Here is a 114305-nt window from a genome sequence, read left to right as displayed (position 1 = left end):
CTGTGTCCGGTGTTTTGAATGGCGAACACTCGAAAAGCTGCCCATTGCTCCGGGGGTAGGCTCGACAACGCCCGGTGCTTCCGTCGTCACCGGGACACGAACATGTGGAGAGGAGCCCTGACACAGGGTGAGCACCAAGCCGACCACCACAGACCTCGAGTGGACCGATCTGGACCAGCGGGCTGTTGACACCGTCCGCGTCCTGGCCATGGATTCCGTACAGAAGGTCGGCAACGGCCACCCCGGTACGGCCATGAGCCTCGCGCCCGCCGCGTACGTCCTGTTCCAGAAGCTGATGAAGCACGACCCCGCCGACCCGGACTGGACCGGCCGCGACCGGTTCGTGCTGTCCGCGGGCCACTCGTCGCTGACGCTCTACATCCAGCTCTACCTGGCCGGGTACGGCCTGGAGCTCGACGACCTCAAGGCCTTCAGGACCTGGGGCTCGAAGACCCCCGGCCACCCGGAGTACGGGCACACCGCGGGCGTCGAGACGACGACCGGGCCACTCGGCCAGGGTGTCGCCAACGCCGTGGGCATGGCCATGGCGTCCCGCTACGAGCGCGGCCTGTTCGACCCGGACGCGCCCACGGGCACCTCCCCGTTCGACCACACCATCTGGGTCATCGCCGGTGACGGCTGCCTCCAGGAGGGCATCTCCGCCGAGGCCTCCTCGCTTGCCGGGCACCAGAAGCTGGGCAACCTGGTGATGCTGTGGGACGACAACCACATCTCCATCGAGGGCGACACCGAGACGGCTGTCTCGGAGGACACCCTCAAGCGTTACGAGGCGTACGGCTGGCACGTCCAGCGCGTCGAGCAGCTGCCCAACGGCGACCTCGACCCGGCCGGGCTCTACCGGGCCCTGAAGGCGGCGCAGGCCGAGACCGAGCGCCCCTCCTTCATCGCGGCCCGCTCGATCATCGCCTGGCCCGCCCCGCACGCGCAGAACACCGAGGCCGCGCACGGCTCGGCGCTCGGCGACGAGGAGGTCGCGGCCACCAAGCGCGTTCTCGGCTTCGACCCGGAGAAGTCCTTCGAGGTCTCCGACGAGGTTCTCGCGCACACGCGTGAGGCGCTCGACCGCGGCCGCGAGGCCAAGGGCGAGTGGGAGAAGACGTTCGCCGCCTGGCGCACCGCCAGCCCGGAGCGCGCGGCCGAGTTCGACCGGATCCGCTCGACCGAGCTGCCCGCGGGCTGGGAGGACCAGCTGCCGGAGTTCGAGACCGGCAAGAGCGTCGCCACCCGCGCCGCCTCCGGCAAGATCCTTCAGGCGCTGGGCGCGGTCATTCCCGAGCTGTGGGGCGGTTCCGCCGACCTCGCGGGCTCGAACAACACCACGATCGACAAGACCTCGTCGTTCCTGCCCAAGGGCAACCCGCTGCCGGGGGCCGACCCGTACGGCCGCACGATCCACTTCGGCATCCGTGAGCACGCGATGGCCGCGTCCATGAACGGCATCGCGCTGCACGGCAACACCCGCATCTACGGCGGCACCTTCCTGGTGTTCTCCGACTACATGCGCAACGCGGTGCGGCTCTCGGCGCTGATGCACCTTCCGGTGACGTACGTCTGGACGCACGACTCGATCGGTCTCGGCGAGGACGGCCCGACCCACCAGCCGGTGGAGCACCTGGCCTCGCTGCGCGCCATCCCGGGCCTGAACATCGTCCGCCCGGCCGACGCGAACGAGACCGCGATCGCCTGGCGCGAGATCCTGAAGCGCTACACCAAGAAGTTCGGTGTGGGCGCCCCGCACGGCCTGGCGCTGACCCGCCAGGGTGTGCCGACGTACGAGCGCAACGAGGATGCGGCCAAGGGCGGTTACGTCCTGTTCGACGCCGAGGGCGGCGAGCCGCAGGTCGTGCTGATCGGCACCGGCTCCGAGGTACACCTCGCCGTCGAGGCGCGCGAGCAGTTGCAGGCCGCGGGCATCCCGACCCGGGTCGTCTCGATGCCCTCCGTCGAGTGGTTCGAGGAGCAGGACCAGGGGTACCGGGACTCCGTGCTGCCGCCCGCCGTCAAGGCACGGGTGGCGGTCGAGGCCGGTATCGGTCTGACCTGGCACCGTTTCGTCGGCGACGCGGGCCGCATCGTTTCGCTGGAGCACTTCGGCGCTTCGGCCGACGGCAAGGTCCTCTTCCGCGAGTTCGGCTTCACTGCCGAGAACGTGGCCGCCGCCGCGCGGGAATCTCTTGAAGCCGCCGCGCGCTGACGCCGGTATACGACTAGTAGGAGATGCAATTCTCATGACAGACGCACTCAAGCGCCTCTCCGACGAAGGCGTCGCGATCTGGCTCGACGACCTGTCCCGCAAGCGGATCACGTCCGGCAATCTCGCCGAACTCATCGACCAGCAGCACGTCGTGGGCGTCACCACCAACCCTTCGATCTTCCAGAAGGCGATCTCGTCCGGTGACGGTTACGAGCAGCAGCTCGCCGACCTCGCCGTGCGCAAGGTGACCGTCGAGGAAGCCGTACGGATGATCACGACGGCGGACGTCCGCGACGCCGCCGACATCCTGCGGCCGGTCTTCGACGCCACCGGCGGCCAGGACGGCCGGGTCTCCATCGAGGTGGACCCGCGCCTGGCGCACAACACCCCGGCGACCATCGCCGAGGCCAAGCAGCTCGCCTGGCTGGTGGACCGCCCGAACACGCTGATCAAGATCCCGGCGACCAGGGCCGGCCTGCCGGCGATCACCGAGGTCATCGGCAAGGGCATCAGCGTCAATGTCACGCTGATCTTCTCGCTGCAGCGCTACCGCGAGGTCATGGACGCCTACCTGGCCGGTCTGGAGAAGGCGAAGGCCGCCGGCCTGGACCTCTCCAAGATCCAGTCCGTGGCGTCCTTCTTCGTGTCCCGCGTGGACACCGAGATCGACAAGCGTCTGGACGCCCTGGGCACGCCCGAGGCCAAGGAGGCCCGCGGCAAGGCGGCCGTCGCCAACGCCCGGCTGGCGTACGAGGCGTACGAGGAGGTCTTCTCCTCCGACCGCTGGGCCGCGCTGGACAAGGCGCAGGCCAACAAGCAGCGTCCGCTGTGGGCCTCGACGGGCGTCAAGGACCCGGCGTACAAGGACACGCTGTACGTCGACGAGCTCGTCGCGCCCGGCACGGTCAACACCATGCCGGAGGCCACGCTCGAGGCCACCGCCGACCACGGTGGGATCTCCGGTGACACCGTGCGCGGCAGGTACGAGCAGGCCCGCGCCGAACTCGCCGCCGTGGAGAAGCTCGGTATCTCCTACGACGAGGTGGTACAGCTGCTCGAGGACGAGGGCGTCGAGAAGTTCGAGGCGGCCTGGAACGACCTGCTCAAGTCGACCGAGGCCGAGCTCGAGCGCCTCGCTCCTTCGGAGGGCTGAACACTGCCAAGCAGCAATCCGCTGCGTGACCCCGCAGACCGACGGCTCCCGCGTATCGCGGGGCCGTCGGGCCTGGTCATTTTCGGTGTCACGGGCGATTTGTCCCGTAAAAAGTTGATGCCTGCCATCTATGACCTGGCCAATCGCGGCCTGCTGCCGCCGGGCTTCTCGCTCGTCGGCTTCGCCCGCCGCGAGTGGCAGCACGAGGACTTCGCGCAGGAGGTCCACGACGCCGTCAAGGCCCATGCCCGTACACCGTTCCGCGAAGAGGTCTGGCAGCAGCTCATCCAGGGGATGCGCTTCGTCCAGGGCGACTTCGACGACGACGACGCCTTCGAGACGCTGAAGAAGACGATCGCGGAGCTGGACGAGGTGCAGGGCACCGGAGGCAACTTCGCCTTCTATCTGTCCGTACCGCCGAAGTTCTTCCCCAAGGTCGTCAAGCAGCTCAAGAAGCACGGACTGGCCGAGCAGAAGGGCTCCTGGCGCCGCGCGGTCATCGAGAAGCCCTTCGGCCACGACCTGGCCTCCGCCATGGAGCTCAACCAGGTGGTGCACGACGTCTTCCCGGCCAACGAGGTCTTCCGGATCGACCACTACCTGGGCAAGGAGACGGTCCAGAACATTCTGGCGCTGCGCTTCGCGAACACGCTGTTCGAGCCGATCTGGAACCGGTCGTACGTGGACCATGTGCAGATCACCATGGCCGAGGACATCGGCATCGGCGGCCGGGCCGGCTACTACGACGGCATCGGCGCCGCCCGTGACGTCATCCAGAACCACCTCCTCCAGCTGCTCGCGCTGACGGCGATGGAGGAGCCCGCCTCCTTCGAGGCGGACGCGCTCGCGGCCGAGAAGACCAAGGTGCTGGGCGCGGTGAAGCTGCCCAAGAACCTGGCCGCCGGCACGGTGCGCGCGCAGTATGCCTCGGGCTGGCAGGGCGGCGAGCAGGTCGTCGGCTATCTCCAGGAAGACGGCATCGACGCCCAGTCGAAGACCGACACGTACGCCGCTATAAAGCTGGAGATCGACAACCGCCGCTGGGCGGGCGTCCCGTTCTATCTCCGTACCGGCAAGCGGCTCGGCCGCCGGGTCACCGAGATCGCAGTCATCTTCCAGCGCGCCCCGCACTCCCCCTTCGACCACACGGCCACCGAGGAACTCGGGCAGAACGCCCTGGTCATCCGGGTCCAGCCGGACGAGGGCGTGACGCTGCGGTTCGGCTCGAAGGTGCCGGGCACCTCGATGGAGGTCCGGGACGTCTCGATGGACTTCGCGTACGGCGAGTCCTTCACGGAGTCCAGCCCCGAGGCCTACGAGCGGCTGATCCTCGACGTCCTGCTCGGCGACTCCAACCTCTTCCCGAGGCTGACGGAGGTCGAGCTGTCCTGGAAGATCCTCGACCCGATCGAGCAGTTCTGGGACAAGCACGGCAAGCCCGCGCAGTACCCGGCCGGTACGTGGGGGCCGGTCGAGGCGGACGAAATGCTCGCACGAGACGGACGGAGCTGGCGTCGGCCATGAAGATCGACCTTACGGACACCACCTCCAGCAAGATCAACAAGGCACTGGTGCAGGGGCGGCGGGCGATCGGCACGCCGGCCGTCGGCATGGTGCTCACCCTGGTCATCGTCACCGACGAGGAGAACGCCTACGACGCGCTGAAGGCGGCCAACGAGGCGTCGCGTGAGCACCCTTCGCGCAAGCTGGTCGTCATCAAGCGGGTCTCGCGCTCCCCGCGCGACCGCGCGAAGCCACGCCTGGACGCCGAGGTACGGGTCGGCGCGGACGCCGGCACCGGCGAGACGGTCGTACTGCGGCTGTACGGCGAGGTCATCAACCACGCCCAGTCGGTGGTCCTGCCGCTGCTGCTGCCGGACGCGCCCGTCGTGGTCTGGTGGCCGGTGAACGCGCCGACCGACCCGGCCAACGACCCGCTGGGCGCGCTGGCACAGCGCCGCGTGACGGACACGTACGCCTCCGAGCAGCCGGTGCACGAGCTGACGGCGCGCGCCGAGACCTACACGCCGGGCGACACCGACCTGGCCTGGACCCGGATCACGCCGTGGCGCTCGATGCTCGCGGCAGCCCTGGACCAGGTCGACTGCAAGGTCACATCGGTCGAGGTGGAGGGCGAAGAGTTCAACCCGAGCTGCGAGCTGCTCGCGATGTGGCTGGCGGACCGGCTGCATGTGCCCGTGAAGCGGTCGCCCTCGTCCGGTCCCGGCCTCACCGCGGTGCGGTTGGCGACCAACAGCGGGCCGATCGGGCTGGACCGGGCGGACGGCTCACTGGCGACGCTGTCCATCCAGGGGCAGCCGGACCGGGCGGTGGCGCTGAAGCGGCGTGAGACGTCCGAGCTGATCGCGGAGGAGCTGCGGCGGCTGGACCCGGACGACACATACGCATCGGCGCTGCGGTTCGGCGTGGACCGGCTGGCCGACGGGGACTCGTCGGCTGCGGATGCGTCCGAGGCCGATGCGAAGTCCGCGCCGAAGGCTTCCCCCGCCAAGAAGGCCACCCCGGCCAAGAAGGCGGCATCGAAGTGAGTGCGCCACAGCTCGTCGTCCACCGCGACAAGGAGTTGATGGCGCAGGCCGCGGCGGCCCGGCTGATCACGAAGATCGTGGACGCCCAGGCCGCGCGCGGCTCGGCGTCGGTGGTCCTGACGGGCGGCCGCAACGGCAACGCCCTGCTGGGCGCGCTCGGAGCCTCCCCGGCCCGGGACGCGATCGACTGGCCGCGGCTCGACCTGTGGTGGGGAGACGAGCGGTTCCTGCCGGAGGGCGACCCGGAGCGCAATGTCACGCAGGCCCGCGAGGCCCTGCTGGACAGCGTGCCGGTGGACCCGGCGCGGGTGCATGCGATGCCCGCGTCGGACGGTTCGTACGGCAACGACGCGGACGCCGCGGCCGCTGCGTACGCCGCCGAACTCGCCGCGGCGGCAGGGCCGGAGGACCACGGTCCGGTGCCGACGTTCGATGTGCTGATGCTGGGCGTCGGCCCGGACACACATGTGGCATCACTGTTCCCCGAGCTCCCCGCGGTTCGCGAATCGTCCCGCACGGTGGTCGGCGTCCACGGCGCCCCCAAGCCCCCGCCGACCCGTGTCTCCCTGACCCTCCCGGCGATCCGGGCGGCACGCGAGGTATGGCTGCTGGCGGCGGGCGAGGACAAGGCGAAAGCGGTGGCGATAGCTCTGTCGGGGGCGGGCGAGGTCCAGGCCCCGGCGGCGGGGGCGTATGGCCGGAGCCGGACGCTGTGGCTCCTGGACGCGGCGGCGGCGTCCCAACTCCCGAGGGGCCTGTACCCGCCTGCGTCGCCCTGACGGCCCCGCCCCGGCCGTCCCGTAACCGGGGGCTGGGACCCCGGACCCCCTGCGCCCTGGCAGGCGTGGGGGACCTGTGCCTCAATCGCGGGGCAGGCTTGATTCGGGGCTTCGCCCCGAGCCCCGCGCCTCAATCTCCCCCAGACTTCGTCCGGGGGGACCCCCACGGGGCTGAATTTGCCCGGCCGAGCTTGAAGTTCCGGCCGAACAATCAAGCCCGTCCGGCGATGGAGGACACGCCCGATGGGCGTCCGGGGTCCGGGGCGAAGCCCGGAGTCCGCGCCGCGAAGCAGGCGCGCAGGGGTCCGGGGGCTTGCCCCCAGTTACGGGATGGGGGTCTCCCACGGCCGCCAGGCCGTAGGGGGAGGGCGGGGTGGGGAAGGCCCCGCCGCAGGCGTTCAGCCCGCCCGGTTCTCCAGGCGGCGGACGAACTTCAGACCGGACCAGTCCTCCCCCAGCGCCGCCACCTTCACATCCACCACCCCCAGCGGCAGAAACAACTCCCGCAACCCGTTCTCGGTGATGTCGCTCTCGTGGCCCCCAGCCTTCCGCGGCCACGCGATCCAGAGCATCGCCCGGTCCGCCAGACCCTCGACCAGCGTCGCCGCCTCGGCCGCCAGATCGCCGTGCGTGCGGTAGAACGCAAGCGTCACATCGCCGTCCCGCGAGCCACGCTCCCACACCGTGACCCCCTCGGGCAGATCGGGGATCGCCCAGCCCGGGGGCCGGTGCCTGAGCACCACGCGCTGACCGGGTTTGACGCCGATCTTCTTGGCCAGGGGAGTGCCCGAGTACCCGGATGCGGTCATACGGGGATTGTCGCGCCGCCCTCGGCCGCACCGCATCCCGTCGCCAGGTGCTCCCGTACGAGGAACGGTTCCAGCAGCCCCGGCACCGCCTCCGACGCGAACTCCAGCCCCTCACTCTCCGCCGCGTCGTACACCGAGTACGCCCCCGCTCCCGCTGCCGTCGTCGCCGTCAGGGTCAGGACTCCGGCGGGACGCTGGAAGACCGACTGCTTCACCGTCCAGCCGATGACACCGCCGCGCTGGAGCGCGACCGTCGCGCGCCGGACCGTGCCGGAGCGGGCCAGGAGGTAGCCGCCGCTGATGCCGTGGCCCAGGCTGCGGTACGCGTCCAGGGCGAGGATGACCGCGGCCGGAAGGGCCACGACCGCGCAGACACCCGCGATGTACAGCAGCACGGGCGTGAGCCAGGCGCCCAGAGCCGCCAGCGTCAGCAGGGGCAGCAGCGCCGAGGCGAGTGCCCAGCGCAGGCGCCGGGTGCGGGCGGCCGCGGGGTGGGCGGTCAGACGGGCCGCGTTCGTCGGAGAGACGGGCTCTCGCAGCACCTGTGCGGCCACCTCGTCCGCCACCGCACGCGGGGCGGGTGGCAGCAGCACCTTGAGGTCGGCGTGCTCGTCCTGCTCGTCGTCGGTGAGGCCGGTGGCGACCGCGTCGAGGCGGACGGCGCCGAAGAGTCTGATGCCGAGCGGCTCGACGAGTTCCACTCCACGCAGCCGGCGCTCCTCTATGGATATCGAGCGCGCGGTGAACAGGCCTCGCCGCACCCGGAGTGTGCCGCCCGGCTCCCGCTCCAGGCGGTAGTTCCACCACATCTCGATCCAGAGGCCGAGCGCACCGACGACACCCGCGGCCACGGCCGCGACCACGAGCACCACGGCCATCCAGGCGAGGGAAGTGTCCTGGAAGCGGTCCCGCACCCAGTCGATGACCTTGCCCTGCGCCCCGAACCACTCGCTGACCTGCAGCACGCCACCGACGGCCGTGCCGCCGAGGAGCGGGGCCACGAACGAGACCGGTGCGTAGCGGATCCAGGAGGGGTCGAGGGCGGCGAGCACGCCCTCCCGGTGGGGGCCGGCAGCGGTCGCCGTCCGGGCGAGCAACTCCGTACGCAGCCGCTCGCCCTCCGCCTTGCTGACCGCGTCGAGCTCCAGCGTGGACTCCCCGCCGGTGTGCTCGCCGGTGCCGATGCGCACCTTGACCAGACCGAGTATCCGCAGCAGCGGATTTGCGGACAGGTCGACGCTGCGGATCCGTTCGCGGGCCAGCGAACGGCGTTTGACCAGCAGCAGTCCGGTATGAAGTTCGGCGCGCTCGGGGCCGATACGGTAGCGGGTCCTGCGCCACCGTACGTAGTCCGCGACGCTGCCGGACGCGATCAGCAGCACGGCTCCGGCCAGCACCCAGCCGAATGCCTGCCACAGCGGCATGCCGCCCGCGAGGCCGAGGGCGGCGGGCAGCGCGGCGCCGGCGGCGACGCCCGCCATCACGCACGCGCTGACGAGGACCGTACGCCGGTCCAGCCGCCGCCACTTGGCCGCGGCCGCCTCGCGGGGCGCAGGCACCCCGGGCGCCCCGCCGGGCTCGCTCATGTCGCGTCCCCGGGCGTCGCCCGGGTTATCCGGGTCAGCCGCTCCGCCAGCTCCGCGGCGAGCTCATGGTCGAGCCCCTCGATCCTGATCGCGCCCTTGGACGAGGCGGTCGTGACGGTCACCGTGGCGAGCCGGAACGCCTGCTCCAGCGGTCCGCGCACCGTGTCCACCGTCTGGATCCGGGACATGGGCGCGATCCGCCACTCCTGCCGGAACGCCCCCGTGCGGACATAGACCGCTTCGTCCGTGACCTCCCAGCGGTGCAGCCTGAACCACCACGCGGGGAGGAAGGCGGTGCCGGCCAGACCCAGCACCGCCAGCGCTCCGGCAATGGTCAGCAGCCATGGGCGCGCGGGCGCAAGGAGCGCGCCCAGCACGGCCACGACTGCCACCGGGACAGCGGTCGTCAGCAGCAACTGGACCCGCCACCAGCCGACGACCCGCTCGTTCAGCGCCTGATTGGGCGGCCTCAGCCGCACCGCGCCCTCCCCGCGCTCCCCCGTCATCGGCTCAACGACCGCGCAGCGTGCGGTATGTGTCCACCAGCGTCGCGGTCGAGCTGTCCAGCTGCTCACCACCTGTCCCGGCCGTCAGTACCGGCTCGATCTTCTTGGCGAGCACCTTGCCGAGCTCGACTCCCCACTGGTCGAAGGAGTCGATGTTCCAGACGGCCCCCTGGACGAACACCTTGTGCTCGTACAGCGCGACCAACTGGCCCAGCACGGACGGGGTCAGCTCGTTGGCGAGAATCGTGGTCGTCGGGTGGTTGCCCTGGAACGTCTTGTGCGCCACCAGCTCCTCGGGCACGCCCTCCGCCCGCACCTCCTGAGGCGTCTTGCCGAAGGCGAGCGCCTGCGTCTGCGCGAAGAAGTTGGCCATCAGCAGATCGTGCTGGTCGGCCAGGCCCGGCGACAGATCCTCGACGGGCTTGGCGAATCCGATGAAGTCCGCCGGGATGAACCTGGTGCCCTGGTGAATCAACTGGTAATACGCGTGCTGCCCGTTGGTGCCCGGCGTGCCCCAGACGACGGGACCCGTCTGCCAGTCCACCCGGTTGCCCTCGCGGTCCACGGACTTGCCGTTGGACTCCATGTCGAGCTGCTGGAGATAGGCGGTGAACTTGCTCAGATAGTGGGAGTACGGCAGCACGGCATGCGACTGCGCGTCGAAGAACTCGTTGTACCAGAGCCCGATCAGGCCGAGCAGCATCGGCGCGTTGGCCTCCGCCGGGGCGGTACGGAAGTGCTCGTCGATCAGATGGAAGCCGTCCAGCATCTCCCGGAAGCGGTCCGGGCCGATCGCGATCATCAGCGAGAGCCCGATCGCGGAGTCGTACGAGTACCTCCCGCCGACCCAGTCCCAGAACTCGAACATGTTCGCCGTGTCGATGCCGAAGTCGGCGACCTTCTCGGCGTTCGTGGACAGCGCCACGAAGTGCTTGGCGACGGCCTCCTGGCCGGCCCCCAGCCCGGTGAGCAGCCAGTCGCGTGCCGAGGTGGCGTTGGTGATGGTCTCGATGGTGGTGAAGGTCTTGGAGGCGATGACGAACAGCGTCTCGGCCGGGTCCAAGTCCCGTACGGCTTCGTGCAGATCGGCCCCGTCGACGTTCGAGACGAAACGGAACGTCAGATCGCGCGCGGTGTAGGCGCGCAGCGCCTCGTACGCCATGGCCGGGCCCAGGTCGGAGCCGCCGATGCCGATGTTGACGACGTTGCGGATGCGCTTGCCGGTGTGGCCGGTCCACCCGTCGGACCTGATCCGGTCGGAGAAGGCGCTCATCCTGTCGAGCACCGCGTGCACCGCCGGCACCACGTTCTCGCCGTCCACCTCGATCACGGCGTCCCGCGGCGCGCGCAGCGCCGTGTGCAGGACGGCCCGGTCCTCGGTGGTGTTGATCTTCTCGCCGCGGAACATCGCGTCCCGCAGCCCGGCAACGTCGGTGGCCACGGCCAGCTCGCGCAGCAGCGCCAGCGTCTCGTCGGTCACCAGATGCTTGGAGTAGTCCAGGTGGAGATCGCCGACCTGGAGGGTGTACGCCCTGCCGCGGTCCTCACCGGCCGCGAACAGCTCCCGCAGATGCGTCTGTCCCAGCTGCTCACGGTGCTTGCCGAGAGCGATCCATTCCGGCGTCCGGTTGAGCCTGGTACGTCCTTCTGCGTTCATCTCGGACATCAGCCCACTTCTTCTCGTACCTGCCTGCGTGCCCCGCTGCGGTTCCCAACCTAATTGATCAGCGGGGTGGGGGACGCGACTGCCGGCATGAAGAATCCGCGCTGCGCTTCGGGACGACGGCGACCGTAAAGGGGCCACGGAAAGCCGAGTAAGCCGGTCGAGGAGGCATTGACCGTCAAAGAAAAAATCCGGCCGTGCACCCTCGGGTGTCCGGCCGGACCACAACTTCTAGATCTCGCCCCGCAGTTTGGCAAGCGCCTCGGCGAGAATCGCTTCGCCGTCCGCGTCGCTGCGCCGCTCGCGCACGTAGGCGAGATGCGTCTTGTACGGCTCCGTGCGCGGCGGGTCCGGTGGATTGTCCCGATCCTGACCGGCCGGGAAGCCGCAGCGCGGGCAGTCCCAGTTGTCCGGGACCTGTGCGTCACTGGCGAAGCTCGGCTGCGTCTCGTGCCCGTTCGAGCACCAGAAGGAGATGCGCAGGCGCGGCGCGGACTCGCCCCGCTCGGCCTCACCCATCGGCCCCGCTCCGACCCGGCTTCCCCGGATCGCGTTGCCACTTGCCACGGTCGTAACTCCCTGCGTGATGGTGCTGCACAGCGTCTCACAGCGGCTGCGCCGCGGTGCCCCAGTCTACGTAAGGCCCAACGCTCGTCCAGTGATTGGAGTTACACCCCAGCCCGGGACGGGGAAGGCTTGGGTCAGCTGTCCAGCTTCAGCAGCAGACCAAGTACGACAATGCACGCAAACCACAGCAGACCGACCACCACGGTGATCCGGTCGAGGTTGCGCTCGGCGACCGACGAGCCGCCCACAGAGGACTGCATTCCGCCACCGAACATGTCGGAGAGGCCGCCGCCCTTCCCCTTGTGCATCAGCACCAGCAGCATCATCAGCAGGCTGAAGACGATCAGGGCAATCGAGAACCCGACAATCACGGCTGGACCAACTTCCTAGGACTGATATGGACGACGGGGGCCGGGCTCTGAGCCTCGGCCCCCGCAAGGGTACGACGGATCTGCCCTACCGCATACTCACTGGTCGCGGAACCGGACGATCTTGACGAACTCGTCGGCGTCCAGCGACGCACCGCCCACCAGCGCCCCGTCCACATCGGGCTGTGCCATGATCGAGGCGACGTTGTTGGCCTTCACCGAGCCGCCGTACTGGATGCGGACCTTGTCGGCCAGCTCCTGCGAGTACAGCTCGGCAAGACGCCCGCGGATCGCACCGCAGACCTCCTGGGCATCCCCGGGGGTCGCGACCTCGCCGGTGCCGATGGCCCAGACCGGCTCGTAGGCGATCACGATGGACTCGGCCTGCTCGGCCGGGATGTCCTTGAGGCCGCCGTCGAGCTGCGCGAGCGTGTACTCGACCTGCTGTCCGGCCTTGCGGATGTCCAGGCCCTCGCCGATGCAGAGGATCGGGGTCAGGCCGTGCTTGTACGCGGCCTTCACCTTGGCATTGCAGATCTCGTCCGTCTCGGCGTGGTACTGCCGGCGCTCGGAGTGGCCCACGGCGACATAGGTGCACTTCAGCTTGGCCAGCATCGAGCCCGAGATCTCGCCGGTGTACGCACCGGAGTCGCGCGCCGAGAGGTCCTGGGCACCGTACTTGATCTTGAGCTTGTCGCCGTCGACCAGGGTCTGCACGGACCGCAGGTCGGTGAAGGGCGGCAGGACGGCGACCTCCACGGCCTCGTAGTCCTTGTCCGCCAGGGCGAAGGCGAGCTTCTGGACATGGGCGATGGCCTCGAGGTGGTTGAGGTTCATCTTCCAGTTGCCCGCCATCAGCGGGATACGGTCACTCACGGTGTTCAGTCCTCCAGTGCGGCGAGGCCGGGGAGCGTCTTGCCCTCGAGGTACTCGAGGCTGGCGCCACCGCCGGTGGAAATGTGGCCGAATGCGTTCTCGTCGAAGCCGAGCGTGCGGACGGCGGCGGCCGAGTCGCCGCCGCCGACGACGGTGAAGCCGTTGCCGTCGAGCAGCGCCTGGGCGACCGCCTTGGTGCCCCCGGCGTAGTCGGGGTGCTCGAAGACGCCGACCGGGCCGTTCCAGAAGACGGTCTCGGCGTCGGCGATCTTGGCGGCGAACAGTTCGCGCGACTTCGGGCCGATGTCCAGGCCCTCCTTGTCGGCGGGGATCTTGTCCGCGTCGACCGTGATGAAGTCGGCCGGGGCCTTGGTCTTCAGGTCGGGGAACTCGCCCGCGGCCAGCACGTCGACCGGCAGGATCAGCTCGACGCCGTTCTTCTCGGCGCGCTCCATGTACTCGGTGACGGTCGGGACCTGGTCCTCCTGAAGGAGGGAGATACCGACCTCGTACCCCTTGGCCTTGAGGAAGGTGTAGGCCATGCCGCCGCCGATGAGGATGCGGTCGGCCTTGCCCAGCAGCTCGTCGATGACACCGAGCTTGTCGGAGACCTTGGCGCCGCCGAGTACGACGACGTACGGACGCTTGACCTCCTCGGTGAGCTGCTTCAGGACCGCGACCTCGGTGGCGATGAGGTAGCCGGCGGCGTGCGGCAGGCGGGCCGGGAGGTCGAACACCGAGGCGTGCTTGCGGTGCACGGCCCCGAAGCCGTCGCCGACGTACAGATCGGCGAGCTGGGCGAGCTGGTCGGCGAAGGCGCCGCGCTCGGCGTCGTCCTTGCTGGTCTCGCCGGCGTTGAAGCGGAGGTTCTCGATGACGGCCACCTGGCCGTCGGCGAGGCCCGCGACGACGGCCTTGGCGGACTCACCCACGGTGTCGGTCGCGAAGGCGACCTCGGCGCCGAGCAGTTCGCCGAGCCGCCCGGCCACCGGGGCGAGCGAGAACGCCGGCTCCGGGGCGCCCTTGGGGCGGCCCAGGTGGGACGCGACGACGACGCGCGCGCCCGCCTCGGCGAGCTTGGCGATCGTCGGCTGGACGGCGCGAATACGGCCGTCGTCGGTGATGGCCGTGCCGTCGAGCGGCACATTGAGGTCGGCGCGGACGAATACCCGCTTGCCGGCGACCCCTTCGGCAAGAAGTTGATCGATCGTCTTCATGGAATAACGGCTCCTCAGAGGGGCTGGGACGTGCCACAGGGCTCGAACCGCGCTGCGTTGCGCTGCCCGAGCCCTGCCGCTTACATCGTGGTGCTCTCGTTGCAGATCAGAGCTGGCCGCCGACGAAGACCGTGAGGTCGACGAGGCGGTTGGAGTAGCCCCACTCGTTGTCGTACCAGCCGATGACCTTGACGTTCTTGCCCTGGACCATGGTCAGGGAGGAGTCGAAGGTGCAGGAGGCGGGCCAGTTGACGATGTCCGAGGAGACGATCTGGTCCTCGGTGTAGTCCAGGATGCCCTTGAGCTGACCCTCGGCGGCCTTCTGGAACGCGGTGTTGACCTCGTCCTTGGTGACCTCGCGCTCGAGCTCGATGACCAGGTCGGTCACGGATCCGGTGGGAACCGGGACGCGCATCGCGATGCCGTCGAGCTTGCCCGCCAGCTCCGGGATGACCAGCGCGGTGGCCTTCGCGGCACCGGTGGTGGTCGGGATGATGTTCTCGGCGGCGGCGCGGGCGCGACGCAGATCCGAGTGCGGGAAGTCCAGGATGCGCTGGTCGTTCGTGTACGCGTGGACCGTGGTCATCAGGCCCTTGACGATGCCGAAGTTCTCCAGGAGAACCTTGGCCATCGGCGCCACACAGTTCGTGGTGCAGGAGGCATTGGAGATGACGTGGTGGTTGGCCGCGTCGTACTTGTCCTGGTTGACGCCCATCACGATGGTGATGTCCTCGTCCTTGGCCGGAGCCGAGATGAGGACCTTCTTGGCGCCGCCCGCGATGTGCTTCTCGGCGTCGGCCTTCTTGGTGAAGATGCCGGTCGACTCGATGACGATGTCGACGCCCAGCTCGCCCCACGGAATGTCGGCGGGGTTGCGCTCGGAGAGCACCTTGATGGTGTGGCCGTCGACAGTGATCGTGTCGGCGGTGTGGGTCACCTCGGCCTTCAGGCGGCCGAGGATGGTGTCGTACTTCAGCAGGTGGGCCGTGGTCGCAGTGTCACCCAGGTCGTTGACAGCCACGATCTCGATGTCTGCACCCTGCTCCAGCAGCGCGCGGAAGTAGTTACGACCGATGCGGCCAAAGCCGTTGATGCCTACGCGGATCGTCACGAACCGATCTCCTCGTTGGTACGCCGGGTTTCGACGCCGGCGAGCTGTATGGGATGTCCCCGACCGCCTACGACCCTACCCCCCTGGAGGCGCTTCGGTGACATCGAGAGGGCGTGTGCGTGGCACGGCGGCCCGTACCCCCCAGTAGGGTGCGCGGGCCGCCGGAACCGTCGGCCGGGAGCAAGATCCCGACTACTCAGCGTCAGCGTCGCAGGGCGCCGAGCGCCTTTCCGATCAACTGCTTGCGGTCCCCCGCGCCGGGCACATGCTCCAGGCCGAAGCCGATGAGCACGGTGTTCCGCGTGGTGATCGCGCCCGCGGACGGGAACAGGTCCTGGCTGCGGGCCCAGTTTCCGCGCAGCGCCGGGCTGCCGTCCGGCGGACCGGACGCCGTCCAGGGCCCCAGCGAGGTCTCGAAGCCCTCGGCGCCCAGCTCGGCACCGCCGACGACCAGCTTGGTGTCGTCCACGAAGATGCCGCGGCCACCGTCACCGGGGTCGGTGATGTACGAGACGGAGACCTCGATCTGCTTGCCCGCATACGCGCTCAGATCGAACGAGGCGGCCTTCCAGCCGTCGGATGCGCCGGTGAACGAGTTCCAGCTGCCGCTGGTGCCGCTCGGGGTGCAGGCGCTGGAGCCGACGGTGAGGTAGTGCCGCAGGAACGGGTGCTGGTTGACGTAGAAGCCCTCGTCGCACTGGGTCGGCACCGTGGTGCGCGTGCCGCCGTTGGCGTCCGGCAGCGTGGTCCAGTCGTCCTGGCCCACGGTGTGGACCTCGAAGACCGCGTTGTCGTAGCCGGGCTCGGTGTTGAAACTGATCCGCAGGTTCAGGGCGGGCTTGTCGGCTGCCCCCACGGCGGTCAGGTCGAGCGGACGGGACAGCCGCATCCAGGAGCCGTTGCTGTGCGAGGCTGCCGCGTACCACTGGCCCTCGTACGGCGAGAAGGGCATCCGGACACCCGGGTAGTCGCCCGCCGCCTTGCTGCGGAACTGCGGGAACTGCGCGGGCGGCAGCGTGTCCGAGGTGATCGTGTACGCACCCGCCGCGTCCAGCGGATTGTCCGGCGCACCGGCCAGCCCTGCGGATGCGCCGACAAGCCCTCCCGTACCGAGGAAGTTGTTCACTCCGGCCAGCGAGGCGCGGCCGGACGCGCCGAGGTAGTACTGGGCGAAGTCGTCGCTCAGCGCACCGCCGAGGTTGGCGTTGCCACCGGCCCGTTCACCGGTGGTGATGAGCTTGCCGCCCTCGTTGACGAACTCCCGTACGGCCTGGGTGGTGGCCCAGGAAGGTGCGGCCGCGCCGGTGTACCAGAGGGCCGTCCTGAAGTGGCTGAGCACGCCGAGGCGGTGCGGGGCGCCCTGGGTGACGACGTCCCAGACCGCGGACCTGCGGCCGTTGTCGGCGAGTGCCTTGGTGTAGGCGGCGGTGTTCTTCGCCGGGGTGGTGCCGCCCTCTTCGGCGATCACCAGCGTGTCCCCGCGCGGCCGTTCGGCGACCGTGTAGGTGAAGTGCTCGCTGGAGGTGGGGTTGCCCTCCCTGGTCTCACCGGTGAACCAGACCTCGACCTTGTCGCCGACGTCGCCGTCCTGGACCTTGGCGCGGTACTCGTCGAAGCGGATGTTGTCGTCGCCGCCGTAGGTCTCACCGCCCTTGAAGGGCCTCAGCGTCTGGTCGTGGACGGTGCCGCCGTTGACGCGGTACTTGAGCTCCTTGTCGCGTACGGACTTGCGGGCGGTGACGGCGACTTCCTGGTCGCCCCCGCGTGCGTAGGAGACGGCGAAGGGGTCGGGGGTGAAGTCCGCGGCCTTCAGACCGAGCGCGGAGGACGGCTGGTCGGGATGGGCGGAGGTTTCGGCGACGGAGAGCGCGAACGGGATGTTCTTGGCGAACTCCTGCTGGATCAGCTTCTCGTCGTCGGGGAAGGTGAAGATGGAGGCACAGTCGGCCGCGTTCCAGGCGTCGCCCGGGTCGACCCGGGAGGCGGTTGCGCAGGTCGACATCTCCGGTGTGTACATCATCATGCCGTTGACGTTGGCCGCGTGTCCGTCGGCCTCGCCGTTGGTGGTGTAGAGCTCGGAGGAGACCTGGGGGCGGTAGCCGGGGACCGCCGAGTTGCCGGGCGTACCCGCAAGCGACTTGTAGAGGACGTCGTCGGGGGTCGGGGTCGCGACCTGCCAGCCGACTCCGTAGAGGAGCAGTTCGGCGGCGGAGTGGTAGTTGATGCCGTACTCGAAGCCGATGCGCTTCTCGAAGGCGTCGAGTGCCCGGGTCTCGGGCTCGGAGGCCGGAGCGGTCCCTCGATAGGTCTCGTCGAACGGGTCCGGGGACGAGCCCTCGTTGTCGTAACCCCACTTGTAGGTGAAGTTGCGGTTGAGGTCGACGCCGTCGCCGGGGGCGATCTTCCCGTCACCGTTGTTGTCGTGGAGGTTCTTGCGCCACTGGCGCTCGGCGGTGCCGGTGAAGGTGTAGTCGTACCCGTCGGGGTTCGCGGAGAGCACGAACCACAGCTCGCCGGAGTCCACGATCTTGGTGATCCGCGGGTCCTTGCCGTAGTTCTCGAGGTAGTAGTGCATCAGACGCCGGGTCATCTCCGGGGTGATCCACTCGCGGGCGTGCTGGTTGGACATGTACAGCGTTGCGGGCTTGGAGCCGTCCCGGTGCTTCTTGGCACCCTTGCTGACCTTGAGGGCAAGGATGTCCTGCCCCTTGAGGGTCTTGCCGATGCTGACGACCTTGGTGAGGGCGGGGTTGGCCTGTGCGGTGGCGAGGATCTCGCGCTGCAGGCCCTGCTCGCCGCTGTACGGGCGGAAGACGCCGTCGCCCGCGGCTGCCACGCGCTTCTGAGCCTTGGCCGAAATTGTGTGCTCGGTGATGCCGATGCCCTGCTCGCGCAGTTCTCCGGCCTGTTTCTTGGTGAGGTAGAGCTCGACGGTGGCGGTGCCCTTGTCGGGCACCTGTTCGCTCAGTTCGTGGCCGTCGGCGCCCGCCGCGAGGATCAACGGGACCTGGGCCTTGGTGACTTGGGCGTGCCATACGGAGAGTCCGTCGTCGCCGACGGGTTGCGCCTGGGCGAGCGGCACGGCTGCCAGTCCTGCTGTCAGCAGTGAAATAGCGGCGAGGATCGATCTCGCTCTGCGTCTCATAAGCCCCCCTTGCTGGTGTCTGCCAGGAAAGTGAACAGACGCCAGACTCATCACGCCCCATGGTCATGTCAAGACAGCCACGCCGGGCATACGAGTGCAACAAGCTGCTGCCGGTGTCCGTGGGACACCGGCAGCGGTGGAAAGGGGGGGTGACGGTGTGTCAGCCGACGAGGCCGTCGGCCATCTCCTCGGTGAGATTGGATTCCGTACCGGGGATGCCGAGGTCCTGGGCCCGCTTGTCGGCCATCGCGAGCAGCCGGCGGATACGGCCCGCGACCGCGTCCTTCGTCAGCGGCGGGTCGGCGAGCGCACCCAACTCTTCCAGGGACGCCTGCTTGTGCTCCATCCGCAGCCGGCCGGCCGCGGCGAGGTGCTCGGGCACCTCCTCGCCCAGGATCTCCAGCGCGCGCTGCACCCGGGCGCCCGCGGCGACCGCGGCGCGCGCCGAGCGACGCAGATTGGCGTCGTCGAAGTTGGCCAGGCGGTTGGCGGTGGCGCGCACCTCGCGCCGCATCCGCCGCTCCTCCCAGGCCAGTACGGACTCGTGCGCGCCCAGCCGGGTCAGCAGCGCGCCGATCGCGTCACCGTCGCGCACGACCACGCGGTCCACGCCCCGCACCTCACGGGCCTTGGCGGCGATCGAGAGCCGACGGGCCGCGCCTACCAGGGCGAGGGCGGCCTCCGGCCCCGGGCAGGTCACCTCCAGCGAGGAGGAGCGGCCCGGCTCGGTCAGCGAGCCGTGCGCCAGGAACGCGCCGCGCCAGGCGGCCTCCGCGTCACACGTGGCGCCGGAGACGACCTGCGGCGGCAGTCCCCGGATCGGGCGGCCCCGGCCGTCGACCAGACCGGTCTGGCGGGCCAGCTGGTCACCGCCCGCCACCACCCGTACGACGTAGCGCGAACCCCGGCGCAGTCCCCCGGGAGCCATCACCATGAGCTCGGAGCCGTGCCCGAAGATCTCCAGGATGTCCCGCTTCAGCCGGCGCGCCGCGATTCCGGTGTCCAGCTCCGCCTCGATCACGATGCGGCCGCTCACCAGGTGAAGGCCGCCCGCGAACCGCAGGATCGCCGAGACCTCTGCCTTTCTGCAGCAGGTCCGGGTGACGGGAAGCCGGGAGATTTCGTCCTTCACCGCTGCCGTCATCGCCATGGGCCGATCCTTCCATGCATCCGAAAAATACGGTCGTACGCGGCGGCCAACAGCTCCGGGTCGTGCTTCGGAACGCCGTCGGTCGCGGCTACGGGGGCCAGCTCGACCGCGGCGCCGAACCGCTTTGCGGCTTCGGCGAGGGACTCGCGGTCGGGCACGGCGGCCTCGTCGGCCAGCACCACGTCCAGGGCGAGTTTAGGCGCGTGTCGTCCCAAAACCTCCAAATGACGCTGCGGTGAGAAGCCTTCTGTTTCACCGGGCTGGGGGGCGAGGTTGAGCGAGAGGACCCGGCGGGCCTTCGTCTCGATCAGCGCGTCGAGCAGCTCGGGCACCAGCAGATGCGGGATCACCGAGGAGAACCAGGAACCCGGGCCGAGCACCACCCAGTCGGCGTCCAGGACGGCGGCGACGGCCTCCGGGACGGCGGGCGGGTCGTGCGGGACCAGGTGCACGGACTGCACCTCACCCGGGGTGAGCGCCACGGTCGCCTGGCCGCGCACCGTGTCCACCTCGTCCGGGCGCGCCGGGTCGTGGCCCCGTACCAGCGCCTGCAGTTCCAGTGGCACGGCGGACATCGGCAGCACCCTGCCGTGCGCGCCGAGCAGCTTGCCGACCAGGTCCAGGGCCTGCACATGGTCGCCGAGCTGCTCCCACAGGGCGACGATCAGCAGATTGCCGACCGCGTGCTCGTGCAGCTCGCCATGGGACTGGAAGCGGTGCTGGATCACTCGCGCCCAGGTCTGGCCCCAGTCGTCGTCACCGCACAGCGCGGCCAGAGCCTTGCGCAGATCGCCGGGCGGCAGCACGCCGAGCTCCTCCCGGAGCCGGCCGCTGGAGCCGCCGTCGTCGGCGACGGTGACCACCGCGGTCAGGTCGCCGGTGATACGGCGCAGGGCCGTGAGCGACGCGGACAGGCCCATGCCGCCGCCGAGCGCGACGACCTTGGGCTGCGCGCCGCGTTTCCGTCCTGTCGGCGCGTGCGTGGTGGACCTGCGCAGCCGCCGCAGCCGGAGGTTACGTTCGGTCACTCGCGCCCCATGTCCCGGTGGACGACGACGGTCTCGACCCCGGCGGAGGAGAGCCTGGCGGCCAGCTTTTCGGACGTGGCGACGGAGCGGTGCTTACCGCCGGTGCAGCCGACGGCGATGGTCACATAGCGCTTGCCCTCGCGACGGTAGCCCGCGGCGATCAGCTGGAGCAGCTCGGTGTAGCGGTCGAGGAACTCCTTGGCGCCGGGCTGGTTGAAGACGTAGTTCGACACCTCTTCGTTGAGACCGGTGAACGGGCGCAGCTCCGGCACCCAGTGCGGGTTCGGCAGGAAACGCATGTCGACCACGAGGTCCGCGTCCACGGGAAGTCCGTACTTGAAGCCGAACGACATCACCGTGGCGCGCAGCTCCGGCTCCTCGTCGCCCGCGAACTGGGCGTCCATCTTGGCGCGCAGCTCATGGACGTTGAGGCTGGAGGTGTCGATCACCAGGTCGGCGTCGCCGCGCAGCTCGCGCAGCAGATCGCGCTCGGCCGCGATGCCGTCGACGATCCGGCCGTCGCCCTGCAGCGGGTGCGGGCGGCGGACCGACTCGAAGCGGCGGACCAGCGCCTCGTCGGAGGACTCGAGGAAAACGATCCGCCGCGTGACCTGCTTGGTGTCCAGGTCGGCGAGGGACTGCCGGAGGTTGTCGAAGAACCGCCGGCCGCGTACGTCGACGACGACGGCGATCCGCGCGACATTGCCCTGCGAGCGGGCTCCGAGCTCCACCATGGTGGGGATCAGCGCGGGCGGCAGGTTGTCGACGACGAACCAGCCGAGGTCCTCCAGACACTTCGCGGCCGTGCTGCGCCCGGCGCCCGACATTCCGGAGATGATCACCAGCTCGGGGATGGCCGCCTCCGCGGCCCCGCCGGGCTCGATCGTGGTGCCCGTACTCACGTCTGCTGCTCCGTCTCCGTCGTGCTCAGTCATCTCGTGCTTCCCCCGTCGTTCTCTTCAATGATCTCTCCTGTTGCCGTATTCACGGCAGGGGCGGCCGGAGCCGCCTGGGCAAGGGCCACGACCACGGACTCAGCCGTCTTGCGGCCCATGCCGGGTACCTCGCAGATCTGCTCGATTGTCGCCTGTTTGAGCCGCTTCACCGAGCCGAAATGTTTGATCAGCGCCTGTTTACGGGTCTCGCCGAGGCCGGGGACCGCGTCCAGCGGGCTGGTCCTGATGCGCTTGGTCCGCTTGGAGCGCTGGTAGCGGATGGCGAAGTCGTGAGCCGTGTCACGCACCCGCTGCAGGAGATACAGCCCCTCGCTCGAGCGCGGCAGAACCACCGGGTCGTTTTCGTGCGGCAGCCAGACCTCTTCGAGGCGCTTGGCGAGCCCGCAGACCGCGACATCGTCGATGCCGAGCTCGTCGAGGGCGCGCTGGGCGGCAGCCACCTGGGGCTGTCCGCCGTCGACCACGACCAGCTGCGGCGGATACGCGAAACGCTTGGGCTTTCCGTCGTCCTCGGGGGCGTCCTCGCCGATCCACTCCCCCGTCCTGTCTTTTTCTGCGAGATACCGCCTGAAGCGGCGGGCGACCACCTCGTGCATGGACCGGACGTCGTCCTGACCCTCGCCGTGCCAGATTTGCGCGTCTCCGACCCGACCCTTGATCTGGAAGCGGCGGTACTCGCTCTTGCGCGCAAGCCCGTCCTCGAAGACCACCATGGAGGCCACGACGTCCTCGCCCTGGAGATGCGAGATGTCGAAGCACTCGATCCGCAGCGGCGCGGAATCCAGGCCAAGGGCCTCGGCGATCTCCTCCAGGGCGCGGGAGCGGGTGGTGAGATCGCTGGCGCGCTTGGTCTTGTGCAGGCCGAGTGCCTGCTGGGCATTGCGCTGGACCGTCTCCATGAGGGCCTTCTTGTCGCCGCGCTGCGGGATGCGCAGCGAGACGTTCGAGCCGCGGCGGCCGCTCAGCCACTGGCTGACCGCGTCGGTGTCCTCGGGGAGAGCGGGGACGAGGACCTCCTTGGGGACGGCGTCGCCGCTCTCCTCCCCGTACAGCTGCTGCAGCGCGTGCTCGACCAGGCCCGCGGTGTCGACGGCCTCGACCTTGTCGGTGACCCAGCCGCGCTGGCCGCGCACCCGGCCGCCGCGGACGTGGAAGATCTGTACGGCGGCTTCCAGCTCGTCCTCGGCGACGGCGATCAGATCGGCGTCGGTGGCGTCCGTGAGCACGACGGCGTTCTTCTCCAGGGCCCGCCTGAGGGCTTCTATGTCGTCGCGCAGCCTGGCCGCCTTCTCGTACTCCATCTCCTCGGCCGCCGCCGTCATCTGCTTCTCCAGACGGCGGATGTAGGTGCCGGTGCGGCCGGCCATGAAGTCGCAGAACTCCTCGGCCAGTTCGCGGTGCTCCTCGGGGGTGACCCGGCCCACGCAGGGTGCCGAACACTTGCCGATGTAGCCGAGCAGGCAGGGGCGGCCCTTCTGCTGGTGGTTCTTCAAGACCCCGGCGGAGCAGGTGCGTACGGGAAAGACGCGCAGCATCAGGTCGACGGTCTCGCGGATGGCCCAGGCGTGGCCGTAGGGACCGAAGTAGCGCACGCCCTTCTTCTTGGCGCCGCGCATGACCTGGACCCGCGGGAAGTCCTCGTTGAGGGTGACCGCGAGATACGGATAGCTCTTGTCGTCCCGGTACTTGACGTTGAACCGGGGGTCGAACTCCTTGATCCAGGAGTACTCCAGCTGGAGCGCCTCGACCTCGGTGGCGACGACGGTCCACTCGACGGAGGCCGCCGTGGTGACCATCGTGCGGGTGCGCGGGTGCAGACTCGCCAGGTCCTGGAAGTAGTTGGCGAGCCGCTGGCGCAGGCTTTTTGCCTTCCCGACGTAGATCACCCGGCGGTGCTCGTCGCGGAATCTGTAGACCCCCGGCGAGTCGGGGATCTGTCCCGGCTTGGGGCGGTAGCTGGAGGGGTCTGCCATGTCGCCCAGCCTACTGGCGGGCGGTGACAGTGCGGACGCGCGCCGGTGGTCTCGGGGCGCGGCCCCGGCCCCCGATCCGGGGCCGGGGACGCGCCCCGGACGGTCAGGCTCGGCGGCGCCGGACCGCCGTACCGATCAGGGCCAGCGCGGCGAGCGCACCCGCGCCCGCCGTCGCCGAGGCGGCCGTGATCGCCGGGTCGTCATGCGGTGTCACCGCAGCCGGGGCGTAGCCGCCCGCGCCGCCCTTCTCCGCGTACGCAGAGCCGGGGAGCTTGTCCGCGTACGCGGCCCGGACCCGGGCCCCGTAGGCGGCGAGCGTGGTGCCGCGGCTGCCCACCGCCCGTATCGCGTCCGCGTCGAGCGGTAGCACCCGCGTGCCCTTGGCGACGTACCAGGCGTCGATCTGCGGTTCGCGGAACACCGTGCCGCCGGGGAGCTTCCGGGCGCCCAGCTGCGTGTACCGGAACTCGTCGTCGCCCGTGGCGATGTTGACCACCTGCCACGTCCTGCCCTGGCGGGCCGTCCACAGCGAGGCCTGCTGACCGTCCGACGAGACCGCCCTGGTGGCCAGGAATTCGGTGCGGGCGACGGCGGCGCCCGGCTTTCCACTCACGAAGTCGGGCGCGAGTATGTGGACGGGGACGGTCTCGCCCTCGACGCGGGGTGCGGCCGCCGCCAGGGTGACGGCACCGTCGCGGGCGAAGAAACGGGACAGGGTCTGGGCGGTAGCGGGGGCCGTGGCCGCGCGCCGGGCTGCCGCACGGTCCGCCGCGGAGGGGTCCCCCAGGGTGCCGGCTGCGGTGGCGGTGCCGATCGCACCGAGGGAGAAACAGGCCGCGACAGCGGCGGTGACCGCGACCTGTGCGGTTCTCTTCATCGCGTTCATCGCGCGCTCACGCCCCGATCCGGTAGAGCGAGTGGGTCCAGGAGAAGGAGTCGTTGCCGACGTACCAGGCGTGGGAGGCCCAGTTGTAGCGGTAGCTGGAGGGCCATGGATCGCCCCAGTAGACCCAGCTGTTGGCGGTGTCGTAGCCGTAGATCACATGCATGTGCCCGCCGCCGCTCGACCACTGGATGCGGGACTCGATGGGGCGGCCCGCGTCGATCTCGGTCTGGACGGTCGGGTAACGCAGCCAACCGGTGGCGTACGAACCGGAGTTGATGCCGGCCCAGTTCAGTGCGGTCTGGACATTGCCGAGCGTGGCCTGCGAGTTGGGGCACTCGCTGCCCTGCGCCCGGTTGAAGGCGGCGTTGCAGAACTGGTTCTGGGAGTAGTTGCGGCCGTAGTACGTGGCGATGGTGTTGCCACTGGCCGCCCAGCACCAGTTGGTCTTCTGCTGCTCCTGCATGGTGATGCCGAGGCGATTCCAGGCGAAGGCGGCGGCCGAGGCATGGGTCGGTGCGGCAAGGGCGCCGGCCGCGGCTGCGGCCGCAGGGGCGCCGGCGGCAGGGGCGCCGGCCGGTGCGGCGGCGGCCGTCGGCCCGGCGAGGGTCGTCAGGGTGGTCAGGGTGAGTAGTGCGGCGAAGAGGGCGGCTGCGGCTGGAAGCCGTCTCTTGGTCTTGCGCATCGCGTTCCTCCCGATGAGGTGGGGGTGGAAGGATCGCGTCCGGACGCTGCGGATGAGCATCAGTCCTTGTCGAGCGCAGGTCAACACGCTTCAATGCGGGGTGACAGGGCCCTGTGAACACGGTGGCCGGAATGTGAACACCTCCGTCCCGCTCCACCAGGACGCCTGTCGCCGCCCACCCTCAGCGGCTCGGCCCTCGCCGTGAACGTTCACTCGCATCAGCCGTCCCATCAGTCGCTGGAGGAACAATGGGGCACACCGAGGCCGATCTGGCACAGGTGCTGCACACCGGCCCGTTCCATCTGGCGCTGCGTGCCGCCCTCGCGGTGCGCGGACTGCCGCTCCAGCGCGTCCAGCACCATCTCGCACACCGCGGCATCAAGGTCGGTGTGACCAGCCTCAGTTACTGGCAGCAGGGTGCGCGCCGTCCGCAGCGCCCCGAGTCGCTGCGGGCCGTGCGAGCCCTGGAGGACGTACTCGAACTGCCGGGGAACTCACTGATCCGGCTGCTCGACGTCGGCGAAGGCAGCGCGCGCGGCGATGTCGAGCGCCCCGCCGCACGCTCGTACCGCTCCCTGACGGAGGCCTCCGGCGCGGTGGAGCAGCTGCTCCACGAGTTGGAGTCGCCGGCCGACGGCGGGCTGCACACGGTGGGCCACCACGAGCGGGTACGGATCGGGGCGGGGCGGGAGCTGATGGGACGCGACTCGGCCCAGGTCGTCCGCGCCCACCGCGACGGCATCGACCGCTATCTGGCCATCCACCACGGCGACCCGGGCTGCGACCCCGCGCGGGTGGAGGTCAGCGCCCTGGAGAACTGCCGCACGGGGCGGGTGCGATGGCATCGCGAGACCGGGGTGCTGATCGCGGAGCTGCTCTTCGACGCCAGGCTGCGCGCGGGTGAGACCTATCTCTTCGGTTACGGCTTCGAGGACGGAACAGGCGGACCGAGCGGTGAGTATGTGCGCGGCTTCAACTTCGCCGGTGGTCAGTACGTACTGCAGGTGCGCTTCGACGAGGGTGCGCTGCCCGTGCGGTGCCGGAGGTTCGCCCAGGCCACGACGGGGGTGCCGCGCGGGGCCCGGACGGATCTGACGTTGAGCGGCAGGCACCGCACGGTCCATCTGGTGGAGCAGGGCGTACGGCCGGGGATCCTGGGGATCGACTGGGACTGGGAGTGAGGCGCGGCTCTATGCGTGCGGGCCGGCGACGAGCTTGCCGCCCTCCGCCGTGATCGGGACCTCGGGGAGCGGCACGGTCGCCGGGCCCTTGACCGCCTTGCCGGTGGTGACGTCGAAGCGGCTGCCGTGGCAGGGGCAGTTCCCCTCCATGCCCTCCAGCTTCTCCAGGACGCAGCCCGCGTGGGTGCACTGCGCGCTGAACGCCTTGTACTGGCCCTCGGCCGGACAGCTCACGACGAGACGCTGCTCGCGGTAGAGCTTCGCGCCGCCGACCGGGACGGCGTCGGCCGCGCCGAGTTCGACGGGCGCGGTCGGGGTGGGGTTCTGGGCGTGACCGAGCTTCGATTCGGTGGAGCAGGCGGCGACCCCCAGCCCGGCGGCCCCGGCGAGGGCGGCGCCTTTCAGCACGGTACGGCGGGCGGCTGGCTGGCCGGACATGGGAAACTCCACGGTTCAGTGCGTCTGGGCGGGGTGCGTGCTGCTGACAGACCCGACGATACCGGCGGAGATCGGCGGCCCGGAGAGCGGGCCCCTGTCGCTCCCGGAGGCGATGGGCTACGTTCGGGCCGTGATCGTCGTCGCCGGAGAATCCTTGATCGACCTGGTCCCGCAGGGGGACGGCGCGCCCCTGCCGGCGCTGCTGCCGCGGCTCGGCGGCGGGCCGTACAACACGGCTGTCGCGCTCGGGCGGCTGGGCGCATCGGTCGGGTTCTGCTCCCGTGTCTCGACGGACGGCTTCGGCGATGCGCTGCTGGCCGGGCTGCGTACGGCGGGGGTCGAAACCTCTCTCGTACAGCGCGGCCCCGAACCGACCACACTGGCCGTCGCGACCATAGGCGCGGACGGCTCGGCCCACTACGGCTTCTATGCGCAGGGCAGCGCCGACCGGCTCTTCGAGCTGCCGCCGCAACTGCCCGACTCCGTACGGGCACTGGCACTCGGGACCTGCTCCCTGGTGCTGGAGCCGGGCGCGAGTGCGTACGAGGCGCTGCTGCGGCGGGAGGCGGGGCGCGGGGTCTTCACCCTGCTCGACCCCAACATCAGGGCCGGTCTGATCCAGGACGCGGACGCGTATCGGGCGCGGTTCGCCGGCTGGCTGCCGTACGTGTCGCTGCTGAAGCTCTCGGAGGACGACGCCCAGTGGCTCGGCGGGGTGCCCGAGGGGCCCGCGGCGGTGGTACTGACGCGAGGCGGCGAGGGTCTTGCGGTACGGACGCGGTCCGGCCTTGAGGTCTCGGTCCCGGCCACGCCCGTGACCATCGCGGACACGATCGGAGCGGGCGACACGGTGAACGCGGCGCTGCTGCATGGCCTTGCGGCCCGGGATGCGCTGTCGACGGACGCGCTGGGCGAGCTGGGCGCGGACGAGTGGCGCGAGGTACTGGGCTTCGCGTCCCGTGCGGCGGCGGTGACATGCTCCCGAACGGGTGCGGAGCCGCCGTACGCGTGGGAGCTGTCTTAGCCCCACACCGCCCCTTCGCGAACTGAGGGCAAGCCCCCGGACCCGCCCCCCTACGCCCTGCGGGCGTGGGGGGACCCCCAGTACGCCCTGGGGGCGTGTCCTCAATCGCCGGACGGGCTTGATATGCCCGCCGGTCGGGCTGAATCTTCAGGCCGACCGGCGGAAATCAAGCCCCGCGCAGCGGGCCCGGTGGCTGGGCTCAGGCCTTGCGCGCCCGGGCGGTCCTGGACGTGCCAGTCCTGGCCGTGGCCGTCTTCTTCACCGGTGCAGCCTTCGCCGCGACCGTGTTCTTCACCGCGGTCGTCTTCTTCGCCGCCGCCTTCTTCGGCGCCTTGCGCGCCGCCGGCACCACTGCGTCGCTGATCCGGTCCACGTCCAGGATGTCCCGCAGGAACTTGCCGGTGTGACTGGCCGGCACCCCCGCGACCTGCTCCGGGCTTCCCTCGGCGATGACCAGACCGCCGCCGTTGCCACCCTCCGGGCCCATGTCGATGACCCAGTCCGCGGTCTTGATGACGTCCAGGTTGTGCTCGATGACAACGACCGTGTTGCCCTTGTCGACCAGCCCGGACAGCACCTTGATCAGCTTGCTGATGTCCTCGAAGTGCAGTCCGGTCGTCGGCTCGTCCAGGACGTAGACCGTGCGGCCGGTGGAGCGCTTCTGAAGCTCCGAGGCCAGCTTCACCCGCTGGGCCTCACCGCCCGAGAGCGTCGGCGCGGACTGGCCGAGCCGGACATAGCCCAGGCCCACCTCGTGAAGGGTCTTCAGATGGCGGGCGATCGTCGGGACGGCCCCGAAGAAGTCCAGCGCCTCCTCGATCGGCATGTCCAGCACCTCGGCGATGGACTTGCCCTTGTAGTGGACCTCCAGCGTCTCCCGGTTGTAGCGCGCCCCGTGGCACACCTCGCACGGGACGTACACGTCCGGCAGGAAGTTCATCTCGATCTTGATGGTGCCGTCGCCGGAGCAGTTCTCACAGCGGCCGCCCTTGACGTTGAAGGAGAACCGGCCGGGCAGATAGCCCCGGACCTTCGCCTCCATCGTCTCCGCGAAGAGCCTGCGGACATGATCGAAGACGCCGGTGTACGTCGCCGGGTTGGACCGCGGCGTACGACCGATGGGCGACTGGTCGACATGCACCACCTTGTCCACGAGGTCGTCGCCGTCGACCCGGGTGTGGCGGCCCGGCACCGACTTCGCGCCGTTCAGCTCGCGGGCGAGGTGGGTGTAGAGGATGTCGTTGACCAGCGTCGACTTGCCGGAGCCCGAGACGCCCGTGACCGCCGTGAGCACGCCGAGCGGGAACGACACGTCGATGTCGCGCAGGTTGTTCTCCCGGGCGCCGTGGACAGTGAGCTGCCGCCCGGGGTCCACCGGCCGACGGATGTCGGGCGTCGCGATGGACCTCTTCCGCGCGAGGTACTGCCCGGTCATCGACTCCTTGTTGGACAGCAGCTCCTTCAAGGGGCCGGAGTGCACGACCCTGCCGCCGTGCTCACCGGCGCCCGGGCCGATGTCGACGACCCAGTCGGCCACCTTGATGGTGTCCTCGTCGTGCTCGACGACGATCAGGGTGTTGCCCATGTCGCGCAGCCGGACGAGGGTCTCGATGAGCCGGTGGTTGTCGCGCTGGTGCAGTCCGATCGACGGCTCGTCCAGCACGTACAACACGCCGACCAGGCCGGAGCCGATCTGCGTCGCGAGCCGGATGCGCTGTGCCTCGCCGCCGGAGAGCGTGCCCGCCGCGCGGTTCAGCGAGAGGTAGTCGAGGCCCACGTCGACCAGGAACTTCAGCCGTTCGTTGACCTCCTTGAGCACCCGCTCGGCGATCTTCTTGTCGCGGGCGTTGAGCCTCAGCTCGCCGAGGAACTCCGCGCACTCGCTGATCGACATCGCGGCGACCTCGGCGATGGACTTCTCCATCACCGTGACCGCGAGAACGATCGGCTTCAGCCGGGTGCCCTCACAGGTCGGGCAGGGCACCTCACGCATATAGCCCTCGAAACGCTCCCTGCTGGAGTCGCTCTCGGCCTCGCTGTGCCGCCGCTTGACGAACTGCACGGCCCCTTCGAAGGCGGGCGAGATGTATGCCCGCTCCCGTCCGTACCGATTGCGGTAGCGGACCTCGACCTGGGTCTTGTGTCCGTACAGCAGGGCCTTCTTGGCACGCTGCGGCAGCCCGGCCCAGGGCATGTCGGTGGAGAAGCCGAGGGCCTGGGCGAGCCCGCCGATCAGCCGCCCGAAGTACTCCTTGGTGTGGCCGTGCGACCAGGGGTGGATCGCGCCCTCGTCGAGAGACCTCTCCTCGTCCGGGACGATCAGCTCGGGATCGACCTCCATGCGCGTGCCGATGCCGGTGCAGTCGGGGCAGGCGCCGAAGGGAGAGTTGAAGGAGAAGGAGCGGGGCTCCAGCTCCTCGAAGGACAGGTCGTCGTACGGGCAGTACAGATGCTCCGAGTACATCCGCTCGCGCTCGGGGTCGTCCTCGGGGAGATCGACGAAGTCCAGGACGATCATGCCGCCGGAGAGGCCGAGGGCGGTCTCCACGGAGTCCGTCAGGCGCCGCTTGGCCGAGTCCTTCACGGTGAGGCGGTCGACGACCACCTCGATGGTGTGCTTCTCCTGCTTCTTCAGCGTGGGCGGCTCGGCGAGCTGGATCGTCTGTCCGTCGACCCGCGCCCTGCTGTACCCCTTGGTCTGGAGATCGGCGAAGAGATCGACGAACTCCCCCTTGCGCTCGCGCACGAGGGGCGAGAGGACCTGGAAACGACTGCCCTCGGGCAGCTCCAGGACCCTGTCGACGATGGCCTGCGGCGACTGGCGCGAGATGGGCCGGCCGCACTCGGGGCAGTGCGGCTTGCCGATACGGGCGAACAGCAGCCGGAGGTAGTCGTAGACCTCGGTGATGGTGCCGACCGTCGAGCGCGGGTTGCGCGAGGTCGACTTCTGGTCGATGGAGACGGCAGGCGACAGACCCTCGATGAAATCGACGTCCGGCTTGTCCATCTGGCCGAGGAACTGCCGGGCGTACGAAGAGAGCGATTCGACGTACCGACGCTGGCCCTCGGCGAAGATCGTGTCGAACGCGAGGGACGACTTGCCCGACCCCGAGAGCCCGGTGAAGACGATGAGGGAGTCACGCGGGAGGTCGAGCGAGACGTTCTTGAGATTGTGTTCGCGAGCGCCACGGACGATGAGACGGTCGGCCACGCCGGTCCGCACCTTTCTTGAGAGAAGCGGGGGCACAGCCCCCGTCCCAGACTCTTCCAGCCTATGGGGGGCCGCCAGATCGATGAATGCCTAACAACCAAGGATGCCTCCACTGAGCCTATAGCACGCGCATTCGATTTTCGGCCGCCGTCTGACACCTTCACCCGATCGTGTGCCGGGACTATCGTCGGCACCATGATCGATCCCCTGCGTGACCTGGCCTCTCTACGCGAAGCCACCGACCGGCTCCTCACCGCAGTCACCGCGCTGGACGACGGCGCCGTCGCCGGCCCCTCGCGGCTGCCGGGCTGGAGCCGCGGCCATGTGCTGGCCCATCTCTCCCGTAACGCCGACGCGCTAGTGAATGTTCTCGAGGGCCGCCCGATGTATGCCAGCGCCGAGGCACGTGAGGCGGACATCGAGCGGGACGCGCCCCGCCCCCTAGCGGTCCAGCTCGCCGACGTACGCGAGTCCGCCGCCGGCTTCCAGGACGTGGGCGCCGTCCCCGCCGACTGGGGTCGCACCGTCGAGCTGCGCAACGGCATCACCGACGCCGCGGCCCGCGTCCCCTTCCGCCGTCTCGTCGAGGTGGAGCTGCACCATGTCGACCTGGACATCGGCTACGAGCTGGAGGACCTGCCCGAGGAGTTCACCGACCGGGAGATCACCTTCCTCGCCGAGCGTTTCTCCGGCCGCCCGGACGTCCCGCCGACGCGGATCGTGGCGAGCGACCGGGACCCAAGTGCCAAGGACGCCGGCGACTGGCACACGGGCGGCACGGACGGCACCCCGGTGACGGTCACAGGACCAGCCCCCGTGCTGCTCGGCTGGCTCGCGGGACGCCGCGACGGGGCGGGGCTGGACACCGCCGGCGCCCTGCTGCCGAAGCTGCCCCCGCTATAGGCTGAGACCATGACGTACAGCGGAGTGGTGAAGGTCGGCGGCCGGGCTGATGTGCACGAGTTGACGTCTCTGATGATCTCCAAGGTCGCGGTCGGTCCGATGGACAACAACAGCTATCTGCTGCGCTGTCGGACCACCGGCGAGCAGCTGCTGATCGACGCGGCCAACGAGCCCGAGACCCTGCTCCATCTGATCGGCGACGACTCCATCGCGTCCGTCGTCACCACCCACCGCCACGGCGACCACTGGCAGGCGCTGGCCGAGGTCGTCGAGGCGACCGGCGCCCGCACGTATGCCGGACGGTACGACGCGGAGGGCATCCCCGTCCCGACCGATGTGCCGGTCGAGGACGGGGACACGATCCGGGTCGGCCGGGTCGAACTGACCGCCCGTCATCTCGTCGGACACACCCCCGGCTCGATCGCGCTGGTCTACGACGACCCGCACGGTCCGCCGCACGTCTTCACCGGCGACTGCCTCTTCCCGGGCGGGGTCGGCAACACCTTCAAGGATCCCGAGGCCTTCGCCAGTCTCATCCACGACGTGGAGACGAAGCTCTTCGACGTGCTGCCGGACGAGACGTGGGTCTACCCGGGCCACGGCAAGGACACGACGCTGGGCGACGAGCGGCCGCATCTGCCCCAGTGGCGCGAGCGCGGCTGGTAGCGCGGGCGGGCCTCGGGCCGGGCCGGCAGCTCACCCGCCGGTCCCGTACGCCGCCCCTCAGCCGCCGTCAGCCGCCGTCCAAGGACGGGACGTCGCTCGGCCCCAGGTCGTCGAAGCGCTCCGCCACCGTCGGCGGCAGCGGCCCCAGCCGCAGCAGCCCGGTGACCAGCCGGGTGGTGAGCGCGTGCCAGGCGCCGGCCCGGCGGAGCATCGCATGGTCGCCGCCCGGCAGCCGCAGCGCACAGGACTCGGCGCCCGCGGCGCGTGCCCTGGCCGCCAGCTCCCAGGAGCCGCGCGGGTCGGTCACCCGGTCGCGGTCGCCGTGCACCAAGACGATGCGTTTGCCCGCCAGATGCTCCACCGGCTCTCCGTCGGGGCACCACGGGGCGAGGCCGACGACCGCCTCGACCAGGGGATGGCTCGCGGCGCGCAGGGCAGCTCGTCCTCCCATCGAGTGCCCGACCAGGACGACGGGCACGGGCCCGGTCAGCAAGGCCAGTTCGTCCAGGGCGCGCAGCGCGTCCTGGGCCGCGTCGGAACGCACTCCGTTCCAGCCGCGATGGCGGTAGCGGACCGCGCCGAGCACCACGTCGTCGTCGATGGTGGCGCGTGCGATGGCCCGGGCGAAGGGGCGCATCCGGGCCCCGGGCAGATTCAGCTGCGGAGGCGGCTCCAGCGCGTCGGCGCGGCCGCCGTGCAACAGCACAACGGCGGCCCGCGGCGGTTCGGCGGCGCGGTCGAGCCGCAGGGCGGGGGCGGGCAGGCGCTCCTCTTCCCGGGTGCGTATGGCTGTCACATCCAATCCATTGTCCCGGGGCGACGGTACCCGGCTACGCTCCGATCATGACGGAGCCCGCCTATCCTCCCAAGCCCCGCCCCGGCGACCGGATCGCCGTACTCTCGCCGTCCAGTGGACTGCCCGGTCTGCTGCCCCTGCCGTACGAACTCGGTCTCTCCCGGCTGCGGAACGACTTCGGCCTTGAGCCGGTGGAGTACCCGACGACCCGGAGGATGGGCTCGACACCGCAGGAGCGCGCCGACGACATTCACGCCGCCTTCGCCGACCCCGATATCAAGGCGGTCGTCGCGAGCATCGGCGGGGACGACCAGATCACCGTGCTGCCGCTGCTCGACCGGGAGTTGATCCGGGCGAACCCGAAGCCTTTCTTCGGCTTCAGCGACAACACCGCACTGCACTGCTACCTCTGGAACACCGGAATCGTCAGCTATCACGGCGGAAGTGTGATGTGCGAGTTCGGCCGACCAGTGGCCATGGCACCGCTGACCGCCGACTCGCTGCGGGCCGCGCTGTTCACCTCCGGTCCGTACGAACTGCGGCCCGCCGAACGGTTCGGGGTCATCAACGGCGACTGGGCGGACCCTGCGACCTTCGAGGCCGAGCCGGAGACCGAAGCGGGTGACGGCTGGATCTGGCACCGGCCCGAGACGGTCGTGGAGGGACGCTCCTGGGGCGGCAATCTGGAGATCCTGTCCTGGCTGCTGATGGCGGACCGAGAGATCCGGGCGGAGCTCTCGGCGTACGACTGCGGCGTGCTGGTCCTTGAGACCTCCGAGGAACTGCCGTCCGCTCAGGAGGTGTTCCGGATTCTGCGCAACATGGGCGAGCGCGGGCTGCTGCGGCGCTTCCCCGCGCTGCTGATGGGCCGTCCCAAGACCTGGTCGTTCGCCAAGCCGCAGGATGAGAAGGAACGGGAGCGGTACACACGTGAGCAGCGCGAGTCGGTGCTGCGGGCGCTGAGCACGTATGCGCCGGAGACGATGGCCGTCTTCGATGTCGACCTCGGACACACCGATCCCCAGCTGATCGTGCCGTACGGCGGGACGGTTCGCGTCGACGGGCCCGGTCGGCGCATCACCGTGACGTACTGATGGATCCGCACGAGGTCGGGGTTCCCCCGACTGCTTGAGCGCCCTCGTCAGGACGGCAGCGCGGCCGTCACCACCAGCCCGCCGCCCTCTCGGGGACGGGCCGTGGCGGTGCCGCCGTGCGCGCGGGTCACGGCGCGCACGACGGACAGGCCGGCCGTAACAGGCCGTCTCAGGGGCCGCCGACGGGGGCGCCCCTGCGGGGGAGGCACCGGCGGGGTGCGGCGGCAATGCCGTCCGCGCCCCTGCCCGGGAGGTGCCTCAGGCCTCGACGCTGTCCTTCACAGAGCCTTCGGCCGAGTCGGCCGTCTGGGGTGTCCCGGCCCCCCGGGCCGACTCCGCCGCCTCCCGCTCCGCCTGCTTCTTCGACGCGATCAGGCTGGTGATCGTGGTGACGATCAGCACGCCGCAGATGACCGCCAGCGAGAACGGAATCGAGATCTCGGGGACATGCACCCCGCTCTCGTGCAGAGCGTGCAGCACCAGCTTGACCCCGATGAAGCCGAGAATCACCGACAGGCCGTAGCTGAGGTGGACCAGCTTCCTGAGCAGTCCGCCGATGAGGAAGTACAGCTGGCGCAGACCCATCAGCGCGAAGGCGTTCGCGGTGAAGACGATGTACGGATCCTGGGTCAGGCCGAAGATCGCGGGTATGGAGTCCAGCGCGAACAGCACATCGGTGGTGCCGATGGCCAGCATGACCACCATCAGCGGCGTCAGCACACGCTTGCCGTTATTGCGTATGAAGAGCTTGGTGCCGTGGTACCTGTCGGCGACGCCGAAGCGGTTCTCGATGGACTTCAGCAGGCGGTTCTCCTCGAACTCCTCATCCTCGTCGTCGGATCGCGCCTCCTGGATGAGCTTCCAGGCGGTGTAGATCAGGAACGCGCCGAAGATGTAGAAGACCCACGCGAAGCTGGCGATGATCGCGGCGCCTGCGGCGATGAAGATGGCGCGCAGGACCAGGGCTATCAGTACGCCGACGAGCAGCACGCGCTGCTGCAGATGGGACGGCACCGAGAACTTCGCCATGATCAGCACAAAGACAAAGAGGTTGTCGACGCTGAGCGACTTCTCGGTGATGAAGCCCGCGAAGAACTCGCCCGACATCTGGCTGTTGCCGAAGATCAGCAGGCCGAGGCCGAAGAGGGCGGCCAGAACGATCCAGACGACGGTCCAGATTCCGGCTTCCTTGATCGACACGTCATGGGGCTTGCGCCCGATGAAGAAGTCGACTGCGATCAAGGCGCTGAGACCAAGAATGGTCAGCGCCCACAGGGTGATTGAAACGTCCACTGCGCCTCCGGCGTCGTACGGCTACTGATCAGCGTCGTCGCTGCCGGAGGTCTCCTCCACCCGCCGCGGCCTCTGCTGCCGCGGGCCGGCGCCCCGGGACCGATGCCGGTCCGTACTGACGGGAACGCCGCAGCCGGGAGTACTCCCCTCCGCCCAAAGAACGGTACAGGAAACCCCAAGGGAAGGTAAAGAGCTTGGTAAAGCGAACTTCAAGTACGCAGGTCAGCGCCGCCAGTTTCGACGGGCGGCGACCATCTGGTCCAGCACCTGGCGGAGCACGGCACTGCCCGCCGGTACGGTCAGCGGCTCGTACGTCCAGGCGTGCCGCACCCACGGATCGGCCAGATGGTCGTCCGGGACCGGCGTGAGGCGCAGCAGGGAGCGCCACAGCGGGTCGAGTACCGGGCCGTAGGCGCTTGCGTCCTCTCGGTCCGCGACCATCATCAGATGGACGCCGACCGCCGGGCCCTCGTCGGCGAGATACCGCAGCTGGTTGACCGCCCGGTCGTCGAAACCGTGCGGGAAGTCGTTGACGATCAGCAGCTGCTCCCCCGTGTCCAGATCCGGCGGCAGCGCGTCGGCCGCGCCGCCGCGCACCGCCATCGTCACCAGGTCGACCCGCTGGGTGAGCTTGGCGAGCGTGGCGCTCACGCCCTGGGCGCCGGCCGCGGGCGGCCCGGCCAGGGCGCCGGATTCGACCAGCGGGGCAAGCGAGGCGGCCGCAGCGCCCGCCGGGTCGATGACATGGACGGAGAAGTCGCCCGGCGGGTAGACCGCCAGCAGCCTGGCCGCATGCGCGACGGCGGAGTCCATGGCCAGCCTGCGCAGCTGTGCGTCGTCGAGCGCCATCGCGGCCTCGGATCCGGCCCGTCCGCTGTCCACCCACAGCCCGCGCTCCAAGGGCAGCCGCACCAGCAGCGGGATCCGCAGTTCGGGACTCTCGGGCAGCTGGAGATCGCCGAGGCGCACCGCCATCGGGACCTCCATCGGGACGCGGTACGCGTGCCAGACGGGGTTGTCCCAGCGGGCGAACGCGGGCGGCAGGGCGGGCTCGACGACGGCCGACTCGGCGGTGAGCTGGGCCAGGTCACGGTCGAGGGCCTGGCGGGCCTGGTCGGTCAGCTGCTCGCACTTCGCGCGGGCCGCCTCGCGGGCCGCGTCCCCGGCGCCGCCGATGCGGCTGCGCGGGTCGGACAGCGCCTGGTCGAGTTCCTTGTCCATCCGGGTCTCGGCGAAGTCGACGGCGCTGCGGTACGCGGCGACCGCGCGGGCCAGATCCTCGAACATGCCCCAGATCTGGTTGTACAGCCGCTCCTCCATGGACCAGCCGGTGGCATCGCCCGCGACGGGCGGGGCGGGCTGACCGGGCTGGGCCGGTGGCGCTGCCGGGGGCGGCGGCGGGGGCGCGACGGACTGCCGGCGCGGATGCGAGTAGTCGATGGGCCCGCCCGGTGCCGGCGGAGCGTCGGGCGTGGGCGTCTGCTGAGGACCCGTGGAACCGGGCTGCTGGCCGGGGGACGAGATGCCGTCGGGAAGCGTGGCGTCCGGCCCGGGCGCGGTCGTCTGGTCGGGACGCGGCAAGTCCGGCCTGATGTAGGCGCCGTCGGCGGCGCTCGTCCGCAGCTGTGCCGGTTCCGCCCGCGGCGTGCGCAGCGTCCCCGCCGACCCCTGGATGTCCGCGGCCCTCTCCAGGGCGGTGGCCAGCCCCTGGTCGGCCAGCAGCTGCGCGAGTCCGCCCGCGTACCCCTGGCCCACCGCGCGCACCTTCCAGGCGCCCTGGCGGCGGTAGAGCTCGACCGCGACCAGCGCGGTCTCGCTGTCCAGGCCGGTGATGGTGAAGCTGGCCAGCTCGGCGTCGTCCCGGCCGGTGACGGCGACAAAAGGGGCAGCGGTGGCGCCGAAGTGGGCCGGGCCGCCGGGCCCTTCGGGGAGTGCGAGCAGCACATTGACCTGGTGCACCGCCTCCGGCACCGCAGCCAGGTCGACGGTGAACCGGGGCGCTTCGGTGGCCCGCCGGGGCACCTCGAGCCCGGGCAGTGTGGGCGCGCCGGGGTGCGCGATCCATTCGTCGTGTACGGCCCCCTGCGCGTCGGAGCAGGTGGCGCAGGCCACGACGGGGTGGCCGGCTGACACCCGGATCTCCAGGCGGGTGTCGGGCAAGGGGTGGTTCTGCCCCCGGACCAGCTCGGCCGTCATCGCTCTGTCCCCTTCAGTGCTGTGCGGTGGTGGTGAGCGGGACAGCTCCCGGCGGCCTGATGCCGCCGGGAGCTGCGTGTCTTCCGTACGAGCCGTGCTGAAGGTCCGTACGAGCCCGCGCCTACAGGTGCGGCAGGATCGCCGGCATCAGGTCCTGGAAGGTACGGCCGTTGGCGGGGTTGCCGAGGGCAGTCATCTGCCAGCCGCCGCCCACCCGGTGCACCTTCGCCATGATCTGCGCGGTGTAGTTGCCGCCGCCGTCCAGCGTGTAGCGGGCGAGCTCCTGGCCGTTGGTCTCGTCGACGATGCGACAGAAGGCGTTCTGCACCTCCTGGAACGTCTGGCCGGTGAAGGAGTTCACCGTGAAGACGATCTGGTCGATGTGGACCGGCACGCGCTGCAGGTCGACGAGGATCGCCTCGTCGTCGCCGCCCGAGCCCGCGCCGCCGACCAGGTTGTCGCCGGTGTGCTTGACCGAACCGTCATCGCTGACGAGGTGGCGGAAGAAGACCACGTCCACCGGCTGCTTGTCGGCGAACAGCACCGCCGACGCGTCCAGGTCGATCTCCCTGGTGCGCGAGCCGAAAAGACCGCGGCGCGGCGCCGCCTGCCAGCCGAGCCCCATCCGCACTGCGGTGAGGGTGCCCCCGTCGCTCTTCTGCAGGCTGATGGCCTGACCCTTGGTCATGTTGACCGTCACGCGCTGTCCCCTTCTCCCGAATAGCTGCCGCCCATATGTGCGGTTGTCCTGCACCCTACGCAGTGGCGCCAATGACGCAGCACAATTGGCTGGTTTTTGTGTCGGTCTTGAGACACACCACGGGGAACGCACCAGGTCCCCTAGGCGAGACCGGCCTCCTTCATCTGGCGCAGCTCCTTCTTCAGCTCGCTCACCTCGTCACGCAGCCGCGCTGCGATCTCGAACTGCAGGTCGGCGGCCGCGGCCCGCATCCTGTCTGTCATCTCCTCGATGATCCCGGCCAGTTCGGCGGCGGGACGGTCGGTGAGCACCTCGCCCTTCTTGCCGGCGCTCTTGCCAAGTGCCGGGACGGGGGCCTTGGCGCCCTTGCCGGGCTTCTCGGCCTTCGTCTGCCGGTAGCCGGTGCCGAGCAGTTCCTCGGTGTCGACCTCCTCGCGTGCGATGGTCGCGACGATGTCGTTGATCTTCTTACGGAGCGGCTGAGGGTCGATGCCGCGCTCGGTGTTGTATGCGACCTGCTTCTCCCGGCGGCGGTTGGTCTCATCGATCGCTTGCGCCATCGCCGGGGTGATGGTGTCCGCGTACATATGGACCTGGCCGGAGACATTGCGCGCCGCGCGGCCGATGGTCTGGATCAGCGAGGTGCCGGAGCGCAGAAAGCCCTGCTTGTCGGCATCGAGGATGGCCACCAGGGACACCTCGGGCAGGTCGAGGCCCTCCCGCAGCAGGTTGATGCCGACCAGGACGTCGTACTCACCGGCGCGCAGTTCGCGCAGCAGCTCGACCCGGCGCAGGGTGTCGACGTCGCTGTGCAGATACCGGACCTGGATGCCCAGCTCCAGGAAGTAGTCGGTGAGGTCCTCGGCCATCTTCTTGGTGAGCGTGGTGACCAGGACGCGCTCGTTCTTCTCGGTGCGCTCGCGGATCTCGTGGACCAGGTCGTCGATCTGGCCCTCGGTGGGCTTGACGACGACTTCCGGGTCGATCAGGCCGGTGGGGCGGATGATCTGCTCCACGAAGCCGTCGCCGCGGGACAGTTCGTACTTGCCGGGGGTGGCGGAGAGATAGACGGTCTGGCCGATCCGCTGCTGGAACTCCTCCCACTTGAGCGGGCGGTTGTCGAGCGCGGAGGGCAGCCGGAAGCCGTGGTCGACGAGCGTGCGCTTGCGGGATGCGTCGCCCTCGTACATCGCGCCGATCTGGGGCACGGTCACATGCGACTCGTCGATGACGAGCAGGAAGTCCTCGGGGAAGTAGTCGAGGAGGGTGTTGGGCGCCGTGCCGGGCTCGCGGTCGTCGAAGTGCATCGAGTAGTTCTCGACTCCGGAGCAGGAGCCGATCTGGCGCAGCATCTCGATGTCGTACGTGGTGCGCATCCGCAGCCGCTGGGACTCGAGCAGCTTGCCCTGCTTGTCCAGCTCGGCGAGGCGCTCCTCGAGCTCCTTCTCGATGCCGTTGATGGCCTTCTCCATGCGCTCCGGGCCCGCCACATAGTGGCTGGCCGGGAAGACGTACAGCGACTCGTCCTCGCTGATGATCTCGCCGGTGAGCGGATGGAGGGTGGACAGGGCCTCGATCTCGTCGCCGAACATCTCGATGCGGACGGCGAGCTCCTCGTAGACCGGGAAGATCTCGATGGTGTCGCCGCGGACCCGGAAGGTGCCGCGCGCGAAGGCCACGTCGTTGCGCGTGTACTGGATGTCGACGAAGCGGCGCAGCAGCTGGTCGCGGTCGATCTCGTCGCCGACCTTGAGGGGGACCATCCGGTCGACGTACTCCTGCGGGGTGCCGAGGCCGTAGATGCACGAGACGGAGGCGACCACGATCACATCGCGCCGGGTGAGCAGCGAGTTCGTCGCGGAGTGGCGCAGCCGCTCGACCTCCTCGTTGATCGAGGAGTCCTTCTCGATGTAGGTGTCCGACTGCGGGACGTACGCCTCGGGCTGGTAGTAGTCGTAGTACGAGACGAAGTACTCCACCGCGTTGTTCGGCAGGAGCTCGCGGAACTCGTTCGCCAGCTGGGCGGCCAGGGTCTTGTTCGGCGCCATCACCAGGGTGGGGCGCTGAAGCTTCTCGATCATCCAGGCGGTGGTCGCCGACTTGCCGGTGCCGGTCGCGCCGAGCAGGACGACATCCTTCTCACCGGCACTGATACGCCGCTCCAGGTCGGCGATGGCCGTCGGCTGGTCGCCGCTGGGCTGGTAGGAACTGACGACCTCGAAGGGCGCCACCGTACGTTCGATCTTGGAAACGGGCCGCATGGATCCACCGTACGACCCACCACTGACAACCGGGCCCCGGTCACGGATCAGGCGGTCACCGGTCATGTGCACGGATCGGGCGGTGGTCACCAGTCCCGGGCACGCGGCGGCTCCTGGCGTGCGGACCGGTCGGCCGCCCAGCCCACGGGCGCCCTGAGCGGTCCCTGGGCCCGCTGGGCGGGAACCCCCGGGCGGGCGGGCTCCCCGTCGGCCGGCCGCCCCCAGTCCGGCTCGCCCATCACCAGCAGCGGATCGAACATCACCACGACCCCGGCGAGGAGCAGGAAGACCACCGGACCGACCATCATGGGCGCGAGCAGAGTGGCGGGCGAGTCCCCGGTGCCTGCGGATCCCGCGGCTCCGTGCAGATGCACGCTGACGGCCGCCATGCCCGTGTAGTGCATGCCGCTCACCGCCACACCCATCACGAGGCTGGCGCCCAGGCTCGCCAGGAAGCCGTGGACGGACACTGCCGCCCACAGAGCGGTCGTGGCGGCGACGACGGCTATCACCACCGAGAGACAGACGGTCAGGGTGTCGTACTCGAGGCGTCCCTGTAGTCGCATTCCGGCCATGCCGAGGTAGTGCATGGAGGCCACTCCGAGGCCCGTGATGGTGCCTCCGGTGACAAGAGCCATGGGGGTCGCACCGCGATACCCCACTATGAAGATCCCGATACCGACCATGACGATCGCGACAACAAGGCTGGCGAAGGTGGTCGGCCGGTCATAGCCGATCGGAGCCTCGGCGACGGTGAAGCCCATCATCGCGACGAAGTGCATGGTCCAGATTCCGGAGCCGATCGCGAGCGCGCCCAGGGCGAGCCAGCCGGGCTTGAAAGAGCGCCGGTTGCGGACGGATCTGGTCGTGCAGCGCAGGCCGAGGGCCCCGCCGAGGCAGGCCGTGGCGTAAGCCGCCACGGGTGTGACGAGGCCGTAGCTGAATCCGTCGACAGTCCCCTGCATGCCGATACGCCCTTCGCTCCTTGTGATCCCCGTGATCCCTGACGGAACGTCTGGTCCGGGGCCGAGAGTATGGCTCTCGCCACGCCAAGCAAACAATTGAACAGAGATTTATCGACACGGAAACCGTCAGGCGATGCGTTCTGGGCCGATGCGTTCAGGTTCTGGCCATACTTCGCCTGTTCCTCGTTGGTTGTCGACTGTCACCCTCTGCCCGTCCGTAACCCGACGCCGTAAGGAGTCCAGGTGTACGCACGATCCGCCGCAGCAACGGCCGCCGCCGTCCTGGGGGTCAGCTCGCTGCTGCTGCCCGGCCCGTCGGTCGCGGCCGCGCCGTCCGCGACCCGGCCGGCCGGCCGGCACGGTGAGCCCCTTGTGATCGCCCACCGCGGAGCCTGCGCGTATGCGCCGGAGAACACCCTCGCGGCCGTCGACCTCGCCGCCGACATGGGCTTCTCCTGGGTGGAGAACGACGTCCAGCGCACCAAGGACGGCGAGCTGGTGGTCATCCACGACGACAACCTGGCAAGGACCACGGATGTGGAACAGCGCTTCCCAGGGCGCGCGCCGTGGAAGGTCAAGGACTTCGCGGCCGCGGAGATCGCGACGCTGGACGCCGGCAGCTGGTTCGGGGCCAAGTGGGCGGGGGCGCGGGTGCCGACGCTCACGCAGTATCTGAACCGGGTCGACGACAACGGCCAGAAGTTGCTCCTGGAGATCAAGAAGCCCGAGGCGTATCCGGGCATCGAGAAGGACACTCTGCGGGTGCTGCGCGCACAGGGCTGGCTCGACCGCGCCCATGTCACGCACAAGCTGGTCATCCAGAGTTTCGGCGCGGACAGCGTGAAGGCGATGCACCGGCAGCGACCGGACATCAGCACCGGCTTCCTCGGTACGCCCGCGGTCGCCGATCTGCCCGCGTACGCGGCCTTCACCGACCAGATCAATCCGACGCACACATCGCTCTCCGCCGAGTACGTGGCCGCGGTGCACGCACTGAAGGGCCCGCACGGCAAGCGGCTGCGGGTCAACACCTGGACGGTGAACGACGCGACGGGCGCGGTGCGGGTGGACGGCTTCGGGGTGGACGGCATCATCACCAACTACCCGGACGTCGTACGGGACGCGCTGAGCTGAAACCGGCGCTGACCAGGCACGGACCGGCACTGTCAGTGGCCGGTCGTACGGTGGTCCGCATGAAGAGCTTCGAGTGGACCGTCGTGGGCACGGACATCGGACCGCTGCTGCTCGCCGCGACCGACGAGGGTCTGGTGAGCGTGGTCTTCCATGCCGACGCGGCGGTGCGGGACAAGGCGCTCGGGCGGCTGGCGGGCCGCCTTGCCGCCGAGCCGGTGGAGGACTCGACGGGCCTGCTGGCCGAGCCGATACGTCAGCTGGAGGCGTATTTCGCGGGTGGGCTGCGGCAGTTCGACCTGCCGCTGGACTGGTCGCTGTCCGGCGGGTTCAACCGGAAGGTGCTCGGGGAGCTGGCGGACGGCGTGCCGTACGGCTCGGTCGTCGGCTACGGCGATCTGGCGGCCCGGGTGGGCGAGCCGGGCGCGGCGCAGGCCGTGGGCGCGGCGATGGGGTCCAATCCGCTGCCGGTGGTGGTGCCGTGCCACCGCGTGGTGGAGACGGACGGCGGGCTCGGCGGCTTCGGTGGCGGTCTGGAGACCAAGCGGAAGCTGCTGGCGCTGGAGGGGGTGCTGCCCGAGCCGCTGTTCTGACCGGAGGGCCGGACGAGCACCCGGACGGACAGGCGGAGGGCCCGGCGGGCGGACCGGCGGGCGGACGGACGGCCCGACGGGCGGGCGGATGGGCGGACGGACGGCCCGCGGTCGGACCGACGGGCGGACGGACGGCCCGACGGGCGGGCGGACGGACGGCCCGACGGGCGGGCGGACGGACGGGCGGCCGGGCGCCGGTGAATGCGGTTTCGTACGCGCGTACGGGCTGGCACACTGCGCCAGTGACCACCAGTCCTGACGCACCTGACATACCCCCTGCGCCCGGCACCACGGCCCCCGCCCCGGCGGCACCCGGGCGCTCGCGATGACCTCGATCGACAAGGCTGCTGCCCTCGCGCCCGTTTCGATGGACGAGCTGCCCGCGCTGCGGCGGCGTATCACCGCTGTGCTCATCGCCGGCCAGATACTCGGCGGGCTGGGCGTCGCCACCGGGATCGCGCTCGCCACCGTGCTGGCACAGCAGGTGAGTGGGACGGAGGCGCTGTCCGGGCTTGCGCCGACCGCGACCGTGACGGGGACCGCGCTGCTGTCCATGCCGCTCGCCGCGCTGATGACGGCACGCGGGCGGCGGCCGGGGCTCGTACTCGCCTATCTGCTCGGTGCGTTGGGCGCGGGCGTGGTCGTGCTCGCCGCGGTCGTGGAGAACTTTCCGCTGCTGCTGGTCGGCATGGCCCTCTTCGGCGCCGCTTCGTCGGCAAATCTGCAGTCACGCTTTGCGGCCGCCGATCTGGCCGAGCCCGAGCGGCGAGGACGAGCGATCTCCAATGTCGTGTGGGCGACCACGATCGGCGCGGTGCTCGGCCCCAATATCGCCGCGCCCGCGGGCCGCAGCGTCGCCGGTCTCGGCATACCGGCGGCCGCGGGGCCGTTCCTCTGGGCGGCCGGGGTCTTCCTGATCTCCGCGGTCCTGGTTCTCGTCCTGCTGCGCCCCGATCCGCTGCTCACCGCCCGGGCGCTCTCCCCTGCCGACCGTTCCCCCGAGGGGCGCTCGCTGCGGGCCGGGCTGCGGGCCGTACGCAAGTCTCCGATGGCCCGGCTCGCCCTTGTCACCGTCGCCGTCTCGCACACCGCCATGGTGTCGATCATGTCGATGACCCCGCTCGCGCTCAGCCACCACGGCGCGGGCATCGAGCTGATCGGCCTGGTGATCAGCGGTCATATCGCGGGCATGTATGCCTTCTCGCCGGTCATGGGCTGGCTGGCCGACCGCATCGGGCGGCTCGCCGTGATCGGTCTCGCGGTGGGGCTGCTCTGCTCGGCCGCACTGCTCGCCGGTACGGCGGGCGCCGCGCACGGACAGACCGCCGCCGGGCTCTTCGTACTCGGTCTCGGCTGGTCGGCGGGTCTGGTGTCCGGTTCGACCCTGCTCACCGACTCCGTGCCGCAGCCCGCCCGCGCGGCCGTCCAGGGCCTGTCCGACCTGACCATGAACACATCGGCGGGCATCGGCGGCGCGGCCGCCGGACTCATCGTGGCGCAGGCAAGCTACGGCTGGCTGAACGTCGTCGGCGCCTGTCTGCTGCTGCCGATGGCGGCCCTCGCGGCGCGCAGAGCGCTCGGCTGACGGGAGCCGGCGACGAGGGCGGGGGCGGACCGGCTGCCCTCTTGCCCGGGTGCGGCTGAGGGTTTGGGCGCGGCGCCTGTGTGCCAGAGATGGGACATGCTGCTGACCGAAGTCACCGAGGAAGTACAGGAAGCGCTGGCCGCCCACCGGCCCGTCGTCGCACTGGAGTCGACGATCATTGCGCACGGGCTGCCGCGTCCGCGCAATCTGGCCGTCGCCGAGGAACTGGAAGGGCTCGTACGGTCCGCGGGCGCCGTGCCCGCGACCATTGCCGTGCTGGACGGGAAGGTCCATGTCGGCCTGGACAAGAGCCAGTTGGAGCGGGTCGCGGGGGACGACGACGTACGCAAACTCGGGCACCGGGATCTCGCACCGGCGCTGGCGGCGGGGGTGAGCGGAGCCACGACGGTGTCGGCGACCGCGTTTTTGGCGTCGCGGGCCGGGATCCGGGTCTTCGCGACCGGCGGGCTCGGTGGAGTGCACCGCGAGTGGACCGAGACGCAGGACGAGTCGGCGGACCTGCGGGTCCTCGCGCAGACCCGGATCGCGGTGGTGTGCGCGGGCGTGAAGTCGGTGCTGGACGTACCGGCGACGCTGCAACGGCTGGAGACGCTGGGCGTCGGGATCGTCGGCTACGGCACCGACAGGTTCCCCGGCTTCTATCTGACCTCCTCCGGGGAACCGGTCGACTGGACGGTCCATACGCCGGAGGAGACGGCGGAGGTGATCCGGGCCCAGGACGCGCTCGGCGGGCCGGACGCGGCGCTGATTGTCGCGAATCCGGTGCCGGAGGCCGATCAGCTGGATCCGGCGCTGCACGACCGGGTGCTCGGCGAGGCGCTGGACGAGTGCCGGGAGCGGGGCATCGTGGGCCAGGCCGTGACCCCCTTCCTGCTCGACTATCTGATGCGGCTGACGGAGGGGGCTTCGCTGGAGGCCAATGTGGCGGCGGTGCGGGGCAATGTGCGGTTGGCGGCGCAGATCGCGGCAGCCTTGTGCGCCGGGACGCACTGGGTGGGGACCGTGTGAGCCGGGACGCGACGGGCGGGGACCAAAGGAGCCGGAGCGACACGAGCCGGACCGACACGAGCCGGACCGACACGAGCCGGGACGCCGCAAGCCGGGACGCGCTGCTCGTCATCGGTGACGTCGTCACCGACGTCGTCGCCCGCCATCGCGCGCCACTCGCCCGAGGTACGGACACGGCGGCCCGGATCCGCATCCTGCCGGGCGGCGCGGGGGCCAACGCGGCCTGTTGGGCGGCGCGCCGCGGCTGCCCGGACGTACGGCTCCTGGCACGCGTCGGCATCGACGAAGCGGCCTGGCACGACGCACGGCTGCGCGCCGCGGGCGTACGGCCTCTCCTCGTCCCGGATGCCGAGGCGCCGACGGCCACGGTCATCGCGTTCGTGGACGCGAGCGCCGAGCGGACGTTCCTCACCGACAGCGGCGCGGTGCTGCGCCTCTCCCTCGCCGACTGGTCGCCGGCACTGCTCGACGGCGTGGCCCATCTGCATATCTCCGGCTATCTGCTCTTCGCCGACACCAGCCGCCAACTGGCCCTGCTGGCCATGGAGTCCGCGCGTGCCCTGGGCATCCCGGTGAGCGTGGACCCGGCCTCGGCGGGCTTCATCAAGGAGCTGGGCACCGGCCGCATGCTGGCGGCGCTCGCAGCCGCGGACGTCCTCTTTCCGAACGCCGACGAGGCCCGCCTCCTCACGGGCCTGTCCGACCCGGCCGACGCCGCCGCGGAACTGAGCCGCCATGTCCCACTGACCGTCGTGACGCTGGGCGACGACGGTGCGCTCGTGGCGGAGTCGGGCACGGTCACGGCCCGCGTCCCGCCGGTGCCGGCCGACGCGGTGGACTCCACGGGCGCGGGCGACGCGTTCACGGGCACGTTCCTCGCCGCCCGTCTGGCGGGGGCGGACGCGGCGACGGCAGCGGCCGAGGGCTGCCTGGCGGGCGCGCAGGCCGTGACGCTGATCGGCGGTCGCCCTGATCAGCGCAGGCCGCCCCACGCGGGATGACGCGGATCGTCGGCCCGCACCACCACATCGGCGGCCGCGTCCGGCTCCACCTCGTCCTCGTACCGCTGATACGCGGGCAGTGTCCACAGTTCGCTCTCCTGCGTACGCCGCCGCAGTGCCGCGGGCGACAGCCGCAGATGCACGGTGAGATCGAACGGGAACCAGTGCCCGAGCAGGAAGGGCCCGTGCAGCGACAGCACTCCGCCGGGCGGGAGTTCGACGTGCGGGCTCCGAGTGGCCCGGTCGGTCACGGGATCCCACAGATCGGGCAGCACCCGCCCGCTGCCACCGGCCTCCAGCGGCCCGAAGACCTCCCGCCACAGCGCTCCACTGTCGAACCAGCCGCTGTAGTAGGTGTCGGGGTCCTCGCGCCCGTACTCGTACCGCAGCGAGGCGGGCCGCAGAAACCCGCCGGTCCCGACGACCAGGACACTCCGCCCGCGCAGCCGGAGCGCTTCCCCGACCCGCCCGGCCAACTCCCCGCCCGGCGCGACGGGCGCCCCGTCGAAGCCGATCCGCAGCCAGGGGCTGCCGTCCTCGGCCTTGGCCGCCATGACCCGGTCGACGATGGCCCCGGTGAGCCGCTCCCAGGTGATCGCTTCGACTCGCACCCGTCCATCATCCACCGGGCATGACCGTGGCCGCCGACGGGCTGACGGGCAGCCCGTCCGCCTACCCCTGCTTCCCGGCGCAGGGCGGCGCGTCCGCGTCGTTCGACAGCGGGCTGCCCTTGGGCAGCAGATACGTCACGTACAGCACCACCGGCTCGGTGCCCAGGTTGCGCCCGATGTGCCGGTGCCGCGGCCCGGACGGTTCGACGAAGGCCGTGCCCGCAGGGGTCACCTCGACCGAGCAGTCGTCCAGAGTGCGCGTCAGCGTCCCGGACTTGACGACGGCGAGCAGTTGGCCGGCATGCGAGTGCCAGCCGGTGGAGCCGCCCGGGGCGATCGTGATCGTCCGTACGACCACGTCGGTGCGGCCCTTGGCCTTCAGCTTCAGGGTTCCCTCCGAAACGCCCTGCGCGAGGACCGTGCCCGAAACACCACTGCCGGGCGTGGCGTTCGCCGCGGAGGGCACCGTCGCGAGCGCCGCGAGGCAGCCCATCAGGACCATCGCCGTGCGTGTTCTGTCCTTGAACCTCATGGAAGCCTCCAGCTCACCGGCGTCGCCAAAACGGGCTCAACGTATCGGAGAAGGGGGCTGTTCCGGGCCGGAAAACGGGAGCGGGCCCGGAGGCGTAGCCGGCCTCCGGACCCTGTGATGCCACCCATATAACACGCCGGCACGCTTGAGAACCCGGGTCAGTCGTTATGTCGCCGCGTCCTGCCTTTGGACCACCGCGTATCGAGCTACGCGGGCCGGACTTGAACCGGCATTTCGACGCACCAGGGCCCGGGCCCGGTCGATCCGGCGATCGGCGGCGAATGCTGAGTCTGGAGCAATAGTCTGAGATTGATCGCGGTCTGCCTCTGCCGAGTTGGGCTACCGCGGCCCGTACGTACGGAAAGTGCCGCGGGGAGGAATCGAACCTCCACTGGAACCGCTCAGTCACGACAAGCTTCAGTTTCAGCTTGCGCTCCTCGCGCACCCCGCCCGCACACAGGCGGACGGGGAGTCATTGAGGCTACCCGAACAGGTAGCCGAAGACGGCGTCACCCACCCGCTGGTCGGTGACATCCGCGGCGTTGGCCTCCTCGCGGGCGAACTTCACCGCCTGCTGCAGCTTCTCCACCCGCTCCAGCAGTTCGTTCACCCGCCGCGCCGGCAGCGCACCGGAGAACTTCACCGTCGTCCAGTAACCGACCGGGATGTCCTCGTAGTACACCTCGACCTGCGCCGGGTGCTTCTCGGTCGCCTCGGCCTTCACATGGTTGCGGGGCACCTTCTTCGTACGCAGCGTGCGCACCGCCTCCGTCTTCCAGGCGTCCGTCGACGGGTCCTGGGACCATGACTCGGAGGCGTCCAGCACCGGGAGCTTGCGCACAAAGGTGTTGATGTCGGTCAACTGCTTCTCCAGGAAGAGGAGATACGCAACCGGCACCTCGCTCACCAGAACGCGCCCGTCCACCGTCACATCGGCGCGCGCGGTGCAGTTGGCCCAGTCCTTGGTGGCGGTCACGTCGAACAGCCGCGTCAGCGTCTTCGCCGTCTCGCGCAGCACGTCCTCGGTCTTTACCTGGACCCGCGTGGACTCCGGCGGCAGTTGCTCGCCCTCCTCGTCCTTGGGCTGGTACGTACGCGAGATACCGGCCAGCAGCGCAGGCTTCTGCAGCCCGTGATGGGCCGCTGTCAGGTCCTGGTGCGCCTTGGACTTGACGCCCTTCTCGACTGCGATGATCTGATTGAGTTTCGCCACGTCGATCAAGCTACCAAGACCGCTCACGCACGCTCGAACGATTATTCAGGCAACTCGTTCAAGTCCTCTGGGGAGTACGCACCATGGAGACAGCTGTCATCGCGGTCATAGGCACCCTGCTCGGCTCGGTGGCCACCCACTTCTTCGAGCGTCAGACGGCCGAGCGCGCGGCTGTTCTCAGTCGTGCCGAACAGTTGCGCCAGGAGCGGATCTCCGCGTACAGCGCCTTCGCGGGCGCGCTCGTCGACTACCGGCGCGGCCAGAACGACCGCTGGCACCGGGCACAGCAGGCGCCGGGCAGCATGACGGCCGAGGAGGCGCGCATCGACTCCTACCGGCTGCGCTCATCTGCTCATCAGGCCCTGATCCGCGTCCAGTTGGTGTGTGACGACTCGCAGGCGCTGGAGCTTGCGGCAGCCGCTTTCGAGGTGACGAACTGCATGCACGAGGCACCGGACGAGTCGGACCGCTCGCAGCGTTCGGAGCAGGCGCGCGAGACCCTGTCGGAGTTCATCGGGGCGGCGGCGCCGGGCGTGCGCTGAGGGTGCGCAGGGGGCTGCCTTCGAGGTACGCGGCGATGTCCTCGACGGCCTGCTGGAAGTAACCCTCGTAGTTGCGCCGGGTGACATAGCCGAGGTGCGGCAGCCCGAGGAAGTGAGGCGCGGTGCGCAGCGGGTCGTCGGCGGGCAGCGGCTCGTGCTCGAAGACGTCCGATCCCGCGCCGGCGATCCAGCCGTCGTGCAGCGCCCGTACGAGAGCGGCCTGGTCGACGATCGCGGCGCGCGATGTGTTGACGAGGTAGGCCGTACGCCGCATCCTCTTGAGCTCGCTCGTACCGATCAGACCGCGGGTGCGGTCGCCGAGCTGAAGATGTACGGAGACGAAGTCACCGGCTTCGAGGAGCTCTTCGAGGGAGTGCGCGCGTACGACACCGTGCTCGGCGGCCCGCTCGTCGGTGAGGTTCCGGCTCCAGGCCATGACCTCCATTCCGAAGGCCTGGCCGACCCGGGCGACCTTTGCGCCAATCTTCCCGAGGCCGAGGAGGGCAAGGCGGCGGCCGTGCAGATCAGCGCCGATCGTGGACTGCCAGGGGCCGCCCGCCCGCAGGGACGAGGCCTCCTGCACCACACCGCGCGCAAGGCCGAGGATCAGCGCCCAGGTGAGCTCGGCGGGCGGTTCGGAGCTGCTGGCGGTACCGCACACGGTGACGCCGTGCCGGGCGGCTGCTTCGAGGTCGATGGAGGCATTGCGCATACCGGAGGTGATCAGCAGCCTGAGCCGCGGCAGCCGCGCGAACATCGACTCGGGGAAGGGAGTCCGCTCCCGCATCACGACGAGGATCTCGCAGTCGCCGACGGCTTCGGCCACCTCTTCCTCCGTGGTGAAGTGGCTCTGCAGCGAACGGACTTCAATGTCCTTGGCCAGGGCCGACCAGTCGGCCAGGGACAGCGCGACGTCCTGGTAGTCGTCGAGCACGGCACAGCGCAGCTTCATGGGAGCGGAGCGTACATGGATCTGGTGGTGATCCAGCCACTGAAGGGGCGGCACTGTGGCGGAGTGCCGTCAGGGGCCGCTGACCAGCCATCTGTTGGAGTTCAACGCGCCGGTCTGCCTGGACTGCGCCGACCTGGCCCATCTCGTTTTCCTGCCGCGCGGCAGTGCCGCGCTCACCCGCCGTGCCCGCGAGGCGAGTTCGCTGTGGGCGGTCGTGGTGCGCTTCAACCGCCGGCGAAGGCGCTACGAACGCCAGGGCCTCCTCGTCGAGGAGGCGGCGCTGGCCCGCGCCGAGTCGGCATGCCTGGCGGACGCGGATGCGCGGGCCCGGCGGCGCGAGCGGGACGCGGTGCGCCGTGCGGCCGAGGACGTACGGTTCACGGCCGCTCTGACGGCCGAGATCCTGCGGCTGTTCCCGGGCTGTCCGCCCGCCCGTGCCCAGGACATCGCCGCCCACGCCTCGGTGCGGGGCAGCGGCCGGGTGGGCCGCACCGCCGCGGGCCGCTCCTTGGCACAGGGGGCGGTAACGGCCGCGGTGCGGGCCTCCGTACGGCATCTCGACACGCCCTACGACACCCTGCTGCTGGCCGGGGTCGCCCGCCACGAGGCGCGGGCGCGGGTGGCGGCGGTGATCGAGGGGGTGCTGGCGTCCTGGCATGGGCCGGCGGAGCGCTAGGACTGGCGGGCGGGTGGTGGCCAGGACCGCGGGCCGCTAGGACTCGCGGGCGGGCCGGAAACGGCGGTAGAGGACCACGCCGCCAAGCAGCAGTGCGGCACCGGCGGGCGCGGCGAGGACGACCGGTCCGGAGCCGGTGTGGGCGAGGGACTCACGCGGCGCCTGGGGACTCGGCGTCGGCGTGTGCGGCGCGGGCTTCGGCGGGGTGGCGGGCCGCGGGCGGACGGGCGGCCTGCCGGGGGTGTTGACGGAGGAGTTGCCGGTGGCGGCGTTCCCGAGGCCGACGATGTTCACGGAGTTCCCGGTGACGTTCACGGGCAGATCGACGGGGAGCTGCGCGCCGTTGCCGGAGAGGACACCGGGGGAATCCTTTCTGCCGGCTACGGCGGCGGCGCCCGCGGGCCGCTGAGCGCCCTGCGAGGTGCCCGCCGAGTGGTTGGCACAGGAGTTGCCGGCGGCCGGGTTGAGCAGTCCGACGACATTGACGGTGTTGCCGCACACATTGACCGGGACATGCACCGGAAGCTGCACCGTATTGCCGGCCGGCAGTCCGGGCGAACCGGCCGCACCACCGTCCGCGTTCGAGTCCGCATGCGCATGCCCCGACATAGCGAGCGCGCCACCCGTGAGCATCACGGCGGCCAGACCCTTTCGGTGAACCTGCCTCATGGGTTCCCTGCCTTCAGGAGACGTTCACGGGCACTCGCCCGCACCGTCACCAACGCCCATGAGGCCATTCGGGTTATGGCATATACGCCTTTCACTCCATCGAGTGGGCGTTTTGTCGAACTGGTCTCGTCGCCTCCCCCAGTCTGCCCGCGGACACATCGAGAGATGCGCTCGTGTGGGTGGTTCCGGACGAATTCGGCGTCCCGGCACACTGTTTCGTGGCCCCCTTGGCGGAGTCGCAACGCACGTGGTGGCCGCCCTGCGGCCCCCGATGGAAGGACCCGGTCCCCGTGCCCACCTTGAAGCAGCGCACTCTCCTTGCCGCCGCCGGTGCCACCGTTGCCGTACTGGCAGTGGGTGCGCCCGCCTCCACCGCCGCGCTCGAGCGTGAACAGGCGAAGGCACCCAGGGCCCCGTCCGCGGCGGCGCGAGGGGCGGCGTACGTCGAGACGCGGCTGTTCTTCGGTACAGAGCGTCCCGACGGCGGCCCCGATGTGACCGACCGGCAGTTCATGGCGTTCATCGACCGGAGTGTCACGCCGAGCTTCCCGTCCGGGCTGACAGTCCAGGACGGCCGCGGACAGTGGCGGGACTCCAACGGCACCATCGAACGGGAGCGTTCGTACGAGCTGATCCTGCTCTACCCGGCCGCGGAGGCACACGTACGCGACCCGCAGATCGAGCGGATCCGCGAGGCCTACGTGGCGGCGTACGCACAGGACTCGGTGGCCCGGCTGGACGAGCCGACGCTCGCCGACTTCTGAGACTTCTGAGCGCGGCCTTCTTGCGAGCGCACCTACCGGTGAGCGCGGCCCTGCCTGCGAGCGCCCGGCTCAGTAGCGCACGGGCAGGGAGAGCAGCCCTCGGGCACGCATCGAAGGCCGCCACCGCAGTTCGCCGTACGGGACGTCGAGATCCAGCCGCGGAAACCTCTCCAGCAGCGCGGCCAGCGCGATCTCCGTCTCCATCCGGGCCAGGGGGGCGCCCAGGCAGTAGTGGATGCCATGGCCGAGCGCGAGATGACCGGTGGCGTCGCGGCCGATGTCGAGGCGATCAGGGTCCGTGAAACGGTGCGGATCGCGGTGCGCGGCCGCGAGTGAGAGCAGGACGGTCTCGCCCGCCGGGATCGTGACGCCGCTGATCGTGATGTCCTCGGTGGGGAAGCGGCGGATGGCCAACGGTGCGGGGCCGTCGTAACGGGCCAACTCCTCGACGGCGCCGCTCAGCCGGGCGGGGTCGGCGCGCAGCGCGGCCAGCTGGTCGGGGTGGCCGAGCAGGGCCAGGGTGGCGTTGCCTATGAGGTGGACGGTGTTCTCGTATCCGGCGAACAGGATGAGGAAGGCCAGGGACATCAACTCGTCCTCGCTCAGCCGGTCTTCCTCGTCGCGTACCGCGATCAGGGCGGAGAGCAGGTCGTCGGCCGGCTCCGCGCGCTTGCGGGCGATGAGCTGGGTGAAGAACGCCAGCATGCCGCCGACCGCTTCCTTCGCCCGTGACGGCTGCGCAGGGTCCGGGGCAACCAGGGCGTCGGTCCACGCCCGGAAATCGCGCCGGTCTTCGGGGGCCACGCCGAGCAGGTCGCAGATGACATTGATCGGCAGCGGCGCGGCGTACGAGGCGATCAGATCGGCGTGGCCGTGCGGGGCGACGGCGTCCAGCAGCTGATCGGCTGTCTTCCGGATCGGCTCGCGCAGCTGCGCGATGCGACGCGGGGTGAACGCCTGCGACACCAGACGCCGGATGCGGGTGTGGTCCGGCGGGTCCATGTTGAGCAGATTCGCGTCCAGCGCAGGCGGCAGGGCAAGCCCCCGGTAGCCACCGGGTGCCGCGTTGCGCTTGTCCAGGGAGAGCCGGGGATCGGCGAGGGCCTGGCGTACGTCGTCGTAGCGGGTGACCAGCCAGGCCGGCAGCCCGTCCGTCCCGGCGATCCGGTGCACGGGGCCCGCCTCACGGAGCCGCGCATACACGGCGTAGGGGTCGGCCATCAGCTCGCTCGTCGGATCTTGAAGTGCCATGGCTCCACCCTAGAGGCGCCGCATCCCGGAGCCTTCGACGGCTGCCTGCCGAACTACGGCCCGGCAGTGGGCAGTTGCTCCTCAAGACGGACCGCCCTTCGCGAGAGAGCACGGCTTCCCACCGCAATGGTGAGCGCGACGACGATCAGAATCGCCGCGACTGCGAACGTGACCCGCATACCGGTGGCAACGGCCTCGGGGCGCGCCGTAGTGACGTCGGTCGTCGCCGATGCGAGCGCGAACACGGCGCCCATGACGGATGCGCCGGTGACAAGCCCGAGATTGCGCGACAGGTTGAGCATGCCGGAAATGACGCCCCGCTGATCCGGTCGGACATCTTTCATGACGGCGGTGTTGTTGGCCGTCTGGAACACCGCATAGCCGACGGTGGTGACCACGATGGGGGCGATGTAGCCAAAGATGCCGAGTGTCGCCGACGTCATGGACAGAATGCAGGAACCGGCCGCCATGGAGATGAGCCCAACGATGGTCATGCGCTGTGCGCCCAAGCGGTCCGCAATGCGACCGGCCGGCACACCGGTCAGCGCAGTGACAAGGGGACCGACCGACAGAACGAGTCCGACCAGAGCCTCATCGAGCCCGAGCGTACGAGAGAGATAGAACGGCCCGACCACCAGCGTGGCCATCATCACCGTCGAGACGAGCGCGCTCATGGCGAGGCTCGCACTCAGCGCCGGTTCGCGGAACACTGCCAATCGGATCAAGGGTGATGCTGCTCTCGCCTCGGCGCGCACGAAGAGGCCGACGCCGAAGGCGGCAGCCAACAGCAGGGCCACGTTGAGCGAACCGAAACTGCCGCGCCCCATTGTCATGGCGAGTGCATAGGCCGCGAGCGTCAGAGCAAGCAGCAGCGTGCCCACATGGTCGAAGCCGGCCCGGTCAGTTCTGGGCTCCCGCCGATCAACGGGCAGGTAGCGGTGCGCGAGAAGGAAAGTCAGAATGCCCAGCGGTGCGTTGATGAGGAAGATGGCCCGCCAACCAAGTCCGGCGATGAGAGCGCCGCCCAGCGACGGGCCGAGAGCGGTGCCGATCGCGGACATCGTTCCGAGCAGCCCCATGGCACTACCGGTCTTTGCCTTCGGAACCGTCTCACCGACAAACGCCATGGTGAGGGCCATCATGATGGCAGCTCCGAGGCCCTGTGCCACCCGGGCGGCAATCAGCAGCCAGAGCGTGGGCGCTACGCCGCACAGGACCGAGGCCACCGTGAACAGAAAGATTCCGGCCAGTAGCAGCCGTCGGCGGCCGGTGATGTCACCGAGCCGTCCGACGCTGACGATCACGGTGGTGATGGCGAGGAGATAGGCGAGGACGATCCACTGGACTTCCTGGAAGCTGGCGGTGAACGCCTGTGCCAGCGTGGGCAAGCCGACATTGGCGATGCTGGTGCCGAGCGAGGACAGCAGCATGGACAGCGAAAGGCTGGCGAGCGCCCACCGAACGGAAGGCGTCCGCTCCATACTTCTGGCTGCTGCCTCATCGTGTCCTGTTGTGACTGGCTTCAACGTGAACTCCGTTCTCTTCTCTGGTGATTCCCGAAGCCCGGTCGTCAGGTGAAAGGCGGGCACGGTCACCGTGCCGGGCGCACGCCCGTGAAGACCGTGGTGGCGGAGAGGAGGAAGGCGTCGGGCCGCCGCAGGATGCCCTCCGGCGCCCCGGGATCGACCAGCACGTCGAGTGTCCTGCGGTCCTCCACGTCCAGGGACTCGCTCGCCGTCTCCCGCAGCCGGGTCAGATGGGCGTGCAGGAAGGCGCGGGCCGTCTCGCCGAGAGGTGCCGGCAGGTCGAGTAGGCAAGCGAAGCTGCCTACGTCGGTGAGCCCGGCGCGGCTGAGCATCGCGGGCCAGTCCTCGACCACGCTGGTGCTGCCGGGCAGTTCGGCTCGCATGATCTCGAACCAGTGCTCCAGAGCGGTGTCGAGGCGGGCCTGGAGGCCGGGCCTGCCGATGCCGATGTCGCGCGGGAGGAAGCGCATCGGCAGGCCGCCCTCCGCCACGGCGAGCAGCCCGCCGGGCCTGAGCACACCGGCGAGCGCGTTCAACGCGCCCTGCTGATCGCCGAGATGGTGCACGGCCCTGCTGCTCCAGACCAGATCCGCCGTGCCGACGCCACCTTCCCCGCGCTCGTCACCGCTGTCCAGGCCCTCCGGCAGTTCCGCGTGCCGGACGGCCACCCTGCCGCCGAGGCCGAGCCGCTCGGCGCGAGCCAGGGCGCGGTCCAGCAGCCCGGGCGTGCCGTCCACGGCGACCACCTCGGCGTCCGCGAATGCCTCGGCGAACACGCAGGTCATCACGCCCGGCCCGCTGCCGATGTCGATGATGCGCCGGACCTCCTTCTCCGGGTCGAGCAGCTCCCTCAGGCGGTCCGCCGTCCGGCGGAGGACCGGGAGCTGAAGTTCGCCGCTGTTCTCCAGCTGGGTGGCCATGACCTCCCAGTCGATGTCGGTGTGCTGGTGTCCGTGGCCGTGGCCATGTCCCTGGCCGGAATCGCTGTGTGGGCTCATGCCGAGGAGCGTCCACCCGCCGAGTGGCGACGGCAACTCTTGTTGCCGATTCCGGGAAAACGGAGTGGAATGCCCGCATGGACGAACCACCGCCCTATCAAGCGGTCCTCGACGAGGTCGCCCCGCGGCTCAGACGGCTGCGCACCAAGCGCGGCCTCACCCTGGCCGCGCTCTCCGAGGCGACCGGCATCTCCAAGAGCACCCTTTCCCGACTGGAGTCGGGACAGCGCCGCCCCAGCCTGGAACTGCTGCTGCCGCTCGCAGGTGCGTACGGCGTACCCCTGGACGACCTGGTCGGCGCCCCCGAAGTGGGGGATCCCCGGATTCGACTGACACCCCACCCCTTGCCGAGCGGCGGTACGTTCGTCCCCCTGACCCGGAGCCCTGGCCCCCTCCAGGCGTACAAGATGATCATCTCCGACCGGGGTGCCGAGCCGGATCTCCGTACGCACGAGGGCTACGAGTGGCTGTATGTGCTGGACGGCCGACTGCGGCTCGTCCTCACCGAGCACGATCTGGTCCTCGGTCCCGGCGAGGCCGCCGAGTTCGACACCCGGCTGCCCCACTGGTTCAGCAGCGCGGACGGGCGGCCCGTCGAGATCCTCAGCCTCTTCGGGAGACAGGGGGAGCGCATGCACGTCCGCGCGAAGCCCCGCGCATGACCGCGGCGCGGCTGTGCGGCCATGCCCGACTCATCCGCCCTGGCCCCCGAGATGGATGTTCCCGACCGTGCCGGTCCGGATGACCGGGCCGTGCTGGGTGACCCCGCTGATGGCTCACCTGCCCAGCAGTGCGGTGAGTGCGCCCACCGGGTCGGCATCCGGGGTGCCGCGGGGCCACCAGTCCTCGCGGTCCGGGTCCGACTCATAGCCGTACCAGAGGCCGTCGCGGCCGAAGCGGAGCTGGAGGGAGCTCGTGGAGAGGTGGTTGCGCCAGGGGCGGAAGTGCGGAAAGTCCGCTGCGATGAGGGCGGGGCGCGCTCGGTCGAACGGGCCTGCGGGCGGGTCCCAGGGCTCTTCGAGTACGGCGAGGGCCGCAAGGCCGCCCTGCCGCCAGGCGGCCACCGCGCGGGCCAGGTCGGTGGGGCTGCGGTCGGTGGCGGCGGCGAGATCGCGGTAGAGGGCGCGGGTGGAGGCGGTCAGACCGGAGCCGGGGTGAGCGGCGGCCAGGCGGACCGCGTCCTGCCACCGGGTCAGCGCCGCGGTGGGATCGACGCCTGTGGTCAGGAGGGTGTGTGCACGCGACGCCGCCTCGGTGGCGAGGAGGTCCAGGGCGAGGGGATCGGGCGCGCCGGCCAGATGGGGATAGGCCGGTGGGCGGCCCGGATGGGCGGGCGCGGGGAACAGGGGCGGCAGGGCCGGGAGCGAGCGAGCGGCAAGAGCCTCGCGGGCCGGGACCGTCGGCACGGGCGCGTCGGTCGCGGCGCTGGTCCGCTCGGCCGCCGACCTGGTCGCGTTGCGATGGGAGAGTTCGGCGAGGATTTCGCGTTCACCGCGGCCGCGCAGCAGGAAGAGCGCGAACGGGTCCTCGTCGAGCAGCCTGGCCGTCTGGTAGCAGAGAGCAGCCGCGTGCTTGCAGGGGTAACCGTCGTCCGGGCAGGAGCAGTCGGGGATCAGGTCGCCGGGCGTGGGCAGCAGGTCCGCCACGGTCGCCAGCGCGTGCGGCACGTCCTTGTCGAGCAGCGCGGCGATGTGGTCGGGACGGGACGCCGCCGCGGCCAGGAAGTCGTCCCAGTCGTCGTCGCTGAGGGTCCGGAGCCGGATCTCCGTACGGTACGGGCGGGGTCTGCTGCCGTGGACGTATGCCATGACCCGCCCGGGCGTGACGGTGATCGCGTCGACATGGCCGCGCGCCGCATACGCGCGTCCCCGGGCGAGCCGGGCCCGGTCCAGTGCGGTGTCCTCCAGCGCCTCCACCCAGGCGTTGCCCCACCAGCTGGACGCGAACTCCTCGCCACCGAGGGGCTCCAGGGCGGGGAACGTGCGCCGGCGGTCGTCGTGTCGGGCACGGGCGGGTTGGGAGCGCGGGGTCATGACGGCCTCCGCAGCGAGACGAGGTCGGCCAGCTCACGGTCGGTCAGCTCGGTCAGGGCGGCCTCGCCGGAGCCGAGGACGGCATCGGCCAACGCCCGCTTGGACGCGAGCATTTCGGCGATCCGGTCCTCCACCGTGCCTTCCGCGATCAGCCGGTGGACCTGCACCGGCTGCGTCTGGCCGATGCGGTACGCCCGGTCCGTCGCCTGTTCTTCGACCGCCGGGTTCCACCAGCGGTCGAAGTGGATCACATGGCCCGCCCGGGTCAGATTCAGACCGGTGCCGGCGGCTTTGAGGGAGAGGATGAAGACCGGGATCTCGCCGGACTGGAAGCGGTCCACCATGCGTTCGCGCTCCGCCACGGGGGTGCCGCCGTGCAGGAGCTGGGACGGGATCGCCCGGGCCGTGAGGTGCCCCGACAGCAGGCGGGCCATGGAGACGTACTGGGTGAAGATCAGGACCGAGCCGTCCTCGGACAGGATCGTCTCCACCAGCTCGTCGAGGAGGGCCAGTTTGCCGGAGCGGCCCGCCAGCCGGACGACGCCGGCGCCTGGCGCGGCGCCGTGCTCCTTCAGGCTGTGCTCTTTCAAGAACTGCGCGGGATGGTTGCAGATCTGCTTGAGCCCGGTCAGCAGCTTCATCACCAAGCCGCGTCGCGCGATGCCCTCCGCCCCTTCGATCGCCGCCATCGTCTCCCGTACGACCGCCTCGTACAGCGACGCCTGTTCGCGGGTGAGGGCCACGGGGTGGTCGGACTCCGTCTTCGGCGGCAGCTCCGGCACGATGCCCGGATCGGACTTCTTCCGGCGCAGGAGGAAGGGGCGGACCAGCCTGGCCAGTCGCTCGACGGCATCCTCGTCCTCGCCGTTCTCCACCAGGCGCGCGTGGCGGGAGCGGAAGGCCTTCAGCGGGCCGAGCAGGCCCGGCGTCGTCCAGTCCAGCAGGGCCCACAGTTCGGAGAGGTTGTTCTCGACGGGGGTACCGGTCAGCGCGACCCGGGCGGGGGTGGGGATGGTGCGCAGGGCCTTGGCCGTCGCCGAGAACGGGTTCTTGACGTGCTGCGCCTCGTCGGCGACGACCATCCCCCAGGTGTGCGCGGCCAGTCGCTCCGCGCTGGTGCGCATGGTGCCGTACGTGGTGAGGACAAAGCCTCCGTCCAGCTCGGGCAGCGTGCGGTCGGCGCCGTGGAAGCGGCGCACCGGCACGTCGGGGGCGAAGCGGGCGATCTCCCGCTGCCAGTTGCCCAGCAGCGAGGCCGGGCAGACGACCAGCGTCGGGGCCGTGCGGTCGCGGTGGAGGTGCAGGGCGATCAGTGTGACCGTCTTGCCGAGGCCCATGTCGTCGGCCAGGCAGCCGCCGAGCCCGAGGGAGGTCATCAGGTCCAGCCAGGCGAGGCCCCGCAGTTGGTAGTCCCGCAGGGTGGCGGCCAGCCGCGCCGGGGGTGCGACGGGGGCGGAGGCCGCTGTGAGCCGGTCACGCAGGCTCGCCAGCGCGCCGGTCGGCACCGCCTCCACTGTCTCGCCGTCCACCTCGGCCGTGCCGGTCAGAGCCACGGCCAGTGCGTCGACCGGCTGCAACAGCCCCAGTTCCCGCTTGCGCGCCTTGCGTACGAGATCGGGGTCGACCACCACCCACTGGTCCCGCAGCCGCACGATCGGGCGGTGCGACTCGGCCAGCGCATCCATCTCGCGCTCGGTCAGCGGATCGCCGTCGAGCGCCAACTGCCAGTTGAACTTGAGCAGTTCCGCGCTGTCGAAGAAGGGGGTGCCGTCCGTCGCCGAGCCGGGCGCCGACCGTACGACCGCGGCGGCCGAGAGCGTACGCGCCAGTTCCTTCGGCCAGTGCACAGCCACTCCGGCGGCGGCCAGCTGCGCCGTCCCCGGTCCGAGCAGTTCGTACAGCTCGTCCTCGGTGAGCGGCAGCACATCGGGCGCGTCCCGCTCGAGCAGCCGGGCCAGCGGCGGCCAGACCCGGCCCGCGCGGCGCAGCGCAAGCACCGCGTCGATCCGGGCGCGCGGCCCGAAGTCCTCGGCCCCTTCCCCCGCCCACAGCCGGGCCGCGTCGATCACGAGCGTCGGGTCGGCGAGGCTGTGCACCTGGACGACGGCCGCTCCGGCACTTCGCTCCGCGCCGTCCTCCTCCGTCATGTCGAAGAGGTCGAACGCGGACAGGTCGAGGCGGAGCGAGACGCGCACCCCCGCGTCCATGCCCGCCGCGGCCTCCGCGGCCCACTCGCGCGCCGCCGGAAGATGCTGGGCGCCCGCTGCCGCGAACGGCGCCCCCGCGGCATACGCGGCGGCGGGCGTGCGCGGCAGCGTGTCGGCCACCGCGTCGAAGAACGACCGCACCAGCGCCTCGGGGTCGGGCAACCGCAGCGGCCGCGGCCCGGGGACGGGGGCGGCATGCGCCTCGTACGGCATGGCGGCGGCGATGGCCCGCAGCTGGGCGATGTCGTCCGCGTCCAGCGGGCCCGCGCGCCAGGCGTCGTGGTCGGTCGCCGTCAGCCCGGGCAGCAGTCGGCCGCGCGCCGCCAGGTGGAGAGCGTGCAGCGCTGCCGCGCCCCAGCATGCCGCCGCGGGGTGCGCGGCCGGGTCGTGGCGGGCGCGGGTCAGCAGCGGCAGGGCCTCGGAGACCGGCAGCAGCACAGCGGGCACGGTGCGGCTGCGGATGCCGGTGCCATGGCGGTACACGACGGTGAGCTCGCCGGTCGCATCCGGTGGCCGCTCATCGGTCGCTTCCGGTGGCCGCTCCCCGTCCGGGTGCCAGAAGGCGACCTTGCCCTCGCGCGGGAGCGCGGCCGGGACGAAGACCGCGGCACAGGTGTGCAGCGTGTCCCACGACATGGGTCACCTCCTCCCGTCGATCGCGTACGAATCCTCGCGTACGAACCACTGGTTCTACGACCTTACGGGTGGGGTCTGACAATGGGCTCCGGCGACGGCTGTCGCAGGCTTCATCGCCCCCGTGCCGAACGGAGCGCAGCCCGGGTCCCCGTCGTGGCAAGCGCCACCCACGGGTGCCGGCTCAACGGTCGGCTCCAGCTCTACGGTCGCCCCCGGGGTCAACCGCCTGCCCGGCGGACAGCTCAGGCTGCGGGCGGCAACGGCACCGCCGGTGGCGGCTCCTCGGACGGCCCCCGGCCCACCGCCTGCTCGGCACCCGGACCCTCTGCGGGCTCCTCCACGGCCGCATCCGCCGGCGCGCCCGCCACTGTCGGGTCCACGCCTGCTGCCACGGCCGGGGCCACGCCCGGCTCCAGGGCCGGTTCCTTGGGAGGCGCCAGTTCCTCGGGCCGCGACTCGCCCTGCACGCTCTGCATGCCCTGCGCGGCCGCCACGCCCTGCGCCGACTGCGCCGGCTGTTGCCCAGCGGGCTGCTGCGCCCGCTCCAGGAAGCGGAGCAGCTCCACCGGGAACGGCAGCACCAGCGTGGAGTTCTTCTCCGCCGCGACCGCGACCACGGTCTGCAACAGCCGCAGTTGCAGCGCCGCGGGCTCCTTGGACATCACGCCGGCCGCCTCGGCCAGCTTCTTCGACGCCTGCAGCTCGGCGTCCGCGTTGATGACCCGGGCCCGCCGCTCACGGTCCGCCTCGGCCTGCCGCGCCATCGACCGCTTCATGGCCTCGGGCAGGGACACGTCCTTGATCTCCACCCGGTCGATCTGCACGCCCCACCCGATCGCCGGACTGTCGATCATCAACTCCAGCCCCTGATTGAGCTTTTCACGGTTCGACAGCAGATCGTCCAGATCACTCTTGCCGATGATCGACCGCAGCGACGTCTGCGCCATCTGCGAGACCGCGAAGCGATAGTCCTCCACCTCGATGATCGCGTTCGCCGCGTCGATCACCCGGAAGTAGACAACCGCGTCGACGCGCACCGTGACGTTGTCCCGGGTGATGCCCTCCTGGGCCGGCACAGGCATGGTCACGATCTGCATGTTCACCTTCCGCATCCGGTCCAGGGCCGGAAGGATCATGGTGAAACCGGGGCCCCTGATGCCGCCGCGCAGCCGCCCGAGGCGGAAGACCACACCCCGCTCGTACTGCTTGACCACTTTGGCGGCCGCCATCGCGTACACCACAACGGCGGACGCGGCCGCTACACCCGCAACCACCAGCTCTTCGACCATCGGGGCACCCCCTACCGTCCGAGCCGGATACCAATTACCACGGTATGCCCGATATACCCCCTCGGTCGAGCCTCAAGCCTCGCCGCCCCTGCCGCGACGGGGGCGGAACGCAGGAAGACCGCCCCCTGTCGCCGGGGGCGGTCTTTCCTGGATCGGCCGGGCAGGGCCTAGAGACGCTTGCGTACGAGGGCGACGAGCTCGGCCGTGTTGTTTCGGCGCACCCAGGCGATCCCACCGAAGATCACGAACAGGATCACGGGCGTGATCGCGTACTGACCGTCGAAAACGGTCATCTGCGTGATGAAGGCGCCGATCATCAGGCCCATGAAGGCGAGCGCCGAGAGCCCGGAGAGGATCGGGATCACCAGCGCGATCGCACCGGCCAGCTCCAGACCGCCCGTCAGATACATGAACCAGTCGCCGAAGCCGATCTTGTCGAAGCTCTCCGCCGCGGACGAGTGGGCGACAAGCTTGGGTCCGGCGCTCGGGATGGCCATGAACACGGCGAGCACAATCTGGAGCGTGCGCACCGCGAGATGCGAGCGGCGGCTCAGCGTGGTTCCGGTAGCGGTGACGGCAGCGGCGTTGGCGGTGCCGGCGGCGGTCGTTGCGGACATCGTGGTCTCCTCCGGTAAGCGTTCCTCAGTGCTTTCGGAGAGGTAGACCGGGACGGGGCCCGGGACTCATCGCGGCCCCCGGCCCCAAGTTCAGCCTCGTGCACCCCGCAGTCGGCGCTCGCACCCCCCGTCTACAACTCGAACCAGCCGTGCCCGCAGTACCAGTGACGGCCCGCCCGCAGATGGTCGCCGATCGCCCGCTCCAGCGTGGTGCGGCCCGGCAGCGCATCGAGCGGCAGTTCCGGATCGCCGAACACAAACGCGACCGGATCGGCGTCGGCGGCCTCCTTCTTCTCGTACGCGATCCGGAAGCGTTCCTGGAAGCGGACGATGTTGGAGTCCTTCGGCAGATACCCGGCGAGTTGCGGGTCGAGCAGCCAGGAGTGGCACGTGGCCACCTGGTACCGCTCCTCGGGAAAGTGGCGCGCGAAGAACTCCCTGGCCATTGCCAGCGACCGGTCGCATGCCTCGGGCGGGATCGGCCCGAAGAAGCCGGGAACATGTACGTCGAGGGCGAAGTCCTCGGGCCCCAGCGGCAGTCCGGCCGCCCGTACGGCCTCACCGGTCTGCCCGCCCAGCCGGGAACGCTGGAACTGCAGCCGCCCCAACTGGTAGAGCTCGCCCCGGAAGTGCAGCCCGAGCCAGCCCGGTATCAGCAGCCCGCCCGTGCCCACGCGCCTGCGGTGCACGGCCATCTGCCGGCCGAGGTCGGCGAAGGTACGCCGTGATACACCGTCCGATACGGAACGCTCCCGGTGGTACGCCCGCACATACGGCAGCGTCGCGACGAAGACGTACACCGGGAACAGTCTGCCCATGGCGCCCGAGTCCTCGGGCAACCGCGGCAGTTCCCCACCGCCGTCGGTCTTCCCCATGTCCTGGACCAGCTCCTGGACACCCTTCTCCAGCAGTCGGCGCAGCCCGGGGTCGGCAGCAAGCGGGGCGCGCAGCGCAAGGAGTTCATTGATGTCCTCGTGCGGCACCGCCAGATCCAGCAGCGTCTCGGCCAGCTCGTCCGCTTCAGGCAGCTCCACCCATGCGGTTGTCACCAGCGACTCCTCCGGTACTCGGGGGAACAGGTGCATCCTGGAGTAGGAGATGGGATCGTCATGCGCACTGGGAGTGAACCGACGACTGCACGCAGTCCCCTGCGGCTGCGGTTCTGGCTGAGTGTATGGGGACTGATCTGGGCCGCGGCGGGTACGGCAGGCTTTGCCCTCGCGGCACGTCCCGGCTGGGCGGCCGCATGCGGGGCGCTGATGTTGATCGTCACGGTCGATCTGTTCATGGTCCTGCGTCACATCCGCCAGGGCCCGCACTTCCAGCCCGGCCCGGATGTCCCACCGTACGATCCGGTCCGCGGCAGCGGCCGCCCACGACACGGTCATTAGCGGCACGGTCAGGGGAAGGGGTGCCGCGAGGGTGTCCGCGCCTCACGCCTCCGCGTCGAAGCGCGCGGCCTTCACCCCTCCGCGTCGAAGCGCGCGGCCTTCAGATACTCCGGCTTCGGGTCCAGGGCCGCCGCCAGGCGGAAGTGCCGCTTGGCCTGTTCGGGGCGGCCTGCCCGCTCGAAGGTGCGCGCCAGCGCGAAGTGGGCGAAGGCATTGTCCGGCTCGCGCTCCAGGACCAGCTCGAACTCGAGCTCGGCCGGGCGCAGTTGGGCGGCGGCGAAGAAGGCGCGAGCGCGCAGCAGCCGGGCCGCGGTGTTCTCGGGGTGGGCGGCGATGACCGAGTCCAGCAGCTTCACGGCGCCACGCGGGTCCCTCGCGGCGAGCAACTGCTCGGCCGCGCGGTAGTCGATGATGTGCGTTTCCGGATTGCTATTGGGCACGGTCGCATCCTTCCCCTTGCTCCACGGTTCCAACACCGGTTACGGCAGCGGTATTCCGATCAAGCGACGCGGTCGGCGCACCCGGTGACGCGGCGAATCAGCTCCCGCCCGACTCCGCGGCGGCGCGCCTGCTCAGCTCCGCCCAGACCTTGCGTACCTGCGGCTCCAGCTGCTCAAGCGGCCCGTCATTGTCGATGACAAGATCGGCGATCGCGCGCCGCTGCTCGCGGGTGGCCTGTGCGGCCATCCGCGCACGCGCCTCGGACTCCGTCATTCCGCGCAGCCGCACCAACCGGTCCAGCTGCGTCTCGGGCGACGCGTCGACGACGACCACCAGGTCGTAGAGCCCGGCCAGGTTGTTCTCGGTGAGCAGCGGTACGTCGTGGATGACGACGGCGTCCGGCCCGGCCGCCGCCTCCAGTTCCCTGGAGCGGGCTCCGACCAGCGGGTGGACGATCGCATTGAGCGTCGCCAGGCGCTCGGGGTCGGCGAAGACGATCGAGCCGAGCTTCGGCCGGTCCAGGGCGCCCTCTGCGGTCAGGACCTCGGAGCCGAAGGCGTCGACGACGGCCGCGAGCCCGGGTGTGCCGGGCTCCACGACCTCGCGAGCGATCTTGTCGGCGTCGATCAGCACGGCTCCGTGCGACGCGAGGAGACGGGAGACTTCGCTCTTGCCGGCGCCGATTCCGCCGGTCAGGCCCACCTTCAGCATGGGCCGCAGCCTACGCGAGCACTCTGCGCGACATCCTCCCGGTCACACCCCTACGTCTCGCCCTCCCGCTCGGCGAGGAAGCGCTCGAATTCCTGGCCGATCTCGTCCGCGGACGGCAGGTCCACCGGCTCCGCGACCAGGCTGCCCCTGGTCTCGGCGCCCGCCACGGCGTCGTACTGGTGCTCAAGCCCCTGCACCAGCGACACCAGTTCCTCGTCGCCCTCACCGATCTGCCGCTCGATCTCGGTCTGGGTGCGGTGTGCCTCCGTACGCAGGTTGTGCGCGACGCCCGGCAGTACCAGCCCGGTCGCGGCCGTGATCGCCTCGAGAGCGGTCAGCGCGGCGTCCGGGTAGGAGGAGCGGGCGACATAGTGCGGTACGTGCGCGGCGACGCCCAGGACGTCGTGGCCCGACTCCATCAGCCGGTACTCGACCAGCGACTCGGCGCTGCCCGGCACCTGAGCCTCGTCGAAGGGGCTGCGGTGGCCAGGCATCAGGTCCGTGCGGTTGCCGTGCGGGGTGAGGCCCACGGGACGGGTGTGCGGGACGCCCATCGGGATGCCGTGGAAGTTGACCGAGAGCCGGACTCCGAGCCGCTCGACGATCTGCCCGACCGCAGCCGCGAAGCGCTCCCACTCCACGTCGGGCTCGGGGCCCGACAGCAGCAGGAAGGGTGCGCCGGTGGCGTCCTGGACGAGCCGGACGTCGATGGTGGGCGTCTCGTACGCGGTCCAGCGGTCGCGCCGGAAGGTCAGCAGCGGGCGCCGGGCCCGGTAGTCCACAAGCCTGTCGTGGTCGAAGCGGGCCACCACCTGGTGGGGCAGCGACTCCAGCAGGCTGTCGACGATCTGCTCGCCCGTCTCGCCCGCGTCGATGTATCCGTCGAAGTGGTAGAGCATGACCAGTCCGGCCGACTCCTGCGCGAGCGCCATGTCGACGACGGCGACGCCCTTCGGCTCCCATTCGTACAAACCCTGCGGATCAGGCACGATCACCGCTCCTCCTCGTGTTCATAGGGAAGAACGCCCGGTGACTCACAGGCATTCCCACCGTACGGAGATGAACACCTCGTCAGCACGGCCGAGTTCACCTCGGCGGGTGCACGGCCAACTGGTCCAGACGTTGGCATGCCCACAGCCCACCCCTAGCGTCTCGGGAGCACGTCGATGGTCACACACTCGCCCGAGGTTTATGTACGAGAACGTAAAGGCACCGGCACCCCCCATGCTTATCCGAAAGCTGTTCCCCAACCTGCTGGCCTGTGGCATCGCGACCAGCGGCCGGTCCTTCCTGGCCACACCCGCGGGAGCCACTGCGGTCATCAATGTGGCCACGGCCCCCCAGCTGAAGTCCTCATCCCGGTCACCCCCTGAGACCGCCCTGGACGGAAGCAAGGGTGAAAGAAGTAAGGCCCGCTCCCCAGGGGGAGCGGGCCTTACTTTCAGCCAGCTGTCAGCTGTGGAGGCAGAGCGTCAGCTCTGGCCGCCCGCCAGCTTCTCGCGCAGCGCAGCCAGGGCCTCGTCCGACGCCAGGGCGCCGGAGTTGTCGTCCGACTCCGAGGAGTACGAGCCGCCACCGGTCGGCGCGGCTGCCGGAGCGGCCTGGCCACCCTCGGCAGCAGCGGCCTCGTCGGCCTCGCGGGACTTGATGACCTGAGCCTGGTGCTGCTCGAAGCGGGTCTGCGCCTCGGCGTACTGGGTCTCCCACGCCTCGCGCTGGGTCTCGAAGCCCGCCAGCCAGTCGTTGGTCTCCGGGTCGAAGCCCTCGGGGTAGATGTAGTTCCCCTGGTCGTCGTACGACGCGGCCATGCCGTACAGCGTCGGGTCGAATTCGACCGAGGCCGGGTCGGCACCGAAGGACTCGTTGGCCTGCTTCAGCGAAAGGCTGATGCGACGACGCTCGAGGTCGATGTCGATGACCTTGACGAAGATCTCGTCGTTGACCTGGACGACCTGCTCCGGGATCTCCACGTGGCGCTCGGCCAGCTCGGAGATGTGGACCAGACCCTCGATGCCCTCGTCGACGCGCACGAACGCACCGAACGGAACGAGCTTGGTGACCTTACCCGGGACGACCTGACCGATCTGGTGGGTCCGGGCGAACTGCTGCCACGGGTCTTCCTGCGTCGCCTTGAGCGACAGGGAGACACGCTCGCGGTCCATGTCGACGTCGAGAACCTCGACGGTGACCTCCTGGCCGACCTCGACAACCTCGGAGGGGTGGTCGATGTGCTTCCAGGAGAGCTCGGAGACGTGGACCAGGCCGTCGACGCCACCAAGGTCCACGAAGGCACCGAAGTTGACGATCGAGGAGACGACGCCGGAGCGGACCTGACCCTTCTGCAGGGTGGTGAGGAACGTCTGGCGAACCTCGGACTGGGTCTGCTCGAGCCAGGCGCGGCGGGACAGGACCACGTTGTTGCGGTTCTTGTCCAGCTCGATGATCTTCGCCTCGAGCTCCTTGCCCACGTAGGGCTGGAGGTCGCGGACACGGCGCATCTCGACGAGGGAGGCCGGCAGGAAGCCACGGAGGCCGATGTCAAGGATGAGACCACCCTTGACGACCTCGATGACCGTACCGGTGACGATGCCGTCCTCTTCCTTGATCTTCTCGATGGTGCCCCAGGCGCGCTCGTACTGGGCACGCTTCTTCGAGAGGATCAGGCGGCCTTCCTTGTCCTCCTTCTGGAGAACAAGGGCCTCGATCTCGTCGCCGACCTTGACGACCTCGTTCGGGTCGACGTCGTGCTTGATCGAGAGCTCGCGGCTCGGGATGACACCTTCGGTCTTGTAACCGATGTCGAGCAGGACCTCGTCCCGGTCGACCTTCACGATGACGCCGTCGACGATGTCGCCGTCGTTGAAGTACTTGATCGTCTCGTCGATCGCGGCGAGGAAGGCTTCCTCGTTACCGATGTCGTTGACCGCAACCTGCGGGGTGGTGGCGGTGGTCTCGGTGCTGCTCGTCATGTGGGAAAGGGCTCCGGTACGGACAGTGAGTCGTAGGTACTGCTACGCCGAGAGCCCGTATCGCAGCTGCAGAAGCCGGACAGCCTAGGAAGCGCCGCCCATGAGAAGGGGGCGCCTCGTGAACCGAGGGGACATACATACAGATGCGAGCGCGGCCTGCTCTGTCTGAAGCGCGCAGGCCCGCAGCGCAACTTGTAGCATACGGGGGCAGCCGGACAGGGTCAATGCGCGAAGGCGCACACCCGGGGGCGGAACGCCCCATACCCGGCACTAATAATGTTTGCCGAGGCCACACCGGCCATCATTGGCCGCGCTGAACGCAAACTACAACGACGGTGACGATGTTCCAAGATTTCGAGCCGGAAGCCACTCGACGTATTGCCGGGGATGCGGAGAGCAGTCGCGCCAGCCGCGGCTGGTGGGACCGCAACGCCGACGAGTACCAGACGGAACACGGTGCGTTCCTCGGCGACGACCGCTTTGTCTGGGGGCCCGAGGGGCTCGACGAAGCGGACGCCGGGCTGCTGGGTCCTGCCGCCTCGCTCAAGGGGCTCGACGTCCTGGAGATCGGCGCGGGCGCGGCGCAGTGTTCCCGCTGGCTGGCCGCACAGGGCGCTCGCCCGGTGGCGCTGGACCTCTCCCACCGCCAGCTCCAGCACGCGCTCCGGATCGGCGACGACGTCCCGCTGGTCGAGGCCGACGCGGGAGCGCTGCCCTTTCGGGACGGCTCCTTCGACATCGCGTGCTCCGCGTACGGGGCGGTGCCGTTCGTCGCCGACCCGGTGCAGGTGTTCCGTGAGGTACGGCGCGTCCTGCGGCCGGGCGGACGGTGGGTCTTCTCCGTGACGCACCCGATCCGGTGGGCGTTCCCCGACGAGCCGGGGCCCGAGGGTCTTTCGGTGGCGGCCTCGTACTTCGACCGCACTCCTTATGTCGAACAGGACGAGCAGGGGCGCGCCGTATATGTGGAGCACCATCGGACGATCGGCGACCGGGTGCGGGACGTGGTGGCGGGCGGTTTCCGGCTGGTGGATCTGGTCGAGCCGGAGTGGCCCGACTGGAACAGCCAGGAATGGGGCGGCTGGTCCCCGCTGCGCGGGCATCTGATCCCGGGGACGGCGATCTTCGTCTGCGAGCGGGACTGAGCACAGGACCTGGGCAATCCGGGGGCTTCAGCCTGAAGACTCTTGCGAGACTGGGGCCGTGATCCGCGACGACGCCCTCGAGGGCCTTCCGGTACGCAGCGCCGTACCCGCGCTGATGCGTGCTCTCGACGAGCACGGGTGCGCGGTGCTGTGCGCGCCGCCCGGGACCGGCAAGACGACGCTCGTACCGCTGGTGCTGTCCGGCCTGGTCGGTGGCGGTCCGCTGCGGCGCGTGGTGGTCGCCGAGCCGCGGCGGATCGCGGCGCGGGCGGCGGCCAGGCGGATGGCGTGGCTGCTCGGCGACCAGGTCGGCGGGAAGGTCGGTTTCACCGTGCGCGGCGAGCGCGCGGTGTCGGCGCAGACGGTCGTCGAGGTGGTCACCACCGGAGTGCTGCTGCAACGGCTGCAGCGCGACCAGGAGCTGGCCGGGGTCGATGTGGTGGTACTCGACGAGTGCCACGAGCGGCATCTGGACGCGGACACCGTGGCCGCCTTCGTACTGGACGTACGGGCCGCGCTGCGGCCCGAGCTGCGGCTGGTGGCGGCCTCGGCGACCACCGACGCCGAGGGCTGGGCACGGCTGCTCGGCGATGCGCCCGTGGTGGCGGCCGAGGGTGTCGCGCATCCGGTGGAGGTGGTGTGGGCACCTCCCGCGCGCCCGGTGCGGCCGCCGCACGGGATGCGGGTCGATCCGGCGCTGCTCAGCCATGTGGCCGCCGTGGTGCGGCGCGCGCTGTCCGAGCGCACGGGCGATGTGCTGTGTTTTCTGCCCGGCGTCGGTGAAATCGGCCGGGTGGCGGGGCAGTTGAACGATGTCGACGCCGAGGTGCTTCAGGTGCACGGCCGGGCGCCTGCCGCGGTTCAGGACGCCGTGCTGTCCGGCGGCCCCGGCCGCCGGGTCGTGCTCGCCACGTCGGTGGCCGAGTCCTCGCTGACCGTGCCGGGTGTACGGGTGGTGGTGGACTCCGGTCTGGCGCGGGAGCCGCGCACCGATCATGCGCGGGGTCTGAGCGCGCTGACGACGGTACGGGCCGCGCAGGCGGCTGCCCGCCAGCGCGCGGGCCGGGCCGGCCGCGAAGCCCCCGGCGCCGTGTACCGCTGCTGGTCCGAGGCGGAGGATGCGCGGCTGCCGCGGTTCCCCAACCCGGAGATCAAGGTCGCGGACCTGGCGGCGTTCGCCCTGCAGGCCGCCTGCTGGGGCGACCCGTCGGCCACGGGACTGGCGCTGCTCGACGCGCCCCCGGCCGGTGCGCTGGCCGCGGCGCGCTCGGTCCTCTCCGCGATCGGCGCGGTGGACGCGACGGGCCGGGCAACCGAACGTGGCGTACGGATGTCCCGGTTGGGTCTGCACCCCCGGCTGGCCAGGGCGCTGCTGGACGGCGCGCACGAGGTGGGCGCGCGGCGGGCCGCCGAGGTGGTGGCTCTGCTCAGCGAGGAGCCGCCGCGGGAGTACGGCGACGATCTGGCCGCGGCGTGGCGCTCGGCACGGCGGGGCGGTGACGGGTACGCGGGGCGGTGGCGGGCGGAGTCGGGGCGGCTGGCGTCGTCGCTGTCGTCTGTTCCCCAGGACACCGGCCACGCTCACGCCACCGACGACGCCGTCGCCGGGCTCGTCGCCGCGCTCGCCTTCCCCGAGCGGGTCGCCAGAGCCCGCGGCGAGGGGGCCTTCCTCATGGCCTCCGGGACCGGAGCGGAGCTCAGCGCCGGGTCGCGGCTGCGCAGCGCACCCTGGCTGGCCGTCGCCGTCGCGGACCGGCCCGCGCACGCCGTCTCGGCACGGGTGCGGCTCGCCGCCGTCATCGACGAGGAGACCGCCCGTACGGCCGCCTCGCATCTGCTCGGCCGGCGCGACGAGGTGCACTGGGAGAACGGCGATGTCGTCGCCCGGCAGGTGGAGCGGCTGGGCGCCGTCGAGCTCTCCGTACGCGCCCTCAAGGACCCGGACCCCGCTCTTGTGCGGGAAACCCTGCTCGAAGGGCTTCGGCGCGAGGGGCTCGGGCTGCTGCGCTGGACGCGCGAGACGGAGGGCCTGCGCGAGCGGCTCGCCTTTCTGCACCGGGAGCTGGGCGCGCCCTGGCCCGATGTGTCGGACGCGGCGCTGCTCGACCGCACCGAGGAGTGGCTGGAACCCGAGCTGTCCCGCGCCCGGCGACGGGCCGATCTGGGGCGCGTCCCGGCCGGCCAGGCGCTGCAGCGCCTGCTGCCGTGGGCGAGCGGCGAAGCGGCCCGTCTCGACGAACTGGCGCCGGAACGGATCGAGGTGCCGAGCGGCTCCCGGATCCGTGTCGAGTACGGCGGGACGCAGCCCGTCCTGGCGGTGAAGCTCCAGGAGCTGTTCGGCCTGCGCGAGACGCCCACGGTCTCGGGCGTGCCCGTGCTCGTCCATCTGCTCTCCCCCGCCGGGCGGCCCGCGGCCGTCACCGCGGACCTGGCGTCCTTCTGGCAGGACGGATACAAGTCCGTACGGGCGGAGTTGCGCGGCCGCTACCCCAAGCACCCCTGGCCAGAGAACCCTTCGACCGCCGAGCCCACCCGGCACACCAAGGCGCGTTCCGGCCGGGGCGACGACCCGGTCAGGCGCTGACGGGCTCGGGTTCGCGCTCCGCGGCGGGTGCCTGTGGCCGACGGCCGCGGGCCTCGAGCCACAGCGCGCCGGCGAGCAGGCCCGTGCCGAGGAGCAGGAAGCCCCACGGCAGATATGACGTCATCAGCAGCACCAGCTGCCGCTGGGACGTGACCAGATCGACGGTGTAGTCGATGTAGTCCGGGCGCATCTTCACATGGCCCGCGAAGGCGGTGACCTTGTCCCGGCCGCCCAGGAGCGAGCCGCCGCGCAGCTCCTCCTTGTGGATCTCCTCGCCGTTGACCGGTGCGCCGGTGACCGGGTCGACCCAGAACATCCGCTTGGTGGTGTACCAGCGCGTCGTGCCGGTCTGCTTCTCCAGCTTCGTCGCGTCGATCCCGGGGATGGGCATCTTCTTCGGGTACGGCACCTTGGTCCACGGGATCGTCTGCTCGAAGTAGTAGACGTCGAGCCCGCGGAACTTCTGCGTCCCCTTGTAGTGGATCGGCGCAGACGTACGGGCCTGGGCGTCGAAGTACTGATAGTCCCGCTTCTCGGTGAGGAACGGCCACTTGAACTCGATGCCCTCGCGCCGTACCGCATCGCCGTCCACCATCTCGCCGGTCGCGTGCACGGGCGCCTGGCTGTGGGCGTCGAAGATGTACCGCTCGGGGATCTGGGAGACCATCTTGCCGTCGGGGCCCTGGACATAGGAGAGCGAGTCCCACACGACGACGTCGCGGCCCGCGCTGCGCTCGATCTTCTCGGACTCCTCCACATTGCCCTTGAGCGTCTGCACGATGGTGACCTTCTCGACCTGCTTCGCCTCCAGGGAGCCGTAGTCGAGAAGGGTCGCGGGCTTCGCCTCCAGCACCATCTCCTGATACTGGCTGGGCGGGATTTTCGCGAGACGCGGGAAGGCGTACCAGCGCAGCAGCGGCGCGAGTGCGGCGAAGAAGACGGCGAGGGCGAGGAGTACGAGGCTCGCGCGGCGGCGCATGGGGGTGGCCCTCCTACTTCTTGGGGCCGGGGACGGTGGTCAGCAGCGGCTCGGGCGATGTCTCGCCGGGCGGCGCGCCGATGGCTGTGATGGTGAGGACGAGGGCGAATGCGGCGGCCAGCCCGATGGCGGCGGCGACGAGAGCGCGCATGCTCGGCCTCCCGGGGCTCGGATCGAGCCGGATCTGATACGGCGTCAGGGCGGGGGCACCGTAGCAATGGAGCCGTGAGATGAGAACACGTTGCACCGCCCCTCTGCCGACAAGCGGCAAAGGGGCGGTGCGGGAATCGCTTGTCCGCGTCAGGCAGCCGGGGCGGCGACCTTCAGCTCGATGGTGATGGTCGCGCCGCCCTCGGTGGTGAGGCGGAGCAGGAAGGTGCCGGTCTGGTCGTCCGCGAAGATCTTCGGGAGCGTCAGCACGCCGTTGGCATCGGTCTTCAGATCCGTGAGCGTGCGGATCGTTTTGCCTTCGGCATCCTTGAAGTAAGGACCCTTGTCGTTCACGGCCGGGTCGTCCGCGGACTTGATCATGGTGGCGGTGACCGCGACACCCGAGGCGATGGCGCCCTTGTACGTGGCCTTGACCTCGACGACGTCCGCGAACTCCGTGCCGGGGGCGGCCGTCAGGACCTTGTCGTCGGTCCGGGCGACCGTGTCGGCGGCGCGGGCGGTGACGGTAGCGGCGAAGCTGACGGGAGGCAGCGTGCGGTTGACCAGAACCACCGTGGCCCGGACGGTGAAGGCGCCGGCCTTCTCGCCCGCCTGGAGAGCGGGCGCGGTGACCGTTCCGTCCGCGCCGGTGTTCAGGACGACGCTCGCCTTCCCGCCGGTGAAGCGGGCCTCGGTGTCGCCGACGATCTCGAACCGGACGGGCTGCTGCGCGACGGTCCGTCCGACGGCGTTCTTCACGCGCACGGTGGCGTGCGCGGTGAACTCGCGACCGGCCATGGCGGTCAGCTCGCCGGTGCCCGCGTTCTCGATGCTGTTGACGGGGGACGGCGTCGGAGGGGGCTTGGGTGTCGGTGGCGGCGTGGGGGTGGGCGCCGGGGTGGGCTTGGTGGTGCCGCCGGGCTTCGACGTACTGGGCTTGGGGTCCGGAGTGCCGGTGCCCGGCGTGGGGGTGGGCGTGTGGCTCGGCACGGACTCGGAACTGTCGGGCTCGTCGGTGATCGGCAGCACGCCGGTGCCGTCCGGAACCTCGTGTGTGCCGCGCTTGTAGTACTCGAACCAGGACAGGACCGTACGCAGATACTCCTGCGAGTGGTTGTAGCCGAGGATCGCCCGGTCCAGCTCGGACTTGACCGCCAGGTCACGGCCGTCGGCGCAGAGATAGCGCCCGGCGGCGAGTGCGGCGTCGTAGATGTTGTTGGGGTCCCTGCGGCCGTCGCCGTTCGCGTCCTGGCCCCACTTCTCCCAGGTGGAGGGGATGAACTGCATCGGTCCGACCGCGCGGTCGTGCACCGGATCGCCGTCGTACGCGCCGTGGTCGGTGTCCGAGATGTTGGCGAAGCCGACGCCGTTGAGGACCGGGCCGAGGATCGGGGAGAGCGTAGTGCCGTTGGCGTCGACACGGCCGCCGCGCGCCTGACCGGACTCCACCTTGCCGATCGCGGCGAGCAGTTGCCAGGGGACGTGGCAGCCGGGGTCCGAACCCGCGATGGTCTGCTCGGCCTGCTTGTACGCCGCGAGGACGGAGGCCGGAATGCCCGATTCGGTGGGTCCGTTCGCGGGCAGATCTATGGAAGTGCCCGGTTTGTTGGGGGTGTTCAGCGGCGGCAGGTCCGTGTAGTACGGGGAGTTGCCGGTGACCGGGGTGCCGGGCGGCGGGGTGGCGTCGGAAGCGCCCTGACTGTCGCCCGAGATGGCCTGCGTGATGCCGGGCGCCTGTGAGGCGGAGAGTGCGGCCACGGCAGCCGCGGCTACCGCGGTGGTGGTCGCTCCCCTGCGCAGTCGGCGGCCGAAATGCGCTGCCATTCGTCTGTTCCCTCCCCGTAAGCGGCTGCCCGCGCTCCCCAGCGCGGGACTCAGGCGACCCTACGGCAACTCGGGGGCACGGGGCACCGGCCCCTGACCGGATTTCACCAGTTCGCCACCTCCTGGTTGCCGCAGCGGAGTTCAAACCCGAAATTCGAACGTCACGCATACTGGACGTCATTGATCGACAGAGATTCAGGGGTTCAAGGATCCCGAGGGCTCGAACGGTTCCGAGGATTCCGGCGATTCCGAGGGTCCCAGGGGGCGACCACCAGGGGGGCACGACCATGCCATTCACGCTGAGCCATGCCGCTGCGGTGCTGCCGGGCATCCGCCGGGACGGGTCCGCGCGCGGACCGCTGCTCGCCTCGGTGCTCGTGATGGGCTCGTTCTCGCCGGACATGACGTACTTCGCGGCCACGGCCGTTCCGGGGGCGATGGAATTCGGGAACGTCACCCATGCCCCGGTCGGGCTGCTGACCGTCGACGTGGCCATCACGGCCGCGCTGCTGGCGGTGTGGCTGATGGTGCGCGAGCCATTGGTGGCTCTGGTGCCCGCCCGTTGGCAGGGGCGTATCCACTCCTTCCTGCGCGGGCGTGGGCAGCCCGCGGGCGGACGCGGGGCGCTGGCGCTGCGCTTCTATGTCTCGGCGGTTGTCGGCGCGGGCACGCATATCGTCTGGGACGCCTTCACCCACCACGACCGGTGGGGTACGAAGGTGCTGCCGGTCCTGAACGAGAAGGTGGCCGGGCTCCCCCTTCACAGCTACGCCCAGTACGGCACTTCGGCGCTTGCCCTGGTGGTGCTGGTGTGGTTCGTGGCGTCGGCACTCCGGCTCCGGCCCTCGGCCGAGACGCCGACCGCCCCGACGCCCGCCCGGACGTCCGCACCGACGCTTGACGGGCGGGGGCGGTGGCTGGCGGGGATGCTGCTGGGGCTGTGCGTGCTGCTCGGCGTCGTACAGCGGTGCGCGCGCTGGTACGCGTACTACGGGCAGGTGGACTCGCCCCTCGACATCATCCCGACCGCATGCTTCGGCGCGGGCGCGGGCCTCGCGGTGGGCCTTCTGCTGTACGGGGCGGTCATGCGGTTGCGGGGCCTGACGGCGGAACGCGCCTGATCCACGCCGCGCACGCGGCCACCTCACCCAGTCGCCCTGCGCCCCGGGCTCGCCCGGGGCGCAGGGCTCGTCGGGTCAGTGCGCCGCGGACTCCCAGTCCCCGCCCGCGCCCACCGAGACATCCAGCGGCGCGCGCAGTTCAACCGCGCCCGCCATCTCCCGGCGGACGATTTCCTCCGCCTTCTCCCGCTCGCCGGGCGCGATCTCCAGCACGATTTCGTCGTGGACCTGCAGCAGTATCCGGGACTTGAGCTTCGCCTCCGTCAGCGCCCGGTCCACGTTCAGCATCGCGATCTTGACGATGTCCGCTGCCGTGCCCTGGATCGGGGCGTTCAGCGCCATCCGCTCGGCGGCCTCGCGGCGCTGGCGGTTGTCGCTGTTGAGATCGGGGAGATAGCGGCGACGGCCCAGCATCGTCTCCGTATAGCCGGTGGCGCGGGCCTCGTCCACGACGCGGCGCAGATAGTCGCGCACGCCGCCGAACCGTTCGAAGTACGTGTCCATCAGGGCCCGCGCCTCGCCCGCCTCGATGTTCAGCTGCTGCGAGAGGCCGAACGCCGAGAGGCCGTACGCCAGTCCGTACGACATGGCCTTGATCTTGCGGCGCATCTCCGCGTCGACCTGGGACCGCTCCACCGAGAACACCTGGGAGGCGACGGTGGTGTGCAGGTCCTCGCCGGAGGTGAACGCCTCGAGCAGGCCCTCGTCCTCCGAGAGATGGGCCATCACCCGCAGCTCGATCTGGCTGTAGTCCGCGGTCATCAGCGACTCGAAGCCCTCGCCGACGACAAAGCCGTGGCGGATCGCGCGGCCCTCGTCCGTGCGCACCGGCACATTCTGCAGGTTCGGGTCGGTGGAGGAGAGCCGGCCGGTCGCCGCCACGATCTGGCTGAAGCTGGTGTGGATACGGCCGTCGGCCGCGATCGTCTTGATCAGGCCCTCGACCGTGGAGCGCAGCCGGGCCTGCTCACGGTGGCGCAGCATGATGACCGGCAGCTCGTGCTCGGTCTGCGCGGCGAGCCACGCCAGCGCATCCGCGTCCGTGGTGTAACCGGTCTTGGTCTTCTTGGTCTTGGGGAGATTCAGCTCGCCGAAGAAGACCTCCTGCAGCTGCTTGGGCGAGCCCAGGTTGAACTCGTGCCCGACGGCGGCGTGCGCCTCCTTCACCGCCTGCTGCACGGCACCCGCGAACTGCTGCTCCATGGCTTCCAGATGGGGGCGGTCCGCGGCGATGCCGTGCCGCTCCATCCGGGCCAGCAGCTCGGAGGTGGGCAGTTCGACCTCGTGCAGCAGGTCGGCCGCGCCGACCTCGATCAGCCGCGCGGTGAACGCGTCGCCGAGGTCGAGCACCGCGCGGGCCTGCGCCATCAGGGCGTCGGCCTCGGCCTGTTCGTCCGCGCCGAAGGCGAGCTGCCCGTCGGCGGCGGCCGGGGCGAGCTCACGGCCGAGATATTCGACGGAGAGCGCGTCCAGCGCGAAGGAACGGCGGCCGGGCTTGACCAGATAGGCGGCGAGCGCGGTGTCCATGGTGACCCCGTCGACGCTCCAGCCGTGCTCGGGGAAGACCCGCATCGCGCCCTTGGCGTTGTGCATGACCTTCGGCCGGTCGGGGTCGGCGATCCAGTCGGCGAAGGCCCGCTCGTCGGCCTCGTTCAGCTGAGTGGTGTCGAACCAGGCGGCAGGTCCCGCGGCCGTGGATAGCGCGATCTCGGCGACGCTGCCGGTGCCAAGTGCCCAGGTGTCGACGGTGGACACGCCGAGCGGCTGCCTGCCGTGCTCCTTGAGCCAGGGGGCGAGCTCGCCGGTGCCGAGCACCGTGCCGTCCAGCTCGACGCCGGCGGCGGGGGCCGGGGCCTCCTCCGCCTCGGCGCCCGGGTCGACCGCGAGGAGCCGCTCGCGCAGGCTCGGGTTGCGGATCTCCAGCACCTCCAGGAACCCCTTCAGCGCGGTCCTGTCGTACGGAAGGCGCTCCAGGTCCGCGACGGACTTCGGCAGCTCCACGTCCCGCACCAGCTCGGTGAGGTGGCGGTTGAGCTTGACGGATTCCAGGTGGTCGCGCAGCGCCTGCCCGACCTTGCCCTTGACCTCGTCGGCGCGCTCCACCAGCTCCTCGAACGAACCGAACTGGCTGATCCACTTCGTGGCGGTCTTCTCACCGACGCCGGGGATGCCCGGCAGGTTGTCCGACGGGTCGCCGCGCAGTGCTGCGAAGTCCGGGTACTGCTGGGGGGTGAGTCCGTACTTCTCCTGGACCTTCTCCGGCGTGAAGCGGGTGAGCTCGGAGACGCCCTTGGTGGGGTAGAGCACGGTGGTGTGCTCGCTGACGAGCTGGAAGGAGTCCCGGTCGCCGGTGACGATCAGCACCTCGAAGCCGGCGGCCTCGGCCTGAGTGGCGAGGGTGGCGATGATGTCGTCCGCCTCGAAGCCGTCCACCGCGAACCGCACGGCGTTCATGGTGTCGAGCAGCTCGCCGATCAGCTCGACCTGGCCCTTGAACTCGTCCGGGGTCTTGGAGCGGTTCGCCTTGTACTCGGGGAAGTCCTGCGAGCGCCACGTCTTGCGGGACACGTCGAACGCCACCGCGAAGTGCGTGGGCGACTCGTCGCGCAGCGTGTTCGCCAGCATCGACGCGAAGCCGTAGATGGCGTTGGTCGGCTGGCCCGTCGCGGTCGTGAAATTCTCCGCGGGCAGCGCGAAGAACGCCCGGTACGCCAGGGAATGCCCGTCCATGAGGAGCAGGCGCGGTCGGTTGTCTGCGGTCTTCTTCGATGCCGTCTCAGCCACGTCCCCGATCCTGCCACGTACCACTGACATTCCCGACCGTGGCAGGATCCGGGGTAGCACCGCACACGCAGGCTCAAGGGAGAGCGCGATGGCCACCAAGCCGCCCACCGGTGACCCGGTCCAGGACGCACCGCAGGTCGCCGCCCCGCATCATGCGGCCGCCGGTCTGCCCGCCATCGGGCACACACTCCGTATCGCCCAGCAGCAGATGGGTGTGCGCCGTACCGCGCAGACCCTCCTCAAGGTCAACCAGAAGGACGGTTTCGACTGTCCGGGATGTGCCTGGCCGGAGGAGGACAAGCGGCACACGGCGGAGTTCTGCGAGAACGGCGCGAAGGCGGTGGCCGAGGAGGCGACGCTGCGCCGCGTCACACCCGACTTCTTCGCCGCGCACTCCCTGGCCGATCTCGCCTCACGCAGCGGGTACTGGCTGGGGCAGCAGGGACGCATCACACAGCCGATGTATCTCCCCGAAGGGGCGGACCGGTACGAGGCGGTGACCTGGGAACGGGCCTTCGCGATCATCGCCGAGGAGCTGACGGCGCTGGCCTCCCCCGACGAGGCGCTCTTCTACACCTCGGGCCGCACCAGCAACGAAGCCGCCTTCCTGCTCCAGCTCTTCGCCCGCGAATTCGGCACCAACAATCTCCCCGACTGCTCCAACATGTGCCACGAGTCCTCCGGCTCGGCGCTCACCGAGACGATCGGCATCGGCAAGGGCAGCGTCTCGCTGGAGGATCTCCACCGGGCGGACCTGATCATCGTCGCCGGGCAGAACCCCGGCACCAACCACCCCCGGATGCTCAGCGCGCTGGAGAAGGCCAAGAACGCGGGCGCGAAGATCATTTCCGTGAATCCGCTGCCCGAGGCCGGCCTGGAGCGGTTCAAGAATCCGCAGACCCCGCAGGGCATGATCAAGGGGACGGCGCTGACCGATCTCTTCCTGCAGATCCGCATCGGCGGCGACCAGGCCCTGTTCCGGCTGCTGAACAAACTGATCCTCGAGACGGACGGGGCCGTCGACGAGGATTTCGTACGGGAACACACCCATGGCTACGAGGAGTTCGTGGCCGCGGCCCGCGCCGCCGACTGGGACGAGACGCTGGCCGCGACCGGCCTTCAGCGGGCCGAGATCGAGCAGGCGCTCGCCATGGTCCTCGCGTCCGAGCGCACCATCGTCTGCTGGGCGATGGGCCTGACCCAGCACAAGCACTCGGTGCCGACCATCCGCGAGGTGGTCAACCTCCTTCTGCTGCGCGGCAACATAGGGCGCCCCGGCGCCGGCGTCTGCCCGGTGCGCGGGCACTCCAATGTCCAGGGCGACCGCACCATGGGCATCTTCGAGCGGCCCGCCCCGGCCTTCCTGGACGCCCTGGAGAAGGAGTTCGGCTTCGCGCCGCCGCGCCACCACGGCTTCGACGTCGTACGTTCCATCCAGGCGCTGCGGGACGGCGAGGCGAAGGTCTTCTTCGCGATGGGCGGCAACTTCGTGGGCGCGACGCCCGACACCGAGGTCACCGAGGCGGCGATGCGCCGGGCCCGGCTCACCGTCCATGTGTCGACCAAGCTGAACCGCTCGCACGCGGTCACCGGCGCGCGGGCGCTGATCCTGCCCACCCTCGGCCGGACGGACAAGGACATCCAGGCGGGCGGCAGGCAGGTGGTGACGGTCGAGGACTCGATGAGCATGGTGCACGCCTCGCGCGGCAATCTGCCCCCGGCGAGCCCTCATTTGCTCTCCGAGCCGGCCATCGTGACCCGGATGGCGCGTGCGGTGCTCGGTCCCGCGTCGACGACGCCGTGGGAGGACTTCGAGAAGGACTACGGGACGATCCGCGACCGCATCGCGCGCGTGGTGCCCGGTTTCGAGGACTTCAACGCGAGGATCGCCCGCCCCGGCGGCTTCACGCTCCCGCATGGCCCGCGCGACGAGCGCCGCTTCCCCACCGCCACCGGGAAGGCCAACTTCACTGCCGCGCCGGTGGAGTTCCCCGAGCTCCCGGCGGGCCGGCTGCTGCTGCAGACGCTGCGCTCGCACGACCAGTACAACACCACGATCTACGGCCTCGACGACCGCTACCGCGGCATCAAGGGCGGCCGCCGGGTCGTCCTGGTGAACCCCGAGGACGCCCGGGAGCTGGGCCTTGCGGACGGCTCGTACACCGATCTGGTCAGCGAGTGGAAGGACGGCGTGGAGCGGCGGGCGCCCGGCTTCCGAGTGGTGCACTACCCCACCGCGCGTGGCTGCGCGGCCGCGTACTACCCGGAGACAAATGTGCTGGTGCCGCTGGACTCCACGGCCGACGTCAGCAACACCCCGGCGAGCAAGTCCGTGGTGGTGCGGTTCGAGCACGGGCAGTGAGGGGCCTCGGGGAATGGGGACACCCACCTAAGCGTTCGCTCAGGCATCTGATAAGACGGTGCACACAGCACGCAACGTACTGAGATCGGAGCCGGGCCCCATGGGCGAGCAGAGAACCGTGAAGTTCCCGCAAGAGGTCATCGACGAATACGCCGCGCTCGGGGTCGATCTGCCCGCGCTCTTCTCCGCCGGGACACTGGGCGACCGCATGGGCGTGGAGATCACCGAGGCCTCGGCGGAACGCGTCGTCGGCACGATGCCGGTCGCGGGCAACACCCAGCCGTACGGACTGCTTCACGGCGGCGCGTCCGCCGTGCTCGCCGAGACGCTCGGCTCGGTCGGCTCGATGCTGCACGGCGGTAGCACCAAGATCGCCGTCGGTGTGGACCTCAACTGCACGCACCACCGTGGCGTCCGCTCGGGCCTGGTCACCGGGGTGGCGACCCCGGTTCATCGCGGCCGCTCCACGGCGACGTACGAGATCGTGATCACCGACGAGCAGGACAAGCGGGTCTGCACGGCCCGGCTGACCTGTCTGCTGCGGGATGCGAACCCGGGCGGCACGACGGGCTGACCGGCCCTGCGGTCCGGCGTGCCCGCGCCGCCCTCCCGCGGTGGGTACCGCCGGACCACACGTCCGGCGGCACCAAGCGCACCATTGCCCTCTCCCGTCACCCCCCGCTAGCGTCGCGGCATGGGGTCCCGACCGCCACGCCGAGCAAGGCACTTTGCGATGCCCGCCGTCGCGCTGCTGGCCGTCCTCACCGGCTGCGGGGGCGGTCCCGCCGAAACCGCCGCACCGGCTCCGCACGCCACCCCACCAAAAGAACTGTGCGAACGGCTGATCTCCCACTGGGCGCGGGTCGTCCTCGACGGCGGGAAGCAGGCCAACCTCGACTACCAGGCCATGGGTCTGTCCGGCGGACAGAACCAGATCCTGCTGGACGTGGTGGCCGCCGCCCGCGCCGAACAACAGCGCCTGGGACCGGACGCCGCAGGGAAGTTGATCGACAGTCAGGCCACAGTCCGGTGCGCCGAGCGCTACCGCAGCGGGACTCCGACCGGAGGCCCCTGGCAATGAGCGGAGTCGGCCCGGTCGAGCCGGGCGAGGGCACGTACGCGCCGGACGACGCCCCCGCTCCCCGCGCGGCACGGCCCCGGCAGGGCCGACTCGCCGGCTTCGCCGCGCGTCATCGCCCCGCGGTCATCGCCGCCACCTCGGCGGCCGTCCTCGGCGCAGGCGTGTCGTACCTCTACGTGACCCGGCCGACGCCGCCTCCGCCGCCCCCGACGCCTTGGCCTGCGCAGGCGGTCACCGTGGTCTACGAGGCGCCCGTCCGGCCGGTCGCCGGACACCACTCGTTCGATTTCACCGTCACGGTCACCACCACCTCCGGACCACCGGTCACGATCGAGCGGATCACCCAGACCTCGGCCGGCCTGCGGGTTTCCACCACGCCCGCCGCGCCGTTCACCGTGCGTACGGAAATGCCACGCAAAGTACTCGTCGTGGTTCACGTGTCCGACTGCCAAAAGGTGGCACGGAATGCCGGTCTCCCTTTCCTCGACGTAACACTGCGTAATGCACGCGCAATGCAAGAGCAGAGTTACATTCTGGGCGATCGGTATGCCCGAGACCTGGCCAGAGCGGTTGGCACTGAGTGCCCCGAAGATCAAATGACAGGACTCAAACCGCCGGACGGTCCTGCACGTTCTCAGCATGCGGACAAGACGAACCGACCGGAATTCCCCCGTTCCACCCGCGAAAATCCGCTATGCAGTACGCCGCGGCATAACAAGAGCGTCACATCCTTGCCCAGACCACTCCACCTCCCCCAATACCGCGCTTAGAGTCACGCCCAGTCACCGCGCCGCCGGATTTCCTTCAGTTCGGTTCCAGCGCTCGACTCGGTACGTCCCATGGGGGGCGGCCGTGCCAGGTGAAAGGACTGATCGTGCGTCAACGTTCGCTCGTAGCCATGACGGCTGCGCTCACCGCGGGAGCCCTTGCGCTCACTGCCTGTGGCTCTCGCGACGACAGCAAAAGTGGTGCCGAGGGCGGCGGTACCACGGTCGTCATCGGCATCGATGCCCCGCTGACCGGTGAGCTCTCCGCTCTGGGTCTCGGCATCAAGAACTCCGTCGACCTCGCGGCCAAGCAGGCCAACGCAAAGAAGTACGTCAACGGCATCACCTTCAAGGTCGAGGCCTTCGACGACCAGGCCCAGCCGTCCTCCGGACAGCAGAACGCCACCAAGTTCGTCGCCAACAAGGACGTCCTCGGTGTCGTCGGCCCCCTGAACTCCTCGGTCGCCGAGTCCATGCAGAAGGTCTTCGACGACGCGAAGCTGGCTCAGGTCTCGCCCGCCAACACCAACCCGGCCCTGACCCAGGGACCGAAGTGGAACAGCGGCGAGAAGGCCCGCCCGTACAAGTCGTACTTCCGCACCGCGACCACGGACGCCATCCAGGGCCCGTTCGCCGCGCAGTACCTCTTCAACGACGCCAAGAAGAAGAACGTCTTCATCATCGATGACAAGAAGACGTACGGCGCCGGTCTCGCCGCCACCTTCAAGGCGGAGTTCGAGAAGCTCGGCGGCAAGGTCGCCGGCACCGAGCACGTGAACCCTGACACCAAGGACTTCGCGGCCGTCGTCACCCAGATCAAGAGCTCCAAGGCCGACGTCGTCTACTACGGCGGCGAGTACCCGGTCGCGGGCCCGCTCAGCAAGCAGATCAAGAAGTCCGGTGCCGCGATCCCGCTCGTCGGCGGCGACGGCATCTACAGCGCCGACTTCATCAAGCTCTCCGGCAAGGAGGGCGTGGGCGACCTCGCCACCTCCGTCGGTGCGCCGGTCGAGACGCTCCCCTCGGCCAAGGACTTCGTGGCCAACTACAAGGCCGGCGGCTACAAGGAGGCCTACGAGGCCTACGGCGGCTACTCGTACGACTCTGCCTGGTCGATCATCGAGGCCGTGAAGAAGGTCGTCGAGGGCAACGACGGCAAGCTTCCCTCCGACGCCCGCGCCAAGGTCATCGAGGCCCTGCAGGGTGTTTCCTTCGACGGAGTGACCGGCAAGGTCGCCTTCGACGAGTTCGGCGACGCCACCAACAAGCAGCTCACGGTCTACAAGTACGAGGGCACTGCCTGGAAGGCCGTCAAGTCCGGCACGTTCGCCGGCTGATCCTCACTCCGTAACACCTCACAAGCCGCGCGGGGCGCCGCAAAACCAGCGCCCCGCGCGGTGTCACATCCGTCGAAAGACTCGGAGGACCTGCGGTGCACGAACTGCCGCAACAGCTGGTCAACGGCCTGCTACTGGGATCCATGTACGGGCTCGTCGCCATCGGCTACACGATGGTTTATGGCATTGTCCAGCTCATCAACTTCGCCCATGGCGAGATCTTCATGACCGGAGGGTTCGGGGCCCTCACGGTCTGGCTCATCCTTCCCACCGGCACCACCATGTGGCTTGCCCTGCCACTCATGCTCATCGGCGCGATCATCGTCGCCACCACCATCGCGGTCGGGGCGGAACGGTTCGCCTACCGACCGCTGCGCACCGCACCCCGCCTCGCACCACTCATCACCGCCATCGGCCTCTCGCTGGCTCTCCAGCAGGCGGTGTGGGCCTGGTACCCCGAGGCGAAGTCCTCCCGCACCTTCCCCGAAATCCCAGGTGGCCCCTTCCACCTCGGCAGCATCACCATCCAGACCGGTGACATCTTCCTGCTGATCGCCGCTCCCATCTGTATGGCGATCCTCGCGTTCTTCGTCATGAAGACCCGCACCGGACGCGGTATGCAGGCCACCGCCCAGGATCCGGACACGGCCAAGCTCATGGGCATCAACACCGACCGCATCATCGTGGTCGCGTTCGCCCTCGGCGCCGCCTTCGCGGCCGTCGGAGCCGTCGCGTACGGCCTCAAGTACGGCGAAGTGAACTTCCGCATGGGCTTCATCCTCGGCCTCAAGGCGTTCACCGCAGCCGTCCTCGGCGGAATCGGCAACATCTACGGCGCCATGCTGGGCGGTCTCGCCCTGGGCATCGCCGAAACCATGGCCACGGCCTACATCAACGACATCCCCGGCATGCAGCAGCTCGGCGGCCAGTCCTGGGCCGACGTCTGGGCCTTCGTACTTCTCATCGTCGTGCTCCTCGTCAGGCCACAGGGCCTCCTCGGCGAGCGCGTCGCGGACAGGGCGTGACACCGATGACGACACAGACCACCACCGCGGAAACCCCGCGGACCCCGGCCGACAGCGCACAGTCGGGCCTCATCGCCCTCCCGCCGACCATCGCGCGAGCGGTTGCCACCGGCGGCGGTGCCCTCACCGTCATCTCGGCGTTCCTCGCCTGGACCTGGACGGCCGCCTTCCCCGGCGACCTCACCGTCTACGGCTACCCCGGCGGACTCCAGTGGCTCGTCCTCATCGCGGGCGCCCTGACCACCCTGTTCGGACTCTCCTCGTACGGGGTCAAGGGCCTGAAGTGGCTCACCCCCGCGGGTGCCGACCCGGCGATCAGGCTCTCCGCCTACGCCGCCTACGCAACCACCTGGTTCACGCTGATCGCGATCAGCAAGGAGCTCGGCGGCCTCGCCAACCTGGAGCCCGGCGGCTTCTTCGCCGGCATTGTCAGCCTCGTCGCCCTCATTGGCGCCCGGTCGCTGCCCTTCGAGCGGCCGAAGGTCGACCCGGCGGACCCCGATGAGAACTGGTGGGGACGGTACAAGCACAACCGGCGCAACCGCATAATCATCGCCAAGGCTGCCTACGCCAGCGGCACCGCGGCACCCGCCCGCAAGCTGCCCTCCTACGTCGAGATCCTGATCATCGTCGCGGCGCTCAGCTTCGGCCTGGTCGTCTTCACGTACGGCATCGGCACCGAGTACGACGAGCTCTTCGTCGGCTTCCTCATCACCGCCGGTTTCGGGTTCGGCGCGCTCTTCAAGGCCGGGCTGGTCGGACGGGTGTCCGCGATCACCGCGAAGCACCGCAACGTGACGATGGCCGGCGCGTTCGCCGCCGCCGCCGCGTTCCCCTTCACCCAGTCCGACGACCAGTACGCGACCATCGGCGTCTACATCCTGATCTTCGCCACCGTCGCCCTCGGTCTGAACATCGTCGTCGGCCTCGCCGGACTCCTCGACCTCGGTTACGTCGCCTTCCTCGGCGTCGGCGCGTACGCCGCGGCCATGGTCTCCGGATCGCCGTCCTCGCCGTTCGACGTCCACTTCCCCTTCTGGGGAGCGGTCCTCGTCGGCGCCACCGCGTCCATGGTCTTCGGCGTCCTCATCGGCGCCCCGACCCTGCGACTGCGCGGCGACTACCTCGCGATCGTCACGCTCGGCTTCGGTGAGATCTTCCGGATCACCGTCAACAACCTCGACGGCACCTCGGGCCCCGACATCACCAACGGGTCCAACGGCATCTCGTCGATCCCGAACCTGGAGATGTTCGGCTTCGACTTCGGACTCGAGCACAGCATCTTCGGCGTCACCATCGGCCGGTTCGCGAACTACTTCTTCCTGATGCTGCTGATCACCCTGATCGTCGTGGTGGTCTTCCGCCGCAGCGGTGACTCCCGCATCGGCCGCGCCTGGATCGCGATCCGCGAGGACGAGACCGCGGCGCTCGCCATGGGCATCAACGGCTTCCGGGTCAAGCTCATCGCGTTCGCCCTCGGTGCGACTCTCGCCGGCCTCGCCGGCACGGTCCAGGCACACGTCACCTACACCGTGACGCCGGAGCAGTACCAGTTCGCCCACGTCGTCCCGCCGAACTCGGCCTTCCTGCTGGCTGCGGTCGTCCTCGGCGGCATGGGCACCATCAGCGGACCCCTCGTCGGCGCCGCGCTGCTCTACCTGATCCCGGCCAAGCTGCAGTTCCTCGGCGACTACCAGCTCCTCGCCTTCGGCCTTGCGCTCGTACTCCTGATGCGCTTCAGGCCCGAGGGACTCATCCCCAACCGGCGCCGCCAGCTCGAGTTCCACGAATCCGCGGAAGCGCCCGCAGTCCTCAGCAAGACAGGGGCCTGATCCATGACCACCGACACCACCACGAAGGACACCGCCCCGGCCACGGCGCCCGGCGAGACGGTCCTCGACGCCCGCGGCGTCACCATGCGGTTCGGCGGCCTCACCGCCGTACGCTCGGTCGACCTCACCGTCAACAGCGGCGAGATCGTCGGCCTCATCGGCCCCAACGGCGCGGGGAAGACCACCTTCTTCAACTGCCTCACCGGTCTCTACATCCCCACCGAGGGCGAGGTCCGCTACAAGGGCACCGTCCTCCCCGCCAAGTCCTTCAAGGTCACGGCGGCGGGCGTCGCGCGCACCTTCCAGAACATCCGCCTCTTCGGCAACATGACCGTCCTGGAAAATGTGCTCGTCGGCCGCCACACCCGTACCAAGGAAGGCCTCTGGTCCGCCCTCCTGCGCGGCCCCGGCTTCCACAAGGCCGAGGCCAAGTCCCGGGCACGGGCCATGGAACTCCTCGAGTTCATCGGCCTCGCCGGCAAGGCCGAGCACCTCGCCCGCAACCTCCCCTACGGCGAGCAGCGCAAGCTCGAGATCGCGCGCGCCCTGGCGAGCGACCCGGGTCTGCTCCTCCTGGACGAGCCGACGGCCGGCATGAACCCGCAGGAGACCCGGGCCACCGAGGAACTCGTCTTCGCCATCCGGGACATGGGCATCGCCGTCCTCGTCATCGAGCACGACATGCGCTTCATCTTCAACCTGTGCGACCGCGTCGCGGTGCTCGTCCAGGGCGAGAAGCTCATCGAGGGCGACAGCGAAACCGTCCAGGGAGACGAGCGAGTCATCGCCGCCTACCTCGGCGAACCCTTCGAAGGCGCCCCCGGCGACGAAGAAGTCGCGGAAGTGGTAGCGGCAGAAACCGGCGCAGCGGAGTCCACCGGACCCGCCGAGTCCGCCAGCAAGGAGAACGACTGATGACCGCACTTCTCGAAGTCGAGGACCTGCGCGTCGCCTACGGCAAGATCGAGGCCGTCAAGGGCATCTCGTTCAGCGTCCAGGCCGGCGAGGTCGTCACCCTGATTGGCACCAACGGCGCCGGCAAGACCACCACGCTGCGCACCCTCTCGGGCCTTCTCAAGCCCGTCGGCGGCCAGGTCAAGTTCAACGGCAAGTCGCTCAAGAAGGTACCGGCCCACCAGATCGTCTCGCTCGGTCTCGCCCACTCCCCCGAGGGGCGGCACATCTTCCCGCGCATGACGATCGAGGACAACCTGCGGCTGGGCGCCTTCCTCCGCAGCGACAAGGCCGGAATCGAGAAGGACATCCAGCGCGCCTACGACCTCTTCCCCATCCTGGGTGAGCGGCGCAAGCAGGCCGCGGGCACGCTCTCCGGCGGCGAGCAGCAGATGCTCGCCATGGGTCGCGCGCTCATGTCCCAGCCCAAGCTGCTCATGCTCGACGAGCCCTCCATGGGTCTCTCCCCGATCATGATGCAGAAGATCATGGCGACGATCGTCGAGCTCAAGGCCCAGGGCACCACCATTCTGCTCGTCGAGCAGAATGCCCAGGCCGCGCTCTCGCTCGCCGACCAGGGCCATGTCATGGAGATCGGCAACATCGTGCTCTCGGGCACGGGCCAGGACCTGCTCCACGACGACTCGGTCCGCAAGGCATACCTCGGCGAGGACTGAGCCGTACGCATACGGAGAGGCCCGCACCCCGAGCTCGGGGTGCGGGCCTCTCCGTATGTACTGCTGAATGCGCTGTGTACTGCTGAATGCGCTATTCGCCCTTCGCGGCCTTCTTCTCCTCGGCGTCCTCGATGACCGCCTCGGCCACCTGCTGCATCGACAGCCGCCGGTCCATCGACGTCTTCTGGATCCAGCGGAAGGCGTTCGGCTCGGTGAGCCCGTACTGCGTCTGCAGAATGCTCTTCGCGCGGTCCACCAGCTTGCGCGTCTCCAGCCGCTGGGAGAGGTCCGCGACCTCCTGCTCCAGCGCCTTGAGCTCGGTGAAGCGGGAGACGGCCATCTCGATGGCGGGCACCACATCGCTCTTGCTGAACGGCTTCACCAGATACGCCATGGCTCCCGCGTCCCGGGCCCGCTCGACGAGATCGCGCTGCGAGAACGCGGTCAGCATCAGAACGGGGGCGATGGACTCCTCGGTGATCTTCTCGGCCGCGGAGATCCCGTCCAGGACGGGCATCTTCACATCGAGAATGACGAGGTCCGGCCGGTGCTCCCGGGCGAGCTCGACGGCCCGCTGGCCGTCTCCGGCCTCGCCGACGACCGCGTACCCCTCTTCCTCCAGCATCTCTTTGAGGTCGAGCCTGATGAGGGCCTCGTCCTCGGCGATCACCACGCGGGTCGTCAGCGGAGGGACGTGCGACTTGTCGTCATCGGCGGTGGGCTGGGGCGACTCGGGGGCGGTCACGGGACTCCTCATTCCAAGGCAGGGTGCTCCCCATGAGCCTACCCAGCTCCTGTATGGTTGGGACACGAAGGGTCTTCGCCATCCTTTGTTTCCAAGGGCGCCCCGGTAGCCCAGCGGTAGAGGCAATGGTCTCAAACACCATCCAGCGTGGGTTCGAATCCCACCCGGGGTACTTTCCCTCGTTTTCCAAGGTCACGACTGAGGCCCCTCCGAAGAGGGGCCTCGCGGCGTTTACTTGGGGCTGTCGTCCTCGCCGATGTGATGCACCCGCACCAGGTTCGTGGAGCCGGGCACTCCGGGCGGCGAGCCGGCCGTGATCACCACGGTGTCGCCCTTCTCGCAGCGGCCGATCTTCAGCAGCTCCTCGTCGACCTGGGCGACCATCGCGTCCGTGGATTCGACGCTCGGGCCGAGGAAGGTCTCCACTCCCCAGGTGAGGTTCAGCTGGGAGCGGGTGGCCGGGTCCGGGGTGAAGGCCAGCAGCGGGATCGGTGAGCGGTAGCGGGACAGGCGCCTGACGGTGTCGCCGGACTGGGTGAAGGCGACCAGGAACTTCGCGCCCAGGAAGTCACCCATCTCCGCCGCCGCACGGGCCACGGCGCCGCCCTGCGTACGGGGCTTGTTCCGTTCGGTCAGCGGCGGCAGGCCCTTGGCGAGCACGTCCTCCTCGGCCGCCTCGACGATGCGGCCCATCGTCCGCACCGTCTCGATGGGGTACTTTCCGACGCTTGTCTCGCCCGAGAGCATCACGGCGTCGGTGCCGTCGATCACGGCGTTGGCGACATCGGATGCCTCGGCGCGCGTGGGGCGGGAGTTGTCGATCATCGAGTCGAGCATCTGGGTCGCGACGATCACCGGCTTGGCGTTGCGCTTGGCGAGCTTGATCGCGCGCTTCTGGACGATCGGCACCTGCTCGAGGGGCATCTCGACGCCGAGGTCACCGCGGGCGACCATGATCCCGTCGAAGGCGGCCACGATGTCGTCGATGTTCTCGACGGCCTGCGGCTTCTCGATCTTGGCGATGACCGGGAGGCGGCGGTTCTCCTCGGCCATGATCCGGTGGACGTCCTCGATGTCGCGTCCGCTGCGTACGAAGGAGAGCGCGATGATGTCCGCGCCGATGCGCAGCGCCCAGCGGAGGTCTTCGATGTCCTTCTCGGAGAGGGCGGGCACCGAGACGGCGACACCGGGGAGGTTGAGGCCCTTGTGGTCGGAGACCATGCCGCCTTCGACGACGACGGTGCGGACCCGGGTGCCCTCGACCGCGGTCACTTCGAGGGCGACCTTGCCGTCGTCGACGAGGATGCGCTCACCGGGAGTGACATCGTCGGCCAGACCCGGATAGGTGGTGCCGCAGATCTCGCGGTCGCCCTCGATCTCCTCGACGGTGATGGTGAATTCATCGCCGCGTTCAAGGAGTACGGGTCCTTCGCGGAAGCGTCCCATCCGAATCTTCGGGCCTTGAAGGTCGGCGAGGATACCGACGCTGCGGCCCGTTTCGTCGGAGGCTTTGCGTACGCGCTGGTAGCGCTCCTCGTGCTCGGCGTAGGTGCCGTGGCTGAGGTTGAAGCGGGCGACGTCCATTCCGGCCTCGACCAATGCCTTGATCTGGTCGTATGTGTCGGTGGCGGGCCCCAGAGTACAGACGATCTTTGCTCGGCGCATGCTTCGAGCCTAGGCCTTACCGGCCAGTAGAGAATTGGTCCTGCATGACTACTCAACAACCTTTGCGTGAAGGGTTATTGACAAGTGTTGAATTGCGCGCGGGGGTGCTCCGATGAGCATTTCCGGCCGTTCGGTGCGCTCTGACTAGAGCTTCGGCGGCGTCATCGTAAAGCGGGCGTTGACCTGCGCGTACACGGTCTGTCGCTGCGGCTCCAGGTCAAGGGCCGGGGCCATTTCGGCGGACTCGTCGGATCCGTAGGCGGCCATCCGCATGCCGCCGGGGGCGGGCGGCATTCCATATGCAACGGCGTTCTCGGCGCCGAGGTCGGCGAGCTCCACCAGTGCGGCCAGTCGCGCGCCGAGGGCCTCGGCGTATTCGCGGGCCCGCTGGACCGCTTCCTTCACCGCTTGGCGGCGCGCCTCGCCGTGGGCCGGCGAGTCCGGGCGCAGCGCCCACCAGGGGCCGTCCACCCGGGTGAGTTCGAGGTCCGCGAGTCGGGTGGTGAGCTCGCCGAGCGCGGTGAAGTCGCCGAGCTCGGCGGTGATGTGGACGCGGCCGTAGTAGGCGCGGACGCGTTCGCCGCGGCCGTGCCGGGTGAGCTCGGGGGTGATGGAGAAGGCGCCGGTCTCCAGCTTCTCCACCGATTCGCCGTACGACTTGATCAGGTCCAGGACGCCTGAGTTGCGCCGGGTGAGGTCCTCCAGCGCGCTGCGCCGGTCCGTGCCGCGCGCGCTGACCGTGACACCGATCCTGGCGATCTCCGGGTCGAACTCCAGGCGTGCCTCGCCGCGCACGGCGACCCGCGGCGTCTCGGGGGTGCCGTAGGGCGCGGCGGTGGCGGGTGCGTCGGTGGTCACGGGAGGCTCCCTCTGTACTGCGTGGTCGTACCGGCGGACGTAATGGACACCTTCGCATCCCCCGCGGAACAACCGGCAGACATCAGATGGAAACCCGCGAGGGCTGTTGTTGATTGGTACTCCTGAGACAGAATCTACGCGCGTTGTGCACAGCGCGCAGCACCGAAACGAGGGAGACGAAATGCCGCTGAACCGTAGGACGTTCCTGGAGCGGTCTGCCGCCGCCGGGGCCGGCGTGGCCATCGCCGGCGCCACCGCGCTGCCGGCCGAAGCCGCAGCGGCCACCGAGCAGGACCACGGCCGGGGACGTCCGCCGAAGCGGTACTCCTTCACCGTCATGGGCACCACCGATCTGCACGGCAATGTCTTCAACTGGGACTACTTCACGGACAAGGAGTTCGACGACAAGGCGCACAACGACGTGGGCCTGGCGAAGATCTCCACGCTGGTGGAGAAGATCCGGGCGCAGAAGGGCCGGCGCAACACGCTGCTCATCGACGCCGGTGACACCATCCAGGGCACCCAGCTCTCGTACTACTACGCCAAGGTCGACCCGATCACGGCCGAGCGCGGCCCGGTGCACCCCATGGCCCAGGCCATGAACGCCATCGGATACGACGCGGCGGCGCTCGGCAACCACGAGTTCAACTACGGCATCCCGGTGCTGCGCAAGTTCCAGCAGCAGTGCCGCTTCCCGCTGCTCGGCGCGAACGCGCTGGACGCCAGGACGCTTCGCCCGGCCTTCCCGCCGTACAGCATCCACCGGCTGTGCACCCCGCACGGCCGTGACGTCAAGGTCGCGGTCCTGGGCCTGACCAACCCCGGCATCGCGATCTGGGACAAGGCCAACGTCCAGGGCAAGATGGTCTTCCCCGGTCTGGAGGAGCAGGCCGCGAAGTGGGTGCCGAAGCTGCGCTCCCTGGGCGCGGACGTCGTGATCGTCTCTGCCCACTCGGGTTCCAGCGGCACGTCCTCGTACGGCGACCAGCTCCCGTACATCGAGAACGCCGCCGCTCTGGTCGCCGAGCAGGTGCCCGGCATCGACGCGATACTCGTCGGCCACGCGCACACCGAGATCGCCGAGTACTTCGTGGCCAACAAGGAGACCGGCCAGAAGGTCGTGCTCTCCGAGCCGCTCAAGTGGGGCCAGCGGCTGACGCTGTTCGACTTCGAACTGGTCTGGCAGAAGGGCCGCTGGACGGTGGAGACGGTCGGCGCGCAGGTCCTCAACTCCAACACGGCCGACGAGGACCCGAAGATCACCAAGCTGCTCGGCGACGAGCACACGAAGGTCGTGGCCTACGTCAACCAGGTCATCGGCACCTCCGCCGCCGCGATGACCACGGCCGATGCGCCGTGGAAGGACGAGCCGATCATTGATCTGATCAATCACGTCCAGGCTCAGACAGTGCAGGCGGCGCTGGCCGGCGGCCAGTACGCGGCGCTGCCGGTTCTCTCGCAGGCCTCCTGTTTCTCGCGCACCGCGGCGATCCCGGCGGGGCAGGTGACCATCAGGGACGCGGCCGGTCTCTATGTCTTCGAGAACACCCTGGAGGCGCGGCTGCTGACCGGCGCGCAGATCAAGGACTATCTGGAGTTCTCGGCGCGGTATTACGTGCAGACGCCGGCCGGCGGCCCCGTCGACACCGCCAAGCTGACCAACGCCGACAACACCCCGGACTACAACTACGACGCGATCTCGGGTCTGACGTACGAGATCGACATCGCCAAGCCGGCCGGTGCGCGGATCGCGAAGCTGTCCTTCGACGGCAAGCCGATCGACCCGGCGGCGCAGTTCGTGCTGGCCGTCAACAACTACCGGGCCGCCGGTGGCGGGAACTTCCCGCATGTCGCCAGGGCCCAGCAGCTGTGGGCCAATTCGGAGGAGATCCGGAACACGATCATCAACTGGGTGAAGGCGAAGGGCACGGTCGACCCGGCGCAGTTCGCGACGGTGGGCTGGAAGCTGACCCGGGACGGTACGCCCCTCTTCTGATCAGGACTGTTCCACCAGCGGCAGCAGGCCCGTCGGCACCGGTGCCGGGCGGGCCTGTTCGCGGTCCAGGCCGAAGCGGGTGAAGGCGGTGCGGCGCGGCAGCGGATAGGGCTCCTTGCCGGTCAGGGAGTTGAGGATGCCGGCGCTGCGCCATGCCGCGAGCCCGAGGTCGGGCACGCCCACACCGTGCGTATGGTGCTCCGCGTTCTGTACGTACACCGAGCCGCGCACCGATGCGTCCAGACACAGCCGGAACTGGTCGTCGATGAGCGGCCGCCCGGCCGAGTCCCAGCGCATGTACCGGTCGAGGCCGACGAGCATCCGGTCCACCGGGCGCTCGCGGTAACCGGTGGCCAGCACCACGGCGTCGGTGGTGAGCCGGGAGCGGCTGCCCTGCTGGGTGTGCTCCAGATGGAGCTCGATCTTGGTGGTGCCGACCCGGCCCGCGGTGCGTACGGTGACGCCGGGGGTGAGGACGGCGTCGGGCCAGCCGCCGTGCAGCGTACGGCGGTAGAGCTCGTCGTGGATCGCCGCGATGGTGCTGGCGTCGATGCCCTTGTGGAGCTGCCACTGGCGCGGGACGAGACCGTTGCGCGTCTGTTCGGGCAGCGCGTGGAAGTAGCGCATGTAGTCGGGGGTGAAGTGCTCCAGGCCGAGCTTGGAGTACTCCATCGGCGCGAACGCCTCCGAACGGCCCAGCCAGTGAAGCTTCTCGCTGCCCGCGGGGCGGGCCCGCAGCAGGTCGAGGAAGACCTCCGCGCCCGACTGCCCGGAGCCGATGATCGTGATGCGCTCGGCCGCCAGCAGCCGTTCCCGGTGGTGGAGATAGTCCGCGGAGTGGATGACCGGGACGGTGACGGCGTCGGCGAGCGGTTTGAGCGGCTCCGGGACGTACGGCTCGGTGCCGACGCCGAGCGCGATGTTCCGGGTGTATGCGCGGCCCAGGGCCTCGACCTCGCCCTCGGCGTCGAGCTGGGTGAAGTCGACCTCGAACAGGGCGCGTTCGGGGTTCCAGCGGACGGCGTCGACCTGGTGGCCGAAGTACAGACCGGGCAGCTTGTCGCTGACCCAGCGGCAGTAGGCGTCGTACTCGGCACGGTGGATGTGGAACTTCTCGGCGAAGTAGAAGGGGAAGAGCCGCTCCTGGGAGCGCAGATAGTTGAGGAAGGTCCAGGGGCTGGCCGGGTCGGCGAGGGTCACCAGGTCCGCGAGGAAGGGGACCTGGATCGTCGCGCCCTCGATCAGCAGGCCGGGATGCCAGGCGAAGGCGGGCCGCTGCTCGTAGAAGGCGGTGGCGAGTCCGCCCGGGACGCCGTGCGCGAGCGCGGCGAGGGAGAGGTTGACCGGCCCGATGCCGACGCCCACGAGGTCATGGGGCTGGGAGTCCCCCCACGCCCCCGGGGCGTAGGGGGTGGGTTCGGTTGCAGGCGTTCCGGTCATCGGGGGGTGCTGCCTTCCACGAGTTCGATCAGGGCTTCGAGGTCGCCCAGGGTGGCGTGCGGGTTGAGCAGGGTGGCCTTGAGCCAGAGCCGGCCGTCGGCGCGGGCCCGGCCGAGGACGGCGCGGCCCTCGGCGAGGAGGGTGCGGCGGACGGCGGCGGTCTGCTCGTCGGTGGCCGCGGCGGGGCGGAACAGGACGGTGGGCAGGGTGGGCCGCGCGTACAGCTCCAGGCGGGGGTGCTTCTCGATCAGGCCGGCGAACTGGTGGGCGGCGGCGCAGCTGCGGTCGATCAGCGCGGCGAGACCGGTGCGGCCCAGGGCCCGGAGGGTGACGGCGACCTTGAGGATGTCGGCGCGGCGGGTCGTCCGCAAGGAGCGGCCCAGCAGGTCCGGCAGGCCGGCCTCGGTGTCGTCGTCGGCGTTGAGGTAGTCGGCGCTGACGGCGAGGGGGGCGAGGCGGGCCCGGTCCGGTACGGCGAGCATGCCCGCCGCGACCGGTTGCCAGCCCAGTTTGTGCAGATCGAGGGTGACGGAGTGGGCGCGCTCCAGGCCCGCGAGCCTGCCACGGTGTTCCTCGCTGAACACGAGCGGTCCGCCGTAGGCGGCATCCACATGGAGCTCGGCTCGGTGACGGTCGCAGAGGTCCGCGATCTCGGGGAGCGGATCGATTCGCCCCGTGTCGGTGGTGCCGGCGGTGGCGGCGACGAGGAGCGGGCCGGACGCCTCCGTGAGGGCCTCGTGCAGCGCGGCGAGGTCGAGAACGCCGGAGGGTGTGGGTACGGTCACCGGCTCGGGCAGGCCGAGCAGCCAGGCCGCGCGGTGTACGGAGTGGTGGGCGGCGGCCCCGCAGATCACCTGGACCGCGCCGTGACGTTCGCGGGCGAGCAGCAGGCCGAGCTGGTTGGACTCGGTGCCGCCGGTGGTGACCAGGGCGTCGGGGTCGGGCCCGTGCGGATAGACCTCGGCGGCGAGCGCACGGCAGACCGCGGCCTCCAGCTCGGACGCGGCCGGGGCCTGGTCCCAGGAGTCCAGCGACGGATTGAGCGCGGAGGCGGCGAGGTCGGCGGCGACGGCGAGCGCGAGGGGCGGGGTGTGCAGGTGCGCGGCGCACAGCGGGTCGGCAGGGTCGGCGGCGCCGTGCGCGACGGTGTGGACGAGGGTGCGCAGGGCGGCTTCGGCACCGGTGCCGAGGCCGGGGAGCACGGGTTGGGCGGCCGCGCGCACGCGCGCGGCGACGGCGCGGGGGCCGCCCTTCGGGAACGGCCCGCCGCGGGCCGCCGCGCCTTCGCGGAGTGCGTCGAGCACGACGGCAAGCAGCGGCCCCAGGGCGTCGGGGCCTGTGGTCCCTCCGGCGAGGGGCGGGCCGGGCGGCGTACTCATGCGGGTCCTTCGGGTGAGCGCGGGGTGTCGCCTACCTCAACGATCGGAACCCGAAGGTGGTATTGGCTGGGGGCAAGCCCCCAGACCCCCGAAAGCGACCTCCGGCCGCTTGTCCTCAATCTCCCCCAGACTTCATTCGGGGGGACCCCGGACGGGCTTGATATGCCCGGGCACATCAAGCCTCGCCGGCGATTGAGGCGCGGGGGCCCGGGGGCGGAGCCCCCGGAACGGTTACCCCGCGCGCACCCTCAGCGCGCGGCGGAGGTCGTCGAGCTGGTCCACCAGCTTGCGGCGCAGCGCCGGGATCATCTCGGCGTCGCGCAGACACCCCTCGCCCAGGCTCAGCGTCTCCGCGTCCACCGCGTGCAGCGGAAAGGCGTACCGGCCCGCGGCCTCGGCGATGGCCGGGCCGCGGCGGGTGGCGACCGCCACCGAGTCCGGGTAGTAGCGGGGGACGTACTCCCGTACCAGATCGGCCTGCTCGGGCTGCCAGAAGCCCTGGGCAGTGGCGGTGAACAGGTAGTTGGACAGGGAGTCGGTGGTGAACATCCGCTGCCAGGCGGCCGCCTTCGCCTCCGCGGTCGGCAGCGCCGCACGGCAACGGGCGGCGCCCTCCTGGCCGGTGGCGCTGGGGTCACGGTCCAGTTCCGCGGCGATCGCCGTGTCGTCGGTCGCGCCGAGGACGGCGAGGCGGTAGAGGATGCGCCAGCGCAGCTCGGGGTCGAGCTCCGGGCCGCCGGGCACGCTGCCGTCGCCGAACCACTCCTGGAGCGTCTCGGGCTGTGCGGCGGCGTCGATGAAGTGGCGTACGGCGGTGAGGCGCAGGCCGGGGTTGTTTCCGTCCTCGGTGCGACGCAGCAGATCGCGGCAGATGCCCCTCAGCACGCCGAGGGCGGCGGGCCGCTCGTCGGCGGTGAGGTAGCGGTCGGCGAGTTGGACGGCGGCGAAGACGAGGACGCCCTGGACGACGGCGAGGTCCGACTCGCGCGGGAGGTGGGCGCGGGCGGCCTCCAGATAGGCGGCGGGGGCGAGTTCACCGTCGCGGACCATGTCGCGGGCGGCGTTCCACACGACCGCGCGCGTCAGCGGGTCCGGGATGCCGGAGAGGGAGCGTACGACCGTGTCCCAGGAGGTGGCGTCGAGGCGGACCTTGGCGTAGCTGGCGTCGCCGTCGTTGAGGACGACGAGGGCGGGACGGCGGCCCGGCTGGGCACCGTCGTTCCCGTTCTGCGGGATGTCCAGGTCGAGGCGGGTGCGCAGCACGAGCCGCCCGGGGTCCACCGGGTCGATGTCGTACGCGCCCACCGCGATGCGGTGCGGGCGGCTGCCGTCCTGGGCGATCCGGAGCGACCAGCTGCCGCCGGACTCGGCGACCGTCGGGGTGAGGGTGTCCACACCGGTCGTACGCAGCCAGGACTCGGCCCATGCGTGCACATCGCGGTCCGTGGCCTGCGCCAGGGAGTCGATGAAGTCGGCGAGGGTCGCGTTGCCGAACTTGTGCCGGGCGAAATGGGTGTTGATGCCGGCGAGGAAGTCCTTCTCGCCGAGCCAGACGACGAGCTGCCGCAGCGCGGACGCGCCCTTGGCGTACGAGATGCCGTCGAAGTTGAGCATCGCGGACGCGGTGTCGGGGACGGCTTCAGGATCGGGCGCGACGGGGTGGGTGGAGGGCCGCTGGTCGGCGTCGTAACCCCAGGACTTGCGGCCGATGCCGAAGTCGACCCAGGTGTCGGTGAAGCGGGTGGCCTCGGTGAGGGTCTGGTACCCCATGTACTCGGCGAAGGACTCGTTGAGCCAGATGTCGTCCCACCACTTGAGCGTGACGAGGTCGCCGAACCACATGTGGGCCATCTCGTGGGCGATGACCATGGCGCGGGTCTGCCGCTCGGTGTCGGTGACGGCGGAGCGGTAGACGAACTCGTCGCGGAAGGTGACCAGGCCGGGGTTCTCCATGGCCCCGGCGTTGAACTCGGGCACGAAGGCCTGATCGTACGAGTCGAAGGGGTACGGCTCTTCGAACTTCTCGTGGTACCGGTCGTAGCACTGGCGCGTGATCTCGAGGATCTCGTCGGCGTCGGCGTCCAGGTAGGGGGCGAGCGAGCGGCGGCAGTGAATGCCGAAGGGCAGTCCGGCGTGCTCGGTGTGCACGGAGTGCCAGGGTCCTGCGGCGACGGCGACGAAGTAGGTGGCGAGCGGCGGGGTCGGCGCGCAGGTCCACCTGCCGTCGCCGTCGTGCGTGGCAACACCGTTGCCGAGGACGGTCCAGCCCTCGGGCGCGGTGACCGACAGCTCGAACACGGCCTTGAGATCGGGCTGGTCGAAGGCGGCGAAGACGCGCTGGACGTCCTCCATGAACAGCTGGGTGTAGACGTATGTCTCGCCGTCGGTGGGGTCGGTGAAGCGGTGCATGCCCTCGCCGGTACGGGAGTAGCGCATGTCCGCCTCGATGCGCAGCTCGTGCTCTCCGGCACTCAGCCCGCGGAGCGCGAGCCGGTTCTCGACGAGCGACTCGGGGTCGAGGGGCTGTCCGTCGAGGGTGACGGAGCGCAGCACGTCCGGCTTGAGCTCGACGAAGGTGTTCCCGTCCGCGCGAGCCGTGAAGTGTATGACGGTACGTGAGTCGAAGGTCTGCTCCCCGGAGGTGAGATCGAGGTCGATCGTGTACCTGTGGACGTCGAGGAGCTTGGCTCGGATCTGCGCTTCGTCGCGCGTCAGTACGGACATGGGGGCAATGCTGCCTGATGGGACCTGTCCCGCACACGGGGTATTGATTGCGCTGTCAGCGCACGCACTTCTACGCGCCGGGGGCCGTGACCGGCAGGTCCCGCTCGGTGGCCGCCGCGGCCAGCCGCTTGTCGTAGGTGACGAAGGCGGTCAGCGCCTGTTCGAGGTGTTCGGCACACGCGAGGTGGATCGCATGGAGGCTGCGCAGATGACGCTGCGGGATCCGGCCGGCTGCGCGCAGGATCGGGTCGGTGAGACGGATGCGCAGTACGCGGTCGAGCATCTCCTCGGCGGCGTCGCCCACTTCGGGGTCCGCCCCTGCGCGTACGAGTGCGCGGGCCACCTCGGTCTGGGTGAGTGCGGCGGTGACATGGCCTTCCGCAGCTCGTGCGGCCAGCAAGGTGCGCAGTGCGTCCGTCTCGGGCTCGGGGAGGAGCAGCTTCAGCAGCGCGCAGGAATCGAGGTAGATCAACGGTCTTCTTCCGCTCGCAGCGCCAGCAGGACCTCGGAGAGCCTGGCCGGCGGACCGGGACGGGCGGCCAGGGGCTGCCAGTCGCCGAGCCCGCGCGCGGATTCGGCGTTCTCCGGGTCGACGGTGCCCGTGCGGACGAGGTCCTCCATCACGCGCTGTTCAGGGTCCGGTGGGGCGAGCACCGCAACGAGCCTGCCGTTGCGCGTGATCTCCACACGCTCACCGGCCGCGACCCTCTCGATGAGCTCGCTCGCGTGCTGCTGAAGCCGGCGGACCGGCACTCTTGTGGCCATGGCACCCACGCTACGAGCAGCGTGCGGCGCCTTCCAGCAGCGTGCGGCGCTTTCGCCCGTACGAAGTACGCAGGAGCGGTGCGGTCAGGAGCGGGCGATCGTCTCGTGGTGACGGATCACCTCGGCGATGATGAAGTTCAGCAGCTTCTCGGCGAACGCCGGGTCCAGTTTCGCGCTCTCCGCGAGCTGCCTCAGCCGCTCGATCTGGCGGGACTCCCGCTCCGGGTCGGCCGGTGGCAGGTGGTGCTGCGCCTTGAGGTGGCCGACCTGCTGGGTGCACTTGAAGCGTTCGGCGAGCATGTGGACGACTGCCGCGTCGATGTTGTCGATGCTCTCGCGCAGTCGGTTCAGCTCGGCGCGCACGTTCTCGTCGATGTCCCTCGTGGTCATGGTCAGCGAGCTTACGTCGGACCGGTGGCGATCGTCGGGGGGTGTTCGGGATCCGGGATCTGGTTGCTCCAGCCGCCGGGGACCGTACGGCCCTGCTGCTCGCGGAAGCGGATGGGCGCGGTGCCGACGCGACGGGTGAAGAGCCGCGAGAAGTAGGCCGGGTCCTCGTAGCCGACGCGGCGGGCCACGGCGGCGACCGGGAGTTCGGTGGCCGCGAGGAGTTCCTTGGCGCGGCCGAGGCGGATGGCGAGGAGGTAGTCCTTGGGGCTGCAGCCCGCGCCGCGGCGGACCGCGGTGCGCAGCTCGGCGGGGGTCATACCGTGGCGGGCCGCGTGTTCGGCGACGGTGAGCGGCTGGAAGGCGTCCCGCGCGAGGGCGCTGAGCACCGGGTCGCCGTCGGCGTTGGTGTCGGCGCGGCCACGGCGCAGGGCGACCAGGAGTTCATGGACGGCGGCGGCCGTCTCGACCTCCAGGAGCGGGTTGCCCCGGCGTGCGGCGCGGGCGATGCGGCCCACCGCGGCGCGGGCCCCGGCGGCGTCGGACAGGGGAACGACGGGACGCTCGGGCTCTATGTAGCCGAGTTCGGTGTACGTGGCGGTGGCAGGCCCGGCGAAGTCGACGAAGCTCTCGTCCCAGCCGCGGTCCGGATCGGGGCCGTAGTGGTGCGGCACGCCCGGGGTGAGCCAGATCAGTGCGGGCGCGGTGACGGCGGTGCGCCGCCCGTCGGTGCCGCGGAACCAGCCGCTGCCCGCGCTGATCACGACGGCGACGTGGTGGTCGAGGGTGCGGGGCCCGACGGTGGGCAGGACGCCGTGCTGGAGCCCCACGCCGAGACAGACAAGACCGAGGCGGTGATGGACCGGGCCGGGGGTGAAATAGCGCATCCAGGTGTGATACATCCGCTTCCGCCCCTTCCTCGGGCGCCGAGTGCCGGCGCTGCGTGCCTGTGCTGCGTGCCTGTGCTGCGTCCAAACAGCGCCGATCTTTGTCCATGGACCCGCTCGCCGCCAGGGGGCCAAGGTTGGTCGCGGTACGTGACCGAGCGAGGGGCGATACGTGACCGATTTCACGGTGGGTGACCGGGATTTCCTGATGGACGGGCGGCCCGTGCGGCTGTTGTCGGGAGCGCTGCACTACTTCCGGGTGCACGAGGCGCAGTGGGACCACCGGCTGGCGATGCTGCGGGCCATGGGCCTCAACTGCGTCGAGACATACGTCCCCTGGAACCTCCACGAGCCGGGGCCCGGCCGGTACGCCGACGACGACGCACTCGGTCGCTTCCTCGACGCCGCGCACGCCGCAGGGCTGTGGGCGATCGTGCGCCCCGGTCCGTACATCTGCGCCGAGTGGGAGAACGGCGGGCTGCCGCACTGGCTGACCGGTCGCCTCGGACGGCGCGTACGCACGGAGGACGCCGAGTATCTGGGGCATGTGGAGCGCTGGTTCACCCGGCTCCTGCCGCAGGTCGTCGAGCGGCAGATCACCCGCGGCGGCCCCGTGATCATGGTGCAGGTCGAGAACGAGTACGGCAGCTACGGCTGCGACCAGGGCTATCTCCGCCATCTGGTGGACCTGCTGCGCGGCTGCGGGGTGAGCGTCCCGCTGTTCACCTCCGACGGACCCGATGACCATATGCTCACCGGCGGTTCGGTCCCGGCAGTGCTCGCGACGGTGAACTTCGGGTCGGGTGCCCGGGACGCCTTCGCGACGCTGCGCCGCCATCGGCCCACCGGACCGCTGATGTGCATGGAGTTCTGGTGCGGCTGGTTCGACCACTGGGGCAGGGACCGTGCCGTACGGGATCCGGCGGACGCGGCGGACGCGCTGCGGGAGATCCTGGAAGCCGGCGCCTCCGTGAATGTGTACATGGCGTACGGCGGGACCAGCTTCGCGGGCTGGGCGGGGGCGAACCGCGCGGGCGAACTGCATGACGGGGAGCTGGAGCCGACCGCGACTTCGTACGACTATGACGCGCCGATCGACGAGTACGGACGGCCGACGGAGAAGTTCTGGCTGTTCCGGGACGTGCTCGCGCCGTACCGCGACGGCCCGCCGGCCGGGCTGCCGGCCGCGCCCGCCGCGCTGGGTGCGCCGGTGCGCGCAGAGCTCACCGACTGGGCACCGCTCGACGACGTGCTGGAGGCGCTCGGCGACGAGGAGTCGGAAGGCCCCGTACCGCCCACGTTCGAAGAGCTCGGCGTCGACCGCGGTCTGGTCCGCTACCACGTCCGCGTCCCCGGCCCGCGCCGCCCGTATCCGCTGAGCGTCCTGGGCCTGCGGGACCTGGCCGTCGTGTACGTCGACGGGGTACGCGCAGGCGTACTCAGCGGCGAGAACGCCGCCCTTGAGGACCCGGTGGCCGGGCCCGCCGAGGTGGAGCTCTGGGTGGAGTCGCTGGGACGCGTGAACTACGGCCCGAGGACGGGTGAGCACAAGGGCATCACTGGCGGCGTACTGCACGAGCGGCAGTTCCTGCACGGCGTGCGAGCCCGGGCGCTGCGGCTGAGCGCCTTCGACGAGGACGGCGCGGTCGCGAAGGTCCCCTTCCGCGCGGTCGAGCACCGTGCCGCGGGGCCCGGCGCCGCCGGGCTGTACCGGGGCGTGCTGGACGTACAGGGCGCCGGGGACGCGAAGCTGGAACTGCCGGGCTGGCGACGGGGGTTCGTGTGGGTGAACGGCTTCTGCCTGGGGCGCTACTGGTCGGCGGGTCCGCAGCGGGGGCTGTATGTCCCGGGGCCGGTGCTGAGGGAGGGGGCGAACGAGGTGTGGGTGCTGGAGCTGGAGGGGGCGGGCGCGGGAGTCTGTCTGGGGTGACTCTCCACGTCACCGGGTTGGTGGTTGCCGTGGGCCAGGGGGCGATGGTGGTTGCTGTCCGGTGGGTGGTTTCGCGAGCGAACCGCAGCGGGGTCCGGGGCAGAGCCCCGAAAACCAGCCCCGCCGGCGTTTGACGCGCTGGAGTCCCCTTATGCCCGCAGGGCGTAGGGGGCGGAGCCTCCCCGTGCGGGGTCTGAGGCCGAGCCTCAAGGCGCGGAGGCCCGGCCCCCGGACCCCTGGCTCGGGGGTCCGGGGGCCGAGCCCCCAGGAATTACAGGTTCGCCGCCGCGGACTTGATCGCCGCCGCGAACGTGGACACCTCGGTGTAGACACCCGGGAAGTTGGGCCGCGCACAACCCTCGCCCCAGCTCACGATGCCGACCTGGATCCACGCGTTGTTGTTGTCCTTGCGGAACATCGGGCCGCCGGAGTCACCCTGACAGGTGTCGACGCCACCCTGCTGCAATCCGGCGCAGATCTCCTCACCGGCCACCAGCTCGGGGTACGCCTGCTTACAGCTGGCGTCGGAGACGAAGGGCACCTGGGCCTTGAGAAGGTAGCGCTGCTGGCCGCCACCCTCGCGGGCCGCACCCCAACCGGCCACCGTGAAGGTGCCGTTGTCGTACGCCTTCGTGTCGGCGATCTTCAGGGTGGGCAGGTCGATCGGCTTGGCGAGCTTGATCAGCGCCCAGTCCTTGCCCGTGCCGTTGTAGCCCGGGGCCTGGAGCACCTTGGTCGACTTGACCTTGATGGCGCTCGAGCTCTGCAGGTCGACGACGCCGGCGGTGGCGGTGATGCTGGTGTTGTTGCCCGAGCCGCTCACACAGTGCGCGGCGGTCAGCACGATCTGCTTGGTGTACAGCGCGCCGCCACAGCCCATGGAGAGCCGGACCATGAACGGAAACTCGCCCTGGGCGGCGCGGGTTCCGCCGACGACGGGCGGGGTGGCGGCCGAGGCCGAGGTGGGCTGGAGGCTGATCGCCGCGAGCACGACGGCACCGGCCGCGGCGCATCTCTGGAGCACACGAATGAACTGCTTCAACGGACTGCCTTTCGTGGGGGGTTGAGATTTACGCCGGCGCCGTTTCCAGGTACAGCCTGAGGCACGCTGACATGGGCCCGACAAGGCGTGACCGGATTATGGAGAGTGGATCACTCGGGCCACAAGGCGCACTTTTCGGCCAGGCCGCCGCCGCGGATTCGCGCCCGCCGCCCCGTAGAGTTGAGTCGGGCCGACCGTCGTGCATGGGGGGTACGGAACGTGGTGGCGAAGAGCAGTGAGGTCGTACACGGCTATCCGCACCTCGACACCGTGCGTGCGGCGATCACCGCGGTCCACAGACGGCTGTCACCGGACGGCGTGCACTCCTACGCCCCCAGTGTTCTGCCCGCCGATGTGGCCTTCGCCGACCAGGACGATCTCCACCTCGGCGCACAGCGCGTGGCCCGCGCCCTGGTCCAGCACCTCCATCTGCCGGACGCCCGGATGATCGTGAGCTTCCGCGAGATGCACCATGCGGCGAGCGTCGAACTCACCGCGGGCCCCGAGTACTTCATCGAGCTGAACGACCGCTTCCGCACCCACCGGAGGGACATCGGCGCCGCCCTCGCCCACGAGATCATGCATGTGCTGCTGCACCGGCTCGATCTGTCCTTCCGCGGCACCCGCGACAACGAGATCCTCACCGACACGGCGACCACCTATCTCGGCGCGGGCTGGCTGCTGCTCGACGCGTTCCGTGAGGACGACGTCTCCAGCCAGAAGCTGGGCTATCTCACCCCTGAGGAGTTCGGATACGTACTCGCCAAGCGGGCGATCGCCTTCGACGAGGACCCCTCCCCGTGGTTCACCAGCCCGCAGGGCTACACCGCGTACACCAAGGGCCGCGCCCAGGCGCTGCGCGACGCCCAGCAGCCGCCGCTCACCAGCGCGGGCTGGGCGGGTCGCCACCGCTATGCCAAGGAGCGGCGCCATGCGATGGAGCATCTGGGCCAGGCCGCCGCCCGGCACCAGGGCGCCGAGTCGTCCTCGTACTCCTTCGAGCGCGGGCCCGACGGACCGCTCGTCTCCTTCCCCTGCCCCACCTGCCACCAGCGCATCCGCGTTCCCGTACGGGGGCGGGTGCGGGCCCGCTGCGGGCTGTGCCGCACGATTCTCGAATGCGACACCTGACCGATCTTCCGTAGGCTCGAAATATGACGAAAGAGCCGACTGCGGAAGTCCGCGAGCTGTTCCGGGCCGTGTACAGCGGCGCGGACGACGCCGTCGTGGCGCTGCTCCGCAGGGGGATCCCCGCGGACACGACCGATGAGGAAGGGCAGACACCGCTGTACCGGGCGGCGGTGAGCGCCGAAGTGGGCATCGTGCGGCTGCTGCTGGCCGCGGGCGCCGACCCCGGGCGCGGCAGCGGTCCCGAGGGCGGGGATCTGCCGCTGTGCGGGGCGGCGGTCGGCGGACACACCGAGGTGGTGCGGGCCCTGCTGGCCGCGGGCGCCCGGCCCGATCAGCAGGAGGCGTACGGCTTCACGGCGCTGCGATGGGCGGTGACGCTCGGCCGTGCGTCGACCGCGGAGGCGCTGCTTGAGCACGGCGCCGATCCCGATCTGCCGGGGCCCGGCGGCGAGCTGCCGCTGGTGCTGGCGGCCCGCCGCGGCTCCCCGTCGACGGTGCGGGCGCTGCTGCGGCACGGCGCCGGAGCCGAAGCCAAGGAGGCGGCACTCGCCGAGGCCCGGCTGTGGCTCGAGCGGGATGTGGAGCAGGTGCTGCGCGAGGGGCTGCTGAGCGCGTGCGAGCAGGGCGAGGAGTACGAGACGGTGGCGCGCCGGGTCGCCGAGGACGGCGGGGAGACCGTCATCGTCGAGGTGCTTCAATCGGACGGCACGCCGCGGGCGGGCAATGAGCAGCAGACCGGCCATGCGGCGATCGTGACGCTCCTGGAGCGGGAGTTGGGTGTTCAGACGCCGTACGCCGACCTGGCCGCGCGGGCGCTGCGCTGCGGGGATCCCGACCAGGACGACTGGGTCGAAGCGGTGCTGGCGCTGTGGGCGCGTGGCGACGAGGAGACGTTCCAGGCGGCGGCCGCATGGTGCGCCAGCGGCGACCCGATGCGCCAGGCGTTCGCGGCGGACGTGCTGGCCCAACTGGGGTTCGGGAACGAGGGCTTGGGGCCGTTCGCCGCCCGGTCGCTGCCGCTGCTGCGCGAGCTGTCCCGTGAGGCGCGGGAGCCGGAGCTGATCCAGGCGGTCGTGCTCGGGCTCGGACACCACGGGGATCCGGCCGTGCTGCCGGAGATCCTGCGGCATGCCGGCCATCCGGACGCGGAGGTGCGCAACCAGGTGGCGCTCTCGCTGTTCGGGCTCGTTCCCGGCGATCACGCCGAGGGCATCGACGCGCTGATCGCACTGAGCCGGGACGCGGACCCTCATGTCAGGGACTGGGCGACCACGGCACTGGCGGACGTGGACGCCGATACGGACGAGATCCGCGAGGCGCTGGCCGCGCGGCTCACCGACCAGGACGTGGAGACCTCGGCGGAGGCGGCCCGGGGTCTGGCGATCCGTCAGGATCCGCGTGCGGAAGCGGCCCTGGCGCGGATTCTCGCGGACGAGGACCCGGACGGATACGCCCGGGGGGCGGCCGCGGACGCCGTGCAGCACATAAGGGACGAGAAGCTCAAGCGGCGGCTCGAGCAGACCCTGCCGCGCTGCCGCTGACCCTCCTCGGCCTGTCAGAGCAGTCGCAGCGCGCCCGGCGCCCGCTCCTCCATGATCTCCACCAGCCAGTCGAAGACGGTGGGGCCGAGGCCGGCCTTCGCCCGGTCCAACTGCTCCTGGATCGCGTCCCTGCTCAGCGGATGGCTGCGCCGCAGCCGCAGCTGAAGCTGCCGTACGGTCTCGTCGCGCCCCAGGGCAGTACGGGAGCGCTCGTGGTCGCGCCACTCGATGGCGAAGTCGCCGTCGTCCGGGGTTCCCATGCCGCCGCTGAGACAGTCGGCGAAGGAGTCGAGATTGCGGCCGAAGTAGCCGCCGGGCCCGTTCACGGCCTCGCCGATCACCCGCCAGAAGCTGTCCAGGCCGGTGACCTCCGCCCCGTCGATCACATAGGTCCTGGTCACGGGGCGGAGGATACCGGCTCAGCAGCCGTAGTCGACGAGGTCGAACGTCGCGTAGTGGTCGGCGGTGTAGTAGTCCTCGGCGGATGCCTGGCCCGTGACGATGCGGCGGGCACCGCGGGTCGACGAGCCCGGCGTCTTGACCGTGTACTCGTGGTAGTAGCCGGACGAGTGCGAGGGCAGGACGCCCTCGCGGTTCGAGAAGACCGTGCCGTCCTGCTTGTACGGGAACGGCCCGCCCTGCTCGATCAGATCGAGGGTGTCGTGCGCCTGGGAGGGGAGGTCGGAGTAGCAGATGTCACCGACGGCGGCCGCAGCCGTGGGGGAGGCCGTGGCCTGTCCGCCGATGACGAGCGTGGATACCAGGGCGGCAATGCCGCCGAGCGTGGCGATTCGTGGGGGGATTCGCATACGGACATCATGACGCGCGTAGACATGGACGCGTCAAGGGCAACCTCCTTTAGTTTTCTACGAGTTAACCTGAGTGGCCGCCGGGCTCCGCGCGGGGGTGAAGCTCAGCCCGCTCCGTACACGGATTGCGGATTCTCGGCGTCCGCAAGGAGCTTCAGCGCGGCCTCGCCCGCTTCGGCCGGAGTCCAGCGCGAGCCCTTGTCGGCGGTGGGGCCCGGCCGCCAGCCCTCCATGACGGTGATACGGCCCGCCTCGGCCTCGAAGACCCGGCCGGTCACGCCCGCACTCCCGGCCGAGCCGAGCCAGACGACGAGCGGCGAGACGTCCTCCGGCAGCGCACAGAGCCCGGCGAAAGTCTGTTCGGTCATGCGCGTACGGGCCGCGGGCGCGATGGCGTTGACCTGGACGCCGTACCGGCCGAGCTCCGCCGAAGCGACCAGCGTCAGACCGATGATCCCGGCCTTGGCCGCGGCATAGTTGCCCTGGCCGACGCTGCCCAACAGCCCTGCCCCCGAGGTGGTGTTGATGACCCGGGCGGACACGGGACGACCCGCCTTGGCCTCGGAGCGCCAGTGCGCGGCGGCGTGTTTGAGCGGCAGGAAGTGGCCCTTCACATGGACTCGCACGACCGCGTCCCAGTCGTCCTCGTCGAGGTTGACGAGCATCCGGTCGCGCAGAAAGCCCGCGTTGTTGACGAGGGTGTCGAGCCGTCCATAGGTCTCGAGCGCCGCGGTGACGAGACATGCCGCGCCATCGGTCGTCGCGATGTCGCCGCCGTGCGCCACCGCATCGCCGCCGGCCGCCGTGATCTCGTCGACGACCTGGCGGGCCGGGCTCGCCGACGAGCCCGCCCCGTCCAGGCCGACGCCCAGGTCGTTGACGACGACCTTCGCTCCTTCGGCGGCGAAGGCGAGCGCATGGGCCCGCCCCAGACCGCGCCCGGCACCGGTGACGATGACGACGCGTCCTTCGCAGATCCGGGTCATCTCACTTCTCCCTGTTGACAGTTGCGGCATCGAGAAAGGCGGGGCGCTCCCCGCCGCCGTGCACGAGCAGTGCGGCCCCGCTCACATAGGCCGCGTGGTCCGAAGCGAGGAACACGGCCGCCTCTCCGATCTCCGAGGGCTCGGCCAGCCGTCCCAGCGGCACCGTGCGGCCGACCGCCGCGATGCCCTCCTCGTCCCCGTAGTGCAGTGAGGAGAGTTCGGTGCGGACCATACCGAGCACGAGCGTGTTCACCCGGACCTCGGGCGCCCACTCGACGGCCATGGAGCGGGCCAGGTTCTCCAGACCGGCCTTCGCGGCCCCGTACGCCGCCGTGCCGGGCGAGGGACGGCCGCCGCTGACACTGCCGATCATCACGATCGAACCGCGCGAGGCCCGCAGATGTTCACGGGCCGCGAGGGACGCGGTCAGCGGCGCGGTGAGATTCAGCTCGATCACCCGGGCATGACGGGCCGCATCGCCCTCGCCGAGCAGCCGGTAGGGCGTCCCGCCCGCGTTGTTGACGAGGGTGTCCAAGCGGCCGTGCCGCGCGACGACGGCGTCGAAGAACTCTCCCACCGCGGCCGCATCGCGCAGATCCAGCGCCATGAACTCGGCGCCGGGTACCGGGACTTCGGGGCTTCTCCGGGCGCAAATCACCACTGTGGCGCCCGCCCGAAGGAACGCCCGGGCGATCCCGGCGCCGACGCCGCGCGTACCGCCGGTGACGACGGCGACCCTCCCGTCCAGCTCCATCGGCTGCTACCTTCCTCACCTAACAAATGTTTGGTGGAAAGGTAGCTGATCCGCCCATGGGTGTCTCCACCGCCTGCCCCGAGAAAGGCATCGCTCTCGTCACGGTCGACTTCCCGCCCGTCAACGCCCTTCCCGTACAGGGCTGGTACGACCTCGCCGACGCCCTGCGCACGGCGGGCCGCGACCCCGAGGTCCGCTGTGTCGTCCTGGATGCCGCGGGCCGCGGCTTCAACGCGGGTGTCGACATCAAGGAGATGCAGCGCGATGCCGGGCACAAGGCACTGCTCGGCGCCAACCGCGGCTGCTCCGAGGCCTTCGCCGCCGTGTACGAGTGCGAGGTGCCCGTCGTCGCGGCAGTGCACGGCTTCTGCCTGGGCGGCGGCATCGGCCTCGTCGGCAACGCGGACGCGATCGTCGCCTGTGACGACGCGGTCTTCGGGCTGCCGGAGCTGGACCGGGGCGCGCTCGGCGCGGCCACCCATCTCGCCCGGCTGGTCCCCCAGCATCTGATGCGCGCCCTGTACTACACCTCGCGCACCGTGACCGCCGCCGAACTGCACGCCCACGGCTCGGTCTGGAAGGTCGTCCCACGGGATCAACTGGCCGATGCGGCACTGGGGCTGGCCCGGGAGATCGCGCGGAAGGACGGCTGTCTGATCCGGCTGGCCAAGGCCGCCATCAACGGCATCGACCCCGTCGACGTACGCCGCAGCTACCGCTTCGAGCAGGGCTTCACCTTCGAGGCCAGCCTCAGTGGGGTCGCCGACCGCGTCCGCGACACCTTCGGCAAGGACGGCGTCGGCAACGACACCTTCGGCAAGGAGGACCGAGCGTGACCGACAAGACGATGACGCCCGACGAGGTGGTGTCCCGGCTGAGCAGCGGGATGACGATCGGCATCGGCGGCTGGGGCTCGCGCCGCAAGCCGATGGCGCTGGTGCGGGCAGTGCTCCGGTCCGGGATCACCGATCTCACCGTGGTCTCCTACGGTGGCCCGGACGTCGGCCTGCTCGCCGCAGCCGGCCGTATCCGCAGACTCGTCACGGCCTTCGTCACGCTCGACTCGATCCCGCTCGAACCGCACTTCCGCGCCGCGCGCGAACGCGGTTCGCTCGAACTGACGGAGATCGACGAGGCGATGTTCATGTGGGGGCTGCACGCCGCCGCGAACCGGCTGCCGTTCCTCCCCGTGCGGGCGGGCATCGGCTCCGACGTGATGCGGGTCAACCCCGGGCTGCGCACGGTGACTTCGCCGTACGAGGACGGGGAGGAGTTCGTCGCCGTACCGGCCCTGCGGATGGATGTCGCACTCGTCCATATGAACCGCGCCGACCGGCTCGGCAACGGCCAGTACCTGGGACCCGACCCCTACTTCGACGATCTGTTCTGCGAGGCCGCCGACGCCGCGTACGTCTCCTGCGAGCAGCTGGTGGAAACCGCCGAACTCACCAAGGACGCACCGCCCCAGTCGCTGCTGGTGTCGCGCCACAGCGTCAGCGGCGTCGTCGAGACCCCGAACGGCGCACACTTCACCTCCTGCGTCCCCGACCACCACCGCGACGAGGCCTTCCAGAAGCTGTACGCGACCACCCCGTGGCCCGAGTTCGCCGCGCGCTTCCTGTCCGGCGCCACCGAGCACGACTACCAGTCGGCCGTCCAGGCATGGCACAAGGAGCAGCAGTGACCATCAGTCGTTCCGAGTACTGCGTCATCGCCTGCGCGGAGGCGTGGCGCGACAACGGCGAGGTGCTGGCCAGCCCCATGGGGCTGATCCCGTCCTTCGGGGCCAGGCTCGCCAGGCGTACGTTCTCGCCCGATCTGCTGCTGACCGACGGCGAGGCGATGCTGGTCGGTCTCGACGGGGCGGTGGAGGGCTGGCTGCCGTACCGCAGGCATCTGACCATGGTCACCGGCGGGAAGCGGCACGTGATGATGGGCGCCAGTCAGCTCGACCGCTTCGGCAACCAGAACATCTCCTGCATCGGCGACTGGGCGCGCCCGAAGCGGCAGCTGCTCGGGGTGCGCGGCGCGCCCGTCAACACCCTGAACAATCCGGTCAGTTACTGGGTGCCGAGGCACTCGACACGGGTCTTCGTCGAACGCGTCGACATGGTGAGCGGCGTGGGCTACGACCATGCTGCGGGCGCCCTCTACCACCGCATTCCACGCGTCGTCTCCGATCTCGGTGTCTTCGACTTCGAATCCGACGACCGCTCGATGCGGATTGCGTCCGTGCACCCGGGGGTCACGGTCGAGCAGATCCAACGCGCCACCGGCTTCGCTCTGGCGATCGGCCCGGACGTCCCGTACACCCGCGATCCGAGCGCCGACGAGCTGCGTCTGATCCGCGAGGTGATCGACCCGACGGGAGCGCGCGAGCGCGAGGTCCCCGCGTGATGGAGACGGCACTGACCAGACTGGTCGGGGTCGAGCACCCCATCGTGCAGACCGGGATGGGCTGGGTCGCGGGACCCCGGCTGGTCTCGGCCACCGCCAACGCGGGGGCGCTCGGGATCCTCGCCTCCGCGACGATGAGCGTCGACCAGCTGCGCCGGGCCGTTCGCGAGGTCATGTCCCGCACGGACGCGCCCTTCGGTGTCAATCTCCGCGCCGACGCCGGCGACGCCCGCGAACGGGTGCGGATCATCATCGACGAGGGCGTACGGGTCGCCTCCTTCGCCCTTGCGCCCTCCCGCGAGCTGATCGCCGAGCTCAGGGACGCGGGCGTGGTGGTGATCCCCTCGATCGGGGCCCGCCGCCATGCGGAGAAGGTGGCGGCCTGGGGTGCGGACGCGGTGATCGTGCAGGGCGGCGAGGGCGGCGGGCACACCGGCGATGTCGCAACGACCGTGCTGCTGCCGCAGGTTGTGGACGCGGTCGACATCCCGGTGATCGCGGCGGGCGGCTTCCACGACGGGCGGGGCCTGGTCGCCGCGCTCGCCTATGGGGCGGCGGGCATCGCGATGGGCACGCGTTTCCTGCTCACGTCCGACTCGACCGTCCCGGACGCGGTCAAGGCGACGTACCTGGCCGCGACGGTCAAGGACGTGACGGTCACCACCGCGGTCGACGGTCTGCCGCACCGGATGCTGCGTACGGAGCTCGTCGACTCGCTGGAACGGGCGGGCCGTACGAGAGCGCTGGCGCAGGCGGTGCGGCGGGCCGCGGGGTTCCGGAAGCTCTCGGGCCTGTCGTGGTCGCGGATGCTGCGCGACGGGCTGGCGATGAAGCACGGCAAGGACCTGACCTGGAGCCAGGTGCTGCTCGCCGCGAACACGCCGATGCTGCTGCGGGCGTCGATGGTGGAGGGCCGGACGGATCTGGGGGTGA

The 114305-nt window shown here is 70.2% G+C and carries 99 protein-coding genes, 1 tRNA gene and 1 pseudogene (1 of these 101 running past the window's edge); 40 read left to right on the top strand and 61 right to left on the bottom strand.

What is annotated here, in order from left to right; translation table 11 throughout:
- The first annotated feature begins 127 nt into the window (after positions 1–127).
- Genes tkt through pgl form a run of 5 tightly spaced genes read left to right on the top strand, consistent with a single transcriptional unit; the run spans position 128 to position 6696 of the window.
- Positions 128–2215, top strand: a complete 2088-nt coding sequence (gene tkt / locus ACI2LP_RS21525) for a transketolase (RefSeq protein ID WP_404726089.1) — start codon at positions 128–130, stop codon at positions 2213–2215.
- Positions 2216–2249: 34 nt separating this feature from the next.
- On the top strand, positions 2250–3368 hold the full coding sequence (gene tal / locus ACI2LP_RS21520) for a transaldolase (RefSeq protein ID WP_404726088.1): 1119 nt from the start codon (positions 2250–2252) through the stop codon (positions 3366–3368).
- A gap of 3 nt (positions 3369–3371) precedes the next feature.
- Entirely contained in the window at positions 3372–4892 is a 1521-nt protein-coding gene (gene zwf / locus ACI2LP_RS21515; RefSeq protein WP_404726222.1) for a glucose-6-phosphate dehydrogenase, read from the top strand.
- Entirely contained in the window at positions 4889–5917 is a 1029-nt protein-coding gene (gene opcA / locus ACI2LP_RS21510) for a glucose-6-phosphate dehydrogenase assembly protein OpcA (RefSeq protein WP_404726087.1), read from the top strand. The genes zwf and opcA overlap by 4 nt, the downstream gene beginning before the upstream one ends.
- Complete coding sequence (gene pgl, locus ACI2LP_RS21505) at positions 5914–6696, top strand: 6-phosphogluconolactonase (RefSeq protein WP_404726086.1); 783 nt, start codon at positions 5914–5916, stop codon at positions 6694–6696. The genes opcA and pgl overlap by 4 nt, the downstream gene beginning before the upstream one ends.
- 398 nt (positions 6697–7094) lie before the next feature.
- Here the strand turns inward: pgl and ACI2LP_RS21500 are convergent, their stop codons facing one another.
- The 16 genes from ACI2LP_RS21500 to ACI2LP_RS21425 form a co-directional block, all read right to left on the bottom strand.
- A complete protein-coding gene (locus ACI2LP_RS21500) occupies positions 7095–7505 on the bottom strand; it encodes a DUF3052 domain-containing protein (RefSeq protein WP_404726085.1) in 411 nt (136 codons plus the stop codon).
- Complete coding sequence (locus tag ACI2LP_RS21495) at positions 7502–9091, bottom strand: PH domain-containing protein (RefSeq protein WP_404726084.1); 1590 nt, start codon at positions 9089–9091, stop codon at positions 7502–7504. Before ACI2LP_RS21495 ends, ACI2LP_RS21500 begins: the two co-directional genes overlap by 4 nt.
- On the bottom strand, positions 9088–9597 hold the full coding sequence (locus ACI2LP_RS21490) for a PH domain-containing protein (RefSeq protein WP_404726083.1): 510 nt from the start codon (positions 9595–9597) through the stop codon (positions 9088–9090). The genes ACI2LP_RS21495 and ACI2LP_RS21490 overlap by 4 nt, the downstream gene beginning before the upstream one ends.
- A 4-nt stretch (positions 9598–9601) precedes the next feature.
- Positions 9602–11254: a glucose-6-phosphate isomerase gene (gene pgi / locus ACI2LP_RS21485; protein WP_404726221.1), complete on the bottom strand. Its 1653-nt coding sequence runs from the start codon at positions 11252–11254 to the stop codon at positions 9602–9604.
- Between the two features lie 237 nt (positions 11255–11491).
- Positions 11492–11827, bottom strand: coding sequence for an RNA polymerase-binding protein RbpA (locus tag ACI2LP_RS21480; RefSeq protein ID WP_078947476.1), 336 nt, complete (start codon positions 11825–11827; stop codon positions 11492–11494).
- A 134-nt stretch (positions 11828–11961) separates the two neighbouring features.
- Entirely contained in the window at positions 11962–12198 is a 237-nt protein-coding gene (secG, locus tag ACI2LP_RS21475) for a preprotein translocase subunit SecG (RefSeq protein ID WP_404726082.1), read from the bottom strand.
- 96 nt (positions 12199–12294) lie between these two features.
- Positions 12295–13071 (bottom strand): triose-phosphate isomerase, encoded by a 777-nt coding sequence (gene tpiA, locus ACI2LP_RS21470; protein ID WP_404726081.1) that lies wholly within the window; start codon positions 13069–13071, stop codon positions 12295–12297.
- 5 nt (positions 13072–13076) lie between these two features.
- Positions 13077–14288, bottom strand: coding sequence for a phosphoglycerate kinase (locus tag ACI2LP_RS21465; protein ID WP_404726080.1), 1212 nt, complete (start codon positions 14286–14288; stop codon positions 13077–13079).
- Between the two features lie 106 nt (positions 14289–14394).
- Positions 14395–15399, bottom strand: a complete 1005-nt coding sequence (gene gap, locus ACI2LP_RS21460; RefSeq protein ID WP_404726079.1) for a type I glyceraldehyde-3-phosphate dehydrogenase — start codon at positions 15397–15399, stop codon at positions 14395–14397.
- 202 nt (positions 15400–15601) lie between these two features.
- Positions 15602–18544 (bottom strand): M14 family zinc carboxypeptidase, encoded by a 2943-nt coding sequence (locus tag ACI2LP_RS21455; protein WP_404726078.1) that lies wholly within the window; start codon positions 18542–18544, stop codon positions 15602–15604.
- Between the two features lie 160 nt (positions 18545–18704).
- Positions 18705–19694, bottom strand: coding sequence for a DNA-binding protein WhiA (whiA, locus tag ACI2LP_RS21450; RefSeq protein ID WP_360873779.1), 990 nt, complete (start codon positions 19692–19694; stop codon positions 18705–18707).
- Complete coding sequence (gene yvcK / locus ACI2LP_RS21445; RefSeq protein ID WP_404726077.1) at positions 19685–20722, bottom strand: uridine diphosphate-N-acetylglucosamine-binding protein YvcK; 1038 nt, start codon at positions 20720–20722, stop codon at positions 19685–19687. Before yvcK ends, whiA begins: the two co-directional genes overlap by 10 nt.
- Positions 20719–21657 (bottom strand): RNase adapter RapZ, encoded by a 939-nt coding sequence (rapZ, locus tag ACI2LP_RS21440; protein WP_404726076.1) that lies wholly within the window; start codon positions 21655–21657, stop codon positions 20719–20721. Before rapZ ends, yvcK begins: the two co-directional genes overlap by 4 nt.
- Complete coding sequence (gene uvrC / locus ACI2LP_RS21435; protein ID WP_404726075.1) at positions 21654–23651, bottom strand: excinuclease ABC subunit UvrC; 1998 nt, start codon at positions 23649–23651, stop codon at positions 21654–21656. Before uvrC ends, rapZ begins: the two co-directional genes overlap by 4 nt.
- A gap of 103 nt (positions 23652–23754) precedes the next feature.
- Complete coding sequence (locus tag ACI2LP_RS21430) at positions 23755–24537, bottom strand: hypothetical protein (RefSeq protein WP_404726074.1); 783 nt, start codon at positions 24535–24537, stop codon at positions 23755–23757.
- A gap of 7 nt (positions 24538–24544) precedes the next feature.
- Positions 24545–25219 carry a papain-like cysteine protease family protein gene (locus ACI2LP_RS21425; protein ID WP_404726073.1) on the bottom strand — a complete coding sequence of 225 codons (675 nt, stop codon included), beginning with the start codon at positions 25217–25219 and terminating at the stop codon, positions 24545–24547.
- Positions 25220–25467: 248 nt separating this feature from the next.
- Here ACI2LP_RS21425 and ACI2LP_RS21420 point away from each other — a divergent pair, with 248 nt between their 5' ends.
- Entirely contained in the window at positions 25468–26400 is a 933-nt protein-coding gene (locus tag ACI2LP_RS21420; RefSeq protein WP_404726072.1) for a hypothetical protein, read from the top strand.
- A 9-nt stretch (positions 26401–26409) separates the two neighbouring features.
- Here the strand turns inward: ACI2LP_RS21420 and ACI2LP_RS21415 are convergent, their stop codons facing one another.
- Positions 26410–26838: a Rieske (2Fe-2S) protein gene (locus ACI2LP_RS21415; RefSeq protein WP_404726071.1), complete on the bottom strand. Its 429-nt coding sequence runs from the start codon at positions 26836–26838 to the stop codon at positions 26410–26412.
- A 130-nt stretch (positions 26839–26968) separates the two neighbouring features.
- Between ACI2LP_RS21415 and ACI2LP_RS21410 the strand changes: the two genes are divergently transcribed.
- A complete protein-coding gene (locus tag ACI2LP_RS21410; RefSeq protein ID WP_404726220.1) occupies positions 26969–27862 on the top strand; it encodes a carbohydrate kinase in 894 nt (297 codons plus the stop codon).
- Between the two features lie 199 nt (positions 27863–28061).
- Here the strand turns inward: ACI2LP_RS21410 and uvrA are convergent, their stop codons facing one another.
- The gene (uvrA, locus tag ACI2LP_RS21405; RefSeq protein WP_404726070.1) at positions 28062–31073 is read right to left on the bottom strand and encodes an excinuclease ABC subunit UvrA; all 3012 of its coding nucleotides are present in this window, start codon (positions 31071–31073) and stop codon (positions 28062–28064) included.
- 195 nt (positions 31074–31268) lie between these two features.
- On the opposite strand from uvrA, the gene ACI2LP_RS21400 reads away from it, so the two are divergent.
- On the top strand, positions 31269–31976 hold the full coding sequence (locus tag ACI2LP_RS21400; protein ID WP_404726069.1) for a maleylpyruvate isomerase family mycothiol-dependent enzyme: 708 nt from the start codon (positions 31269–31271) through the stop codon (positions 31974–31976).
- 9 nt (positions 31977–31985) lie between these two features.
- Positions 31986–32642 (top strand): MBL fold metallo-hydrolase, encoded by a 657-nt coding sequence (locus ACI2LP_RS21395; RefSeq protein WP_404726068.1) that lies wholly within the window; start codon positions 31986–31988, stop codon positions 32640–32642.
- 67 nt (positions 32643–32709) lie between these two features.
- Here the strand turns inward: ACI2LP_RS21395 and ACI2LP_RS21390 are convergent, their stop codons facing one another.
- Positions 32710–33438, bottom strand: coding sequence for an alpha/beta hydrolase (locus ACI2LP_RS21390; protein WP_404726067.1), 729 nt, complete (start codon positions 33436–33438; stop codon positions 32710–32712).
- Between the two features lie 47 nt (positions 33439–33485).
- On the opposite strand from ACI2LP_RS21390, the gene ACI2LP_RS21385 reads away from it, so the two are divergent.
- A complete protein-coding gene (locus ACI2LP_RS21385; protein WP_404726066.1) occupies positions 33486–34532 on the top strand; it encodes a S66 peptidase family protein in 1047 nt (348 codons plus the stop codon).
- Positions 34533–34790: 258 nt separating this feature from the next.
- On the opposite strand, the gene ACI2LP_RS21380 is transcribed toward ACI2LP_RS21385, so the two are convergent.
- The 5 genes from ACI2LP_RS21380 to ACI2LP_RS21360 all read right to left on the bottom strand — a co-directional run bounded on the left by ACI2LP_RS21380 (position 34791) and on the right by ACI2LP_RS21360 (position 41947).
- Entirely contained in the window at positions 34791–35825 is a 1035-nt protein-coding gene (locus ACI2LP_RS21380; protein WP_404726065.1) for a TerC/Alx family metal homeostasis membrane protein, read from the bottom strand.
- Positions 35826–36047: 222 nt separating this feature from the next.
- Positions 36048–38021: a TerD family protein gene (locus ACI2LP_RS21375; RefSeq protein WP_404726064.1), complete on the bottom strand. Its 1974-nt coding sequence runs from the start codon at positions 38019–38021 to the stop codon at positions 36048–36050.
- Positions 38022–38142: 121 nt separating this feature from the next.
- Positions 38143–38721: a TerD family protein gene (locus ACI2LP_RS21370; RefSeq protein ID WP_360873824.1), complete on the bottom strand. Its 579-nt coding sequence runs from the start codon at positions 38719–38721 to the stop codon at positions 38143–38145.
- Positions 38722–38861: 140 nt separating this feature from the next.
- Positions 38862–40982, bottom strand: a complete 2121-nt coding sequence (uvrB, locus tag ACI2LP_RS21365) for an excinuclease ABC subunit UvrB (protein WP_404726063.1) — start codon at positions 40980–40982, stop codon at positions 38862–38864.
- Between the two features lie 86 nt (positions 40983–41068).
- Positions 41069–41947: an MHYT domain-containing protein gene (locus ACI2LP_RS21360; RefSeq protein WP_404726062.1), complete on the bottom strand. Its 879-nt coding sequence runs from the start codon at positions 41945–41947 to the stop codon at positions 41069–41071.
- 243 nt (positions 41948–42190) lie between these two features.
- Between ACI2LP_RS21360 and ACI2LP_RS21355 the strand changes: the two genes are divergently transcribed.
- From ACI2LP_RS21355 to ACI2LP_RS21335, 5 genes are all read left to right on the top strand, one after another.
- Positions 42191–43081, top strand: coding sequence for a glycerophosphodiester phosphodiesterase (locus tag ACI2LP_RS21355; protein ID WP_404726061.1), 891 nt, complete (start codon positions 42191–42193; stop codon positions 43079–43081).
- Between the two features lie 59 nt (positions 43082–43140).
- Entirely contained in the window at positions 43141–43671 is a 531-nt protein-coding gene (locus tag ACI2LP_RS21350; protein ID WP_404726060.1) for a methylated-DNA--[protein]-cysteine S-methyltransferase, read from the top strand.
- A 325-nt stretch (positions 43672–43996) separates the two neighbouring features.
- Positions 43997–45256 carry an MFS transporter gene (locus tag ACI2LP_RS21345; protein WP_404726059.1) on the top strand — a complete coding sequence of 420 codons (1260 nt, stop codon included), beginning with the start codon at positions 43997–43999 and terminating at the stop codon, positions 45254–45256.
- 96 nt (positions 45257–45352) lie between these two features.
- Entirely contained in the window at positions 45353–46285 is a 933-nt protein-coding gene (locus ACI2LP_RS21340) for a pseudouridine-5'-phosphate glycosidase (RefSeq protein ID WP_404726058.1), read from the top strand.
- 101 nt (positions 46286–46386) lie between these two features.
- Positions 46387–47286, top strand: a complete 900-nt coding sequence (locus tag ACI2LP_RS21335) for a carbohydrate kinase family protein (protein WP_404726219.1) — start codon at positions 46387–46389, stop codon at positions 47284–47286.
- Here the strand turns inward: ACI2LP_RS21335 and ACI2LP_RS21330 are convergent.
- The 3 genes from ACI2LP_RS21330 to ACI2LP_RS21320 all read right to left on the bottom strand — a co-directional run bounded on the left by ACI2LP_RS21330 (position 47259) and on the right by ACI2LP_RS21320 (position 49642).
- Positions 47259–47897, bottom strand: a complete 639-nt coding sequence (locus tag ACI2LP_RS21330) for a uridine kinase (RefSeq protein ID WP_404726057.1) — start codon at positions 47895–47897, stop codon at positions 47259–47261. The genes ACI2LP_RS21335 and ACI2LP_RS21330 overlap by 28 nt on opposite strands.
- 61 nt (positions 47898–47958) lie before the next feature.
- Entirely contained in the window at positions 47959–48429 is a 471-nt protein-coding gene (locus ACI2LP_RS21325; protein ID WP_404726056.1) for a cupin domain-containing protein, read from the bottom strand.
- A 481-nt stretch (positions 48430–48910) separates the two neighbouring features.
- Positions 48911–49642, bottom strand: a complete 732-nt coding sequence (locus ACI2LP_RS21320) for a hypothetical protein (RefSeq protein ID WP_404726055.1) — start codon at positions 49640–49642, stop codon at positions 48911–48913.
- An 83-nt stretch (positions 49643–49725) separates the two neighbouring features.
- Here ACI2LP_RS21320 and ACI2LP_RS21315 point away from each other — a divergent pair, with 83 nt between their 5' ends.
- Positions 49726–50184 (top strand): hypothetical protein, encoded by a 459-nt coding sequence (locus ACI2LP_RS21315; RefSeq protein ID WP_404726054.1) that lies wholly within the window; start codon positions 49726–49728, stop codon positions 50182–50184.
- Here the strand turns inward: ACI2LP_RS21315 and ACI2LP_RS21310 are convergent.
- Complete coding sequence (locus tag ACI2LP_RS21310; RefSeq protein WP_404726053.1) at positions 50153–51136, bottom strand: D-2-hydroxyacid dehydrogenase family protein; 984 nt, start codon at positions 51134–51136, stop codon at positions 50153–50155. The genes ACI2LP_RS21315 and ACI2LP_RS21310 overlap by 32 nt on opposite strands.
- A 15-nt stretch (positions 51137–51151) precedes the next feature.
- Between ACI2LP_RS21310 and ACI2LP_RS21305 the strand changes: the two are divergent.
- Positions 51152–51812 (top strand): annotated as a pseudogene (locus ACI2LP_RS21305) (DUF2293 domain-containing protein).
- Positions 51813–51848: 36 nt separating this feature from the next.
- Here ACI2LP_RS21305 and ACI2LP_RS21300 read toward each other — a convergent pair.
- Positions 51849–52481 (bottom strand): chaplin, encoded by a 633-nt coding sequence (locus ACI2LP_RS21300; protein WP_404726052.1) that lies wholly within the window; start codon positions 52479–52481, stop codon positions 51849–51851.
- 290 nt (positions 52482–52771) lie between these two features.
- Here ACI2LP_RS21300 and ACI2LP_RS21295 point away from each other — a divergent pair, with 290 nt between their 5' ends.
- Complete coding sequence (locus ACI2LP_RS21295; RefSeq protein WP_404726051.1) at positions 52772–53245, top strand: DUF3574 domain-containing protein; 474 nt, start codon at positions 52772–52774, stop codon at positions 53243–53245.
- 69 nt (positions 53246–53314) lie between these two features.
- On the opposite strand, the gene ACI2LP_RS21290 is transcribed toward ACI2LP_RS21295, so the two are convergent.
- From ACI2LP_RS21290 to ACI2LP_RS21280, 3 genes are all read right to left on the bottom strand, one after another.
- Positions 53315–54496 carry a cytochrome P450 gene (locus ACI2LP_RS21290; RefSeq protein WP_404726050.1) on the bottom strand — a complete coding sequence of 394 codons (1182 nt, stop codon included), beginning with the start codon at positions 54494–54496 and terminating at the stop codon, positions 53315–53317.
- A 53-nt stretch (positions 54497–54549) separates the two neighbouring features.
- Entirely contained in the window at positions 54550–55977 is a 1428-nt protein-coding gene (locus ACI2LP_RS21285; protein WP_404726049.1) for an MFS transporter, read from the bottom strand.
- A 110-nt stretch (positions 55978–56087) separates the two neighbouring features.
- The gene (locus ACI2LP_RS21280) at positions 56088–57020 is read right to left on the bottom strand and encodes a class I SAM-dependent methyltransferase (RefSeq protein WP_404726048.1); all 933 of its coding nucleotides are present in this window, start codon (positions 57018–57020) and stop codon (positions 56088–56090) included.
- A gap of 77 nt (positions 57021–57097) precedes the next feature.
- Here ACI2LP_RS21280 and ACI2LP_RS21275 point away from each other — a divergent pair, with 77 nt between their 5' ends.
- Complete coding sequence (locus tag ACI2LP_RS21275; RefSeq protein WP_404726047.1) at positions 57098–57682, top strand: helix-turn-helix domain-containing protein; 585 nt, start codon at positions 57098–57100, stop codon at positions 57680–57682.
- Positions 57683–57796: 114 nt separating this feature from the next.
- Here ACI2LP_RS21275 and ACI2LP_RS21270 read toward each other — a convergent pair whose 3' ends face one another.
- The 5 genes from ACI2LP_RS21270 to ACI2LP_RS21250 form a co-directional block, all read right to left on the bottom strand.
- The gene (locus ACI2LP_RS21270; RefSeq protein WP_404726046.1) at positions 57797–59053 is read right to left on the bottom strand and encodes an SWIM zinc finger family protein; all 1257 of its coding nucleotides are present in this window, start codon (positions 59051–59053) and stop codon (positions 57797–57799) included.
- The gene (locus ACI2LP_RS21265) at positions 59050–61896 is read right to left on the bottom strand and encodes a DEAD/DEAH box helicase (RefSeq protein ID WP_404726045.1); all 2847 of its coding nucleotides are present in this window, start codon (positions 61894–61896) and stop codon (positions 59050–59052) included. The genes ACI2LP_RS21270 and ACI2LP_RS21265 overlap by 4 nt, the downstream gene beginning before the upstream one ends.
- 242 nt (positions 61897–62138) lie before the next feature.
- Positions 62139–63185, bottom strand: a complete 1047-nt coding sequence (locus tag ACI2LP_RS21260; protein ID WP_404726044.1) for a slipin family protein — start codon at positions 63183–63185, stop codon at positions 62139–62141.
- Between the two features lie 167 nt (positions 63186–63352).
- A complete protein-coding gene (locus ACI2LP_RS21255) occupies positions 63353–63802 on the bottom strand; it encodes a DoxX family protein (RefSeq protein WP_404726043.1) in 450 nt (149 codons plus the stop codon).
- A gap of 131 nt (positions 63803–63933) precedes the next feature.
- The gene (locus tag ACI2LP_RS21250; protein WP_404726042.1) at positions 63934–64887 is read right to left on the bottom strand and encodes an acyltransferase domain-containing protein; all 954 of its coding nucleotides are present in this window, start codon (positions 64885–64887) and stop codon (positions 63934–63936) included.
- A gap of 24 nt (positions 64888–64911) precedes the next feature.
- Here ACI2LP_RS21250 and ACI2LP_RS21245 point away from each other — a divergent pair, with 24 nt between their 5' ends.
- Positions 64912–65193, top strand: coding sequence for a DUF6343 family protein (locus tag ACI2LP_RS21245; protein ID WP_404726041.1), 282 nt, complete (start codon positions 64912–64914; stop codon positions 65191–65193).
- A 71-nt stretch (positions 65194–65264) separates the two neighbouring features.
- On the opposite strand, the gene ACI2LP_RS21240 is transcribed toward ACI2LP_RS21245, so the two are convergent.
- The 4 genes from ACI2LP_RS21240 to rpsA all read right to left on the bottom strand — a co-directional run bounded on the left by ACI2LP_RS21240 (position 65265) and on the right by rpsA (position 69314).
- A complete protein-coding gene (locus ACI2LP_RS21240; RefSeq protein WP_404726040.1) occupies positions 65265–65633 on the bottom strand; it encodes a tetratricopeptide repeat protein in 369 nt (122 codons plus the stop codon).
- 97 nt (positions 65634–65730) lie between these two features.
- Positions 65731–66345 carry a dephospho-CoA kinase gene (gene coaE, locus ACI2LP_RS21235; protein WP_404726039.1) on the bottom strand — a complete coding sequence of 205 codons (615 nt, stop codon included), beginning with the start codon at positions 66343–66345 and terminating at the stop codon, positions 65731–65733.
- A 50-nt stretch (positions 66346–66395) separates the two neighbouring features.
- Positions 66396–67334, bottom strand: coding sequence for a PAC2 family protein (locus tag ACI2LP_RS21230; RefSeq protein ID WP_404726038.1), 939 nt, complete (start codon positions 67332–67334; stop codon positions 66396–66398).
- 483 nt (positions 67335–67817) lie between these two features.
- Positions 67818–69314 (bottom strand): 30S ribosomal protein S1, encoded by a 1497-nt coding sequence (rpsA, locus tag ACI2LP_RS21225; protein WP_360873916.1) that lies wholly within the window; start codon positions 69312–69314, stop codon positions 67818–67820.
- Between the two features lie 341 nt (positions 69315–69655).
- On the opposite strand from rpsA, the gene ACI2LP_RS21220 reads away from it, so the two are divergent.
- Entirely contained in the window at positions 69656–70459 is an 804-nt protein-coding gene (locus ACI2LP_RS21220) for a class I SAM-dependent methyltransferase (RefSeq protein ID WP_404726218.1), read from the top strand.
- 58 nt (positions 70460–70517) lie between these two features.
- Positions 70518–73043 (top strand): ATP-dependent helicase HrpB, encoded by a 2526-nt coding sequence (gene hrpB / locus ACI2LP_RS21215; protein ID WP_404726037.1) that lies wholly within the window; start codon positions 70518–70520, stop codon positions 73041–73043.
- On the opposite strand, the gene ACI2LP_RS21210 is transcribed toward hrpB, so the two are convergent.
- From ACI2LP_RS21210 to ACI2LP_RS21200, 3 genes are all read right to left on the bottom strand, one after another.
- Complete coding sequence (locus tag ACI2LP_RS21210) at positions 73033–74022, bottom strand: DUF3068 domain-containing protein (protein ID WP_404726036.1); 990 nt, start codon at positions 74020–74022, stop codon at positions 73033–73035. The two genes, hrpB and ACI2LP_RS21210, sit on opposite strands and share 11 nt — an antisense overlap.
- Before the next feature lie 13 nt (positions 74023–74035).
- A complete protein-coding gene (locus tag ACI2LP_RS21205; RefSeq protein ID WP_385303303.1) occupies positions 74036–74173 on the bottom strand; it encodes an SPW_0924 family protein in 138 nt (45 codons plus the stop codon).
- 149 nt (positions 74174–74322) lie between these two features.
- Positions 74323–75996, bottom strand: coding sequence for a lytic murein transglycosylase (locus ACI2LP_RS21200; protein ID WP_404726035.1), 1674 nt, complete (start codon positions 75994–75996; stop codon positions 74323–74325).
- A gap of 287 nt (positions 75997–76283) precedes the next feature.
- Between ACI2LP_RS21200 and ACI2LP_RS21195 the strand changes: the two genes are divergently transcribed.
- Positions 76284–77117: a DUF4184 family protein gene (locus tag ACI2LP_RS21195; RefSeq protein ID WP_404726034.1), complete on the top strand. Its 834-nt coding sequence runs from the start codon at positions 76284–76286 to the stop codon at positions 77115–77117.
- A gap of 75 nt (positions 77118–77192) precedes the next feature.
- On the opposite strand, the gene polA is transcribed toward ACI2LP_RS21195, so the two are convergent.
- Positions 77193–79847: a DNA polymerase I gene (gene polA / locus ACI2LP_RS21190; RefSeq protein ID WP_404726217.1), complete on the bottom strand. Its 2655-nt coding sequence runs from the start codon at positions 79845–79847 to the stop codon at positions 77193–77195.
- 142 nt (positions 79848–79989) lie between these two features.
- Between polA and ACI2LP_RS21185 the strand changes: the two genes are divergently transcribed.
- The 3 genes from ACI2LP_RS21185 (at position 79990) to ACI2LP_RS21175 (ending at position 83344) form a co-directional block, all read left to right on the top strand.
- On the top strand, positions 79990–82263 hold the full coding sequence (locus ACI2LP_RS21185; RefSeq protein WP_404726033.1) for an FdhF/YdeP family oxidoreductase: 2274 nt from the start codon (positions 79990–79992) through the stop codon (positions 82261–82263).
- Between the two features lie 100 nt (positions 82264–82363).
- Positions 82364–82837 carry a PaaI family thioesterase gene (locus ACI2LP_RS21180; protein ID WP_404726032.1) on the top strand — a complete coding sequence of 158 codons (474 nt, stop codon included), beginning with the start codon at positions 82364–82366 and terminating at the stop codon, positions 82835–82837.
- Positions 82838–82996: 159 nt separating this feature from the next.
- Positions 82997–83344 (top strand): hypothetical protein, encoded by a 348-nt coding sequence (locus ACI2LP_RS21175; protein ID WP_404726031.1) that lies wholly within the window; start codon positions 82997–82999, stop codon positions 83342–83344.
- 241 nt (positions 83345–83585) lie between these two features.
- On the opposite strand, the gene ACI2LP_RS21170 is transcribed toward ACI2LP_RS21175, so the two are convergent.
- Positions 83586–83762 (bottom strand): hypothetical protein, encoded by a 177-nt coding sequence (locus ACI2LP_RS21170; RefSeq protein ID WP_404726030.1) that lies wholly within the window; start codon positions 83760–83762, stop codon positions 83586–83588.
- Between the two features lie 456 nt (positions 83763–84218).
- Here ACI2LP_RS21170 and ACI2LP_RS21165 point away from each other — a divergent pair, with 456 nt between their 5' ends.
- The 5 genes from ACI2LP_RS21165 (at position 84219) to ACI2LP_RS21145 (ending at position 89936) form a co-directional block, all read left to right on the top strand.
- On the top strand, positions 84219–85448 hold the full coding sequence (locus tag ACI2LP_RS21165; RefSeq protein WP_404726029.1) for a branched-chain amino acid ABC transporter substrate-binding protein: 1230 nt from the start codon (positions 84219–84221) through the stop codon (positions 85446–85448).
- A gap of 95 nt (positions 85449–85543) precedes the next feature.
- Positions 85544–86473: a branched-chain amino acid ABC transporter permease gene (locus tag ACI2LP_RS21160; protein ID WP_355832226.1), complete on the top strand. Its 930-nt coding sequence runs from the start codon at positions 85544–85546 to the stop codon at positions 86471–86473.
- 5 nt (positions 86474–86478) lie between these two features.
- Positions 86479–88305: a branched-chain amino acid ABC transporter permease gene (locus ACI2LP_RS21155; RefSeq protein ID WP_404726028.1), complete on the top strand. Its 1827-nt coding sequence runs from the start codon at positions 86479–86481 to the stop codon at positions 88303–88305.
- Positions 88306–88308: 3 nt separating this feature from the next.
- Complete coding sequence (locus tag ACI2LP_RS21150) at positions 88309–89220, top strand: ABC transporter ATP-binding protein (protein ID WP_404726027.1); 912 nt, start codon at positions 88309–88311, stop codon at positions 89218–89220.
- Entirely contained in the window at positions 89220–89936 is a 717-nt protein-coding gene (locus ACI2LP_RS21145) for an ABC transporter ATP-binding protein (protein ID WP_404726026.1), read from the top strand. The genes ACI2LP_RS21150 and ACI2LP_RS21145 overlap by 1 nt, the downstream gene beginning before the upstream one ends.
- 91 nt (positions 89937–90027) lie before the next feature.
- Here ACI2LP_RS21145 and ACI2LP_RS21140 read toward each other — a convergent pair whose 3' ends face one another.
- Positions 90028–90681 carry an ANTAR domain-containing response regulator gene (locus ACI2LP_RS21140; RefSeq protein WP_404726025.1) on the bottom strand — a complete coding sequence of 218 codons (654 nt, stop codon included), beginning with the start codon at positions 90679–90681 and terminating at the stop codon, positions 90028–90030.
- A 99-nt stretch (positions 90682–90780) separates the two neighbouring features.
- On the opposite strand from ACI2LP_RS21140, the gene ACI2LP_RS21135 reads away from it, so the two are divergent.
- Positions 90781–90853: transfer RNA gene (locus tag ACI2LP_RS21135), tRNA-Leu, on the top strand.
- 59 nt (positions 90854–90912) lie between these two features.
- Here ACI2LP_RS21135 and pyk read toward each other — a convergent pair.
- Both pyk and ACI2LP_RS21125 read right to left on the bottom strand, forming a co-directional pair.
- A complete protein-coding gene (gene pyk, locus ACI2LP_RS21130) occupies positions 90913–92346 on the bottom strand; it encodes a pyruvate kinase (protein WP_404726024.1) in 1434 nt (477 codons plus the stop codon).
- A gap of 144 nt (positions 92347–92490) precedes the next feature.
- Positions 92491–93204: an SIMPL domain-containing protein gene (locus ACI2LP_RS21125; protein WP_360873967.1), complete on the bottom strand. Its 714-nt coding sequence runs from the start codon at positions 93202–93204 to the stop codon at positions 92491–92493.
- Positions 93205–93385: 181 nt separating this feature from the next.
- On the opposite strand from ACI2LP_RS21125, the gene ACI2LP_RS21120 reads away from it, so the two are divergent.
- Entirely contained in the window at positions 93386–95200 is a 1815-nt protein-coding gene (locus ACI2LP_RS21120; RefSeq protein WP_404726023.1) for a bifunctional metallophosphatase/5'-nucleotidase, read from the top strand.
- Here ACI2LP_RS21120 and ACI2LP_RS21115 read toward each other — a convergent pair whose 3' ends face one another.
- From ACI2LP_RS21115 to ACI2LP_RS21085, 7 genes are all read right to left on the bottom strand, one after another.
- Positions 95201–96640, bottom strand: coding sequence for a lysine N(6)-hydroxylase/L-ornithine N(5)-oxygenase family protein (locus tag ACI2LP_RS21115; RefSeq protein WP_404726022.1), 1440 nt, complete (start codon positions 96638–96640; stop codon positions 95201–95203).
- On the bottom strand, positions 96637–98019 hold the full coding sequence (locus ACI2LP_RS21110) for a pyridoxal phosphate-dependent decarboxylase family protein (RefSeq protein ID WP_404726021.1): 1383 nt from the start codon (positions 98017–98019) through the stop codon (positions 96637–96639). The genes ACI2LP_RS21115 and ACI2LP_RS21110 overlap by 4 nt, the downstream gene beginning before the upstream one ends.
- A 231-nt stretch (positions 98020–98250) precedes the next feature.
- The gene (gene pepN / locus ACI2LP_RS21105; RefSeq protein WP_404726020.1) at positions 98251–100743 is read right to left on the bottom strand and encodes an aminopeptidase N; all 2493 of its coding nucleotides are present in this window, start codon (positions 100741–100743) and stop codon (positions 98251–98253) included.
- A 70-nt stretch (positions 100744–100813) separates the two neighbouring features.
- Complete coding sequence (locus tag ACI2LP_RS21100; RefSeq protein WP_404726019.1) at positions 100814–101215, bottom strand: type II toxin-antitoxin system VapC family toxin; 402 nt, start codon at positions 101213–101215, stop codon at positions 100814–100816.
- Positions 101212–101508, bottom strand: coding sequence for a type II toxin-antitoxin system Phd/YefM family antitoxin (locus ACI2LP_RS21095; protein WP_404726018.1), 297 nt, complete (start codon positions 101506–101508; stop codon positions 101212–101214). Before ACI2LP_RS21095 ends, ACI2LP_RS21100 begins: the two co-directional genes overlap by 4 nt.
- Positions 101509–101592: 84 nt before the next feature.
- The gene (locus ACI2LP_RS21090) at positions 101593–101898 is read right to left on the bottom strand and encodes a chorismate mutase (protein ID WP_360873982.1); all 306 of its coding nucleotides are present in this window, start codon (positions 101896–101898) and stop codon (positions 101593–101595) included.
- A gap of 11 nt (positions 101899–101909) precedes the next feature.
- Positions 101910–102797 carry a helix-turn-helix domain-containing protein gene (locus ACI2LP_RS21085; protein WP_404726017.1) on the bottom strand — a complete coding sequence of 296 codons (888 nt, stop codon included), beginning with the start codon at positions 102795–102797 and terminating at the stop codon, positions 101910–101912.
- Between the two features lie 157 nt (positions 102798–102954).
- Between ACI2LP_RS21085 and ACI2LP_RS21080 the strand changes: the two genes are divergently transcribed.
- On the top strand, positions 102955–104712 hold the full coding sequence (locus tag ACI2LP_RS21080) for a beta-galactosidase family protein (protein ID WP_404726016.1): 1758 nt from the start codon (positions 102955–102957) through the stop codon (positions 104710–104712).
- A gap of 271 nt (positions 104713–104983) precedes the next feature.
- Here ACI2LP_RS21080 and ACI2LP_RS21075 read toward each other — a convergent pair whose 3' ends face one another.
- Entirely contained in the window at positions 104984–105742 is a 759-nt protein-coding gene (locus ACI2LP_RS21075; RefSeq protein ID WP_404726216.1) for a S1 family peptidase, read from the bottom strand.
- 234 nt (positions 105743–105976) lie between these two features.
- Between ACI2LP_RS21075 and ACI2LP_RS21070 the strand changes: the two genes are divergently transcribed.
- Together ACI2LP_RS21070 and ACI2LP_RS21065 are read left to right on the top strand one after the other, a co-directional pair.
- Positions 105977–106885 carry a hypothetical protein gene (locus tag ACI2LP_RS21070; RefSeq protein ID WP_404726015.1) on the top strand — a complete coding sequence of 303 codons (909 nt, stop codon included), beginning with the start codon at positions 105977–105979 and terminating at the stop codon, positions 106883–106885.
- A 23-nt stretch (positions 106886–106908) separates the two neighbouring features.
- The gene (locus ACI2LP_RS21065) at positions 106909–108426 is read left to right on the top strand and encodes an ankyrin repeat domain-containing protein (protein ID WP_404726014.1); all 1518 of its coding nucleotides are present in this window, start codon (positions 106909–106911) and stop codon (positions 108424–108426) included.
- A 14-nt stretch (positions 108427–108440) separates the two neighbouring features.
- On the opposite strand, the gene ACI2LP_RS21060 is transcribed toward ACI2LP_RS21065, so the two are convergent.
- The 4 genes from ACI2LP_RS21060 to ACI2LP_RS21045 all read right to left on the bottom strand — a co-directional run bounded on the left by ACI2LP_RS21060 (position 108441) and on the right by ACI2LP_RS21045 (position 110975).
- Positions 108441–108827, bottom strand: a complete 387-nt coding sequence (locus ACI2LP_RS21060) for a barstar family protein (protein WP_404726013.1) — start codon at positions 108825–108827, stop codon at positions 108441–108443.
- An 18-nt stretch (positions 108828–108845) separates the two neighbouring features.
- Positions 108846–109235: a ribonuclease gene (locus tag ACI2LP_RS21055; protein ID WP_360874002.1), complete on the bottom strand. Its 390-nt coding sequence runs from the start codon at positions 109233–109235 to the stop codon at positions 108846–108848.
- 104 nt (positions 109236–109339) lie between these two features.
- Positions 109340–110221, bottom strand: coding sequence for an SDR family oxidoreductase (locus ACI2LP_RS21050; protein WP_404726012.1), 882 nt, complete (start codon positions 110219–110221; stop codon positions 109340–109342).
- 1 nt (position 110222) lies between these two features.
- Positions 110223–110975, bottom strand: a complete 753-nt coding sequence (locus tag ACI2LP_RS21045) for an SDR family oxidoreductase (RefSeq protein ID WP_404726011.1) — start codon at positions 110973–110975, stop codon at positions 110223–110225.
- 56 nt (positions 110976–111031) lie between these two features.
- On the opposite strand from ACI2LP_RS21045, the gene ACI2LP_RS21040 reads away from it, so the two are divergent.
- The 4 genes in view from ACI2LP_RS21040 to ACI2LP_RS21025 are tightly spaced (each overlapping or abutting the next) and all read left to right on the top strand, a layout consistent with a single transcriptional unit that may run on beyond the window.
- Positions 111032–111811: an enoyl-CoA hydratase family protein gene (locus tag ACI2LP_RS21040; protein ID WP_404726010.1), complete on the top strand. Its 780-nt coding sequence runs from the start codon at positions 111032–111034 to the stop codon at positions 111809–111811.
- Positions 111808–112659, top strand: a complete 852-nt coding sequence (locus tag ACI2LP_RS21035) for a CoA transferase subunit A (RefSeq protein WP_404726009.1) — start codon at positions 111808–111810, stop codon at positions 112657–112659. Before ACI2LP_RS21040 ends, ACI2LP_RS21035 begins: the two co-directional genes overlap by 4 nt.
- A complete protein-coding gene (locus ACI2LP_RS21030; protein WP_404726008.1) occupies positions 112656–113372 on the top strand; it encodes a CoA-transferase subunit beta in 717 nt (238 codons plus the stop codon). The genes ACI2LP_RS21035 and ACI2LP_RS21030 overlap by 4 nt, the downstream gene beginning before the upstream one ends.
- Positions 113372–114305: the 5' portion of an NAD(P)H-dependent flavin oxidoreductase gene (locus ACI2LP_RS21025; RefSeq protein ID WP_404726007.1), read on the top strand. Its footprint extends 185 nt past the window's final position; the window shows 934 of its 1119 coding nt (coding positions 1–934); the start codon lies at positions 113372–113374; its stop codon lies beyond the right edge, outside the window. The genes ACI2LP_RS21030 and ACI2LP_RS21025 overlap by 1 nt, the downstream gene beginning before the upstream one ends.

Source organism: Streptomyces sp. NPDC019890, assembly GCF_044903445.1.
Classification (GTDB): Bacteria; Actinomycetota; Actinomycetes; order Streptomycetales; family Streptomycetaceae; genus Streptomyces.
Note: the sequence above shows the minus strand (reverse complement) of the source record. Positions and strands in the feature narration are given on the sequence as shown.

What these genes read in the sequence shown, in the direction of transcription:
- tal (WP_404726088.1), top strand. Translation starts at nt 2,250, where the DNA reads ATGACAGACGCACTCAAGCGCCTCTCCGACGAAGGCGTCGCGATCTGG.
- opcA (WP_404726087.1), top strand. Translation starts at nt 4,889, where the DNA reads ATGAAGATCGACCTTACGGACACCACCTCCAGCAAGATCAACAAGGCA.
- ACI2LP_RS21500 (WP_404726085.1), bottom strand. Translation starts at nt 7,505, where the DNA reads ATGACCGCATCCGGGTACTCGGGCACTCCCCTGGCCAAGAAGATCGGC.
- ACI2LP_RS21495 (WP_404726084.1), bottom strand. Translation starts at nt 9,091, where the DNA reads ATGAGCGAGCCCGGCGGGGCGCCCGGGGTGCCTGCGCCCCGCGAGGCG.
- ACI2LP_RS21490 (WP_404726083.1), bottom strand. Translation starts at nt 9,597, where the DNA reads ATGACGGGGGAGCGCGGGGAGGGCGCGGTGCGGCTGAGGCCGCCCAAT.
- pgi (WP_404726221.1), bottom strand. Translation starts at nt 11,254, where the DNA reads ATGAACGCAGAAGGACGTACCAGGCTCAACCGGACGCCGGAATGGATC.
- ACI2LP_RS21465 (WP_404726080.1), bottom strand. Translation starts at nt 14,288, where the DNA reads ATGAAGACGATCGATCAACTTCTTGCCGAAGGGGTCGCCGGCAAGCGG.
- ACI2LP_RS21455 (WP_404726078.1), bottom strand. Translation starts at nt 18,544, where the DNA reads ATGAGACGCAGAGCGAGATCGATCCTCGCCGCTATTTCACTGCTGACA.
- whiA (WP_360873779.1), bottom strand. Translation starts at nt 19,694, where the DNA reads ATGGCGATGACGGCAGCGGTGAAGGACGAAATCTCCCGGCTTCCCGTC.
- rapZ (WP_404726076.1), bottom strand. Translation starts at nt 21,657, where the DNA reads ATGACTGAGCACGACGGAGACGGAGCAGCAGACGTGAGTACGGGCACC.
- uvrC (WP_404726075.1), bottom strand. Translation starts at nt 23,651, where the DNA reads ATGGCAGACCCCTCCAGCTACCGCCCCAAGCCGGGACAGATCCCCGAC.
- ACI2LP_RS21430 (WP_404726074.1), bottom strand. Translation starts at nt 24,537, where the DNA reads ATGAACGCGATGAAGAGAACCGCACAGGTCGCGGTCACCGCCGCTGTC.
- ACI2LP_RS21425 (WP_404726073.1), bottom strand. Translation starts at nt 25,219, where the DNA reads ATGCGCAAGACCAAGAGACGGCTTCCAGCCGCAGCCGCCCTCTTCGCC.
- ACI2LP_RS21420 (WP_404726072.1), top strand. Translation starts at nt 25,468, where the DNA reads ATGGGGCACACCGAGGCCGATCTGGCACAGGTGCTGCACACCGGCCCG.
- ACI2LP_RS21415 (WP_404726071.1), bottom strand. Translation starts at nt 26,838, where the DNA reads ATGTCCGGCCAGCCAGCCGCCCGCCGTACCGTGCTGAAAGGCGCCGCC.
- ACI2LP_RS21400 (WP_404726069.1), top strand. Translation starts at nt 31,269, where the DNA reads ATGATCGATCCCCTGCGTGACCTGGCCTCTCTACGCGAAGCCACCGAC.
- ACI2LP_RS21395 (WP_404726068.1), top strand. Translation starts at nt 31,986, where the DNA reads ATGACGTACAGCGGAGTGGTGAAGGTCGGCGGCCGGGCTGATGTGCAC.
- ACI2LP_RS21385 (WP_404726066.1), top strand. Translation starts at nt 33,486, where the DNA reads ATGACGGAGCCCGCCTATCCTCCCAAGCCCCGCCCCGGCGACCGGATC.
- ACI2LP_RS21375 (WP_404726064.1), bottom strand. Translation starts at nt 38,021, where the DNA reads ATGACGGCCGAGCTGGTCCGGGGGCAGAACCACCCCTTGCCCGACACC.
- uvrB (WP_404726063.1), bottom strand. Translation starts at nt 40,982, where the DNA reads ATGCGGCCCGTTTCCAAGATCGAACGTACGGTGGCGCCCTTCGAGGTC.
- ACI2LP_RS21360 (WP_404726062.1), bottom strand. Translation starts at nt 41,947, where the DNA reads ATGCAGGGGACTGTCGACGGATTCAGCTACGGCCTCGTCACACCCGTG.
- ACI2LP_RS21350 (WP_404726060.1), top strand. Translation starts at nt 43,141, where the DNA reads ATGAAGAGCTTCGAGTGGACCGTCGTGGGCACGGACATCGGACCGCTG.
- ACI2LP_RS21345 (WP_404726059.1), top strand. Translation starts at nt 43,997, where the DNA reads ATGACCTCGATCGACAAGGCTGCTGCCCTCGCGCCCGTTTCGATGGAC.
- ACI2LP_RS21340 (WP_404726058.1), top strand. Translation starts at nt 45,353, where the DNA reads ATGCTGCTGACCGAAGTCACCGAGGAAGTACAGGAAGCGCTGGCCGCC.
- ACI2LP_RS21325 (WP_404726056.1), bottom strand. Translation starts at nt 48,429, where the DNA reads ATGAGGTTCAAGGACAGAACACGCACGGCGATGGTCCTGATGGGCTGC.
- ACI2LP_RS21315 (WP_404726054.1), top strand. Translation starts at nt 49,726, where the DNA reads ATGGAGACAGCTGTCATCGCGGTCATAGGCACCCTGCTCGGCTCGGTG.
- ACI2LP_RS21310 (WP_404726053.1), bottom strand. Translation starts at nt 51,136, where the DNA reads ATGAAGCTGCGCTGTGCCGTGCTCGACGACTACCAGGACGTCGCGCTG.
- ACI2LP_RS21300 (WP_404726052.1), bottom strand. Translation starts at nt 52,481, where the DNA reads ATGAGGCAGGTTCACCGAAAGGGTCTGGCCGCCGTGATGCTCACGGGT.
- ACI2LP_RS21290 (WP_404726050.1), bottom strand. Translation starts at nt 54,496, where the DNA reads ATGGCACTTCAAGATCCGACGAGCGAGCTGATGGCCGACCCCTACGCC.
- ACI2LP_RS21285 (WP_404726049.1), bottom strand. Translation starts at nt 55,977, where the DNA reads ATGGAGCGGACGCCTTCCGTTCGGTGGGCGCTCGCCAGCCTTTCGCTG.
- ACI2LP_RS21280 (WP_404726048.1), bottom strand. Translation starts at nt 57,020, where the DNA reads ATGAGCCCACACAGCGATTCCGGCCAGGGACATGGCCACGGCCACGGA.
- ACI2LP_RS21275 (WP_404726047.1), top strand. Translation starts at nt 57,098, where the DNA reads ATGGACGAACCACCGCCCTATCAAGCGGTCCTCGACGAGGTCGCCCCG.
- ACI2LP_RS21270 (WP_404726046.1), bottom strand. Translation starts at nt 59,053, where the DNA reads ATGACCCCGCGCTCCCAACCCGCCCGTGCCCGACACGACGACCGCCGG.
- ACI2LP_RS21265 (WP_404726045.1), bottom strand. Translation starts at nt 61,896, where the DNA reads ATGTCGTGGGACACGCTGCACACCTGTGCCGCGGTCTTCGTCCCGGCC.
- ACI2LP_RS21260 (WP_404726044.1), bottom strand. Translation starts at nt 63,185, where the DNA reads ATGGTCGAAGAGCTGGTGGTTGCGGGTGTAGCGGCCGCGTCCGCCGTT.
- ACI2LP_RS21255 (WP_404726043.1), bottom strand. Translation starts at nt 63,802, where the DNA reads ATGTCCGCAACGACCGCCGCCGGCACCGCCAACGCCGCTGCCGTCACC.
- ACI2LP_RS21250 (WP_404726042.1), bottom strand. Translation starts at nt 64,887, where the DNA reads ATGCACCTGTTCCCCCGAGTACCGGAGGAGTCGCTGGTGACAACCGCA.
- ACI2LP_RS21245 (WP_404726041.1), top strand. Translation starts at nt 64,912, where the DNA reads ATGCGCACTGGGAGTGAACCGACGACTGCACGCAGTCCCCTGCGGCTG.
- coaE (WP_404726039.1), bottom strand. Translation starts at nt 66,345, where the DNA reads ATGCTGAAGGTGGGCCTGACCGGCGGAATCGGCGCCGGCAAGAGCGAA.
- rpsA (WP_360873916.1), bottom strand. Translation starts at nt 69,314, where the DNA reads ATGACGAGCAGCACCGAGACCACCGCCACCACCCCGCAGGTTGCGGTC.
- ACI2LP_RS21220 (WP_404726218.1), top strand. Translation starts at nt 69,656, where the DNA reads ATGTTCCAAGATTTCGAGCCGGAAGCCACTCGACGTATTGCCGGGGAT.
- ACI2LP_RS21210 (WP_404726036.1), bottom strand. Translation starts at nt 74,022, where the DNA reads ATGCGCCGCCGCGCGAGCCTCGTACTCCTCGCCCTCGCCGTCTTCTTC.
- ACI2LP_RS21205 (WP_385303303.1), bottom strand. Translation starts at nt 74,173, where the DNA reads ATGCGCGCTCTCGTCGCCGCCGCCATCGGGCTGGCCGCCGCATTCGCC.
- ACI2LP_RS21200 (WP_404726035.1), bottom strand. Translation starts at nt 75,996, where the DNA reads ATGGCAGCGCATTTCGGCCGCCGACTGCGCAGGGGAGCGACCACCACC.
- ACI2LP_RS21195 (WP_404726034.1), top strand. Translation starts at nt 76,284, where the DNA reads ATGCCATTCACGCTGAGCCATGCCGCTGCGGTGCTGCCGGGCATCCGC.
- polA (WP_404726217.1), bottom strand. Translation starts at nt 79,847, where the DNA reads ATGGACGGGCATTCCCTGGCGTACCGGGCGTTCTTCGCGCTGCCCGCG.
- ACI2LP_RS21185 (WP_404726033.1), top strand. Translation starts at nt 79,990, where the DNA reads ATGGCCACCAAGCCGCCCACCGGTGACCCGGTCCAGGACGCACCGCAG.
- ACI2LP_RS21180 (WP_404726032.1), top strand. Translation starts at nt 82,364, where the DNA reads ATGGGCGAGCAGAGAACCGTGAAGTTCCCGCAAGAGGTCATCGACGAA.
- ACI2LP_RS21175 (WP_404726031.1), top strand. Translation starts at nt 82,997, where the DNA reads ATGCCCGCCGTCGCGCTGCTGGCCGTCCTCACCGGCTGCGGGGGCGGT.
- ACI2LP_RS21155 (WP_404726028.1), top strand. Translation starts at nt 86,479, where the DNA reads ATGACGACACAGACCACCACCGCGGAAACCCCGCGGACCCCGGCCGAC.
- ACI2LP_RS21150 (WP_404726027.1), top strand. Translation starts at nt 88,309, where the DNA reads ATGACCACCGACACCACCACGAAGGACACCGCCCCGGCCACGGCGCCC.
- ACI2LP_RS21145 (WP_404726026.1), top strand. Translation starts at nt 89,220, where the DNA reads ATGACCGCACTTCTCGAAGTCGAGGACCTGCGCGTCGCCTACGGCAAG.
- pyk (WP_404726024.1), bottom strand. Translation starts at nt 92,346, where the DNA reads ATGCGCCGAGCAAAGATCGTCTGTACTCTGGGGCCCGCCACCGACACA.
- ACI2LP_RS21120 (WP_404726023.1), top strand. Translation starts at nt 93,386, where the DNA reads ATGCCGCTGAACCGTAGGACGTTCCTGGAGCGGTCTGCCGCCGCCGGG.
- ACI2LP_RS21115 (WP_404726022.1), bottom strand. Translation starts at nt 96,640, where the DNA reads ATGACCGGAACGCCTGCAACCGAACCCACCCCCTACGCCCCGGGGGCG.
- ACI2LP_RS21110 (WP_404726021.1), bottom strand. Translation starts at nt 98,019, where the DNA reads ATGAGTACGCCGCCCGGCCCGCCCCTCGCCGGAGGGACCACAGGCCCC.
- pepN (WP_404726020.1), bottom strand. Translation starts at nt 100,743, where the DNA reads ATGTCCGTACTGACGCGCGACGAAGCGCAGATCCGAGCCAAGCTCCTC.
- ACI2LP_RS21095 (WP_404726018.1), bottom strand. Translation starts at nt 101,508, where the DNA reads ATGGCCACAAGAGTGCCGGTCCGCCGGCTTCAGCAGCACGCGAGCGAG.
- ACI2LP_RS21090 (WP_360873982.1), bottom strand. Translation starts at nt 101,898, where the DNA reads ATGACCACGAGGGACATCGACGAGAACGTGCGCGCCGAGCTGAACCGA.
- ACI2LP_RS21085 (WP_404726017.1), bottom strand. Translation starts at nt 102,797, where the DNA reads ATGTATCACACCTGGATGCGCTATTTCACCCCCGGCCCGGTCCATCAC.
- ACI2LP_RS21065 (WP_404726014.1), top strand. Translation starts at nt 106,909, where the DNA reads ATGACGAAAGAGCCGACTGCGGAAGTCCGCGAGCTGTTCCGGGCCGTG.
- ACI2LP_RS21055 (WP_360874002.1), bottom strand. Translation starts at nt 109,235, where the DNA reads ATGCGAATCCCCCCACGAATCGCCACGCTCGGCGGCATTGCCGCCCTG.
- ACI2LP_RS21050 (WP_404726012.1), bottom strand. Translation starts at nt 110,221, where the DNA reads ATGACCCGGATCTGCGAAGGACGCGTCGTCATCGTCACCGGTGCCGGG.
- ACI2LP_RS21045 (WP_404726011.1), bottom strand. Translation starts at nt 110,975, where the DNA reads ATGGAGCTGGACGGGAGGGTCGCCGTCGTCACCGGCGGTACGCGCGGC.
- ACI2LP_RS21040 (WP_404726010.1), top strand. Translation starts at nt 111,032, where the DNA reads ATGGGTGTCTCCACCGCCTGCCCCGAGAAAGGCATCGCTCTCGTCACG.